This window comes from Jannaschia aquimarina (genome assembly GCF_000877395.1).
GTDB classification, from domain to species: Bacteria; Pseudomonadota; Alphaproteobacteria; order Rhodobacterales; family Rhodobacteraceae; genus Jannaschia; species Jannaschia aquimarina.
Window position 1 is genome coordinate 225,154 of the sequence record NZ_JYFE01000060.1, and the last position, 114,423, is coordinate 339,576.

Sequence of the window (114,423 nt, forward strand, 5' to 3'; positions counted from 1 at the left end):
GTTCCCATGGCCGCCTGGCCGGGAATGCAGACGCTCGCGGAACCGCAGATCCGACTCTTGCCCGACGGCCTGACCCCTATCGCACCGATCCCGTCCGAGAACCCCCGCGTCCGCGGGGTGATCGAGGATGTCTGTGCTCTCCTCATCGCCGCCGAGTCCGACCTGAACGCGCTCGACGCGAAATCCGGCGACGGCGACACCGGCTCGACCCTGGCGACGGCGGCGCGCGCTCTGCGGGACGCCCTGGACCGGATGCCTCTGGCGGACCTGACGCAGCTCTTCCCCGCGCTGGGCAACGAGGTTTCGCAAACCATGGGCGGGTCGTCCGGCGTGATCCTGGCCATCTTTTTCAACGCAGCGGGCGATGCTTCGGCGTCGGGCGCGAATGCGCGAATGGCTTTGCGGGCGGGGCTCGATCGGGTCGGCCAGGTGGGCGGGGCGCAACTGGGCGACCGCACGATGATCGACGCGCTGGCCCCGGCTCTTGACGCCTTGCCCCAGGGCATCGACGCGGCCGCGCAGGCCGCGCGCGAGGGGGCCGACGCCACCGCGTCGATCCACCGCGCCAAGGCAGGTCGCGCCGCCTACGTCCCCGAGACGAACCTGGCCGGTCACAAGGACCCGGGCGCCGAGGCCGTGGCGCGGGTCTTCGAGGGCCTCGCCCGGGCGCTGGCCTGAGCGGGGATGGCAAGACCGGACGATACGGGCGCCAAGCCCACCCTGAACGATGTCGCCCGCGCCGCGGGGGTCAGCCTTGCCACAGTCGACCGGGTGCTGAACGCGCGCGCCGGGGTGCGTCCGGCCACCATCGCCCGGGTACAGAACGCAATCGCCGAGCTGGGCTATGTCCGCGATACCGCCGCCGCCAACCTTGCCCGCCGCCGCCTCTACGAGATGGCGTTCCTGTTGCCCGACACCGACAACGAATTCGTGGCCGCTCTGCGCGACGCTGTCGCTGAGCAGGCCACCGGCGCTTCGGTTCACCGCACGCGTCCGACCGTCGTCCCCGTGGCTCCCTTCGACCCGCAGGCATTGGCCGACGCTGTGGATGCCCTGCCTGCCTCGCTGGATGGTGTGGCTCTTTTCGGCCCGGAAACGCCAGCAGTACGCGATGCCGTTCGCCGGGCACGCGAACGCGGCATTGCGGTGGTGGCTCTGGTCTCGGACCTGCCCTCGTCAGAGCGGGATCATTTCGTCGGGATCGACAATGTCCGCGCGGGCCGGACCGCCGGGCGACTGATGGGCCGCTTCACGCGCAGGTCCGGCCGGGTTGTCGTGCTGACCGGCTCGCGTCTCGCTCGTGACCACCTTGAGCGCCGCCAGGGGTTCGATCAAGTCATGGCCGAGTATCCCCACCTCGAGGTCGGTGCGTCGATCGAGGGGCGCGACGACGCCAACCGCGTGGCCGCGATGCTTGCCCGGGTCCTGTCCGAAGGAAACGATGTGGTCGGTGTCTATTCCTCCGCGGCGGGCAATGCGGGTCTGATCCGCGCCCTGCGGACCATGCCCCACGACGTCACCGTCATCGCGCACGAATTGACGCCGACCACGCGCGCCGCGCTGATGGACGGAACATTCGACGCCCTGATCGTGCAGGATGCGGGCCATCTGGTCCGCTCGGCCATCCGCCTTCTTCGCGCGAGCGCGGACGGTGCCGCATTTGATCCGGGGCAGGAGCGCATCCGCATCGATATCCACCTGCGGGAAAACGTCCCGCTCTCACCGGAGGACACGCCATGAAGACGATCAAGGGGCCGGCGCTTTTTCTTGCTCAGTTTGCGGGGGATGAAGCGCCGTTCGACTCGTGGGATGGAATTACGGCGTGGGCTGCGGATTGCGGCTACGAGGGTGTGCAGGTGCCCAGTTGGGACGGGCGTCTGTTCGATCTCGCGAAGGCAGCGGCGTCGAAGGACTACTGTGACGAGTTCACGGGTCGGGCCGCCGAGAACGGGGTCGAGGTGACGGAGCTTTCGACCCATCTGCAGGGCCAGCTGGTCGCGGTCCATCCGGCCTATGACACGGCTTTCGACGGCTTTGCCGACCCGTCCGTCCGTGGCGATCCGAAGGCGCGGCAGGAATGGGCGGTCGACCAGGTGAAGAAAGCGCTCACGGCGTCCGGGAACATGGGGATCCCCGCTCACGCGACCTTCTCCGGCGCCCTCGCGTGGCCCTATGCCTACCCCTGGCCACAGCGGCCTGCGGGCCTGGTCGAGGCCGCTTTCGACGAACTCGCCGCCCGCTGGCGCCCGATCTTGGACCATGCCGAGGATTGCGGTGTCGATCTCTGCTACGAGATCCATCCCGGCGAGGATCTGCATGACGGCGCCACCTTCGAGATGTTTCTCGACCGCGTCCGGCAACATCCCCGCGCGAAGATGCTCTACGACCCCAGTCACTACGTGCTGCAATGCCTCGATTACCTCGACAACATCGACATTTACCGCGACCGGATCGGCATGTTCCACGTCAAGGACGCGGAGTTCAATCCGACCGGACGTCAGGGCGTTTACGGCGGCTATCAATCCTGGGTCGACCGGGCGGGCCGGTTCCGCAGCCTCGGCGACGGGCAGGTCGACTTCGGGGCGGTCTTCTCGAAGATGGCGGCCAACGACTTCGACGGATGGGCCGTGGTCGAATGGGAATGTGCGCTCAAGCACCCCGAGGACGGGGCGCGCGAAGGCGCGCAGTTCGTCCGCGACCATATCATCCGGGTTACCGAGAGGGCCTTCGACGATTTCGCCGACGGCGGCACCGATGACGCAGCCAACCGCAAGATGCTGGGGATCGGCTGATGGTTACAGGACGCGACGAGAGCCGCGGCCGGCGCATCCGCCTAGGTATGGTCGGCGGCGGCAACGACGCCTTCATCGGCGGCGTCCACCGCATCGCCGCGCGCCTCGATGACCGGTTCGAGCTGGTCGCCGGCGCGCTGTCCTCCACGCCCGAGAAGGCGCGCGCCAGTGCCGAGGCGCTGGGCCTCGCCCGCAGCTACGACGACTTCAAGGCGATGGCGCAGCGGGAGGCGCAGCGGAAAGACGGGATCGAGGCCGTCTCGATCGTCACGCCGAACCATGTTCACTACGCCGCCGCGCGCGAGTTCCTCAAACGCGGGATCCACGTTATCTGCGACAAGCCGCTGACCTCGACCCTGGCCGATGCCAAGAAGATGGCGAAGGCGGTGGAACATTCCGGCGCGCTGTTCGTCCTGACCCACAATTATACCGGCTACCCGATGGTGCGGCAGGCCCGCGAGATGGTCGAATCGGGCGCGATCGGGACGATCCGCGTCGTGCAGGTGGAATACCCGCAGGACTGGCTGACGGAGGCGCAGGAAGGCGCGGGGCTCAAGCAAGCCGAGTGGCGCACCGACCCCGCGCGTTCGGGCGCGGGGGGCGCGGTGGGCGATATCGGCACCCATGCCTTCAACCTCGCGGGCTTCGTCACGGGGCTGCGGGCCGAGCGGCTGGCGGCGGACCTGCAGGCCTTCGTGCCGGGACGGCGGCTCGACGACAACGGCCACATCCTGCTGCGATACGAGGGCGGGGCGCGCGGCATGCTGTGGTGCAGTCAGGTCGCGCCGGGCAATGAGAACGCGCTGCGCCTGCGCGTCTACGGCGACAAGGGCGGGCTCGAATGGGCGCAGGAGGATCCGAATTTGCTTTGGCACACGCCGCTGGGTGAGCCGAAACGCCTCATTACGCGGGGCGGCGCCGGAGCCGGTGACGCGGCGGCGCGTGTGTCGCGCATCCCGCCCGGTCATCCCGAAGGCTACCTCGAAGGCTTCGCCAACCTCTACACGGAGGCCGCCGACCTTATCGAAGCGGCCCGCACGGGAAAGACGATCGACACCCTCCTGCCCGGCATCACAGACGGCCTCGCCGGAATGCAATTCGTCGATGCATGCGTCAAATCATCAAAACAAGATGCCAAATGGATCGATCTGGACTGATCCAAGGGCGTGCTGCGAGGGTCGCTACCGAAAAGGGGCATGAAGATAGGGGCCGGCGCACCACGCCGGTGCCTCCCGCAGCGGCATGTCGGGCTTCAGGCGGCTATCCGGAGGTTGCCCGGGGACTGCCGGGTGACAGACGGCCTTGTTCGACGGTTCCGGTGAACAGTCGGAGACCGGCCTCTGGCCGCACCACTGATCCGGCCTGACCTGCGAGAACCGCTCTACTCGAACGTCCCCGGCAGCCAGAGGACGAGTTCAGGGAAGGCCGTGATCAGGATCATCACCGCGTACAGCGTCAGCATGAACGGAATACTTTCCCGGAAGATCTGGCCGATGGGAATCCGGGCGAGACCGCCGACGATGAACACCATCAGGCCCATGGGCGGCGTGATCATCGAGACCATCATGTTAAGCGTGATGATCACCCCGAAATGCACCATGTCGACGCCTGCCGCGGCAAGGCCGGGGAGCAGCGCGGGGATAACGACATACATCATCGGCGCCTTCGTTAGGAACATCCCCATGACGACGAAGGCCCCGTGAACGAGGAACAGCAATTGCATCTGCGTGATCTCGAACGAGAGGATCGCGGTGGTGATGGCCTCCGTCACCTTCTCGACAGTGAAGACGTAGTTGAGTGCGAATCCGCCCCCGATCAGCAGGAACACCATGCCCGATTGACGCGCGCTCTCGGAAAGGGCGGCGTAGAGGCCGGACCAGGATGATCTCCGGTAGAGAAAGACGGAAAGAAGAATGGCATAGAGACCGGCGACCGCGGCAGCTTCCGTCGGGGTGAAGGCGCCCGAATAGATTCCGCCCAGAAGGATCACCGGCATCATCAGCGGGCCGAGCGCGGCCAGGGTCGCGGACAGCATCGCCGCTCTCGCCATCCGCTTTTCGGTCGGGAAGCCGCGCCGCCGGGCCTGCCGTGCCACCAGTACCATCATCGCCACCCCCATCAGGAGACCCGGCACGATCCCTGCCAGGAACAGCGCGCCCACCGAGGCGCCCGAGAAGAAGGCGTAGACGAGCATCGGGATCGACGGCGGAATGATCGGCCCGATGCAGGACGAGGCGACTGTCACAGCCGCCGCATAAGCAGGCGGATACCGATCCTGTTCGCGCATCATCTTGATGAGGACCTGACCGATACCCGATGCGTCGGATGTGGCGTCCCCGCTCATGCCAGAGAAGATGACGGACGAGACGATGTTGACCTGAGCCAGCCCGCCTGGCCGATGCCCCACGAGGGCGAGGCAGAAGCGCAGCAAACGTTCCGAGATGCCGCCGTGGTCCATCACCTTGGCCGTGAAGATGAAGAGCGGGATGGCGATGACGATGATATTCTCGACCGAGGCGAAGATGACACGCTCGGCCATGAGGCTCATGTCGGCACCGGCGAAGAAGGCCCAGACCACGACCGTGGAGATCAGCACGAAGCCGATGGGCAGGCCAAGCAGGATCTGTACGCCGAAATAGATCGTGGCCCAGAGAAGCGGATCGCTCATGTCAGTCCCGATGCCCGGCCCGGATCAGACCGAGTGCCGTCCAGACCGCGCGGGCGGCGTAGATCAGCACGAAGGCGATCATCAGAACGAAGAGGTGCCCGAGGTTGAACTTCAGGGTGATGGTCCGTTCGCGGTACATCCATTCGAGGACACGGACCGTGTCCGGGACCGATAGCAGCATGACGAGCGCGAAGAGCAGGAGGGACGCGGCCTTGGCCCAGTCACCGAGGCGTTGCGGCAGCGCGTCGATCAGCAGATCGAGCGCGACATGCTCTCGCATCGGCATCTGCGTGGCCGCGGTGAAAAGGCTGACGGCGACAAACAGGATGCCGGCCACCTCGAGCGTCCAGACCAGCGGTTCGCGCAGGACGTAGCGCCAGAATACCTGCGCCACGAAGGTAACGAAGAGCCCGGCGAAGAGTGCGACGGAGATCGCCGTCGCAAACGCCAGGAGGCGGCGGAGCCATGCCGGTCCCGCCGCCTCAGCCCTGCGTCCTGCCTCGGGGGCCCCCGTCGGATCTCTTTCGTCCTCGTCCATGCGTTCGGCCACCCCAGCTCTCTGGTCCGTCAGCCTAGTCGGCGAGCTCGAGCTTCCAGACATGCGGCGTGCGCTTTCCAGCGGACACCTCTCCACCGGCAAGGACCCATCCACCCTCGAACGGCACGGGCGCGCGGTTGATCGGCGCCGGTCCGGGGTGCCAGCCGATCTGCGTCCAGGCATCCGCCGCTATGTCATACTCGAAGAGCTGGGTCATGAAGCCCGGGTGATGGTCGAAGAGCCAGGTGACCTGATCGTTCAGGGCGGTCCAGGCGTCGCTGCCCTTCTCTTCCTTGTTGCGGGGGATGACCTGGCTCTGGATGCGCAGGAAGTAGTCCGCATCGACCCCGCCGATCGCGGCGAGCTTGCCGCCACCCGCATCGAGCACGGTCACGAACCCGGCGGGGACGGGGAAGTCTGCCGCCCGTCGCCACGTGCCAGTCGCGAGGTCCAGCGCATGGGTCTCGGCGTAATGGGACCACTCATCGCCCGTCTTGTTCCGTCCGCCGACGATCCACAGCATCCCGTCCGCAGTCGTCCCGCCATAGACGGAACGCTTGGGACCGGGGATCTGCGCGATCTCGGACCAGCCATCATCGGGGGCCACAAGGTCGAGCGCGTAGACGCCCATACCGGCGGTCGCGATCAGTCGGCCCTCCGCGATCCCGCCTGCCCCGAGGACCGAGGCGGCGGGTAGGTCCGGCAGATCCTCGATCAGAAGCGCGCCGTCCTCCAGACGCATCGAGAAGGCCGCTGCAAGGTCTTCACGCTTGTCGGCGCCCGAACGGTATCCCTGACCGCCGATGCAGACGACGCGGTCCCCGTCCTGCACTGACAGGAAGCTGTCGGCACGGACAGGGATCGTTCCTTCGGCGACGATCCAGTCCTGCCCGCGAAGGATCAGCACATCGTCGTAGTAAGTCTTGGCCCCGCCCCGCGACGCGGTCTTCGTCGGCTCGGGGAAATTGGCGCCGCCGGCGAATAGCAAGGCGCCGTCGGACGTCCCGGCGCAGAGGCCGGAGCGGCCAATCTGCGCCAGCGCTCCCATCTCGGGGAGTGACGGCATCGGCGTCCAGTTCGGATCGAGCGGGTCGGCCCAGGCGGCGGGGACCATGATCGATGCGGCGAGCGCGGCGGAGAGGATCGTTTTCATATCGGCCTCCATCCAGAAAGGATCCCGGCCGCCACGCGGCCGGGTCCGGCCTCAGCTGTCGGTCTGGCACTCGGCCGGGATATCCATCCCAGCGATGGTCTCGAACATGCCTTCTTCCCAGTTCGCGGCGAGATCGCTTTCCAGGAAGCGGGTCTGGACGGCGCTGCGGAACGCTTCCACGTCGGGCTGGGTAAAGACGATCCCCTCCGCTTCCAGAGTCTCCTGAAGCGATGCCTCCAGGTCGATGACGGACTGGGTATAGGCGGCCATGGCCTCACGCGCGCCGTCAGAGACGACCTGCTGCTGCTCGGCGGTCAAGTTCTGCCAGTTGCGCGCCGAGAAGGCCGGGAACTGGATCAGCACCTTGTGCCGCGTATCCACGATCTGCTCGGTCACCTCGTAGAATTTCTGGCTGTGGATCAACGTGAGCGGGTTTTCCTGCGCATCCACCGTGCCGGTCTGAAGCGCGAGGTACAGCTCGGAGAAGGGGACCGGCGTCGGGTTCGCACCCAGTCCCTCGCCCATCAGGATGTTCGACGGGGAGGGGACGACGCGCAGGGCGAGCCCTTCGAGGTCAGCCGGCGTGTTCACGTCGCGCCGCTCCCGCAGGTTCAGCGTCCGCGTGCCCTGATAGGCCGCATCGAGGATCCGCAAGCCCATCGCATCCTCGATCTCTACGACCATGTCGTCCCAGATGTCGCTCTGGCGGACGGCGCAGATGTGCTCGGGCCCGGTCAGGAGGTAGGGCGTCGCGAAGATCTCCCATTTCGGAGCCTGGTCGGTGAACCATGCCGGCGACATGTAGGCCGCATCCACCGTGCCGCGTGCCAGCGCCTGTCCCTGCTTGCCCTGCTCGACCAGCGAGGCGCTGTCGAAGACGTCGACCTCCAGGTCGGAATTCTCTTCGATATAGGCTTCCCAGACGCGCATCGCGACGGCGTCGGGATCACCGCCCTTTCCGACCGTCGAGAATTTCAGGGTTTGCGCGTGCCCTGCATTCGTCGTCACCGCAAGCGATGCCACGGCCAAGGCGAGAATGGTCGTTTTCATATCTGGTCCTCCCTTGCCGGAATCTCCCATCGCCCGGCGTTGACGAACGCTAAGTCGTATCTTAGCATCATGTCAACATGTCATGCCACTTTCCGGCGCGTGTGAGGGACAATCATGAACGATCTGAATGGGTATTTTGCGGCCCTCCCGACGCCTTTCACCGACAGGCAGGGCGCGATCGCCGAGGGGTCGCTCGACGATCTGGTCGAGCGGCTCGTCACGTCTCATCTGTCCGGTCTCTACGTCGGCGGAAGTACGGGCGAGGCCTTCCTCCTCTCGGAGCAGGAGCGAGCCGCATTGCTCCGTCGCGTCGCGCGCACCTGCGCTGGGCGCTCGACCCTCATCGCCCATGTCGGAGACCCGGACCCCGCGCTTTCCGGACGGCTCGCCCGGCTCGCGGCCGAGGCCGGCTACGATGCGGTTTCCGCCGTCCCGCCCTTCTACTACCGGTATGGATTCGAAGAGATCTTGCGCCATTACGAGTGGCTTGCCGGGCAGACGGATCTGCCGTTTCTGATTTACAACTTCCCAGCTCTGTCCGGGGTCCACTGGTCGGCGGATCAGATCGCGCAACTCTGCGATCTTCCCAACGTCGTCGGCGTCAAGAACACCTGCGGCGACCTTTTCGCCTTCGAGTCGCTCCGGCGCCTCAGGCCGGAGGCGAGGCTCTTTCACGGGTTCGACGAGACATTGCTGGCGGGACTGTCGATGGGCGCGGATGGCGGCATCGGGTCGACATACAATATACAGCCAGACCGCATCGTCGCGATCGATGCCGCCTTTCGCGCGGGCGACATGGATACCGCGCGGAGCTTGCAGGCCGATGCGAACGCCCTCATCGAGGCGATGGTGGCTGCCGGCGTGATCCCAGCGCTCAAATACCTGCTCACCCGCTCGGGCATCCCGATGGGCGACTGCCGCCCGCCTTTCGGACAGCTCGATGCAGATGCACGGGCGGCTCTCGACGCCGCCGCAGACCGCTACATTCCAGCGGTGACACCGAACGGGACGGACATCGCTGCGGAGGCGATCTGACATGGACACGGAACTCGGACGCATCAGGCTCAGCGAGCAGATCGAGGAGGCGATCCTGAAGGCGATCCGCGCCGGCGAATTCCCCCCCGGCACGAAGCTGCCTTCCGAACGGCAACTCATGGAAATGTTCGATGTCGGCAGGCCGTCGGTGAAAGAGGCGTTGCTGATGCTGGAACGGAAGGGCTTCCTGCGCCTCCAGCGCGGAATCGCTCCGGTTGTGGTCGAACCGACACCGGAGAGCGCGATGCAGGCGATCGGCGACATGGTGCAGGCCATGCTGCCCGACACGACCCGCCGCTCCGATTTCTACGACCTGCGCATCATGCTGGAAACGAGCGCCGTGATGGACGCCGCACGGCAGCCGAACCCGGAGGACCTGGCGCGGATCGAGGCCGCGCTGGACGCCTGTGCCGCCGCCGCTGGCCGCGCCGCCGCGTTCCGCGAGGCGGATGTCGCCTTCCATCGCCAGCTGATGGCGGCGCAGGGCAACGCCGTGGCCGGCGCGTTGCACGCCGCCCTGCTCGAATGGGGACTCTACCATCCCGAGGAAGGACCGGAGCGGCGGGCTATCCACGCCCGTGTCGTGTCCCAGCATCGTGCGATCGTCGAGGCGATCCGGTCCGGCGACCCCCTCGCCGCGGCGGATGCGGTGCGCGCGCATCTCATGACGCGCCGCGACCAGCCCCAGTCGAACTGACATCCAGCGCGTACGCATCCGAACTCGAGGTTCCCGCGAATGACGACCCATCCCAATGTCCTTCTGGTGATGTCCGATCAGCAGCGACCGGATACGCTCGGCTTTCGGGGCGAGACGCCGTGCCGGACGCCTCACATGGACCGGCTGGCGCGCGAGGGGGTCAGTTTCGACCGCGCGATGACGCCCTGTCCTCTCTGCCTGCCGTCACGGGCTGCGCTGTTCACCGGCCTTTATCCGCACGAGAACGACATGCTCGACAACACGACGAGCGCGCTGGAGACCTGCCAATTGCTGGAGACGTTCCGCGGCGGCGGCTACGAGGTCAGCTATGCCGGCAAGTGGCATCTGGGTCAGGACAACATCGACCGATTCACCGACCGCGCCGCCGGGGACTCGACGGCTTTGTATTCCGACTGGTGCAAGGAGCGGGGGCTGGTCGACGGCTGGACCTTCAATGACCCCCGCGTGCGGACCCACCGTCAGCCCTCGATGTCGACGCCGGTCGCGCTGCCGCTCGACATGGCGCCGGAGACGACGAACGACGCCTATATCGCCGACATCGCCATCGATCACCTGAGGACGCGCGATCGGAGCCGGCCGTTCTTCCAGGTCTGCTCGTTCAACGGCCCGCATCCGCCCTTCGTGATCCCGGAACCCTATTTCTCGATGTACGACCCGGCCGACGCGGTGCGTCCGCCGAATTTCGGCCCCCGGCCCGGAGAGCCTGCGGCGAACGAGACGAGCTATTACCGCAGGCTGTTTCTCGACCATGGCGAGGACTTCGAAGCCTGGCGGAAGTCGTATGCCGTCTACTGGGGCTTCACGAGCCTGATCGACGATCAACTCGGCCGGATCCTGAATGCCCTGGAGGCCGAAGGAACGTTGGACGACACCATCGTGATCTATCTTTCCGACCACGGCGAGAACCTCGGCGCGCACGGGCTCTGGCACAAGATGGTCGGATATGAGGAGTCGATCCGTGTCCCGCTCATCTTCCGGCTGCCCGGCCGCATCTCGAATGGCCTGCGAAGCGATATGCCATCGAGTCTGGTCGATGTCGCGCCCACCCTCGCCCGGCTCTGCGACCTGCCGTCCCGGCCCGAATGGCGGGGCCGCGACCTCTCGGGCGTGATGGCGGGCGAGGAAGCGCCGGATCTCGGACGGGAGATGTTCGCGATGCACCGGCCCTTGGGCGACTGGATGGGTACGGTGCCCTGGCGCATGATCGAGGCGGATCGCAAGAAGCTGATCTGGCACCTGGACGGCGCCGTCGAGCTTTTCGATCTCGAAGCGGATCCGTTCGAGTTGAACGATCTTGCGGCGTCGCCGGGCGCTGCCGACCTCCGGCGGGACCTGCTGGCGCGCCTACACGATCTCATGGCCGAAGTCGCCGATCCGCGTATCGAGGATTTCGCCGCCATCGCCTGAGCGTCGAGACAGGGGATCGCCCGAGGATGAAAGCGTTGGTCTGGGTGGACCTGCCGTGCCTGCGCATCGAGAGGGGTTCGCTGGGATTGACTGCTCCGTTCGGCTGTCCTGAAGCGCAAGGCAGAGGACGCCCGGCTTGACCGGGGCAATGACGCCGATCCGCCGTCAGGCCGCGTCGCAACGCCGCGGACGTCGATCCACGAGTGACGCGCCCTAGCTAGCGCCCCATGCCGGTGAACACGCCCTCCATCACCGCGGGCCAGGCGCTCGATGCCCTGCGCGCGGGCTATGCCGCCCAGACCGACGGAGGGCTCACGGCTTCCTGGATGCTTCACGGTCCGCCGGGGATCGGGAAGACCGAGATCGTTCAGCAGCTCGCCCATGAGACCGGCGCGCGCCTCCATGACCTGCGGCTGACCACCATCGAGCCCGCGGATCTGCGAGGGCTTCCCTTCTATGACTACACGGCGCGGCGCACGGTCTGGTACCCGCCCGAGGACCTGCCGGCCCCCGGTGCGCCCGCGATCCTGTTTCTCGACGAACTCACGGCCGCCGCACCGATCCTGCAGCCGACGATCTACGGCCTGCTGCAGGAACGCCGCATCGGCACATGGCACCTGCCTGACACCGCCTTCGTCGTCGCCGCAGGCAACGGGCCCGAGGACGGCGCGATCGCCTATGAGATGGGCACCGCGCTTGCGGATCGTCTGATCCACCTCGCCCTGCGCGCCGAGGCAGGCGACTGGCTTCGCGGTTTCGCCGTCCCGCAGGGCGTTCATCCTGCCGTCGCGGCGTTTATCCGGTTGCGGCCCGATCTTCTGGACACGACCGAGGACTCACTCCGCCGGGGGGAGACCATCGCCTGTACGCCCCGCGCCTGGGCCCGTGTCTCGGATATCCTCGGCGCCATTCCGGACCGGACTACCCGGGACGTGCTGATCGCGGGCGTGGTCGGCGAAGCACCAGCGGCGGAATTCGCGCTGCTAGAGCGTGAGGCGGCGACACAGATCAATGCCGAAGCGATCATGGCTGCCTCTCCGCGCGACCGCCCGGAACTCTACCCCGACACCCTGCACGCGTTGACCGCGCTGACCTACGCGATCGTCGCGCTGGCCGATGAGGAGAGCCTGCCCGATGCGATCGAGGTCATGGCGGGAATCCGGACGCTCGCCACCGACCGCGGCACGACCGAGCTGGAGCGCCTCCCGCTCGGAGAACTTTCCAGCTACGGCTTCGAACTTCTGATCGAACGCGCGCTTGAGCGAGGGTGGCAAGAGGCTTTCCGGGACGCGCCGGGCTACGCCGCGCACATGGCCGCGCGGGCCTCGTGAGTGTCCATTCGCGCCGCGCGCGCGCCGCGCTGGAGGCTCTGGTCGAGACCGATCCCGCCATCGCCGCATTGTCGCTCTGGTGCGTACACCGCGATGGCGAAGAGACCGGGACCATAGGCACAACGATCACCTATGGCGCGGACTTCGCCGAGCGTCCGGGGCACGAACAGCAGAGCGTTGCGGCCCACCACGTGTTGCATGTCGCGTTGCGCCATTCGGCGCGTATGGCCGACATGGCGCATAGGCTGGGCGACGCGTTCGACGCCGCGCGCTGGAACCTCGCCGCCGACGCGCTTGTCAACGAGGCCGTGACGCTTGCCGGGCACGCCTTGCCGCGTCCGACACCGACCCTCAGTGTTGTTCTGGCCGAAGCGGGCATCGAGGGCACGCTGGCCGACTGGGATGTAGAGCGGCTTTATCACGCGCTTGCCGGGACCGGCGCAGGAGAGGGTGATGCGGCGCGCGGCTTCGTCCGCGATCTGGCGCCAGAGGCCGGCGACGCCGCTGACGCCTCAGAGGATGCCGCGCGGTGGCGCCAACACCTGTCGCGCGCGCTCGACACCGGCCGTCGGACGGGAAGAGGACTTGGGCGCGTGGGCCACCTGATCGCCGACATCCCGAGCCCGCAGACGCCCTGGGAGGTCGTCTTGCGCGGCCTCTTGGCGCGCGCGGCGACGCCGATCCCGCGCCCGGCGCCGATGCGCCCGTCGCGCCGCTGGCTTGCCGTGGCCGCGCAGGCGGAACGCGCGGGCACATTTGTCCCCGGCTTCGAGGCGGGCCAACGCCCGACATCGGACATCCCCCGCATCGCCGTCGCCCTCGATGCCTCCGGCAGCGTCGACGATGCACGGCTCGCCCTGTTCTGGGCCGAGGTGACCGGCATCGCCCGACGTCTGCGGGCCGAACTCCACCTCCTCGTCTTCGACGAAGCGATCCGCCATCATGCGCGCATCGAGCCGGGTGTGGCGCCCCGGCTGCCTCCGATGCCTCGTGAGGGCGGCACTTCGTTCGCCCCGGTGATCGAGGCTGCACGAGGCCTATCAGCGGCCGCGCTGGTCGTCCTTACGGATCTCGACGGCGACGCCGGCTCTCCCCCGCCCTTCCCCGTGATCTGGGCTGTTCCCGACCCGAACGGAGCGACGGCGCCCTATGGCCGCGTGCTGGACCTGTCGCACTGACAACCGGCCGATGATGATGCGGACCGGATCGGTATCGCTTGGTCCGACCGGCGCCGTCTCTGGCTCTGCCGAAGCGGTTCGAGCCGAGATCCGCCGCAAGCTAGGCGCGTCGATCCGAGGCGAGTGCCGCGGACAGGCGCGCGTGGGCAGACAGACCGCGCGCATCGAGTACGACTTCCTGCAGGAACTCATCCTCCGCGGTCGCCGCCTCGTGCAGCGCGGGCTCTGTCAGGGGGGCCTGGAACAGCTCTTCGTGCAGGATCGCACGCTCCTTCTCTGTCAGATCGAGTACACGCGGCGGATCCTCGGCCTGAACGGTCACGAAGGTCAGCGGCGGCAGCAGCCGGAGGGGTGACTGTTCGACGACCAGACGCAGCGCGCCGGAACGCAGGTCCCGGCCAGCCGCGATCCGGGTCAGCGCCGCGCGTCCCTGGACTGTCATGAGGTCGCGCGTCCGAGCCGCGGCGTCGCGGTCCATCGCTGCCCGGCGGCGGGGCGAAGCGCGCAGCAGCCGCATCTCTGCCCAGGCCACGAGGACGACCATCAGGACGGGGGCCTGCGACAACGGCAGCGCCGCGCCCCGCCAGATCAATGCGATCACGACAAGCGGCGCCAGCCAACTCGCGAACCGCAGGAGTTGCATCTCGGCGAGCAGCCGCAGCACGGTCTTCACCGAGGCGTTGCGCGGCCAGACCGTTACCCGATCGACGAAGCGTCGCGGCAACTGGCGCACCTCCAGGATGGCGGGATTGCGGATGGTATCTGCGGTCACGACGATCATGATCCGGGCTTAGCATCCCGGCGGCGCGGGGCGAGACGGCCCTCGGTCGCAGTCCCTCGACATGGCCTTGCATGCGGGCCTCGCCGGTGTCCTGTGGTCCGGCCGCACCGATCGACCTAGCTGCACCTCATGCGTCCAGCCATCCTCTTCGCCGCGCTGTCCGTCGTCGCAGTAGCGCTTGCCGTCTTCATGCTCGAACGTGAGCGCGACGGCCTGTCGGTCGTTCGCACGGAGATCGCCAGCGTGCCCGTCACGATCTGGCGCCCTGACACTACAGCGCCGTTGCCGCGTGTTCTGGTGGTGCACGGATATGCGGGCTCGCGGCAGATGATGCGCGCCATTGCGATCACACTCGCGCGGTCGGGGTTGGAGGCCGTCACGCTCGACCTGCCGGGCCATGGCCGCAACCCGGAGCCGATGACGGGCGATGTGACCCGGCTCGATGGCGCGACGGCGGTGCTGACGCAAAGGGTCGTGGCCGTCGCCCGCGCGCTCGCGGATGGACCGGATGACAGGCTCGCGCTGCTTGGCCATTCGATGGCGACCGATATCGTCGTGCGCGCCGCCGAGTCGCTCGATCCAGCGAGCGTCGTCGCGATCTCGATGTATTCGGAGGCTGTCACGCCCGAGAGACCGGCGCGGCTCCTGATCCTGTCGGGCGCACGCGAGGGGCGTCTCCGCGGCATCGCACTCGAGGCGGCGCGCCTTGTCGAGCCCGATGCCGCAGAGGACGAAACCGTTTCGTCCCAGGGCATCAGCCGCCGTGCTGCCGTCGTTCCGGTCGTGGGCCATGTCGGCGTGCTCTACGCGCCCGAAGGCTTGCGCGAGGTCCGCGACTGGATCGTCGCGCCGTGGGACGTGCCTGGGAACGGTCGCCCCCCTGCGACAGCGCTCTGGCTCCTGTTTTTGCTCGCCGGGATCGTGGCGCTTACCTGGCCTTTGGCCCGTGCGTTCGGCCCCGTGCGCCCGCCCGCGCCGGCGCCCTCGGCCCGAACGGCGGCCGTTGCGCTGATCCTGCCCATCCCTGCGGCGGTATCGGCGGCGGTCCTTGCTCCGGACCTGTTCGGCCTCATGGCCTTCGGGCCGCTCGCGGCGTTTCTTGCGGCATGGGGCGTCGTGCAGATCGCGGTGCTCTGGCGCGCGGGGCATCGGCTCTCGGGGGGGCGGCTCGGCGCTGCCTTCCTCCTTGCGGCTTGGGCGATTCTCTTTGTCCTCGCGCTCGATCGCTACGGAGCGTCTTTCGTGCTGACCGGACCTCGGCTGGCGGTCGCGGCGGCCTTGCTGCCCGGTGCCCTTCTCTTCGTCTACGGAGACGCTCTCCTTACATCGGCTGCCCGGTTTTCGCTGCGCCTGACGGCACGGGCCGTCCCGCTCGCGGCCTTGCTTGGCGCCATGGTGATCGACCCGCCTATCGGCGTGGCCTTCACTGTCTTGCCGGTGACGGTGCTCTTCTGGGTCGTCTTCGGCACCGCGGCAGGATGGATGGCCGGGCGCGCCGGGTCCGGTGGCGTCGTCCCGGTGCTGGGCGGATTGCTCGCCTTCGCCTTCGCGGCCAGCACGCCCATCATCGCGATATGAGCCGGCGGGGACCGCCGCCGCCTCCGCGATGATGAGCAGGTCCGCCGGACTTGCGGCGTCGGCGCTTGCCGGACCGAATGATCGTCCGCCCTTGTTCTGGGTCGTTTCTTTCGGCTCGGCCGTCCGAGGGGCGTTTCGGCATCGTGCCGCGGGTCCCTCGGGGGCAGGACCTTCGGATCTTGACCCGACGGCAGCGATCTAAGTAAGAGATCGTCAGAGAGGCAGTTCGAAAGAGGAGGACGCGAATGACGATCATGTACCGTATCGCCGCTAAAGACCGTCCTCGTGCGTGGTCCGGCATCGGCTGACCCTCCGGACGGTTCGCTCCGTTCCGTCATGGTGACACGCTAGGTCCGACCGCAGGAACGGCTCCTCCTTTCCTCTTCAGCAGGACGCGGACTTTCCGTCCGCGACGCATCCAATGTCCCAGACTCTCTCCCGCGGCGCGTTCGCGCGGGTTCTCGCCTTTGCCGCGTCCAGATGGGCGCGCCGCCCGGGCCAAGTCGCGACCCTGATCGCCCTGCAACTCGTCTCGACCGGCGCGGACGTGTCGATCCCCGTCCTGACGGGCCGGCTGGTCGCTCCCGTCGCCGAGGACACCGCGCCCTGGGCGGCGTTCGCCGGTCTGATGGCGCTTGGCATCGTGTCCATCGCGGCCAAGATAGCCAGCTACTTCGTCATCATCGACCTCACGATCCCGACGATGCGCGAGGTGGAGGCGGACGCCTTCGCCCGTGTCCAGCGCCTGCCCGCATCCTGGCACGCCAACGCCTTCGCAGGCTCCACGGTGCGCAAGATCACCCGCGGCACCTGGGCCCTCGACGATATTGGGGATCTTCTGTTCCTCGCGCTGGGCCCGTCGATCCTGGTGCTGCTCGGCACCATCGCGACGCTTGCGATCTTCCGCATCGAGGTCGGTGCGGCGGCGCTGTTGGGTGCGGTGCTGTTCGTCGCGCTTTCGCTGACGCTGACCCTGAAATGGGTCGCGCCCGCCGCCCGGCTTGCCAACGCGCAGGACAGCCGGGTCTCGGGCGCCTTGGCGGACGCGATCACATCGAATGCCGTCGTCAAGGCTCATGCTGCCGAAGCGCGGGAAGACGCGCGGCTGGGTCGCGTGTTGGGCAAATGGGCGCATCGCAGTCGCCGCGTCTGGCGACGCGGCACATGGTCCGGCCTCGCGCAGGATTCGAGCCTGTGGCTGTTGCGCGCGCTCGTATTGGGCGGGGCGCTTCTGGCCTTCATGCGGGGCGCGGCGGGCGCTGGAGAGATCGCCTTCACCGTCTCCGCGCTCGGCATGCTGGACGGTTATCTGCGTCAGATCGGAAGCCACGTGCGCCAGCTTCAGAAAGCGGTCAACGATGCCGAGGAGATGGTCGATCTGCTGACCGACGCGACTGAGACCGACGTCGTCAGGCGCCCCGCGCGCGCCCTGCCGCCGCGCGCGGCCGCGCTTGCCTTCGAACACGTGGATTACGGCTACGAAGGGGCGCCGACGCCGCTCTTCACGGATCTGCACGTCGCCATACCGGCCGGGCAGAAGGTGGGGCTGGTCGGACGCTCCGGCTCTGGGAAAACGACCTTCGTCAAGCTGATCCAGCGGATCCACGAGGTCACGGGTGGCGCGATCACGATGGGCGGGACCGACATCGCATCGGTTCCTCTGGCGGAGTTGCGGTCGAACGTCGCCCTAGTCCCGCAGGAGCCGATCCTGTTCCACCGGTCACTCAGCGAGAATATCGCCTACGCGCGCCCGGGCGCGACGATCGAGGAGGTGCGTGCCGCAGCGGAGAAGGCCGGTGCCGCCGAGTTCATCGAGCGGCTGGAAAAGGGATACGGCACCGAGGTGGGCGAGCGCGGCGTCAAGCTGTCGGGCGGGGAACGCCAGCGGGTGGCCATCGCCCGAGCGTTCCTGTCGGATGCGCCGATCCTGATCATGGACGAGGCCACGTCTTCGCTGGATAGCGAGGCCGAAGCTCTGGTGGCGGAAGCCGCCGAACGGCTGATGGAAGGCCGCACGACGCTGGTGATCGCCCATCGCCTGGCCACTGTGGAGCGGATGGACCGCATTCTCGTGTTCGACCGCGGCCGTATCGTCGAGGACGGGAGCCCCGCCGAGCTCATGGCACGGGACGATGGCCTCTACCGTGCCCTCAGGGAGCGTCAGACACTCGTGGCGTGATGGAGGCCCGCATATCTCGATTCTCTTGGCGAGCGATGTGGCCGAGGCAAGGCGTGGCCTGTGCCTCATGTTGCGCCGTTCGAGTGGTAAGGGTCGTCTCGGCGGGGCTGTCTTTCAGAGCAGCCGTATTCCCGGCCTCAGACGGGTGTAGGGAATGGCGCTCAGGTTGCACGGGTTCGCGCCGGGGGCGGTGGCGAAGAGAATCCGCTCCGAGACCCGTTTATAGTCGCCGATGAAATGCACGGCGCTTTTCACACAGATGATGGCATGGTCGCGGGGTTCCAGCCCCACGGCGCGGAACATGCCCTGGTCGGCGTTCTGCGCGCGGCGGGCGGCGATTGCGACGCGGATGCCGGTGCCCTGCAGATGCAGGCAGGCCATGGGGCCGAGGTCGCCGTCGCGGCCGCCGAAGAAGGGGCCGGTCATGGGGAAGGGGCCGTCGCGCAGAGCTTCGACCACGGCGGGATGTCGGATCGGCTGGGAATAAGCCGGGTGGTTCCCGCCGAGCGGCGTGTGGAGCGTGGCGCCCAGTCCCGCCGCATGGGCCGCACCGGCGGCGTCCGGGTCGCAGAGCAGGCCGAGGATGGCGTCGGGTACGTCCGCGTCGATCAGCGCGGCCAGCAGGCCGGTCGTGTCGCCGGTGGCGCCCGCGCCGGGATTGTCCTGCACGTCAGCGATAATGACGGGGGCCGGGGCCTCCAGCGCCTTCGCGACTGCGGCCTCGGCGGGCAGAAGGCGCGCATCAAAGCTGTCGGAGGCAGCCATCAACCTGTCAAGGGCGGCGTCGGCCGCGGCATCGGCGGCGCCCGGTTCGTAATCGTAGGCAAAGATCGTCGGGCCCACATCGGGCACGTCGGCAGGCGGGAAGCCGAGGGCCATGTCGGCCGACAGGATGTCGGCCTCGGCAATTGCAGCGTAGAGGTCGCTTGCGGGCGCATGCTCAGTCGTCTGGGCCGTGATGGGGATCACGAGGTCCGCCTGGCGAAAGGCACGCGCGGGTGGGCCATGGGCCAGAACATGGTCCAACAGGTTGGCAGCGCGAGCGCCCGTTTCGCCCATGTCGAGATGGGGATAGGTGCGATAGACCGTGACCGCCGTCGCGCGCTCGAAGAAGGCGCGGCTGAGATTGCCATGCAGGTCCAGGCTGACGATGACGGGCAGGTCGGGACCGACGACTTCGCGGATCCGGGCCAGGATCGCCGCTTCGCCGTCGTCATGGGTTTCGGTCACCATGGCGCCATGAAGGTCGAGATAGAGAGCATCGGGCCGGGCGTCGGCCAGGCCCGCGCAGATCTCACCTACGATGGACTCGAAGGCGCGGTCCGTGACGGTGCCGCCGGGTTCGGCACCGGCCCAGAGGATCGGGATCACCTCATGGTTACAGGCAGCCAGAAAGCCCGAAAGCGGGATGTTCAGGCCCTGGAACCGGTCCAAGACGTCGGTCCCGCGCGTCAGCGGCGGCCAGGCGCCGCCGCGCTCGAACGCGTCCAGATCGGTGGGATCGGGCGCGAAGGTATTCGTCTCGTGCTGGAAGCCCGCCACCGCCACACGGTTCATGTGGGGATACCTCCGAGAACGGTGCCGACGATGGGCACGTCGCAAAGCGGTGTGTCGCCCAGCGGGTCGGCGTCGAGCACGGTCAGGTCGGCGTACTTGCCGACCGAAATGCTGCCCACCTTGTCCTCCATCTTGAGCACATGGGCCGCGCCGCGGGTGATGCAGTGCAACGCCTGCGACGGCTTGATGCCCTGCGTCTCGCCCAGGCGGCGGCCCGTCTCGGTCAGCCGCTCGGTCGCGAACCAGGCGGTGGCGAGCGGCGCCATGGGCGTGACCGGGGCATCGGAATGAATTGCGAAGTCGCCGCCCCAGACGTCCCAGGCATCGGCACAGGCATCCATGCGCGCGGCGCGCTCCGGGCCTACGGTCCGCGTCCAGTGAAGGTCGCCGAAATAGTGGATGTGGTTCGCGAAGACATTCACCGTCAGACCAAGGGCGCGCATCCGCTTGAACTGCGCCAGGTCGGCCAGCTGGACGTGTTCCAGCGTGTGCCGATGGTCGGCATCGGGCGTCTCCAGCAGGGCGGCCTCGTAGGCCTCGATCGCAAGCAGAGAGGCGGCATCGCCATTCGTATGGGTGTGGGTCTTGATGCCCGCTCGGTGCAAGGCGCGCACGGCGGCGCGAAAATGGTCGGGCTCCATGTTCCAGATGCCGTGGTCTTCGATGGCGAAATAGCCCGGAGGCAGCAACTTGGCCGTGCCGCCCTGGATCGCGCCATCCGTGAAGAGCTTGGCGCGACCCAGATGCAGCTTGGGCGTGGAGCGGGCGCGCAGGGCCAGGGCGCGGCGCGCCTCGTTCTCGGGGTCGCCGCGCATGGCGTTCATCACCGGCACGTAGCGTGCGGGGAAGCCATCGCGGGCCGTTTCCCGCTCCAGCATCTCGACTTCGGGCGGGTCCAGGTCGGAGAGCAGATCCGCCACGGTGGTCACGCCGCAGCGTCTGGCGACCTGACCGTAGGCCCGCAGGCCGTCGCGGTCGGCCAGGTCGGAGAAGGCCAGATTGGCGATGGCCATGACGGGGCCCATGGCGGCGAATTCGTGCAGCTCGCCATTGGGCGCGCCGTCCGAGCCGCGAACCACGCCCGGCAGGTTGGTTTCCGGGCCGAGACCGCCGCGTTCCAGCGCCAACCCGTTGGCCGAGGCGAGGTGGAAGTTGGAATGGACGACGACCACCGGATGGTCCGTCGAAACCTGATCCAGATGGACGCGATCCAGACGGCGGCCGTCCAGGAAGTTGGGGTCGAAGCCCCATCCGACGACCGGCTGGCCCGGCGGCGTGTCGGCGGCCACGTCGCGCAGGCGCGCGATCAGGGCGTCGTAGTCGCGCAGGCCCGGCCATTCGCGCCCGTCGGGGTCAGTGCGGGTGTAGTGGCCCAGATAGGTGAAGCGCCAGATGCCGCCGGCCATGACGTGGGCATGGGCCTCGATCAGACCGGGTATGAGGATCCGGGCCGCGTAGCGATCATCACGGGTGACGGTCCCCCAGCCATCCCCGCAATCGGGTCCACCCACGCCGACGATCAATCCGTCCCTGACCGCGACATGCGTGGCATGCGGGCAATTGTGGTCCATCGTGATGACTTTTGCGGCGGAATAGACCGTCACCATGCCCGTGTCCCCCATGGCCCCTGCCCCCGCTCGATTGACAGGTTGGGGGTATCGTGCAGGATCGTTGACGTAACGACAAGTGTGCGAAGAATGGGGAGTTCGCCGATGTCCTTCACCCGAATTGGACGGGGTTTGATCGCCGCCGCCATCGCCCTGCCGCTGACGCTGTCTGCCGCCGCGGCCGAGACCACCCTGCGGGTAATCCCGCATGCGGACCTCAAGAATCTCGATCCGATCTGGACCACCGCGTACATCACGCGGAACCACGGTTACATGATCTACGACACCTTGTTCGCGATGGACGAGAATTTCGAGGTCCAGCCGCAGATGGTCGATACCTGGACCGAGTCCGAGGACGGCCTGACATGGGAATTCACGCTGCGGGACGGGCTGACCTTCCATGACGGCGCCCCCGTCACGTCCGAAGACGTGATCGCCTCGCTGGAGCGCTGGGGCGCGCGCGACGGGATGGGTCAGCAGCTGATGGCCTCGACCGCCTCGATGGAGGCCGTCGACGACAGCACCTTCCGCCTCACCCTGTCCGAGCCGTTCGGTCTCGTGCTTCAGAGCCTCGGCAAGATCAGCTCCAACGTGCCTTTCATCATGCCCGCCCGCGTCGCGGCCACCGATCCGTTCGAGCAGATCGAGGACTTCACCGGCTCCGGTCCGTTCGTCTTCCAGGAGGATGAATGGGTGCCGGGCAACACGGTCGTCTACACCAAGTTCGAGGATTACGTCCCACGCGATGAACCCGCTTCGGCCGCGGCCGGCGGCAAAGTCGCTAACGTCGACCGCGTGGTCTGGCAGTACTTCCCCGACAACACCACGGCGATGAATGCGCTGATGACCGGAGAGGTCGACTTCTTCGAGCAGCCCGCCCCGGACCTGACCCCGATCCTGGAATCGAACCCCGACGTCACCGTCGAGATCAACGATCCGCTCGGGAATATCGGCTTCGCGCGGTTCAACCACCTTCTGCCGCCCTTCGACGACGCGGAGGTGCGTCGCGCGGCCATCATGGCCATGCGGCAAGAGGACTACATGGCCTCGGCCGTCGGCGACGAGCAGTTCTGGTCGACCTGCTTCTCGGTCTATCCTTGCGGCACGCCGCTCGAGTCCGACGCGGGCGCGGAAGTCATCATGACCGGCGACGTCGAAGCCGCCAAGGCCGCCTTGGCCGAAACCGACTACGACGGCACGCCGGTCGTGATCATGCAGCCCACGGATATCCCGGTCCTTTCGGCCTTTTCGCTGGTGACGGCGGACAAGCTGCGTGACGCTGGGTTCACCGTCGACATGCAGGCGATGGACTGGGCCACCCTGACCTCTCGCCGCGCCTCGCGCGAACCGGTGGCCGACGGGGGTTGGAACATTTTCCATACGTGGTGGATCGGCGCGGACGTGATCGACCCGATGGCCATCGCATTCTCGGGCGACCCGGACGGGGGCTGGTTCGGCTGGGCCGAAGATGCGGAGCTGGAGGCCGCGCGCGCCGCGTTTGCCCGCGCCACGACGCCCGAAGAACGCGAGGCGTCCGCCACCGCCGTGCAGGAGCGGCTCTGGGCGATCGGGGCCTCGGGACAACTCGGTCAGTTCTTCGTGCCCGTGGCCTATCGGAACAACGTCGAGGGGCTGATCAAGTCCCCGGTCCAGTTCTTCTGGAACATCTCGGTGGAGTGATCCCCCCGCGCCGGCCGTCATCGGCCGGCGCATCCGCGATGGGGGCATGAGATGCTGGTCTACATCCTGAAGCGCGTGGCGATGACGATCCCGGTCATGGGGGTCGTCGCCCTGTTCGTCTTCGCGCTGTTGCGCCTGTCGCCAGGCGACCCGGCGGCCGTGATCGCGGGCGACTTCGCGACGGCCGAGGACGTGGCCCGCATCCGTGAGCAGTTGGGCCTGTCCGAGCCGCTGGTCGTGCAGTTCGGGACCTGGGTCTGGTCGCTGATGCAGGGCGACCTCGGTACCTCGATCTTCTCAGGCAAGCCGGTGACCGAGCTGATCGCTCAGCGCATTGAGCCGACGATGCTGCTGGCGTTGACCACCATCCTGTTCTCGGTCGCAGTGGCCGTCCCTCTCGGCACGCTGGCCGCCTTCAAGGCCGGCTCCCTGATCGACCGGTTCGTGATGCTGTTCTCGGTGGGCGGCTTCTCGGTGCCGGTCTTCGTGCTGGGCTACGTGCTGATCTACGTCTTCTCTCTCAATCTGCGCTGGCTGCCGGTGCAGGGCTACCGCTCGCCCTTCGAGCATGGATTGGGGCCGTTCCTCAGCCACATCACCCTGCCGACCCTGACGCTGTCGGTGATCTTCATCGCGCTGATCGCGCGCATGACCCGCGCCAGCGTCATCGAAGTGCTCGAGGAGGACTATGTCCGCACCGCGCGCGCCAAGGGCCAGTCGGAATTGAAGGTCCTGATGCGCCACGCGGTCCGCAACGCGGCGGTGCCCATCGTGACCGTCATCGGCATCGGCATCGCGCTCTTGATCGGCGGGGTCGTCGTCACCGAGAGCGTCTACAACATCCCGGGCCTGGGCCGTCTTGTTCTGGATGCGGTGCTGGCACGGGATTACCCTATCATCCAGGGCCTGATCCTGTTCTTCAGCTTCGTCTACATTCTGCTGAACCTGCTGATCGACCTGACTTACACCTTCCTCGATCCGCGGATCCGCTACTGATGGCCGAGGGTGTCGCCCCCGACGTCGCGGGCGCAGCGGCCCCGCTGCCTTCGGCAAGGGACGTCGCCGTCTGGCGCATCGCGTTGCGCAATCGCGGCGTCCTGTGGGGCGGCGTGGTGCTGGCGCTGATCGCGCTGGTCGCGGTGATCGGCCCGTGGTTCGTGGTCGATCCGACCAACCTGAACCCCATGACACGCCTCAGGCCGCCGGGCGAGGCGGGGCTGATGGGCACCGACCAGCTTGGCCGCGACGTATTCAGCCGAGTGCTGAGCGGGGCGCGCGTCTCGCTAGTGGTGGGGCTCGCCGTGGCGGTGATCGCCATCGCCATCGGGCTCGTCCTGGGGCTGGTGGCCGGATATGTGCGCTGGACCGACGCGATCATCATGCGGGTGATGGACGGGCTGATGTCGATCCCGGCGATCCTGCTGGCCATCGCCATGATCTCGCTGTCCGGGGCGACGCTCGGCACGGTGGTGGCCGCCATCGTCATCCCAGAGATCCCGCGCGTTACCCGGCTGGTGCGGTCGGTCGTCCTGACCGTGCGCGAGGAGGCCTATGTCGAGGCCGCCATCGCCGCAGGTACCCGGGTCCACATGATAATGGTGCGCCACGTCCTGCCGAACACGATCGCGCCGCTGATCGTGCAGGCGACCTATATATGCGGCTCGGCCATGCTGACCGAGGCGATCCTCGGCTTTCTCGGCGCCGGGATCCCGCCCGAGATCCCTTCCTGGGGGAACATCATGTCCGAGGGGCGCACCTTCTTTCAGCTGACGCCGTGGATCATCTTCTTCCCGGGCCTCGCGCTGGCGGTGACGGTGCTGGCGGTCAACATCGTGGGCGACGGGCTGCGCGACACGCTCGACCCGCGCATCGCCAGGACGATGCGGTGAGCGGGGCGGTTCTCTCCGTCGAGGGCCTGACGGTTTCGTTGCCGAAGGGCGCCGACCGCGCGAATGCCGTCGAGGATATCGACCTGGCCGTCGCCGCCGGAGAGATCGTCTGCGTCGTGGGCGAAAGCGGGTCGGGCAAGTCCGTCACCGCCTTCACCGTGATGGGCCTGCAGGACAGCCGGGCGCTGAAGCCCGTGGCGGGACGGATCATGATGGATGGCGAGGACCTGCTGCGCGTGGGCCGCCGGCGCTTGCGAAAGCTGCGCGGCGAGAAGATGTCGATGATCTTCCAAGAGCCGATGACAGCGCTGAACCCCGTCGCCCGGGTGGGCGACCAGATCGGCGAGATGCTCGAGATCCACACCGACCTGTCGGCTTCCGGCCGGAAGACGCGGGTCATCGCCGCGATGGAGGACGTCGGCCTGCCCGACCCCGCCTCGATGTACCGCGCCTTCCCGCATCAATTGTCCGGCGGGCAGCGGCAGCGGATCATGATCGCGATGGCCCTCGTGCTGGAGCCGGATCTGCTGATCGCCGATGAGCCGACCACCGCGCTGGACGTCACGACCCAGGCGCAGATCCTCGACCTGATCAAGGATATCCAGGCGCGGCGCGGCATGGGCGTTCTGTTCATCACCCACGATTTCGGCGTCGTGGCCGACATCGCTGATCGCGTGGTCGTCATGCAGCACGGCCGCATCGTCGAGCAGGGCCTCGCCGAGCAGGTGCTGCGCGCGCCCGAACACCCCTATACGAAGATGCTGATGGAGGCCGTTCCCTCCATGACCCCGCCCGAGCGTGAGGCTGCGACAGGCGCCGAGACGCTCGTCGTGGAGGGACTGGATAAGACCTACGGCCATCGCGGCCTCTTGGGTGGAGGACGGCTGGTCCACGCCGCGAAGTCGGTCGATTTCGCGCTGAGGCGCGGCGAGACGCTGGGCATCGTGGGCGAAAGCGGATCGGGCAAGTCCACCGTCGCGCGCTGCGTCATGCGGCTGATCGATCCGACCTCGGGCCGGGTGCTGCTGGATGGTCGCGACATCGCAGGCCTGAGCCAAGGGGCGCTGCGCCCCGTTCGCCGCGATATCCAGGTGGTGTTCCAAGACCCCTACCGCTCGCTCAACCCGCGTCGAAACGTCGGGCAGTCCATTACGGAAGGCCCGGTGAATTTCGGCACGCCGCAAGCCGAGGCGATGGCCCGTGCAGAGGAGTTGATGCGCGTCGTCGGGCTGGACCCCGACGCGCTGGAGCGGTTCCCTCACCAGTTCTCGGGTGGGCAACGCCAGCGCATCGCCATCGCCCGCGCGCTTGCCATGCAGCCGCATGTGCTGATCGCGGACGAGGCGGTATCGGCGCTGGATGTTTCGGTTCAGGCACAGGTTCTGGACCTGCTGGACGACGTGCGCGACCGCTTCGATCTGGCGATGCTGTTCATCACCCACGATCTGCGCGTGGCGGCCCAGATCTGCGACCGCATCCTCGTCATGCGCCAGGGCGAGGTCGTGGAGCAGGGCCCGACGGCGGACGTCTATGCCAACCCGCAGCACGACTACACCCGCGCCCTGCTGGCCGCGGCACCCGGAGCCGCGCGCCTGACCGTCTGAGCGACGGGGGCTGTGCAGCGCGCCAGGCACGTCGAGGGCCTGGCAGGCGATCGCGGAGCGATCGGCCGAGAGGGTCAGGGTGGCTTCCGGTGATCTCGACGGCCCGGCTCTTCAACGTTTTCTCGTCGACCCAAAGACGAGGTTTGCGTGAGACTCGTCACTTGGTTCGGCCCCCCTCGCGGGCGTGCCATGCGCGTGGATCCCCGACCCCTGGCCCGCCCTTCCTGCTGCCCCGACTACCGCGGTGAGCAATCGAGATCCGGATCGAGCCGGCGCGACAGACCATCCTCGGAACACAAACACAGGGTCGAAACGTCGACTCGCCGGATCGTGCGGCCGGATTTCGATCAGGGCGCGTCGGCGTCTCCGCACTGACAGCCAACGACATCTTCAACAGCACCGGTAGTGTCATCCGGAAGGGTCCGGAAAGGAGCACCCCAATCAAGTGGACCGCGAGGCGTCATGGCATCGACGGATATGCCGATCTCTTTGAGGTGCCCCCAGGCTGCAGCTGCATCCATCTTCCGGCCTCGCAGCCGTTTCGTACTTCAGGGCGGCCATCCCGTAAGGGGGTCATGTCCTGAAAGCCAGTTGCCCGTCGCCGGCCGCGCCGGCTCCACCACCGCCCGGCGAGCGGAAAAAATGGGGGGCGAAGGATCGGACAGCCGCGCGGCGAGCGCACGACCAAGGTCCACACGTTCCCGAACCGACCGTCCGGCCGATGCTCGCGGGCGGCCGCGTCGCCGATCATGTCGCCGCCGAGGCGCGTCCGCGCCGCGTCCCGCCCGCCGCGCTCATGGTCACCGGGAACAACGGCTCCGACGGCGAGGCCATGCGCGCGCATGCAGATGCCGAGATTTGTCCTCGGTCGGAGTCATTCGAACAGAGACAAGATGTTCCGCGCCATCCGCAAACGAGATTTCGCCGATTGTGACCGCCGAGCATTCGCCGGCCTGGCGTTCCCTCGGAAGTCGTCCGGACAGGTGAAGGAGGCTGCCCGATCGACCGTCGCGTCGATCCACGAGCCAGATCAGGCCACCCAAGTCGCAGGAAACGGCATTGAGAGTGGAATGAACGAGGCTCGGTGGCGGACGCCGGAAGACGGGCTCGGATGCGAGTGGCCAGACCAGGACATGCCGGATACGGACTGACCGATCGGGACCGTGTCGCGATCGCTCGTACACGCGGAAACACGCAGATTGCCACGCCGCCCTTGAAGATCTCTAACTGTGCGGTGCTGCATTTCGATGATCGGAGACTTCAATGGCAATGCTTCGAGTGCGCTCTGGCGGACGATGCGTGGAGCTGACGGGCATCGGCGCGCCGGACGACGCGCTTCGTGTGGTCAACCGTCCCGTTCCAGAGCCTGCGGCGGGGGAGATCGTGGTCGATGTCGAAGCTGCGGGCGTCGCCTTTGCGGACGTCAAGATGCGGCACGGTATCTATCCTGGCGCGCCGTCCTTTCCTTTCGTGCCCGGCTACGACTTTGCGGGCATTGTCCGTGCAGCCGGAGCGGACGTGACGGGCTTTGCGGTCGGCGATCCGGTTGCGGGTCTGTCTTCGGTGGGTTCGTACGCCCAGACGATCGCGCTCGACCCGCGCTATGTCGCACGGCGACCCCCCGGCACGGATCCCGCTGCGGCGGCGGCGATTGTGCTGAACTACGTAACGGCGCTCCAGATGCTCGAACGCGTCGCGAAGGTGAGAGAGGGGCAGACCATCCTCGTGCATGGCGGCGGCGGTGGCGTCGGGACGGCATTGCTGGACCTGACCCGCTCGATGGGCTTGAGGGCGTTTGCGACCGCATCGGCCGGGAAGCATGATCTCGTGCGTCGATACGGGGGCCTGCCGATCGACTACCGAACGGACGATTTCGTGGCGGTCCTGCGGGATCATGGCGGGGCAGATGCGGTCTTCGACCATCTTGGCGGCGATCATGTCCTTCGGTCGCGTTCTGCCGCCAAGCGCAAGGGTTGCGTTGTCGGTTACGGTTTCGCCGCCGCAGTCGGAGGGGCCGATGAACGGGCGGCCGTGCGTCGAACCCTTGCCGCGTTCGCCCGCATGTGGGTCACCCCGGGACCACGTGCCCGGTTCTATGCAATCATGACCCCGCCCTTCAGCTTGCGCCGCCACATCGCGGGCGATCTGCGTATTCTTCTGGATAAACTGGCGCGCGGTGCGATCACGCCGCATGTCGGACTGAAGCTCCCGCTCGAGGCCGCGGCCGAAGCGCATGAGCGGCTGGAAGCGGGGACCGTGTCGGGAAAGATCGTTTTGACTCCTGGTGGTGATCCGAAGCCCGGTCGCCCCTAGGGCGGCATTGAAGACGCGTTCAGTTCACTCGGTTACCGGCGAGGCTCGGTCGGATCCTTCGCCTGGACCCCAAGGAGGTGCCGCCGCACCGGATCCCTGAGTGCGTTTTACGCACGGCAGGACCTGCTGGGGGGCGGGTTCGCCCGTACCCGGGGCCAGAACTGCGGACGAATACCTACGTCCCGGACCCTCTGTCTGCCGGATGGGGCGATGGTTCTGGGGCGGTTCGGCCCATCCGGTCCCAGAGCGCCGTGCAGACCGGGGCGATGCGGGCCTCGATCGCCTGCATCGCATCCACGACAAGATCCTCGCGCCAGCGCCGTCCGGCGATCTGGACGCCGATCGGCTGCGGACCCTCGAGCAGATCCGCGACATGGGTCGGCAGGTTGCCGGCGGGCAGGCCCGTGAAGTTCATCGCAAACGACCAATGCGCGTGACCCAAAGCTTCGCGCGCGCCGTCGATCCCCTCGGCATCCCGCCCGGCCCCGAAGAAGGGCCGCAGAAGGAATGGCGTCAGGACAAGCGGATAATCCTCGAGGAAGAGCGACCAGGCCCGGGCGTAGTGGCTGCGCTGTGCGAACGCACGCAGCAGGTCGGTGCCCTCGAAGGGCGGGAACAGCTCGAAATAGGCGTCGAAGATCGCGTTGAGGGTTTCAGAGCCATGGGTTGCAATGTCGGGGCCCATCAGCGCCTTCACCTCGCCCAGCAGGGCTCGATAGCCCACTTCGCCCGTCTCGAAGGCGAGGGGTGGATCGACATCCTCGACCGCGTAGCCGGCATCCGAGAGCGCCGAGGCTGCCGCGTCGAGTGCCGTGGCCACGGCCGGATGCAGGCCGAAGCCGAAATCGTCGCGGGAGACGGCGACCTTGATCGGCCCGTCCAGGGGGGCGCCGCGCCAGGGCAGGGGCACGTGGAACGGGTCCCTCGGGTCGGGGGCGATCAGGGCCTCCATTGCCGGATGCAGATCGGACGCGGTGCGCGCGATCATGCCCTGCACCGACATGGATTGCGCCAGCAGGCCCCGCTCGGCCGGTTGGCTCGGGTTCCAGGCGGCGACCCGGCCAAGGCCCGGTTTGACTGTCACTGCGCCGTTGGCCGAGGCCGGAAACCGCAGGGAGCCGCCGATGTCGTTGCCATGGGCCAGCGCACCGATCCCCGCCATCACCGCCGCCCCCGCCCCACCGGAGGAGCCGCCCGCCGACAGGTGGCGGCCCCACGGATTGTGAGTGCGCCCGTGCAGCGGATTGTCTGTATCGGCGCGGAACGAGAATTCGGGCGTGTTGGTGCGCCCGATCACCACGGCACCGGCCGCCATGAGATGCCTGACGAGCGGTGCGTCGTCCGGCGCAACAAGATCGGCAAAGGCGGCGACACCGTTCGACGTGGGGTGCCCGGTCTGGTCCACGTTGATCTTGATCGTCACCGGAACGCCGTGAAGCGGTCCCCTCGCGCCATCATCGGCATCGAGGGCCGCGGCCCGGGCGCGCGCCTCATCGGCGAGGCTCTCGACCACCGCGTTGAGCACCGGGTTGACGGCCTCCATCCGGTCGAGCGCCGCCTCCGTGACCTCGGTCGCGGTGATCTCGCCGGCCCGCGTCGCGCGCGCGATGGCCGTCGCGCTCCACTGCCAGAGGGGACGCTCATCTTCAAGGATTGTGCTGTCCCGGGTCATACCAGCCTGATCGAGCAGCAGGCTTCGCCGTTGCTGCCCACCAGCACGGACGCGCCCACGATCAGGGTCGCGCTCGTGACGGGAAGGCGGTCGAGTTGGGCCATGTCCTCCGACACTTCTCGATCTGTCGAGAGCGTGTCAACGCTCATGTCTTCGATCCCGGCTTCGCTCGAAGGGCTCTCAACCGAGTCCATTCTGGCGTGGCACATGCGTCCTCCCGTGGCATCGGTATGGCGGGCTCGGGGAGGTCATCACCGCGGTCATGCGCCGTGTGCCGATCCCTGATCGGTCTCGTGCGCAGCGCGAGGTTCGGGGTAGGGCCCGATATGCGACAGGTGGGTCACGAGCTCCGCCCCGTCCATCAGGTGCAGCAGGACTCCCGGCGGCTCCAGCGCGAAAGCGGGGGGCGCGTCGGTCTCAAGATGAAGCGCCACGGCATCGGCCGAGGATGGCGCGACGAGGACGGGCACGCCGCCGAGCCGGCCCTGTATCGTCCGATGAGCATGGCCGCACAGGATCGCATGTGGCGGGCGCGGCTGGAGCGCGGCCGTCAGCGCATCAAGGTCTTCGAGGCCGATCCGGTCCATATGCGCGATCCCGGTTCGGATCGGCGGATGGTGCATCGCCAGAAGCGTCGGGAGGTCCGCATCAAGCGCTTCGGCGAGCCAACCGGCGCGGGCGGCATCGACGCGGCCGAACGGGTCGCCCTCCACCCGTGTGTCCAGCAGGACGAGGCGCAGGCCGGGCAGATCGACGACATGGCCGATCTCCCGCGCCGGGTCGGTCATCCGGTCGTCGAAGACGTCCCAGAAAGCGGGACCGTCATGGTTGCCCGGGATCGGCCACCACGGAGCCGCGAGCCTGTCGAGCTCCGGGCGCAGGGTGGCGTAGCTATCGGCACTGCTGTCCTCGACCAGATCCCCGGTGATGATCACACCGTCCAGGGGCAGAGCGTTCAGGTGATCGACCGCCCGGCGCAGGTGACCCAGCGTGTCGACGCGGCCATATGCGGGGGCGCCATCGGCCAGAACGTGAAGGTCGGTGAGCTGGGCAATGAGCATTCGGTCCTCGAAGTGCTGACCTGTGGTCCGGTGGACTTCTACTTCGGAACCGCCGCCATGCGCGAGGCCGGGTCACGCGCGACAATTCCGGGACGGGTCGCCGAATTGGCTCTGCGGCAACATCGACAGCGCGCCGTGGAGAAACACGGGCTCGGCAACGGGATCCTGTGTTAGCCTTTCACCCAGGCAGATCGAACCGGAGAAGGGCATGACGTTTACGAACTTTCGTCGGATCGGTCTGGCCCTCGTCCTGGCTCTGGCCGCGGTGCCGTCAAAAACGGCTGCACAATCCTCGGACATCCCCGGATGGCTTCGGTCTCATGTAGGCCTCGAGGATGGCCAGATCGCACCGATCGTCCTGGAACGAGCCCGCGCGCTCTATCAGGAGAAGCGCCGTGCGGGGACCGTCCGAAATCCCTGCTATCTGGCGATGGACGCCACGCGCCCCAGCCTTTCGCCCAGCGGCCAACCGAGCCGCCGCTTCTACATCATCTGTGAAGACAGACAGTCGTTCCGAGCGATCTCTTCGGGGTATGGCAACGGTCGCAAGCTGCCGCGCGCCGATTTCTCGAACGGCCGGCAATGCGCGAGGAATTTCAGCAATGCCGAAGGTTCCAAGCTGACGATGGGTGGCGCGTACCGCACGGCGGAGACCCGGACCTCCTTCAAGGGCTATTACCGCCGGGGCGGCGTGACGCGGGCGTTCAACCGCACCTTCCTTCTGTTCGACGGAGAGGGCGAGACGCGAAACGCGCGGGAACGGGCGATCGGCGGGCACAGGGCGATGTTCCTGAAGTGGCAATGCCGCCTGAGAAAGCCCGACAGCCCGCATGCAGATCAGGACGGCTACGTTCCGTTCGGGGAACTGGTCGACTACACGTCCGGCCGGAGCAACGGATGCACGACATGGTCTGCCAGTGCCACGCAGGAGGTGCTGTCGCTCGTGGAGGGCAATCCGACCTCGCTCTATGTCTATCCCGAGGGGCGGGACATCGAAGCTGTCGCGAATGCCGTCCGCGCCGGGAGGCAGCCGTCGCAGGTCGGACTCTACTGGAACAGCACATGCCTTCGCTCGATCGGCGCGCCCAAGTTCTGGCCGAAGCGCCAGCTTCAGCCCGTCATCGACCGATGGCGCCAATCGCTTCCGGCGCAGCCAGCGCGCGTCCTTCCGATCTGCCGATAGGGCCGACGCGGGCTGGCTGCTCGGTCTCCGCACGCATATGATGGGAGGGGGGCGTCAGACGTCGTCAGTGACAGGCGTCCGATCAGTCGCCCATCTCGCCCAGCGGGCTGGGCTCTGAGGGCGGCGCGACGTCGAAGATGTCGAGCGTGTCGAAGCCCCCGAGGATCGCATCCATCGCGATCGTCGCCAGAACGATGCCCATCACGCGGCTGATGACGGATGCTCCGGTGTCGCCGATCAGGCGATGGATGAAGCTGGCCATCAGGAGGAGCGCCAGCGTCAGAAGGAGGACGACCACCAGAAGGCCCGCGGTGACGGCCTGCTCGACCAACGTGTTCGCGCTGTTCTCGGTCAGGATCACGACGGCAAGCATCGCCCCCGGAGACGCGGTCGGCGGCATCGCAAGAGGGAAGACGGCGCGCGACAGATGCTCCCCGTCGTCGCAGCTTTGGGACTCGGCGATCTCGGCAGCGGCCTTCGTCTCGCCGAAGATCATGCTGAGCGCGAAGATGAACAGGATGATCCCGCCCGCGATCTGGAATGAGCCGAGACGGAGGCCCAGCGTCTCCAGCACGACCTGTCCGCCCACGAGAAACAGGAGCAGCACCACGGCGGCGATCGCGACGTCGCGTAGCGCAAAGCGCCGGTGCACGCGTTGCGGCACACCCGCGACGGCATCGAGATGGAAGGGGATCGTCCCCACGGGGTCGATCACGACCAGCAGGGTGACGAATTCGCGGACGAGGAAAGTCACGTCCATGACGCCGATTCTCGCATGTCCGGCGCGGCGGCGTATGTGTCTTTGGCTCAATCAACGCTCCGGAAGCGGAGCATCCCAAGCCTCGCTTACCGAATGGGCGATGGTGCACCACCTTCTACGAGGCAGGCGAAATCCAAAGGCTTCAGCCCTCTTTCCACGGGTGGGTCAGGCGGCGCGCTTGTCCTGAACGAGGTCCTTATGGGCAGCCTCGCCGCGGCGGGGCGGCGGGGTCAGGGCCAGGCATCCGGAACTTCGACGTCGGACCAGGCCGCAACGATTGGGGCCCGCCCATACGGGCGTTTCTGCCCTGTCACCCGCAGATCGTGTTCGGTCTTACCAAAGCCGATAGCGGCAGGGCTTGAGACATCGGCACGAAACGCGGCAAGACTCGTTCCGCGCAGCCAGCAAAATCGGACCCGGAGGGATCGCAATGGAGATCGACCGCCTGGATCATCTTGTCCTCACCGTCGCCTCGATCGACGCGACCGTGGGGTTCTACACCCGCATCCTCGGCATGGAGGCGGAGACGTTCGGAGAAGGACGCCGCGCGCTGAAGTTCGGGCGGCAGAAGATCAACCTCCACCAGGCGGGGCGGGAGTTCGAGCCGAAGGCGAAGGCGCCCACACCCGGCTCGGCGGACCTGTGCTTCATCGCCAACGGCACCCTCGTGGATGTCGAAGCCTATCTGGTGGATCACGGCGTCGCCATCGAGGAAGGTCCGGTTGACCGGACGGGCGCGACGGGGCCGATCCGTTCGGTCTATTTCCGCGACCCGGATTTCAACCTGATCGAGGTGTCCGTCTACCTCTGATGCTCCGGCATCAGCGGCAGCGCCGGTCCGAAGGCTCGCTCCTCTGCGCGCGGCATGCCCTGTCCGGCATCGTACGGCACGCCGGATTCCGCGCTGCAGAAGATTATTGATGCATCCGCAGCATTGGCACATACTCCGCCGATGTCCGAGCCTCTTTCGATCATCGTCGTCGAACCCGACCGAGATCGAGCCCTGATGATCGTCGACAGTCTGCGCGAGGCGGGGGACGACCGCATCACCGTCATCTCCGAGATATCCTCACTGTCACGGCGCATCACCGAACAGGCCCCCGATATCGTGATCGTCGACATAACCAGCCCGACCCGAGACATGCTGGAGGAACTGACGCTGGCGACGTCGCCGCTCGACCGGCCGGTCGCGATGTTCGTGGACAAGAGCGACGACAACCTGACGAAAGCCGCGATCGAGGCCGGCGTCTCGGCCTATGTCGTCGATAACCTGAGGCCGGAACGTCTGACCCCGGTCATTTCGGCCGCGATCACACGGTTCAACATGTTCCGCCGAATGCGGGACGAACTGACCGAAACCAAGCGCGCGCTGGAGGAGCGGAAGCTGATCGACCGCGCCAAGGGCATTCTGATGAAGGCGCGCGGCATCGGTGAAGACGAGGCCTATGCGATCCTCCGCCGGACCGCGATGGACAAGGGCAAGAAGATTTCCGAGGTCGCGGCGGCGCTGGTCACGGCTGCGGATCTGCTGTCGTGACGGCCCATCTGTCGATCGCCTTCATGCCGCTCGTCGATGCGGCCCCGTTGATTGTCGCAGAAGAGATGGGCTTCGCGCGCGAGGAAGGGCTGAGCCTGGACCTGGTCCGGGCGCCGTCATGGTCATCGCTGCGCGACATGCTGGCCTTCGGGCGGGTCGAAGCCGCCCACATGCTTGCGCCAGTGCCCGTCGCGATGGCGCTGGGGATCGGCGGAGTCGCGTCCTCCATCTCCGCCCTGATGGTGACGTCGGTCAACGGGACGGTGGTCGGTGTCAGCATGGCGTTGGCCGAACGGATGCGCGGGGCGGGGCATCTGTTCGGATTCGACGACGCCTCTGCGGCGGGGCGCGCGCTTGTCGCGGAGGGGGGCGACCGGCTGAGGATCGGCGTCCCTTTCCCGTTCTCGATGCATGCGGAGCTGCTCTATTACTGGCTCTCGGCCAGCGGATTGCCCGCGCCGCAGGGCATCGAGATCCGGACCGTCCCCCCGCCATTGATGGCCGACGCGATCAGTGCCGGCGAGATCGATGCCTTCTGCGTTGGCGAGCCTTGGGGCTCTCGCGCGGTAGAGATCGGGGCAGGCACGCTCCTCATTCCGGGCCGCGCGATCTGGAGCTTCGCGCCCGAGAAAGTGCTCGCCGTGAGGACCGAGTGGGCCCAGAACGAGCCCGACCTGACCGGCCGACTGATGCGCGCCGTCTGGAAGGCGTGCCGATGGCTCGACCACGGCGGGGCGCAGACCACGGCCGCCGAATTGCTGGCGCGCGCGCCCTATCTCGACCTTCCGTCCGAGATGATCGACCGCGCCTTTTCGGGCCGGCTGGTCATCAGTGCCAAGGGGGAGGTGCGCGAGTGCCGCGGCTTTGTCGTTTTCCACGACGGTGCGGCGACCTTCCCCTGGCGAAGCCAGGCGGCATGGATCGCGCGCCAGATGGCCGCCCGCCTCGGCCTGGAACGTGCCGCATCGCTCGACAGCGCCCGCAACGTGTTCCGGACCGATCTCTATCGCGCGCATCTGCGCGAGGCCGGGGCGATTCTGCCTGGCGCCTCCGAAAAGGTGGAGGGAGCGACCGGCGCCGATACCGCCGTCGCGTCGGAAACCGGCCGGCTGATCCTGGCGGAGAACCGGTTCTTCGATGGCCAGCTTTTTGATCCGACGCCGGCAAGCTGATTAACGATTGTGCAGCTGCAGCATGACGGGCGGCCCTGAGAGGCGAAATGCGGAACTTGTCGTGAAAGTCTCTTGAAAGCGACTGATCATCCGGGTCAGTGATCGAACCAGAGGGCAAGGGCGTCCTCTGACATTCCCCACGACTGGGCGAACCGAGCAAAGCCGCTCGACCGACCTGCGCAACCGCGTGGGCCAGGTCTTGCGGCTTTTTTTTGTTTTTCGCGCCGCCCGCGGGGTGGCCGAAGGAGGGACGACCAAATGAAGAGTTTTCTGACAGGCCTCGCCGCCGCAGCCGTGAGCGCGACCGCCGTGTCGGCCGAGCTGCTCGATCTGGAGAAGGACGAGTTGACCTTCGGCTTCATCAAACTGACGGACATGGCACCGCTCGCCGTAGCCTACGAGCAGGGCTATTTCCTTGAAGAGGGCCTCTTCGTCACGCTGGAAGCGCAGGCCAACTGGAAGGTGCTGCTCGATGGCGTGATCGACGGACAGCTCGACGGCGCGCACATGCTGGCCGGGCAGCCGCTCGCCGCGACCATCGGCTACGGCACGCAGGCGCATATCGTCACGCCCTTTTCGATGGACCTGAACGGCAACGGGATCACGGTCTCGAACGAGGTCTGGGAGGCGATGAAGCCGAACGTCCCGACGATGGAGGACGGCCGTCCGCAGCACCCGATCAGCGCCTCGGCCATGGCGCCGGTCGTCGAGGAGTACAACGCCTCCGGCCGGCCCTTCAACATGGGCATGGTCTTCCCGGTCTCGACCCACAATTATGAACTGCGCTACTGGCTGGCCGCCGGCGGGCTGGAGCCGGGCTACTACTCGCCGCAGGACAATTCCGGCCAGATCGGCGCCGATGTCTTCCTGTCCGTGACTCCGCCGCCGCAAATGCCCGCCACCCTCGAAGCCGGCACGATCTACGGTTATTGCGTGGGCGAGCCCTGGAACCAGCAGGCCGTGGCCAAGGGCATCGGCGTCCCGGTCATCACCGACTACCAGATCTGGAAGAACAACCCCGAGAAGGTGTTCGGCATCACCGCCGAATTCGCCGAGCAATACCCGAACACCACCAAGGCCGTGGTCAAGGCCCTGATCCGCGCCGCGATCTGGCTGGACGAGAACGACAACGCCAACCGCATGGAAGCGGTCGAGATGCTGTCGCGGCCCGAATATGTGGGGGCGGATGCCGACGTCATCGCCGCCTCGATGACAGGCACCTTCGAGTTCGAGAAGGGCGACGTGCGCGAGATCCCGGATTTCAATGTCTTCTTCCGCTACAACGCCACTTATCCGTTCTACTCCGACGCCATCTGGTACCTGACGCAGATGCGCCGCTGGGGGCAGATCGCCGAGCCGCGGACCGACGAATGGTTCATCGAGACCGCGCAATCGGTCTACCGGCCGGATATCTATCTGGAAGCGGCGCGGATGCTGGTCGATCAGGGTTTGGCCAACGAGGCGGATTTCCCCTGGGACAGCGACGGCTTCAAGGCGCCGACGCCCGCCGAGGATATCATCGACGGTATTCCCTATGACGGGCGGACGCCCAATGCCTACCTCGAAAGCCTGCCGATCGGCCTGAAGGGCGAGCAGCGGGTCGTCGACGGCGAGGTGCAGGGCTGACACGCCCGGAGCGGCGCGCACGTCAAGCGCGCGCCGCTTCCATGCCGCAGCACAGCAAACAGGCATGTCACAGCCAGTGCACCCCGCGTGCACCCCCTGTGCACCCCCTGTGCACCGCCGCGCTGCAGCAATCGACTAACCGACCCGCCGCACGAATTTTGGGCGGCCCCGCCATTCCTTCGCTGCGACGCAGCAAAACCGAGAGATCGACGCCATGACAGCCATCGACCCCGGCACGGACGCCGCACTGGAGCGCGAGGCGAGACGAGCCCGGCTTTTCACCCGCATCAACGCCGCCGACAAATGGTTTCAGGTCCTCGGCCTGAGCTGGCTAACCCCGGTCCTGAAAGCCGTGGCCGGCGAGAACCCCAAGGGCCAGCTCGGAGAGATCTGGCGCCTGCTGGGCGTCCCGCTGGTCGCAATCGCAGCCTTCCTGACGATGTGGTCGGTGCTGGCGCCGCAGGTCCAGACATCCCTGGGCGCGATACCCGGTCCCGCGCAGGTCTGGGAGCAGGCCGTCGCATTGCATGAGGACGCCGCGTCGAAGGCCGAGAGCAAGGCGCGGTTCCAGGAACAGGTCGCGACCCTCAACGAGCGCCGCGTGGCCCAGGGGCAGGAGCCCATCGAGCGGTCCTATACCGGCGCGCCCAGCTATTACGAGCAGATCCGCACCAGCATCGGAACCGTCTTCTTCGGCTTCCTGATCGCGACGGTGGTGGCCGTGCCGCTGGGCATCGCCGCAGGTCTGTCGCCCACCGCCAATGCCGCGCTGAACCCGCTGATCCAGATCTTCAAGCCGGTCAGCCCGCTGGCTTGGCTGCCCATCGTCACCATGGTGGTCAGTGCCGTCTACGTCACGCAGGACGGGCTGTTCGCCAAGTCGTTCCTGGTCTCGGCGATCACGGTCACGCTGTGCTCGCTCTGGCCCACGCTGATCAACACGGCCTTGGGCGTGGCAAGCATCGACAAGGATCTGGTGAACGTCTCGAAGGTGCTGAAGATGGGCACCTGGACCAAGATCACCAAGCTGGTCCTGCCCTCGGCCCTGCCGCTGATCTTCACCGGGCTGCGCCTGAGCCTGGGCGTCGGCTGGATGGTCCTGATCGCGGCCGAGATGCTGGCGCAGAACCCCGGTCTGGGCAAGTTCGTCTGGGACGAGTTCCAGAACGGGTCGTCGCAGAGCCTCGCACGGATCATGGTCGCGGTACTGACCATCGGGATCATCGGCTTCCTTCTGGACCGGCTGATGTACGCGATCCAGTCGCTCTTCACCTTCACGAACCATCGGTGATGCCCATGTCGGTCCTTCAATTCGACGGCTTGTCCAAGTCCTACGGGGACACGCCCGTCCTGCGCGACATCGACCTGGAGGTGCGCGAAGGTGAGTTCCTGGTCCTGCTGGGCTTTTCGGGCACTGGCAAGACGACCCTGATCAACCTGATGGCCGGTCTGGACCGGCCGACCAGGGGCTGTGTCACCTTCAAGGGCGCCCCCGTCACGGGGCCGGGTCCCGAGCGGGGCGTGATCTTCCAGTCCTATTCCCTGATGCCGTGGCTCACGGTGGACGGGAATGTGGGTCTGGCGGTGGACACCCTGTTCCCGGGCCTGCCTCGCGCCGAGCGGAAGGCGAAGGTCGACCATTATGTCAGTATGGTGGGATTGAGCCACGCCGCCACGCGCCGCCCGGCCGAGTTGTCGGGCGGAATGCGCCAGCGGGTCAACGTGGCCCGCGCGCTGGCCATGGATCCCGAAGTGCTGCTTCTGGACGAGCCCCTGTCGGCGCTGGACGCCCTGACCCGCGCCAACCTCGCCGACGAGATCGAGCGCATCTGGGAGGCCGAGAAGAAGACCTGCGTTCTGATCACCAACGACGTGGACGAGGCCATCGTGCTGGCCGACCGGATCATCGCGCTGCGGCCCGACGGCACGCTGGGCGCCGAATACGAGGTCGATATCCCGCGCCCCCGCGAACGGAGCGAGATGAACCATCACGAGGGCTTCAAGGCGCTGCGGGCCGAAGTGACGCGGTATCTGATGGACGTGGGTATCGAGGCCAAGGTCGAGGGCGCGCGCGTCCTGCCCGACGTGACGCCCATCCACGGGGTGCCCAGCGCCGTGGCCAAGGCGCAGGAAGGGCTGATCGACAACCGCTTCCTGGATTTCAGCCAGCTCCACAAGGTCTACCCGACGCCCAAGGGGCCCCTGACGGTGGTCGAGGATTTCGACCTCAAGATGGATCGCGGCGAGTTCATCAGCCTGATCGGCCATTCCGGTTGCGGCAAGTCGACCGTGCTGACGATGGCGGCGGGGCTCAACGAGATCTCGAAGGGCGCGATCAAGCTGGACGGCCGCCACGTGGAGGGCGCCGATCCCGAGCGGGCGGTCGTGTTCCAGTCGCCCAGCCTCTTTCCCTGGCTGACGGCGCGGGAAAACTGCGCCATCGGCGTCGACCGGGTCTATCCGCGCGCCAGCCGGGCCGAGCGGCAGGATGTGGTGGATTACTATCTCGAACGGGTCGGCCTCGCGGATGCGATGGACAAGCAGGCCGCAGCGCTCTCGAACGGGATGAAGCAGCGGGTCGGCATCGCGCGGGCCTTCGCGCTGAGCCCGAAGCTGCTGCTGCTCGATGAGCCTTTCGGGATGCTGGACAGCCTGACGCGGTGGGAATTGCAGGAAGTGCTGATGGAGGTGTGGTCGCGCACCAAGGTCACCGCCATCTGCGTCACCCACGACGTGGACGAGGCGATCCTGCTGGCCGACCGCGTGGTGATGATGACCAACGGCCCGCGGGCCACCATCGGCAAGATTGTCGATGTGGACCTGCCGCGCCCGCGTACGCGCAAGGCCCTGCTGGAGCATCCGGACTACTACGCCTACCGGCAGGACGTGCTCGATTTCCTCGAGGAATACGAGCACGGCGCCAAGCCGAACTCATCCAAGACATCCGAAACGGCCGCATCGGCCATCGCAGCGGAGTGATCCCATGACGCCGCAATTTACGCTTTCGCAACGCGAAGTCCTTATCGGGGGCGGGTCCGCCACGCCGAGGGTCTTCGATGATAATGGTCCCGCCCAAGCAGTTCCGCCTGCTGGATCGCTCCCTTCGCCGGGTCGTCGATGCGCGGCTGCCGCTGGCCACGCATTTCTACGGTCGGCTCTTCGCCGCGCATCCGGCCTTGCGGCCGCTCTTCCCCACAGATCTGACGGCGCAGCAGCGCAAGTTCGAGGATATGCTGGTCGTGCTCGTCTCGGGGCTGACGGTGCCGGACGGGGTGGCCGGCGCCCTGCGCCAGTTGGCGGTCAGCCATATCGGCTACGGCGCCAAGCCGGAGCATTACCCGGTCGTGGCCGAGGTGCTGATGGACAGCCTGCGGACCTTGCCGGGCGCCGGACTTTTGCCAGAGGAACTCGGTGCGTGGTCCGGCCTTCTGGATACGATGGTCTACGTGCTGGTGGAAGAGACGCGCGCCGCCATGACGTAGCGTGGCGGGTCGATCCCGGCGCGGACCTGTCGCGCGTCGGCCATGCGCCCGACCCGGGCCGCGTCATGGTTGCCGGCATGTCCCCTCTGACGATCGGGGGTGACGCATGAGCCGCCATCTCGTCATCGTCGGGGGCGGGATGGCCGCCGGACGCCTGATCGACCACGTTTTGGCCGAGGGCGGCTGGACGGTCACGCTGTTCAACGCCGAACCGCGCGGCACCTACAACCGCATCATGCTCTCGCCGGTCCTGTCGGGCGACAAGACCTACGAGGACATCGTCACCCACGATGACGACTTCTACCGGCAGGCGGGGGTCACCTGCCGCTTTGGCGAGCGCGTTACCGCCATCGACCGGGCGGCGAAGACCGTGACCGGAGAGGACGGTGTGCCGGTGGCCTATGACAAGCTCGTGCTGGCCACCGGGTCCGATCCGTTCATGATCCCGCTGCCCGGCCACGACCTGGACGGCGTGATCGCCTACCGCGACCTGGAAGACACCCGGCGGATGATGGGTCTGGGCGAGGGATCGCGCGCCGTCGTCATCGGCGGCGGCCTTCTGGGGCTGGAAGCGGCGGCGGGGATGCATGCCCGCGGCGTCGATGTCACGGTCGTGCACCTGATGGGGCACCTGATGGAACGCCAGCTCGACGAGGCGGCGGGCTACCTGTTGCGCCGGGAGCTGGTGAGCCGCGGGATCAAGGTCCTGTGCTCTTCGAATTCCAAGGAGATCGTGGGCCGTGACGGCCGCGTCGCGGCGCTGCGCCTGGAGGACGGAACGGAACTGCCCTGCGACCTTCTGGTGATGGCCGTGGGCATCCGCCCCTCGGTCGCTCTGGCCAGGGCGGCCGGGCTGGCGGTCGGGCGCGGCATCCATGTGGACGACCAGATGGTCACGTCTGATCCGGACGTGCTGGCCGTGGGCGAGTGCGTGGAGCATGACGGACAGCTCTTCGGGCTGGTCGCCCCGCTCTACGATCAGGCCAAGGTGGCCGCCGAGACGCTGGCCGGCCGCGACGCCGCCTTTGCCAACCGCGAGACGGCGACCAAGCTGAAGGTCACCGGCTGCGACCTGTTCAGCGCGGGCGATTTCGCCGAGGGCGAGGACCGCGAGGACATCGTGTTCCGCGACCCGGCGCGCGGTGTCTACAAGCGGCTGGTCCTGCAGGGCGAGCGGTTGATCGGCGCCGTCATGTACGGCGACACCGCAGACGGTTCGTGGTTCCACGGGCTTATCAAGGACGGCACCGACGTCTCGGAGATGCGCGAGACACTGATCTTCGGGCCGGCCTTCCAGGGAGGAGAGCCGCTGGACCCTATGGCGGCCGTTGCAGCCTTACCGGCTGACGCAGAAATCTGCGGCTGCAACGGCGTGTGCAAGGGGCAGATCACCGAGGCGATCCTGGGCGGCGCGCAGGATCTGGGCGCTGTCCGGACGGTGACGAAGGCGTCCTCGTCCTGCGGCACCTGTACGGGTCTGGTCGAGCAGCTTCTGTCGGTCACGCTGGGCGACGAATACGAGGCGCCCGCCGCGCAGCCGGTCTGCGGCTGCACCGACCTGACCCACGAGGACGTCCGCCGCCTCATCAAGGCGCAGGAGCTGCAATCCCAGCAGGCCGTCTGGCAGGAACTCGGCTGGACCACGCCCAATGGCTGTCATGTCTGCCGCCCGGCGGTGAACTACTACCTGCTGGCCGACTGGCCGGTCGAATATCAGGACGACCCGCAATCGCGCTTCGTCAACGAGCGCAAGCACGCCAACATCCAGAAGGACGGCACCTTCAGCGTCGTGCCGCGGATGTGGGGCGGCGTGACTACCGCCGCCGAGTTGCGCGCCATCGCGGACGCCGCCGACAAGTACAACGTTCCAACCGTGAAGGTGACGGGCGGGCAACGCATCGACCTGCTGGGCGTCAGGGGCGAGGACCTGCCCGCGATGTGGGCCGATCTGGGCCGGGCGGGCCTCGTTTCGGGCCATGCCTATGCCAAGGGGCTGCGCACGGTGAAGACCTGTGTGGGCACGGACCATTGCCGGTTCGGCACGCAGGATTCGACCGGGCTGGGCATCAAGCTGGAAAAGCGCCTCTGGGGGTCGTGGACGCCCCACAAGGTCAAGATGGCCGTGTCGGGCTGCCCCCGGAACTGCGCCGAGGCGACCTGCAAGGATCTGGGCATCGTCTGCGTCGACAGCGGCTACGAGATCGGCGTGGGCGGCGCGGCGGGCATGGACCTCAAGGAGATCCAGCCGCTGGTCAAGGTCGCCACCGAGGCCGAGGCGATGGATCACGTGGTCGCCTTCGTTCAGCTCTACCGGGAGAACGCCAAGTATCTGGACCGGCCCTACAAGTGGATCGCGAAGGTCGGGATGGATTGGGTGCGCGAGCGGGTGGGCGACCCCCAAGAGCGCGCGCGCCTGATCGCGGCCTTCGACCTGAGCCAGTCCATCTACCAGAAGGACCCGTGGGCCGAACGGACCGAAGACGAGGAAGCGCGGCAATTCGGACCCCTGGCCGACCTGACGCTGGAGGCGGCCGAATGACCTGGACCGACATCGGACATATCGACGAGATCCCCCTGCGGGGCGCGCGCAAGGTCAAGACGATCGGCGGCTGCGTGGCCGTGTTCCGCACCGCCGAGGCGGAGGTCTTCGCCACCGGCGGGTCCTGCCCCCACAAGGGCGGACCGCTGGCCGACGGGATCGTGCACGACCGCAAGGTGACCTGCCCCTTGCACAACTGGGTGATCGACCTGACCAGCGGCGCGGTGCTGGGCGCCGATGACGGGCAGGTGCCGACCTATCCCGTCCGGGTCGAGGAGGACGGGCGGCTCTTGATCGACCTGGGCGAGCTGCGCCTCAGGCGCAGCGCCTGAGGGTGCGATGACCGGACGTTCCGAGATCCGCTCTACCTGCCCCTATTGCGGTGTGGGATGCGGCGTATTGCTGAGCCCGGAAGGCGAAGGCGGCCTGGCGGTGCGGGGCGACCCTGAGCATCCGGCGAACCGGGGGCGGCTCTGCTCCAAGGGTCTGGCCCTCGGGGAGACGGTGGGGGACGATGGGCGATTGCTGGCCCCGCAGGTGGACGGGGCGCCCGCCGGGTGGGACGATGCGCTGGATCTGGTGGCGCGCCGCTTCTCCGAGACGATCGAGGCGCACGGGCCCGACAGCGTGGCCTTCTACGTCTCGGGTCAGCTTCTGACCGAGGATTACTACGTCGCCAACAAGTTGATGAAGGGCTTCATCGGGTCCGGCAACATCGACACCAATTCTCGGCTCTGCATGGCCTCGACGGTCGCAGGCCAAAAGCGCGCCTTCGGGACCGACACCGTCCCCGGCACCTATGACGATCTGGAAGAGGCGGATCTGGTCGTGCTGGTGGGGTCGAACCTCGCCTGGTGCCACCCGGTCCTCTACCAGCGGCTGGTCGCGGCGCGGAAGGCGCGGGGCACCAAGGTCGTTGTCGTCGATCCGCGCCGCACCGCCACCTGCGATATCGCGGATCTGCATCTCCGCATCCGTCCGGGGACCGACGTGGCGCTGTTCAACGGGCTGCTGCTGCACCTCTGGGAGGTCGGCGCACTCGACGAGCAATTCGTGCGGACCCACACGGAGGGGTTTGAGGCGGCTTTGTCCCGCGCGTCGGGATCGGATCCGGCGGCCACGGGATTGACCCGGCCCGAACTGGCCGAGTTCTTCTCCCTTTTCGCCAGGACCGAACGCGCCGTCACGGTGTTCAGCCAAGGCGTGAACCAGTCGAGCCAGGGGACGGACAAGGTCAACGCCATCCTCAATTGCCACCTGGCGACCGGCCGGATCGGAAAGCCGGGCATGGGACCGTTCAGCGTGACCGGCCAGCCCAACGCGATGGGCGGGCGGGAAACGGGCGGGCTTGCCAACATGCTGGCCGCGCATCTGGATATCGAGGACGCGCGGCATCGCTCGGTCGTGCGCGACTTCTGGGCCGCGCCGCGCCTGACCGAGACCGCGGGTCTGAAGGCGGTCGACATATTCCGTGCCGCGGGCGATGGCCGGATCAAGGCGCTGTGGATCGCGTGTACGAACCCTGCCGTTTCGATGCCGGGCGCCGACGAGGTGGCCGCCGCGATCCGGGCCTGCGAGTTCGTCGTGGTCAGCGACATGTTCGCGGACACGGATACCGCGCGCCTCGCCGACGTCGTCCTTCCGGCCACGGGCTGGGGCGAGAAGGACGGGACGGTCACCAATTCGGACCGGACCATCAGCCGCCAGCGCGCGGCCCTCGCTGCGCCCGGGCAGGCGCGGCCGGACTGGGCGATCTTTGCCGATGTCGCGCGGCGGATGGGATGGGCGGACGCCTTCGACTACTGCAAGCCCGCCGAGGTTTTCCGTGAGCATGCGGCGCTTTCGGGGCTTGCAGGTGCGCTCGGGCGTGACTTCGACATCTCGGCGCTGGCCGACATCTCCGATGGCGACTACGACGCGCTGGCTCCCGCGCGCTGGCCTCTTTCGGCGACGCGGACGGGCGGGCGGTTCTTCGGTGACGGCGCATTCTTCACCCCGTCGGGACGCGCCCGCTTCGTGGCGGTCGAGCAGGGCGACTTCGCGGCGCTTCGGTCGCCGCGCTTCCCCTACCGGCTGAACACGGGCCGAAACCGGGACCAGTGGCACACGATGACCCGGACGGCGCTGGCGGCGCGCTTGTCCCGCCATCTGGCCGAGCCGTATCTGCAGATCCATCCCGGCGACGCCGCCCGCCTGGGCCTAGCCCCCGCCGATCTGGCCGAGGTCAGCGGACCGGACGGGGGCCGGGCGATCCTCCGGGTGCTCGTCTCGGCGGACGTGGCCGAGGGCGCGCCCTTCGCGCCGTTTCACTGGACGGGGGAAACCGCCGCGGCGGCCCGGATAGGCCCGCTGATCTCGGCCGCGACCGATCCCGTTTCGGGCCAGCCCGAGAGCAAGGGCGCTGTCGTCGCGATCTCGAAGTTCCCCGCTGCGTGGCATGGTTTCGCGGTCTCGGCCGCGCCGCTGACCCCGGAGGCCCGGTACTGGGCGCGGGTCCGTTCGGAAACGGGATGGCGCGCCGAACTAGCCGATACCGAGGAGGTCACGGACTGGACCGGCTATGCCCGGGCGCTCTTCGGCCTGACCGGGGATCCCCAGATCGTGACCGACGCGGCCCGCTCGGAGATCCGGCTGGCGTTCCGGGACGGGGACCGTCTGGCGGCGGCGCTCTTCATCGCGCCCGGACCCGTTTCCGTCGCGCGCGACTTCGTGGTCGGCCGCATCGGCGAGCCCGGAGAGGATCTGCTGGCTGCCCGCCCCGGTGCCGGCCGCATCGATCCCGGACCCACCGTCTGTTCCTGCATGAATGTCGGTCGGAACACGATCCTGGCCGCCGCCGCCGATCTGGGTGCGGATCTAAAAGGGGTCTGCGCGGCCACCGGCGCGGGTACCAATTGCGGGTCCTGCCGCCCCGAGATCGCCGATCTGATCCAGCGCTTCGTCCCGCGCGAAGCCGCCGAATAGGAGTTGAGCCGATGAAATCCTTCCCCATGTTCCTCCGCACCTCCGACAGAACGGTGGTGATCGTCGGCGGCGGCGAGCAGGCTGCGCAGAAGGCCCGCCTCATGCTGAAGACCGATGCCGCGCTCAGGCTGGTCGCCCCGTCGCTGGACGCCGAGCTTGCCGGAGCGGTGTCGCAGGGGCGGGCGGTCCATCATGACGGGCCCGTCACCGCCGACACGTTCTCGGACGCGGCCTTCGCCTTCGTCGCGACGGGCTGCGTGGGTGCCGACGCGGCATTCCACGCGCTTGCCAAGCAGGCGGGCGTTCTGGTGAACGTCGTGGACCGGCCCGATCTCTGCGACATGACCACCCCGTCCATCGTCGACCGCGATCCGGTCGTCGTGGCGATCGGGACGGAAGGCACGGCCCCCGTCCTCGCCCGCGCCATCAAGACCCGGGTCGAGACGCTTCTGCCTCAGGGCGTCGGCGGTCTGGCCGCCTTGGCCGGGCGCCTCCGCGGCGCGGTGGCCGAGCGCCTGCCGGAAAGCACGCGGCGCGCCTTCTGGGCGTGGGTCTTCAACGGGGAACCCGCGCGCCTGCATGCGTCGGGGTCCGAGAAGGCGGCGGCCGAAATGGTGAAATCCGCCATCGCCGAGGCGCGCTTGCCCGAGGGCGCGGGCGAGGGCCATATCGCGCTGGTCGGCGCCGGTCCGGGTGCGCGCGATCTGCTGACGCTGCGCGCGGTGCAGCGGCTGCAGGAGGCCGACATCATTTTCTACGACCGCCTCGTGGATCCGGGGGTGCTGGAACTGGCGCGGCGCGATGCGGAACGGGTGTTCGTCGGCAAGGCCGTGGGCGCCTGCGCCTGGCCGCAGGAGCGGATCTGCGCACTGATCGCGGCGGAGGCCCGCAAGGGGCGCCGCGTGGTCCGACTGAAATCGGGCGACCCCTCGATCTTCGGGCGGGCGACAGAGGAACTGGATGCGGCTCGCAGGTCCGGCATCGCGGTCGAGATCGTGCCTGGCGTGACCGCGGCCAGCGCTGCCGCCTCCGCGATCGGCCGAAGCCTGACGGAGCGCGGAGAGACCGACACGCTGATCATCGCAACCGGGACCTGCCGTCCGGACGATGCGGGGGTCGACTGGGCGCATCACGTCCGGCCCGGCACGACGCTTGCGATCTACATGGGGGTCCGGGCCGCGCCGCAGATCGCGGCGGATCTGCAGGCGGGCGGGGCGGGCCCGGCAACGCCCGTCGACATCGTGGCGAATGCCTCGACCGCGGCGGAGCGCGTCATGACCTGCACGCTCTCGTCGCTGGGCGCGACGCTGGCCGAGAACGGGGTGGGGGGCGTGGCGCTGATCCTCGTGCGGCTTCCCAAGAGCCTGGCGGCGTCCGCCGTGATCGCCGCCTGACGCGCACCGGAGGGTCGGGCAGCCGCTAGCGGAAGGCCGGGCCGAGGATCAGGGCGAGCCCCGCGAGGCCGAATGCCAGTCGCAAGGTCGCAGGACCGGGGGCGATCACAGCACGGCTGAGCGCCGCGAGCCCGGCCGCCATCATCGCGAAGGCCAGCGCGGCGGCGCCGGGTGCCTCGGCCATTCCGATCAGCGCGGGCTGGGCGATCATCCCAAGGGGGATCAGGTAGAGCCCGAGCCCCAGCGCCATAGCCGCCAGCGCCACGCGCAGCCAGTTCTCGCCGACCATGCCGGCGGCGATGAACACCGCGCCGCAGACCGGCGGCGTGATCGTCGACAGGAGCGCGAACCAGAAGACGAAGAGATGCGCCTGAAGGGGCGCCAGCCCCAGCCGCTCCAGTGCCGGGCCCGCGACGGAGATGCAGATGACGTAGGCCGCCGTCGTGGGCACCTCCATGCCCAGCAGAAGGCAGGCCAGCGCCGTCAGCAGCAGCGCGCCCCATAGGGTCCCGCCGCCGCCCTCGAGGATCGCCGAAGTCAGCTTCACGCCAAGCCCGGTCGCGCCCAGCACGCCGATCACCAGCGAGGCGCAGAGGATGATCGAGCCGATCATCGCGACCTGCCGACCGGCGGCGAGGCAAGCCTCGGCCAGTCGCCCGGGCAGGCGCGCGGGCGCGGGCCCTCTGCCATCGAAGGCGAGCAGCGCCGCGCCTGACGCGATTGCCGCGACAGCGGCATACTGGGGCGTGAAGCCGCCGACGAACATCATCGTGAGCAGGATGGTGAACGGCACGAGGAAGAAGGCCGAGGTCACGATCACGTCGCGCCGGGCGGGCCGGTCCTCTGGCACGAGGCCGCGCAGGTCGTGGCGCTTGGAGAAGCCGTCGATGCCGACCCAGACCGCCCAGAAATAGAGGATCGCGGGCAGAAGGGCGGCCGCCATGATCCCGGTATAGGGAATGCCCGTCAGCTCGACCATGACGAAGGCGCCCGCACCCATCAGGGGCGGCATGATCTGTCCGCCCGATGACGCAACTGCCTCGACCGCCGCCGAGATGCGCCTGGGATAGCCGAGCCGGGTCATCGTCGGCAGCGTGACGGCTCCGGTCGAGGCGACATTGGCCGAAGCCGATCCCGAGATCGACCCGAAGAGCGCCGAGGACAGGACCGACACCTTGGCCGCGCCGCCCCTGAGCCGCCCCGCCGCGGCGGCCGCGACGTTCATGAAGCCCGCGCCCGCCTCGCCCGCGTTCAGCACCGCGCCGAAGATCACGAAGGGCGCGACCACGCCGACCGAGACCCCGGTGAGCGACCCCCAGAGCCCGCCCTCGGCAATGGTCAGCGTGCCAAGGAACGACGCGACGGGCAGGCCCGCATGGCCGAACGTGCCCGGCAGGTACTGACCCAACAGGCCATAGGCCAGCGCAAGGGCGGCGACGAGAGGCAGGGGCCAGCCGATCATCCGCCGCGCGCCTTCCAGAACGAGGGCGATCAGCAGGACCGCGACGGCAATCTGTCCTGGTGTCTCCAGGAAGCCATACTGGTTGCGCAGATCGTCATGGGTCCAGGCGATCCAGAGGCACGCGGCGATCCCGGCGCCCGCCAGTACCCAACCGGTCACGGCCTGCCGTCGCGAGGCCGCCGCCGCGACGAAGACCCAGGGCAGGAGCAGCGCCATGTGCAGGGGACGCGCGACGAGGTTCGGAACGAGACCGTAGAGCACGAGGCCCAGATGCGCCACGACGATCGCCGCGCCCAGCCCGACCCAGAGGATCCGGGGCCCGGTTGGGGCGCGTGTCGCGGGGATGGCGCCCGCGGCCTGGCTCGTCATGCGTCCGGTGCCCTTGCGATGGTTGCGGACCGATGCGTGCCGGTCCGCAACGGATCCGGTTCAGCCTTCGGGCAGGTCGACGCCGATCTCCTGGTAATAGCGCGCCGCGCCGGGATGGATCTGCGTCGTGACATTGCCGATCATGTCCGGCGTCACGCCGTTCCACCATGCGGCCGTGCCGCCCAGATTCTCCTTGTTTTCCCAGAAGGCCTTGGTCAGCGCATAGGCCGTGTCCTCCGACATCGCCTCGGTCGCATAGGCGACGACGGGCAGGGAGGTGGTGACGATGTCCTGATCCTGGCCTGCATAGGTGCCTGCGGGGATTACGAGGCGGGTGCGTCCGGTTTCCTCGACCTGTGCATCGGTCAGGGACAGGACGCGGACGCCGGTGGACGCGGCGGCCTCGATGACGTTCGGTGCCGGATAGGAGCCGGCGGTCACGAAGGCGTCGATCTGCCCGTTCTTCAGCGCGGCCACCGCGTTCGACAATTCCGCATCGGCGACGGTCACCTGATCGGCGACGCCGAAGAGGCCCAGATATTTCTCGCCCTCCCGCGCGCCGAAGGTGCCGGAGCCCAGAAGCACGGTCTTGCCGGCCATGTCCTCGAAGCTCTCGATGCCGCTGTCGGTGGAGGCCACGAAGTGCATCGTCAGCGAGGGGATCGGGAACAGCGCGCGGATGCCGTCGAATTCTGGTGCGCCGCGATCTTCGAACGGCCCGGCCGCGTTCTGCGCCGCTGCCACCAGGCCGGGCGGCGTGGTGAAGACGTAGTCGGCGCCGCGGGCTCGCACCTCCATCACGTTCTGGACCGATCCCTGGCTCTCTTCGACGGTGACGTTCGCCGTTCCCTTGAGGGCCTCGGCAAGCTGCACCCCCATCTGGAAGTAGCTCGTCCCCGCACGCGCGGACTTGTAGGTGATGCGTTCCTGCGCGAAGGCCGGCAGCGTGCTTGCGGCCAGCGCGAAAACCGCGGCGGTGATGCGGATCATCATGATATCTCCTCCCCTGTGGCCCGACAGGGTGCGGGCGCGGGGCGGGATGTCAAGCGGGAGGTCGGCGGGCCCCACGGGGCCCTGCCTTTGCGTCAGCCGCTCTCGGCGGCGGCGACGTGATCCTTGACCTTGAGGAAACTGTCCGGCGTGACCGAGATCGAGTCGATGCCCGCCGCGACCAGGACGCGCGCGAATTCCGGATAGTTCGACGGCGCCTGACCGCAGAGACCGATCTTGCGTCCGGCCGCCTGCGCCCGCTCGATCGCCTTCTCGATCATCCAGACCACGGCCGGGTCGCGTTCGTTGAAGAGCGCCGACAGCCGGTCGCTGTCGCGGTCGATCCCGAGGGTGAGTTGCGTCAGGTCGTTCGAGCCGATCGAGAAACCGTCGAAACGCTTGGCGAATTCGTCGGCCAGGATGACGTTCGAGGGCACTTCGCACATCACGTAGAATTCCAGACCGTCCGCGCCGCGCGACAGCCCCTCCTCGGCCATGACGGCCAGAACGCGGTCCGCCTCGTCCGGCGTGCGGCAGAACGGGACCATGACCTTCACGTTGCGAAAGCCCATCTCCTCGCGCAGGCGATGGATCGCCCGGCATTCCAGGGCGAAGCCGTCCCGGTAGGCGTCGTCGTAATAGCGCGACGCCCCGCGCCAGCCGATCATCGGGTTCTCTTCGTCCGGCTCGAAGGCGCGGCCGCCGATGAGGTCCGCGTATTCGTTCGTCTTGAAGTCGCTGAGCCGCAGGATCATCGGGTTCGGGTAGCAGATCGCCGCGATCCGCGAGAGGCCGCGCGCGAGCTTGTCGATGAAGTACTCGCTCTTGTCGGGATACCCGGCCGTCAGCCGCTCGATCTCTTCGCGGACGTCTTCATCCGTAACCTTGTCGAAATGGATCAGCGCCTCGGGGTGGATGCGGATCGTGTTGGAGATCACGAATTCCATCCGGGCGAGCCCGACCCCGTCGCTGGGCAGCCGCCACCACCGCGATGCGGTCGACGGGTTGGCGAGGTTCAGCATCACCTTGGTGCGGGTTTCGGGGACGTGATCGAAATCGAGATCCTCGACCTCGTAGTCCGCGATACCGGAATAGACAAAGCCCTCGTCGCCCTCGGCGCAGCAGATTGTGACGTCTTGCTGGTCATGCAGGACGTGGGTCGCGTTTCCGCATCCGACGATGGCGGGCACGCCCAGTTCCCGGCTGACGATCGCCGCGTGGCTGGTGCGCCCGCCATGATCGGTTACGATCGCCGAGGCGCGCTTCATCACCGGGACCCAATCGGGATCGGTGGTCGACGTCACCAGCACGGCGCCGTCCACGAAACGGTCGATATCCGACACGTCCTCGATCAGGCAGACCGTGCCCGTCGCGATCTGTTCGCCGACGCTGAGCCCGGTGACCAGCGTGCTTCCATGCTCGCCGATCTTGAAGCTTCGGAGCGCGGCGCTCTGCGCGCGGGACTGGACGGTCTCGGGCCGGGCCTGAACGATGTAGAGCTTGCCGGTCTCTCCGTCCTTGGCCCATTCCATGTCCATGGGCAGGCCGTAATGGCGTTCGATGATCGCCGCCTGCCGGGCGAGTTCGAGAACCTCGTCGTCCGACAGCACGAAGGATTCCCGCTCGGCCTTCGAGGTCGGGACGTTCTTGACCGGGCCGGCATCCGAGGCACCGGCATAGATCATCTTCTTTTCCTTGGCCCCCAGCTTGCGCTCGATGATGGGACGCAGCTTCCGGTCCTCGAGGAAGGGTTTGTAGACCTGGAACTCGTCCGGCGTGACGGCGCCCTGCACGACATTCTCGCCCAGGCCCCAGGCTGCGTCGATCAGCACGACCTTGTCGAAGCCGGACTCGGTGTCGATCGAAAACATCACGCCCGAGCCGCCGATATCCGAGCGCACCATCTGCTGGACGCCCACCGACAGCGCGACGTCCATGTGGTCGAAGCCCTTGGCGTTGCGGTAGCTGATGGCCCGGTCGGTAAAGAGGGAGGCGTAGCAATCGCGGCAGGCCTTCAGAAGCGCATCTTCGCCCACCACGTTCAGGAACGTCTCCTGCTGGCCGGCGAAGCTCGCATCGGGGAGGTCCTCTGCGGTGGCCGAGGAGCGGACCGCCACCGACAGGTCGGTCTTGCCGGCGCGGTTCGAGAGGTCGCGGTAGGCGGCGACGATCTCGGCCGCGGTCTCTTCGGGCCAGTCGCCGGATCCGATCGCCGCGCGGATGCTCTGGCCCGCTTCGTGCAGAGTGATCTTGCCGGAGGCGAGCTTGTCCATCTGCCCGGCGATAAAGGCGTTCAGCCCGTTTTCCTCGATGAAGCGCCGGAAGGCCGCGGACGTGGTCGCGAAGCCGGGCGGCACCGAGATGCCGAGCGCGTCGAGTTCCTGCACCATCTCGCCAAGCGACGAGTTCTTGCCCCCCACGAGCGCCACGTCCCCGCGGCGGAGATTCTCGAAGAAGATCACTTCGCTTGGCTTCGTCATGGCTTGCCTCCGACCGTTTGCCGTTTCTCCGTTCGGATCAGTAGCCGAGTGCGGCGGCGGCACGCTGATTTCGATCAAGGTGGCAAAACGGGGCCGGAATAGGGTAGGAGCAATCCTGTTGAAGATTGGACATCCGCCACATGAACACAGCGCTCGCCGCCCTCGCCCATGACATCGAATCCTCTTTCGATCTCTCCGACGAATTGATGGCACGGGTTCGTGACGCCCTGGCCGCCAACATGGACACGCCCCCCTCGATCGAGGATTTCCGGTCCACGGACGCGGTTCTCGGCCTGGTGCGGCAGTGCCTGCCCGGCTGGACCATCCGCATCCGCGGCACGGCCACCACGCCCAACGGGCACTGGCATTGCAGCCTGAGGCAATCGGCGATCCGGGACAACGATCCCTATGTCGGGATCGGGCAGGGGCCGACCCTTCCCCACGCGCTGCTGGCGGCCGTTCTGGGCGCGCTGGCGCAGGCGGGATAGACGGCGGGGGCCGCGCCCTAGGGTGGGCCATGCACAAGCCCCGCCAGTCGGGGACTGACGGGGCCGCACGCTCTCGGCCGAAAGCCGAGCTACCGCTTACACAACTCTCACGCCATCAAGAGATCGCTGGCACCGAGATCCGCGATATTCGCGTCTTCGATCATGATCGACCGACCATTGATCGAGAGTTCGATGTCGTCGCCGACCTGTTCCATGCTCTGGACCATGGCCGCCGGCGCGAGTTCCGCACCGATCCCTTCGAAAACGATGCTGTCCACGCCGACTTCGAAGTCCAGAATGACGTCGACGCCTTCATCTCCGAAGTCGAAGACGAACGTGTCAGCGCCCGCTCCGCCGCTCATGATGTCGTTCCCGCTCCCGCTGCGGATCACGTTGTCGCCGTCATCGCCTCGGATCGTGTCGTCGAAGGCCGTGCCGGTGACGTTCTCGAAGTTTACCGCCGTCGAGCCGTCCATCGTGCCCGCAGACAGGTCGACCTCGATGCCCGCCGCGGCCTGGCTCAGGTCCAGCGTGTCGATGCCGTCGCCGCCGTCCAGATCCAGCCGGATCTCGTCCAGCACCAGATCGACGATCACCGCGGTGTCGTCCCCGCCGCCGAAGTTCGTTTCCAGGTCTTCGGTCTTGCGGATGTCGAGCTGGAACAGCCCCCGCTCGGTCTGATCGTTCACTTCGATCCGGGCGAACTGGACGCCTTTGTCCGTTACCGAAAACTCGGCCACGTCCTTGTTCTGGAGGTCGTCGTTGACGAGGTCGGTGTCGAAGTTGACCTGCACGCGGTCGTAGCCGCTGCCGCCGTTCATCTTGTCGGACCCGTCGCCGTTGTTCCAGACGAGCAGGTCGTTACCCGCCCCACCGGACATCTTGTCGTCGCCCTTGTTGCCGACGATGCGATCGTCGCCGCCGCGGCCGTTGAGACGGTCTTCGCCGTCCCCGCCCGATAGGACGTTGTCCTCGCGATCGCCGCGGATCCTGTCATCGAACGCGGTGCCGACGACGTTCTCGAAGTTCACCGCAGCCGAGTCGCCAAGCTGGCCCTTGCCCAGATCGACCTTGCCGACGGGCCCCGCGGCCTGGCTCAGGTCCAGCGTGTCGATGCCGTCGCCGCCGTCCAGGTCGAGTGTGATCTCGTCCAGCACCAGATCGACGATCACCGCGGTGTCGTCCCCGCCGCCGAAGTTCGTCTCCAGGTCTTCGGTCTTGCGGATGTCGAGCTGGAACAGCCCCCGCTCGGTCTGATCGTTCACTTCGATCCGGGCGAACTGGACGCCTTTGTCCGTTACCGAAAACTCGGCCACGTCCTTGTTCTGCAGGTCGTCGTTGACGAGGTCGGTGTCGAAGTTGACCTGCACGCGGTCGTAGCCGCTGCCGCCGTTCATCTTGTCGGACCCGTCGCCGTTGTTCCAGACCAGCAGGTCGTTCCCCGAGCCGCCGGACATCCGGTCGTTGCCCTTGTTACCGACGATGCGGTCGTCGCGCGACCCGCCACGCAGGTCGTCCTCGCCGTCGCCGCCTTCGACCGTGTCGTCGCCGGCACCACCGAAGATTGTGTCGTCGCCCAGGCCCCCAAGCAGCTTGTCGTGACCGGCAAGGCCGAAGATCTGGTCGTCGCCGCCCTGTCCGTCGATGTTGTCGGCGGCGAGTGTTCCGACGAGCAACTCCGCGGCGTCGGTGCCGCGGGACAGGGGGCCACCTTCGAGGAGTTCTTTGGTGGTGATGATAGGCATTGGAATCTCCATGCGTGAATGGGTTTCAATCAGGTTCCTCTTCACCGACCGGGCTGGCCCGATCCTTCGCTCGGTGCGCTGCCAGCCGGTGAGATACCCGTTGGTCGTCGCCGCCCCCGCTCCGGTTCAAAAAATTTTCGGAAAGGTTTTCCGACCCGGTTGATCCGGTCCCGGAGGTGGGATTTCAGCGAGCGGTCGGGTGGCGTGCATCGGCGGGCGCCGACCTTGCCGATCGCTCCGCTGCAGGGGTTTGCCCGACTGGCAGGCTGGGTTAACCTCCGTCCGGGGCCGACCAGCGCGGATCCGCCCCTTCCCCGCGATGGGTACTCCATCCGAGTGAGACGACGGCGAGTTCCGGCCATGCGTGCTTCCGACGAGGCTCTTTCCAGACAAAAGCGCGCGAACGACGCGGCGCTTCTGTCGCGCGTGGCCGATGGGGACACAGCGGCGATGAAGGCGCTTTACATGGCCCATGCCGACGCGGTGGGCCGTTTCGTGCGCGCCCGCGTGCGCGACGACGCGGAGGCGGCCGATATCGTCCACGACACGATGATGAGCGTCTGGCGCGGCGCGGCGGGCTTCGAGGGCCGCTCCAGCGTCCTGTCGTGGATCCTGACGCTGGCCCGGAACCGGACAGTGGATCACATCCGCAAGCAGGCGCGTGTCACTCTCGGAGAACCGGACGACACGATCCCGGACGGAGACCCCGATCCCGAACAGGTGCTGGGCGCCGCCCAGGATGCCGAGCGCCTGCGCATCTGCGTCGAGAAGCTGCCGGAGCGCCAGCGCGCCGCGATCCACCTCGCCTTCTTCCAGGAGATGACCTGCGCCGAGATCGCGGAGGTCGAGGACGTCCCGGAAGGCACGGTCAAAAGCCGCATCTACCACGCCAAGCAACTGCTGATGCGATGCCTGTCCCGGGGTGGGATCACATGATTTTGAACCGGATTGCCGCTCGTTCGTCCAACGGACAGACGCCGCGATGGAGGTGGCCATGGACCGGCCCGACGGACTGAACGAGGATGACCTGCTCGCCTATGCGCGCGGCGATGCCACACCGGACGAGGCGGCACGGATCGAAGCCGCCGCCGCCCGCGATCCTGCACTGAAGGCGGAACTGGCGTTGATGGCCGGCCTCAAGGGCGCGCTTGCCGCGTCCACCGACCGGCCCGATGCCCGCGCCTTCGGTTGGAAACGCCTGGAGGCCGAGATCGGGCGGGCCCCCGCCGAGACCCAGGCCGCGCCGCGTGGGCGGATCTGGCAATTGGCGGCCGTCTTCCTGGGTGCGATCGTCTTGGTGCAGGGCTCCTACATCGCCCTCGGCCCCGACGCGCCGCTTTATCGCACCGTGTCCGAAGAGACGGATGGCGCGACCCTTGGCATCGCCTTCGCGCCCGGCGCGGCCGCCGCCGATATCGAAGCGCTCCTTCGGGAGACGGGCGCACGCATCGTGGATGGGCCAAGCGCCATCGGCCTCTATCGCATCGCCTTCGAGGACGAGGTCGCGCGGACGGAGGCGCGCGCCGCGCTCGAGGCGTCCGCGCTTGTCGAACTCGTGGCGGAGGAATGATCCGATGCGTCTGTTCGTGATCCTTTGCCTCGCGCTCGCCGCCTGCACGACGGCCGGGGGGCAGGCTCCGCGGGTCGCGGGACCGAACGGTCTGCCGCTGGCCGTCGTCGACGCCCGCGAGCTCATCGTGCTGACGGCCGAGGCGCCCGAAACCCTGATCTCGCGCGCCGAGGGGCTGGGCTACACACTGCGCGCCGTCCACCCCTTGCCCGAACTCGACGACACGCTCGTTTCGCTCCGCATCCCTGACGGTCGGTCCATCCCGGAGGCGATCGCCGAGATCGAGGCGGCCGTGCCCGGTGTCACGGCCGGTGCCAACCATGTCTACCGCCTGCAGGCCACTGACGGAGGGGGCGGCCGCGATTACGCCGCCGCGATGATCGGCTGGCCTCCGGACGGATGCCGCGCCCGGGCCAGCGTGGGTATGATCGACGCCGCGATCACGCCCGGCCATCCGGCACTTCGGGCGGGGCGCATCGTCCAGCGGGCCTTCACCGACGGTGGGACAGCACCTGCCACGTCTCACGGCGCCCTCGTGGCCGACCTCCTGATCGGAGAGGACCGGTTGCGCGACACGACCCTGCTCAGCGCCGCGGTCGTCGATCCCGGTCTCGACGGGGGTGGGGCGAGCGGGGTCGTCGCGATCCTGCGGGCGGTGGACTGGCTGTCCGCCGAGGGGGCGGACGTGGTCAATATCAGCCTCGCCGGCCCTTACAACAAGCTGTTGGATCGCGCCCTGGGTCAGGCGGCGTCACAGGGCATGACGTTCGTCGCCGCAGTGGGCAATGCCGGGCCGAGGCGCCCGCCGCAATATCCGGCGGCCTTCCCCTTCGCCCTTGCCGTGACGGCCGTGGATCGTGACGGCGCGATCTATCGCAATGCCATCCGCGGCCCCCATGTCGACATCGCCGCACCGGGCGTCGACATCCTGGCCGCGCCCGGCGGCCGTCTGACCGTGTCGAGTGGAACATCGCTCGCCGCGCCCTTCGTCACCGCGACCGTCGCGTCCGATCCCGCTCTGGCCCGGCTCGCCCCCGCGCGCCTGCGGGCGGAGCTCGCCCGCCGCGCCCGCGATCTTGGCGAAGCGGGGCGGGACGATATCTTCGGCGCGGGCCTGTTGCGCGTCGGCGCGGCCTGCTGACGGCGGATCCCGGGCGGTGGTCCCGGTCTGCTCGGCGATTAAGGCTGTTGCATCAAACGGAACCTCCGGCGGAGGTTCCCCTCTTTGGAGCCCGGGGTGCTGTGCGGATCGTAGCGCAAAGGACGTCGTCCGACGCGTCCCGTACGCCGGCCATCCGGATCAATTCGGGTGGGGTGCGTGCGCTAGATTCGACACTCGCGGTGCGCACGAGTTGCTCGATGGCGGCGGACAGCGCAGCGAGCGTTGGGCAAAGACAGAAATCAGGCGGACTTTCTCCAGAGGACGGCTCTGACGGCTGGTGAAGCCGGATGCTGTCCCCGCTTTGACTTGCCCGATCGAGACAGGCTCAAGCTGCGTTTCTACGCGGCGCTAGTTCGTGCGGATGACACCACGCAGCGTGCTTCACGTTCCGCTCGACCTGCCCTCTGGAAAGGAGCCACGAGAGCTTCGTGTCGGGACCTGAGCGTATCAGGAGGAGCAGGTCGGGCCTCGACCCAGCGATGGCGCAATCCGGCCAAAGAGATCTTGAACCTTAAAGAGCGCAGTCAACAGGCGGCGCCGGGGCGGACACGATGTTGCCGACCAAAGATGCTATCCACGCTTGCCTCGCCTCTATGGCTCCTCATCACGTACACGTTCTCACAGCCGGAGAAGTGGTCCTCGAGCGCAACTTGCAGCCGAGGCGCAGCGCCTGACATGGCCGTATTGCAGCCCAATTGGCCGCGCGCATCCGCACGGCGTCGACAGCCATTGGTGGCGTCAGGGCACCAGCACGGCAGCGCCCTGGATCCGTCCCGCCCGCAGATCATTGAGCGCCACGTTCGCCTGATCGAGGGGGTAGGGGACGGTCGTGGTCCGCACGCCCGCCTTGCTGGCCAGCGGCAAGAAGGCCTCGCCGTCGGCCCGCGTCAGGTTCGCGACCGAGACGATCCTCCGCTCGCCCCACAGATCGGCATAGGGAAACGACGGAATGTCGCTCATGTGGATGCCGCCACAGATGACGGTGCCGCCTTTTCGGACGGCTTTCAGCGCCGCAGGCACGAGCGCGCCGACCGGCGCAAAAAGGATCGCCGAGTCGAGTGGCTCGGGCGAAGCCTGGTCCGAACCACCCGCCCAGACGGCGCCCGATTCGCGTGCGAACGCTTGCGCGGCCGTGTCGCCAGGGCGCGTGAAGGCCAGCACCTCCCGCCCTTGCCAGACCGCCACCTGCGCCAGGATATGCGCGGCGGCGCCAAAGCCATAGAAACCGATCCGTCGCGCATCCCCGGCCATCGCGAGGCTCCGGTAGCCAATCAGCCCGGCGCATAGCAGCGGCGCTTGGGCAACCGGGTCCCCGTCGGCAGGCAGGGGAAAGACGTAGCGCGCGTCGGCTGTGCAGCGCTCGGCGAAGCCGCCGTTGAGCGTGTAGCCCGTGAAGCCCGGTGCATCGCAGAGGTTTTCTCGACCGTCGCGGCAATAGGGACAGGCCCCGCAGGTCCGTCCGAGCCACGGCACGCCGACGCGATCGCTGATCGAAATCCCCGCCACTCCGGGACCAAGCGAGCGGATACGGCCAACGATCTCGTGGCCCGGTATCAGGGGAAGGGCGGGATCGGGCAGGTCGCCGTCGACGACATGCAGATCCGTTCGGCAGACGCCGCAGGCTTCGACCGTTATCTCCACTGCACCCCGACCGGGCGGCGGTAGATCGACCCGCTCGGCCTGCAGCCGACGCGCGCCCGCATGAAGAACCATCGCACGCATGGTCACACGACTCTGTTCGGATAGGCTCGCGTCACCGAGAGCGCCGCTACCTCATGCGAGAGCCGAACCTCGAAAACAGACTGATGGTCCCCACCGGAGATGTGTTCGCCGGTGGCGAGACCGGAACTCCGCATCCGCACCGAGCGGCCGTCACTTGGCGCCGCGACACGCGTCATATTGCGCGCCTGCCCGCGGCCATGGTCTTTGGCGGGGTTCCGGATACCGGCGCAGGAACACGGCCGGTCCGTATTCGGCAAGAGGTCGGAGAGCCTCCCCCGGAAGTCACAGGGGTGGGCGGCGTTGCGGCGGGCCAGTGGCGCGCCGTCGGGGCCTGTCTGCACGGCAGCCATGCGAGGCAATCGGACGGTGCCGGGACGGTGGATGTCGTTGAGGGACACCAGCAGCGCGGCGATCGCGATGGCCGTGCAGCCGACGATCTGACTCGTGAAGGCATGCCCGCGCTTGCTGGCGTGATCTGGCACGGCGTCCTCCTGAGGGATCGGATCCGGGGGACCAGTACCGCGAACCGGTGTAAAGCACTTTGATGGAGGTCAAGGGGTCGTACGATCCGTTCGATAAAGCTCGATTCTTTCGCGACGGATGAGCTGCTGCAACGAAACCTAAGCTCGGACCCACTGAATGTGACGGCGTCCATTGTTCGATGTCGTGATGATCTCTGCCCGTTACCTGCCGGGCCGCTTCGCCCCATGCCATCGCTGGGCGTGACCAAACGCGGCGTCGTCGCGATGGAAGCTCGGCCCAAAAAACGGGCGTTCAGGTGACCGCACTTTTGGCAAGATGCGGACGGTCCGTCTTGGGTTGTCGATGTCGGCCCGCAGGATTGTCTTTAATCTTTACAGGACCATCGGGACCATGCTCACAGTCGTTTCCGTAGCGTTAACAAAAAGTGTAACCGGTCCGGTTGCGTTCCGAGGATACAGATGCCGACAATTTCCGTCTCCCGTATTACCATCGACGAAGGTAATTTCTCCCGCCCGACCGTCGAGTTTCGTGTCACCCTGTCTGAGCCGACGCTCGACGCGGTCACGATGGATTACCGCGCGTTCGGCGATACGGCTTGGGACAGCGATTTCTTTGGCGGCTTCGCATCCAGCAGCAACTTCGGAACACTCACGATCCCGCCGGGCGACACGACCGGGATCATAACGCTCTCGATTCAGCCCGACAGTGTCGATGAGAGGGACGAGAATTTCGGACTGCAGCTCGAAAACCTGTCGAGCAACGCCGAGTTCGACAATGGCGAGACCGTGTTGCGGACTGGTGGCATCATTCGCGATGACGACGGAACAGGGCAGAACCGGTCGATCTTCGTCTCCGACGTCGTTCTGGTCGAGGGGGACAGCGGCAGCAAGGAAGCGGTCTTCGACATCCGTCTTTCCCGCGAGGCGACATCGACCTTCAGCGTCAGCTACGCGACGAAGGATATCAGCGCCGTCGCGGGGCAGGATTATTCAGCGAGGTCCGGCACACTGACCTTCCGGCCGGGCGACGACTTCAAGCAGGTCCGCGTTCCGGTCACATCGGACAGTGTCGCCGAGATCACCGAAAGCTTCGGCCTGACCCTTGGTGTGTCTTCATCCTTGAACATCGACATCAGCGGCGCGTCCGGCGAGGCCTTCATCCGCGACGACGACAGCGGGTCGGGCCCGGTCGTTTCGGTCAAGCGCGCGGTGATCGAGGAAGACGATTTCTCGAACAAGCCTCTCGCATTCGAGATCAGCCTGTCAGAAGCTGCCATCGACGTCGTCACATTGGAATATCAGGTCTTTGCCGGGACCATCGACGAGTTGGACGTCGCCTCGCGGCTGCCATCGACGACCAATGCGGCGCAGGTGACCTTCGATCCGGGCGAAACGACCAAGGTCGTCTATATCCGAACGCGCGGCGACCTAGAGGAAGAACGCGACGAAGACCTGATCTTCCAGCTCGAGAACCTGTCTTCGAATGCCACGTTCGCTGGTGGCGAAGACATCATCCGGACGACCGGTGTAATTCAGGACGATGACGGGGTGGGACCTGACCTCTCCCTCTTCGTGTCTGACCCGATCCTCGTGGAAGGGGACAGCGGCACCAAGGAGGCGGTTTTCGAAATCGTCCTCTCCCGGCCCGCGACCTCATCCTTCCGGGTCGATTACGAAACTCAGGACGGCAGCGCGGTTGCGGGGCAAGACTATACCCGCACCACGGGCACGCTCAGCTTTCAGCCCGGCGAAGACATCAAGGTCGTTCGGGTTCCCGTCAATGGCGACACCCGGATCGAAACGTCGGAGACGTTCTCGCTTGTCCTGGACGCTCCGAGTACGCCGAGCATCACGGTCGGCGGCGGTCTGGCCGGCGAGGCGACGATCCGGGACGACGATGCTGCCAACGGCCGACCCGTGATCTCGATTGCACCGGCCGTCGTGGACGAGTCGGACTTTTCGACACACACGCTGGCCTTCCAGGTCACGCTCTCCGAGCCGGCGCTGGACGAAGTGACGGTGGCGTACGAAGCCCTGCGGGGCACGTCCGAAGACGTGGATCTGATCAGCTTGTTCGGAGATCGGGGCACGGTCGGAACCGTCAGCTTCGCACCAGGGGAAACCAGCCAGACGATCCTCCTGAATGTTCGGGGCGACCGGGACGACGAGCGAGACGAGAGCATCGTGATGCAATTGTCGGAGCCGTCCTCGAATGCGGCGCTTGCCGGAGGCGGCCCGGTTCTGAGGGCAACCGGCGTCATCCGCGACAATGACGGTCTTGGTCCGAACCTCTCGCTGCTCGTCTCCGATCCGATCCTTCTGGAAGGTGACGGCAGGACGCAGGAGGCGGTTTTCGAGCTTCGGCTTTCCCGGCCCGCGACCACGGACATCTCAGTCGATTACGCCACAAGCGACATCGAGGCGGTGGCGGGGCAGGACTACCGGTCGGTGACGGGCACCGCCTCTTTCGCACCGGGCGAAGAGGTCAAGTATGTCCGCGTCCCCGTAATCGGGGATCAGACCGTCGAGGCGTCCGAGAGCTTCGCGCTGACCGCGAGCCTCCGCTCCGGTCCGAGCATCGGAACCGAAGGGCTGAGTGGGACAGCGGTGATCCGCGACGATGATGGCGGAGCCGGGCCGGTCGTCACCATCCGGCCAGCCGTCGTGGACGAGGCCAGCGGCAGCCGTTCCCTTCTGTTTTCCGTCTCCCTCTCCGAAGCGACCACCGATCCTGTCACCTTCGACTACAAGCCGATCGCCAATACCGCCCAGGAAGGCGATCTCGGATCGACGTTCGATACCCGTACCAACACATCCACGCTGACCTTCGAGCCCGGGGAGACCGAGAAGACGATCCGGATCCTGGCGCTGAGCGATCGGGTCGACGAGCGCGACGAGGGTCTGACGCTTCAGGCCTCGAACCTCAGCACCAACGCGCGGTTCGCAGGCGGTGAAGACATCGTGCGGCTGAACGGCGTGATCCGGGATACAGACGGAACGGGGCTGGACCTGGCCGTCATCGTGTCCGAGCCGATCCTGCTTGAAGGTGACCGGGGCCGGGGCGAAGCCGTCTTCGAGCTGCGACTGTCGCGGCCCGCGACGGAAGACCTGCAGATCCGGTACGAAACGCGCGACATCACCGCGACCGCCGGAGAGGATTACGTCGCCGTGTCCGGAACCGCTACGTTCGCGCCGGGTGAAGAGGTCAAGAGCGTTCGCGTCCCGATCATCGCAGACACGATCCCCGAATTGTCGGAATCGTTCGGTCTGGCCGTGACCTCCCCGAGCAGCCCGCGCCTCGACGACGCGGCGCGGGTCGGCGAGGCGCTGATCCGGGATGACGACGGCGCCACCAGCTCCGGATCCATCCTGACCGTGGAGGATGCGGTCACGATCGAGGGAAGGACCCTTCTCTATACGGTGTCGCTCTCGGAGCCGAGCCAGGACGTCGTCACGGCCGAGTACCGCCTCATCGCGGGAACGGCGACGGATCCGGATATCTCGGGAGGACTTGGCAGGAATACGGGAACCGTTCAGATCGACCCGGGCGACACGACGGCCACGATCGCCATCCGGACGAACCGCGACTTCACCGATGAGCGGGACGAAAGCCTGTTTCTGCGACTGGACAATATCGCGGGCGCTTCGTTCTCGGGCGGAACCGACAGTGTCACGACCGTCGGCTTCATCAGGGATACCGACGGCGTCGGTGCGAACCGCGCCGCCGCGGTCACGCCGACACTCGTCAGCGAAGCCGGAGCCGGCGCCACGGCCTACGAGATCAAGGTCAACCTGTCACAGCCTGCGACCGGCCGGACTACGTTCGAGGTCGAGGCACTGGACCAGACCGCGCGGATCGGACGCGACTACCGCCTGATCGACGAGACCGTGACGTTCGAGGTGGGCGACGACAGTGCCGGGATCCGGATCGAGGTGCTGGGCGACGGACGTGCGAATGAGGGCACCGAGACCTTCGCCCTCTCGCTGACCCCCGCCCCCAACGCACCGTTCGTCGGCAACGTCCAGGATGCGGTGATCTCGATAGCCGATGGCCCCTCCGTTCCCACGGACGCTCCGGACGACCGCGTCGGAACCGGCGGGAACGATGCCATCCGGCTTCTGGGCGGAAACGACCGCTTCGACGGGTTGGCAGGCAACGACGACATCCGCGGCGATGGCGGTCGTGACACGTTGATCGGAGGCAGCGGCGAAGACACGCTGAGAGGCGGCTCCGGCGCCGACCTTCTGATCGGAGGGGTGGTGACGGACGTCTCGACCGGCGCGAAGGGGCAGGTCTTTCGGGTCTACCAGGCCACGCTGGACAGACTACCGGACACGGGCGGCTTCGAGAACTGGACGGGGCGGATCGAGCGCGGAGAGCGCAGCCTGGTCGAGGTCATCTCGGGTTTTACCAACTCTCCTGAATTTCAGTCGACCTACGGCGCTTTGAACAACACGCAATTCGTCAATCTGCTCTACAACAATGTCCTCGGACGGGATGCGGATGCCGGTGGCCTGGCCCGCTGGACCGGGGAGTTGGCCGCCGGCGCCTCGCGGGCGGAAGTCGTGCGCGGCTTTTCCGAAAGCCAGGAGTTCAAGAACAACACGAATGACGAGGCCAGCGCCTTCGCGGAAGCCCGCGACCAGGCGGAATTCATCGACGATGTCTTCCGCCTCTATCGCGCGACCCTCGATCGGTCACCGGACACGACGGGCCTGCTGAACTGGTCGGGCCGGTTGGCCGACGGCCGGTCCCTCGAAAGCGTGGCACAGGGGTTCGTGAACTCGCCGGAGTTCCAGCGCGACTATGGCGGTCAGGACGACAGAGGCTTCGTGACGCTCCTTTATAACAACGTTCTCGGCCGAGAACCTGACGACCGGGGGCTGGCGCGCTGGACCGGAGAGCTGGCCAATGGCGCGTCCCGTGCCGAAGTCGTGCTGGGGTTCTCCCAGAGCCCCGAATTCGTAAGGTCGACCTCCTCCGCGGTGGACCGATACATGCAGCGCCGGGACGGCGACGTACTCGAAGGTGGGCCCGGCAACGACGTGCTGGCAGGATCGCTCTTCGCGGACGAGTTCGTCTTCGACGCGGATCATGACGGGCGCGATCTCGTGCTCCAGCTCGACCCGTGGGACGCGCTGCGGTTCCGGGATTTCGGGTACGATTCCCGTGCCGACGTCCTGGCCGAGATGCGGCAGGCCGGGCCCGATCTCGTCTTTGCGGATCAGGGCGTGACCATCACCTTCGCCGATCGGACGTTGGCGGATCTGGACGACGTACAGTTCATCTTCTGACACCGACTTGCGGAACTATCGGGGAGCGCCGGGAGGCCCCGTGTCAGAGGACCGCGGGGCAATGATGCGCGTGCGGTTCATCGAGCCAGGCAAGGCCAGGCAGAACGCCTTCGTGGAGAGGTTCAACGGCAAGTTCCGGGACGAGTGCCTGAACCTTCGCTGGTTCCGCTCGCTACGTCATGCGCGCGGGGAAATCGGACGAGGACGCTATCGCTACAGACCCAAGCGCCCTCGTTCGTCGCTCGGATACCCGTCCCCGACGGAGGTCCTGAAGAAAACCACCGCGCCAGCGCTTGAGCCTTTTGCGGTCCCACGCTGCCGCTCGACCCTGAAACCCGACCGGGACATTCCAGATCAAGCCGGCCCCGTGTTGGAGAAGGTCAGCAGGATGGACTGATCAGACAGGACATCGATGACGTCGGTCGATCTCGACCGCCGATCGATCCGGATCGTCAGGCACTCCCGCAGGAACTTATGGCTGGAGGCGGTCATCGAAGCCGACCTCCTCGCCCATCCTTGCGTCGCAGCACACGCCCGCTTCGGACGGATGATCGCGCCAACGTGGTGCAGGGCGAGGACGCCGCTCCGGACGCGCTCAAATGTCCCCTTGTTACGAGCGGGACGCGCCGGTCCATCCGGTTCAAACGCCCCAGCGCGTTCAATATCCTGCGCGGCTGGTTGCAGCCCCATCATCCCATGAAGAATCCGGGACTAATACGGGATTTGGCTCGCCAGAGAGCGCTCGAAATTTCCTCCCTCCACCCGGAGAACGTCGAATGCGGAAAGGCCCTGCCCGACCCTCCGGTGACGAGCCTGTCGACCATCACGACCCGCGTCCGCGTCGGCATGGCGAAGCTGCGCGGCCGGTTTCTCCTGCGCGGCACCCTCACCGACGAAGACACCGCAGGTCCATAATCGGAGATCCTCGTGGACTGGCCGATCGCCAGGAAAGAAGCGGAACGGGTGAAATGGGGCGTATCGCTCGGGGCAGCGTCCACTCGGTTGAAAACCCCCGAGGAGGTCGTTCGAAGATTCTTGAATGCTGAGTGCCCCGGCCATCTCGAAATCGACAATCCGGACCAGATATCCGCCAGGGAGTTTCGAAAGCCCAAGCCTGACCATCCCTCCCAAGCGCGAACGAAACGAAGGCGCCACCTCTCGGTGGCACCCTCTCCTTTGTCTCTCGATCACACTTAACCAGTCGACAGCTTCGGGGCCGTCGCGATCGGGTGCTGCCAGATCAGTTCGGGATGATGATGATCTCGACCCGGCGGTTCTGCTGACGGCCTTCCGGTGTCTGGTTCGACGCGATCGGCTGGCTTTCGCCCCGGCCGATGGGCTGGACGCGGCCGGCGGGCACACCAACTTCGTACAGCACCCCGGCGACGGCGCGGGCGCGACGCTCGGACAGATCCTGATTGTAGGCCGCAGAGCCCTGATTGTCGGTGTGGCCGATCACCTGCACGGTGGAGTTCGGATATTGCAGCAGGTTCTGCCCGATCGCACGGATGTCGGATTGCAGATCGGCCCGCAGCGAGGCGCTGTCGGTGGCGAACAGGATGTCCTGAGGCGCCGTCACAACGAGGCGGTCACCGGTATTCGTGACGGTGATGCGGTTGTCGACGCTGTTGCGCAGATCCTGGGCCTGGCGGTCCAGTTCCTGACCGATGCCCGCGCCGATCAGTCCGCCGACGGCGGCTCCGGCCGCGATTTCGTCCGCGCGGCTGCCATCGCCAAGGATCGCGCCGGCGGCGGCCCCGATCCCGGCTCCGATCAGGGCGCCGTCGCGGGTGCGGGTCCTGTCCTCCAGCGTGGGGTCGCAGGCGGCGAGGGTCATCGCTCCGCCGAGGACAAGAATGAGGGGGGTCTTGGCAAGGGTCATCTGCATCGCTTCCATGGTCATGCGCTCCACGCGCAACTCGTTCACGCAGGCCTTGTTCCAGCCGCGCCGTGCGCGCGCCAGACGGATCCCGCGTTCGACGTCACAAGTGGCGAACGGATGCCGATAGGCAATAACGCAAGGTTGCAAGCCCGTATCTTCAGGCGCGCTCCAGCCGCGCGGCTTCCCAAGCCAGGATGGCGCGTTTCACCGGAAGACCCCAGTGGTATCCGCCCAACCCGCCGGATTTTCGCAGTGCGCGGTGGCAGGGGATCAGGTAGCTGACCGGATTGCGCCCGACGGCGGTTCCGACGGCCCGCACGGCCTTGGGGTGGCCGATGGCCCGCGCGACCTCGGAGTAGGTGGTCACATGACCTGACGGGATGCGCATCAAGGCCTCCCAGACCTTGATCTGGAACGGCGCCCCGATGAGGTGCAACCTCGCCTCGCCCCCGTCGAACAGGCCGTCGATGAAAGGAGCGACCGCATCTCGATCCGGGACGAAGCGCGCCTTCGGCCAGCGGGCGCGCATGTCCGCGATGGCCGCCTCGCGCCCGGTCTCCTCGCTGAAGGCAAGGCCACAGAGGCCCCGGTCGGTGGCCAGGGCAAGCCCTTCACCGAACGGCGTCTGGAACCACCCCTCGCGGATCACCAGCCCCTCGCCCCCACGCGCGTAGTCGCCCGGAGACATGGCTTCCCAGCGAAGAAAGAGATCGTGAAGACGAGAGGACCCGGACAGCCCGACCGAATGCGCGGTCTCCAGCGTCGTGAAACGATCCGACAGCAGGGCCTTGGCATGGCCGAGCGCAAGATACTGCCCCAGCCGCTTCGGGCTGATCCCCGCCCAGGCGCTGAAGATGCGCTGAAAATGGGCCGGGCTCAGCCCGATGGCGGCGGAGAGTTCGTCCAGCGATGCCTGCGGCGTGGCGTCCACCGCTTCGATCGCGCGACGCATGACGTGGTAGTGGTAGCGGCCCTCGTCCGGGTCGGAGGCGGGCGGATCCAAGAGGGTGGGACTAAGCTCGGTCATGGCGCGAGATTAGGCCGCCCGGCTCTCCCGCGCGACCCGCTTCTTGCGCCTTCGGTCCGTGCGCCCCACAGGGCCGAGCAGCGCGGCAACCTCCTGCCCGCCGATGACGGGACGCGCCGTGCGCCTGTGGCCCCGAGCCAGTTCGAGGCGCAACGCCTCCGGTACAGTCATGCCATCCGGGTCGGCCGCACGGTCCCCCAGAAAGAGGCTTTCCACCCAGAGGCCGTTCGCACGGATGACGGCATGGCGATCGAGAAGGATGTGGAAAAAGCACATCCATCGGTCGAGCCGTCCGCTCCGCGCACGGCCGGCATCCATAAGATGGCGCGCCGCGGCGAGGACCTCCGGCTCTCCGAACAGGAGGGGACAGGTCGGTGCGTCGAGCAGAACCCGGTGCGACCGCGACAGGACGAGCGGCCCGCGAGGTGCATCGAAGGTCACCGCGGGCGCCCCTCCCGCCGCGAAGCGGCCTACCCACCTCACCGGAAGGGATCCGCCGTCCCGCGTCAGCACCTCGTGTCCGGGCCGCAGCCAGGCGATAGGCACCTCCCCCACAGGGGTCGCGATGCTGGCCGTCGGACCGAAACAGGGCACGCTTTGAAATTCGGAGTATTCCTGACGTGTGTCCGCACGACTCTCGTCGAAATCCTCCGTCTCCGGATCGTCCGCCTGGGCCCGGGTGACATTGTATGAGCCCAGAAACTGATATGTCGTATCCGGGTCGAGCGGCGCGGTCGTCATGTAGCCGACGACCTGGCCGGCGATTTCCACGCGGGTGATCTCTATCCGGGATCCGTCTGGTGCTTCGAAGACGTCGACCTTTTCCGCGTAGACCTGACCGGACGCGACCGGGTTGCCGTACATGTCCGTAACGACGGCATCCTGGGTGTCGTCATCACCCACCTCGTCGAAATCACCGTCGCCGTCGAGGTATCGCCCGGTACTCTGATCGTCGATGTCGATCCGGACCCGGTCGTCCTTGTGACTGTAGGTCGAGGCGAGCGTCAGTTCGCCCGTCGCGGAATCGTAGGAAAACGCATCGATCGTGTAGGCATTGAAGGAATAGGTGGGCATCGTGGTTCCACGTCCGGCGCCTGCCTCGGCTAACAGCGGAACCTTTCCCGAACATGAATCGCACGCCGCACGGCTTGCAGCCCTCGTCTCGCGCAGCCAGAAGAGCCCATGGCCAAGCTCCCCGCCCCCCTGCCTTATGCCGCCCAACGCGCGATCTTCGAGAGGTTCCGCGAAGGCGAGCCCGAGCCGGTCGGCGAACTTGAACACGTGAACGCCTACACGCTCGTCGTTGCCGTCGCGCTCTCGGCTCAGGCGACGGATGCGGGCGTGAACAAGGCGACCCGCACCCTATTCGCCGTTGCCGACACGCCCGAGAAGATGCTGGAGCTGGGCCTCGAGGGCGTGACCGAGCACATCAAGTCCATCGGCCTCTATCGCAACAAGGCCAAGAACGTGATCGCGCTGAGCCGCATTCTGGTCGAGGAATATAACGGTCAGGTCCCGTCCTCTCGGGCCGCCCTGCAATCGCTGCCGGGGGTCGGGCGAAAGACCGCGAATGTCGTCCTGCAGATGTGGTTCGGACATCCCGCCCAGGCCGTCGACACGCATATCTTCCGGGTGGGCAACCGCACGCGGATCGCGCCTGGCAAGGACGTCGATGCCGTCGAACGCGCGATCGAGGACAATGTCCCCGTCGAATACCAGAGCCATTCCCATCACTGGCTGATCCTGCACGGCCGCTACATCTGCGTCGCCCGCAAGCCGAAATGTGGGGCCTGTCCGATCGCCGATCTCTGCCCCTACGAGGAGAAGACCGAATGAGGGCGCTCGTTTTGGCGGCCACCTATGTTGCCGGTCCTGCCTCCGCCGACCTCGCTCGGACCGCGTGCAAGACGGCTCTCTCAGACATGCGGGTCTCCTCCGGTGGACCGGCCGGGGTCCGAATGACAGCGGATCGCGTCACCGCCGCGCTCGGCGGGCTGCATTGCGACGACGCTTCCCTTGTCGAGACGATGGCCCGGAAAGGATATGTGCCGGATGTCGATGGGCCCGCGCCCGATGGCAGGTCGGCGCGAACGGTCTCCTTCGTGCCCACAGATGGCGCGCTGCGCTTACTCTGGCGCGGCGAGCCGCCCCTCGACCCCCGCTGCGCGCGGGGCATCGACTTGCACTTCAACGGCGACCGCTTCGTCGTCGCCACTCCCTCATCCTGCTAGAAATATCCCGGGGGGTCCGGGGGGCTGGCCCCCCGGCGCTCGCCCCACTCGAAAGGCCCGACCATGACCCAGACCTACGACGTGATCGGTATCGGAAACGCCGTCGTCGACATCATCTGCCATTCCGATGACGCCTTCCTGGACCGGATGGGGATCGAGAAGGGCATCATGCAACTGATCGAACGCGACCGGGCCGAGATGCTCTATTCCGAGATGGACGAGCATATCCGCGCGCCCGGCGGCTCGGTCGCCAACACGCTCGCCGGGATCGGCGCGCTCGGCCTGCGGACGGCCTTTATCGGCAAGGTCAAGGACGACGAGCTGGGCCGCTTCTACGCCGCGTCGATGCGCGCGTCCCACACCGATTTTCCCAACGATCCGATGGACGTCGAGCTGCCGACTACCCGATCGATGATCTTCGTGACCCCGGACGGCGAGCGGTCGATGAACACCTATCTGGGTGCCGGCGCCGACATCTCCTCGCGTGACGTGCCCGACGTCTTCGCCGGCGGCGGGCTCCTGTTCCTCGAAGGCTATCTCTTCGACAAGGATGACGGGAAGACCGCCTTTTCAGAGGCCGCCGCCAAGATGAAGGCCGCGGGCGGGCGCAGCGCCATCACCATTTCCGACCCGTTCTGTGCCGAGCGGCATCGCGCGGACTTCCAGCGCCTCATCGCCGAAGACATGGACATCGCGATCGGCAACGCGGCCGAATGGACGACGCTCTATCAGACCGATGACTTGGAGCGGGCCGTAGGTATGGCCGCCGAGGTCTGCGAGATCGTCGCCTGCACCCGGTCGGGCGACGATGTGTGGGTCCGCTCCGGCGGCGAGACGGTCGTCGCGCCCGTGACGCGCGCCCCGGTCGTCGATGCGACGGGCGCAGGCGACCAGTTCGCGGCCGGGTTCCTCTACGGCGTGACTGCGGGTCACGATCTCGACGTCGCGGCCCGAATGGGCGTCCTCTGCGCGCGCGAGGTCATCGGCCATATCGGTCCCCGCCCCCACACGCCGCTGATGGATGTCTTCCGCGCCGAAGGCCTCGCCTGAGCAGACAGCCTGTGCCCGGCACCACCTTGCCCCCGGGCACGAATGGATCACAATCGGCGAAAGCCAGGGAGGCACCTCATGAACATCCTCATCACCGGCGCCGCAGGCATGGTCGGACGCAAACTGACCGAAGAGCTCGTCCGGAGGGGTGAGATCGGGGGAAGGGCGCTCACCGGTCTTACCCTCATCGATATCGTTCCACCCATCGTCCCGGACGGGGTACCCGGCGCGGCCTTGTCGGTCGACATGGCCGACCCGGCCGCGGCACAAGCCCTGATTGAGCAGCGGCCCGACGTGATCTTTCACCTCGCCGCAATCGTCTCGGGCGAGGCGGAGGCGGATTTCGAGAAGGGCTATGGGGTCAATCTCGACGGCACGCTGGCGCTTCTGCGGGCTGTCGCGGCACAGCCAGACTATTGTCCGCGCTTTGTCTTCACGTCGTCCATCGCCGTTTTCGGGGCGCCTCTGCCGGATCCGATCCCCGACGACCACACGCCCGAGCCTCTCACGAGCTACGGCACCCAGAAGGCGATGGGTGAGCTGATGGTCAACGATCTCAGCCGGCGAGGCCTGATCGACGGGATCTCGCTGCGCTTCCCGACGATCTGCATCCGTCCGGGCAAGCCGAATGCCGCGGCGTCCGGGTTCTTTTCGGGCATCCTGCGGGAGCCGCTCAACGGTCAGGAAGCGATACTGCCGGTTCCGGATGACGTGAAGCACTGGCATGCCAGCCCGCGCGCGGCCGTGGCCTTTCTGATCCAGGCCGCCGAGATGGATCTGACGCCGATGGGTCCGCGGCGCGCCCTGTCTCTGCCGGGCGTCGCCGCCACCGTCGGAGAGCAGATCGCCGCTCTCGAACGCGTCGCCGGGCCCGAGGCCGTGGCCCTTATCCGGCGCGAACCGGACGAGACGATCATGCGCATCGTGGAAGGCTGGCCCAGATCCTTCGACCCGGCCCGCGCCCGAAAGCTGGGCTTCGAGGCCGAACCGGACATGGATACGATCATTCGCGTCTATATCGAGGACGAGCTGGACGGCCGCCTCCCTGTCCAGCAAGGCTGACCTCCCCCCTGGGAGATCGTGGGGGCTTCGCCCGCTGACGCCCCGCCCGGTCCACTGGACCGGTCGCCGGGCCTCCGGCCCAGACCGGGGTCAGCCCTTCACCGCGCCTGCCGTGAGGCCGCTGACGATCTGCCGCTGGAAGAACAGGACCAGCACGAAGAGGGGCGCCGTGGCCGAGACGACGGCCGCGACGGCAAACATCACGTTGCCCGCCTCGAAGGTCGATCCCAGGAAGCTCGCGATCTTGGGCACCATCGTCTGGTTTTCCTGGCTCAGCACGAGCGCGGTCACCTGGAAGTCGTTATATGCCAGCAGGAACGAGAACAGCCCCGTCGTGATCACGCCCGGCCACATGACCGGCACGATCACCCTCCAGAACGCCTCGAACCGGGAACATCCGTCGACCATCGCGCTCTCGTCCAAATCCTTGGGGATTTGCAGGAAGAACGAGTGCAGCATCCAGAGCGTGAACGGCTGGTTGATCGCCACCAGCACGATGATCGCCGTCGGAAGGTGCCCCCAGACGTTCCATTCGAAAAACGGCAGCAGATAGCCCGACACGAGCGTGATATGCGGCATCGCCCGGAAGATCAGCGCCAGCATCAGCAGCCAGAACGCGTACCGGTAGCCGGACCTCGCCAGGGCATAGCCACCCAGCGTGCCCAGGGTCAGCGAGATCACCACCGTGGAGAACACGACGATGGTTGTGTTCAACGCCGCGCGCCAGAATTCCTCGCGGATCCAGGCCCCCTCGTAGGCCTGCCCAGTGAAGGCGCCGCCCGTCTCGATCTGCGTACGGATTCCGGTCAGCGCATTGGTCCAGTCGTTGCGCGAGAAGAAATCGCTCTCCACCTTGAAGCTGCCCCAGAGCGTCCAGAAGAACGGAAAGGCGGCGATCAACACCCACAGAACCACGAATGTCGTCGAGACCACGACGAGGGCAGTGGATTTCCTCTGAGAGGAGACGGTTGCCGACATCTCAGTGCCCCCGCTTCGCGTTGAAGTCGCGCCAAGTGCGGATGAGCACGGGCGTCAGCAGGATCGACACCCCGATGATCGTCAGCATGCTCGTCGCGGCCGCCGAATTGAAGAGCGCAATCTCGCCGCGCAGGTCCGAATAGATGCTGTAGGCGAGCGACGGCGCGTTGGCGCCGGCATTGAAGCTGATGACCGGCTCCAGCACCCGGAAATTGTCCATCAGCTGGATCAGCGCGATGAAGACCGTCAGCGGCGCGAGATGCGGAATCACGACGTAGCGGATGCGCTGCCAGCGCGAGGCTCCGTCGACCATCGCCGCCTCCAGCGGATCCTGCGGCACGGTCTGCAGACCCGCGTAATACACGATGAAGGCGAAGGGCGCTGACGACCAGACGCCATAGGCGAACAACGTGATCCAGGTGAGCGGTGTCGAAGCCCGAAGCGAAAGGGTCGGGTCACCGGTCAGGGACTGGAGCGCCGATCCCAGAATGCCGTTCTGCTCCAGCATCCAGTAGAGGACCAGCGCGCCGACCAGCGGCGTCACCATCATCGGCAGCAGCGAGACAAAGATCGTCGGGCCCTTGAACATGCGCGGCAACCCGTTGACGCCCAGCGCGACGGCCAGACCCAGAAGGATCGTCAGCGGTGTCACGACGATGACGTAGGTCAGCGTGAAGATCAGCGCCCGGTAAAAGGGCAGGTTCATCAGCCGGTCGACGAATGCGCCGATGCTGTCGGTCGCCGCCCAGGCCTGGCCGACCTCCTCGACTGCGAGATGCGCGCGGTCGAAATAGACATCCAGCCCGACGAAGCGCCCCAGAGGTTCGGCCTCGCGCAGGGCGCGGGTCGCCTCCTGATCCACGACGGTCGAGGTGGTCGTGCCGAACGGTCCCTGATTCTCTACAGTCCGCAGCACCTGCTCGTGCTGCTGGTGGACGGATTGCACGATGACCGATCCGATCGGCAGGGCGATGAAGAGAAGCATCGCCAGAAGGGAGGGAAAGATGAACCAGAAGAATGTTCTGTGCGGCATGGCCCCCTCCGGCGCACGGGTGGCGGGGCCGGCGCGTTGGCGCCGGCCCGTCCTTCGTCAGCGCAGGAAGCCCTGCTCGGTCGCGGCGGTCGTGTAGGCCGCCTCGACGTCGGCCAGCGCCTGCTCGGCCGATTCCTTGCCTTGCATGAAATCAGCGAGCTCGTTGCCCAAAGCCGTGTGCAGCAGCCCCATATAGGGCAGCATCGGGTAAGGCGTGGCACCCCCGGCCGCCGACTCGGCGACGCCTTGGGCGACCGGCGTGGGCTCATAGCCCTCGACCAGCCAGACAGCCTGCTCGGATGCCGTCTCTAGGATCGCGGGGTCGATGCCGTGGACCATCGCCTGGAACGAGGCGGCGGCGTCCTCGTCGGAGGCGTTGGCTGCGATCGTGAATCCGTCCCACCAGAGGGTCGTGGCCGGCGTATCGCCGCCGCCGACCGTGGGCGCACCGGCCAGCACGGTGTTCGTGGTCACCTGCTCGGTCGAGCCTTCGTCATCAAGGATGTTCGTTCCGCGCGAGCCCCAGAGAAGGCCCAGCGCCGCATCGCCGGCCTCCCAGATGGCGGAGGTCGCGTTGGAATCGAAGGTCAGGAAATCCGGGTTCGACAGATCGGCGAGCGCCTTCAGCGTCTCCAGCGTCTGCATCCCGACCTCGTTGTTGATCGAGACCTGCGCGGTACCCGGCTCGAAGAACTGGCCCCCGTAGCCGAGATACATGTTGTTGAACTCCTGGCCGAGGTTCCAGCCCGTGGCCGAGTTCATAACGAAGGGATGCTCCATGATCCCCGCCTCGCGGATCGCCTGACCGGCGGCGATGACGTCTTCGATGGTGCGAGGCGGCTCGACGCCAGCCTCTTCCAGGAGGTCCTGGCGATAAAACAGGTGCTGGGCATTCGCCATGAAGGCGACGGCCACGATGTCGTCACCCACCCGGATCAGCTGGGTCGGGCTGAGGTCCTGGCCGTATTGCTCGACCAGATCGTTCAGGGGCCGTACGAGCCCTTCGTTCAGCAGCGGCACGAGGCTGCCATTGGCCACGATGGCCACCGTGTATTCCGCAGGGTCGGCGGTCAGCGCCGCGACCTGGATATCCTTGTGTTCGGTGGTCAGGTTCGACGTCATCTCGCCCGAGGTCGTGCATTCCATCGCCCGGTCCACGACCGAGTTGATGGCGCCGAAGTCGTTTCCGAGGATCCGGACGTTGCCCGATCCCAGGTCGCACCCATGGGCGTCGGCCCAGGCGGCGCCCGAACCGGCCAGCAGGCCTCCGACCAGAAGGCCGGTAACTTTCGTCATCTTCATCTCTTGCAAACTCCCTATCGTGTCGACTCGTCTTGTCGCGGTCTCACGGCTCTCTGTCGGGGCGAGGCCCCTCGGGGACCGATGTAACCGGCCCTTTGCATACGAATGCAAGCCTTTTCCCCGGCGTCACCAGTGGGGCGGCCGCTGATCCGCCAGAGGGATGCCTCCTCCGGTCTCGGCCTCCGCCTCGGCGGCGCGCTCCATCAGCAATGCGACGCGGCGGGTCAGTCTTTCGATCTCGGCCGCCTGACGCGTGACGACGTCGGACAGGTCGTCGACGGTGCGCTCCAGATGGGCGATGCGTTCCTGAAGGTCCTGCATGGTCTGCCTCCTTGCGACGGGGGGGACGCGCCTTTATGGCCTCGGCCCCAAGAGAGGGCGCGATGGCGAAGAAAGACAAGATCAGACGGCCCCGGGCCGAGACGCCCAAGGGCTTCCGCGACTATTTCGGCGGCGATGTCACGCGTCGGGCCGAGATGCTGGCGAAGGTGGCCGAGGTCTATCACCGCTACGGGTTCGAGGCGCTCGAGACGTCGGCCGTCGAGACGGTCGAGGCGCTGGGCAAGTTCCTCCCCGACGTGGACCGCCCGAACGAGGGCGTGTTCGCTTGGAAGGAGGGCGCGCAGGAGGGCGGAGAGCAGGACGGCGACTGGATGGCGCTCCGCTACGACCTGACCGCGCCGCTGGCCCGTGTCTACGCCCAGCACCGCAACGACCTGCCGACCCCCTATCGCCGCTACGCGATGGGCCCGGTCTGGCGCAACGAGAAGCCGGGGCCGGGTCGGTTCCGCCAGTTCTACCAATGCGACGCCGACACGGTCGGCGCGGCCTCGGTCGCCGCGGATGCCGAAATGGCGATGCTGCTGGCCGATGTGCTGGAGGCGGTCGGGATCGCGCGCGGCGACTACGTCGTCCGGGTGAACAACCGGAAGGTGCTGAACGGGGTGATGGAGGCCGCGGGGATCGCCGAGGACGACGAGCGGACCAGGGGGATCGTGCTGCGGGCCGTCGACAAGCTGGACCGGCTGGGCGAGGCGGGCGTGCACGCGTTGCTCGGGGAGGGTCGGAAGGACGAGAGCGGGGATTTTACGGAGGGGGCGAGGCTTGATATAGACGCCGTCAGGACGATCGAGAAGTTCGTCCATGGGACGCGGATCATCCAAGACCAACTTGAAGACGTTGCTAATCAATCCAGGGCTGACCCACTGCCTACGTCCGATGTGAACAATGTCGAAGCTGTAAGGTATCTGCGTGATCTCGTGTCAGGATCAGAGATAGGGCTCGAAGGCGTCGCTGAACTGGAACAGATCGCCGCCCTCCTCGAAGCACAAGGCTACGGCCCAGACCGCATCGTCATCGACCCCTCCACCGTGCGCGGCCTCGGCTACTACACGGGCCCCGTGCTCGAGGCCGAGTTGACCTTCGAGATCACCGACGAAAAGGGCCGCCCGCGGCAGTTCGGCTCCGTCGCGGGCGGAGGGCGCTACGACGATCTGGTGAAGCGCTTCACCGGGCAGGCCGTCCCCGCCACCGGCGTCTCGCTGGGGGTCGACCGTCTGCTTGCGGCACTCGAAATGCAGTCCGTCGCCCCGGCCGCGCCCGGTCCCGTCGTCGTCACCGTCATGGATCGCGACCGGATGGGCGAGTACCAGTCCATCTGTGCCCGCCTCCGCGCCGAAGGCATCCGGGCCGAGGTTTATCTGGGCAATCCCAAGAACTTCGGCAACCAATTGAAATACGCGGACAAGCGTGGCTCTCCCGCGGCGATCATCCAAGGCTCCGACGAAGCCGCGCGCGGTGTGGTGCAGGTCAAGGACCTGATCCTGGGCGCCCGGCTGGCCGAAGGGGCCAGTCTGGAAGAATGGAAGAGCCATGAGGCCCAGACCGAAGTGCCGCTGGATGGGCTCGTGGACTACGTGAAGGCCCTGCTGGCGCGATGATCGCGCCCGACACCCGCGCCCGTGCCGGCCGATTGCTGGACGGTTTCCTTGCCGCCGGCGCCGTGCGGGTGGAGCCGCCCATCCTGCTGCCCGCCGGCCCCCTGCTGGACCTCTACGGCGAGGATATCCGCGCCCGCGCCTTCACCACCCACGACCCCCTGCGCGGCGAGGCGATGCTGCGGCCCGACTTCACCGTCCCGGTCGTCCTGACCCATCTCGAAGGAAGCGCCACCGAGGCCGCCTATGCCTACGCGGGCGAGGTCTTCCGCCGACAGGAGGATGACGAGGGGCGGCCCCGCGAATATCTTCAGGTCGGCTACGAGCGGATGGGCGGCGACCCCGCTCAGGCCGACGCCGAGGTTCTCAGCCTGATCGCGCGCGCCGTGGGTCGGGCCATTCCGGCGACCGGCGATCTGGGCCTGCTGATCGCGGCGGTGGACTCGCTGGATACGACCCGGGCCCGCCGCGCCGCACTGCGCCGCCATCTCTGGCGACCGCGCCGGTTCCGGCGGCTGATGGAACGCTTCACGGCAACCGTGCAGCGTGATTTGCCAGAGGCGGCGTGCGACGCGCCCGTGATCGGATTGCGAAGCGCGGAAGAGATCGCCGCCCGCCACGCCGCGCTGATCGAAGACGCATCGGCCCCGCCGATCCCGGCGACGCAGGCCGACGCGATCGAGGAATTGCTCGACCTCGCCGCCCCGATGCAGGCAGCTCTGTCGCCCCTTCGCGACATGGCTGTCGACCTGCCCGGCCTCGACCCGGCCGTCGATCGGTTCGAGGCCCGGATGGAAGCGCTGGCCGCCCGCGGCGTCGACGTCGCCACGCTGCCCTTCGCGCTGGCCAAGGGACGCAGCGCCCTGGAATATTACGACGGCTTCACCTTCACCTTTTCGAACGGACGGGACGTGGTCGCCACGGGCGGCCGCTACGACGCGCTGACCGCCGCGCTGGGGCGCGCCGTGCCCGCGGTAGGCGGTGTGATCCGGCCGGGCCTCTTGGAGGACGCGCCATGATCCGGCTGGGAGTTCCGTCCAAGGGGCGGCTGATGGAGAAGACGTTTCAATGGTTCGCCGATCGCGGTCTGACCCTGTCGCGCACGGGATCGGATCGGGAATATGCCGGGGCCGTCGAAGGCGCGGATATCGCGCTCGTCCTTCTATCGGCGGGCGAAGTGCCGCGCGAACTGGCCGCGGGACGTCTGCATCTGGGCGTGACCGGCAGCGACCTGATCCGCGAGAAGGTCACCGCCTGGGACCAGCGACTGGAAGAGGTCGCGCCGATGGGCTTCGGACAGGCCGACCTGATCCTCGCCGTTCCGTCGGCCTGGACGGATTGCCGGACGCTCGATGATTTCGACGCCGTCGCCGCCGCGTTCCGCGCCCGCCACGGTCATCGCCTGCGGATCGCGACCAAGTACCATCGCCTCGTGCGGGAGTTTTTGCGCGACGCGCAGGTGGCGGATTGGGCGCTGGTCGACAGCCAGGGCGCGACCGAAGGGACCGTCGCCAACGGTGTGGCCGAAGCCATCGCCGACATCACCTCCACCGGAGAGACGCTGCGGGCCAATCACCTGCGCCCGCTGGATGACGGGCTGATCCATGCCAGTCAGGCGACGCTCTTCCGCTCGCGGGTCGCAGGCTGGGATGACGCCGAATTGTCCGAGATGGCGCGTCTGCGCGGGATGTTGGATCGGTCATCGTGATTTGACGCGGGGCCTGTCTGCGGCATCTTGCCTCGAGCAAGATCTGGGGGAGACATCCATGCGCATCACTTTCACCGTTCTCGCGCTCGCCGCGGCTCTGCCCGCGGGTGCAGCCGAGCTGCGTTTCGCCTCGACGACCGATCCGAATACGCTGGACCCCCATGCGGGCAACTCGGCGCCGAACTTTTCCCTGCTGGGCAACGTCTACGAGGGTCTCGTCCGCCGCGGGCGCGACATGTCGATCGAACCGGCGCTGGCCACGGCATGGGAGCCAATCGGCGACGGCGAGGGGTGGCGCTTCACCCTGCGCGAAGGCGTGACGTTCCACGGCGGCGAGGCGTTCGACGCCGAAGACGTGGTGTTCAGCTACGAGCGGGCCGCCTCGGAGCAGTCGGACGTGGCGAGCTGGTTCGCCAGCGTCGACCGGGTCGAGGCGCCGGATGCGACCACTGTCGAGATCTACACGACCGCACCGAACCCAATCTTCCCCGACAGCATCGCCAACTGGATGATGATGGATAGCGGCTGGGTCAGCGAAAACGGGGCGGACCGCCCGAATATCGAGCAGGGCAACTTCGCCACCACGAATGCCAACGGCACCGGCCCCTACCGCATCACGGAACGTCAGCCCGGCCTGCGCACCGAGATGGAGGCCTTCGACGGCTGGTGGGGCGAGGATCGCGGCAACGTCACCGCCGCGACGTTCCAGCCGGTGCAGAACTCGGCCACGGCCGTGGCCGCGCTGCTGTCCGGCGAGTTGGACCTGATCGAGCCGGTGCCGGTGCAAGACGCCGCGCGGGTCGAGCAGGCCGACGGCGTCCAGGTGATCCGGGGCGTCGAGGCACGAGTCATCATGCTGGGCTTTCCCCATGACCGCACGGACCTCTATGGCGGCGGCGACGAGAACCCGTTCGCCGACCCGCGCGTTCGGCAGGCCGTGGCCCATGCGATCAACGTGCCCGCGATCCTGCAGACGGTGATGCGCGGATCGGCCGAACCGGTGAACCAGCTCGTCAGCCCGGCCATGCGCGGCTTCACCGAGGGGCTGTCGGGCTACGGGTACGACCCCGATCGCGCGATGGAGCTGCTGGCCGAGGCTGGCCATGGCGACGGCTTCCAGTTCAGCTTCCGCTGCCCGAACGACCGCTACCTGAACGACGAGGCGGTCTGCACGGCCATCACCACGATGCTGAGCCAGGTCGGGCTGGATCCGCAATTCGAAACGATGCCCGTCGCGAATTACTGGCCGACGCTGCGCGCCGACGAGCATGACGTCTACCTGCTGGGCTGGTCGCCCGGCACGTTCGACGCCGAGCATCCGATCCGCTTCCTTCTGGCCACACCCGACGAGGAGGCGCGGCTGGGCTCGTGGAACTTCGGCGGCTATTCCAACGCCCGAGTGGACGAGTTGCTGCCAGCCATTCAGTCGGAGATCGACGACGTGGCCCGGCAGGCGATGCTGGACGAGGTGGCGACACTGACGCTGGAAGACGTGGCCTATGTGCCGCTCTACGTGCAGCCGCTGCTCTGGGGCGCCCGCGAGGGGCTCGAGGTCGTGCAGCGGCCGGACAACTTCGTGAACCTGCGGTGGATCACGGTGCCGGAATAGGATCCGCTGGACCTTTTCGCGCATGGGGGGCGTTCGCCCCCCATGCAAACGACACGCCCCCACATCCCCCGCATCCTGCTGGCCTTCGATTACGACCGGACGCTGGCCTCCGACTCAATCGACGCGATCTGTGCCGCCTACGAGATCGACCGAAGCGAATGGGAGCGGACCCACGAAGAACCGCTGGGTACGAACTGGGACAACATCATCCGGCGCGGGCAGGCGTTGATCGACATGGGTCGCGCCCGCGAACGGCCCTTGTCGAAGGACCTTTTCGAGGCCGCTGCCGGGCATATCGAGTTGTTTCCCGGTGTTCTCGACATGCCGGAGCGCTTGCGCGCAGCGGCCAACGACGTCGCCGACGGGATCGAGATGGAATTCGTCATCCTGTCGTCGGGCTATGACGAGTTGATCTCCCGGACCGGAGTCGTCGACGTGTTCGACCGCATCCTCGCCTCCGGGTTCGAGAGCGACGAGGACGGCAACATGATCTGCGTGAAACGCATCATCGGACATCCGGAAAAGGCGCTGTATCTCGAAGCGCTGGGCAAGGGCGCAGACATCGACGGCCAGAACGGACCGGAGCGGGCGGGCGACCATGTGGAGCCGGACAAGATGCATGTCCCGTTCGACCAGATGATCTATCTCGGCGACGGGCTGAGCGATCTTCAGGCGTTCGAATTCCTCCACAGGGCGGGCGGCCTGACCATTGCCGTCGCCGCTGGTGGCAGTTTCGATCCGGGCGAGATCACCGACCCGCAGCGTGTCGACGCGGCACCGACGCCCAACTACGAGGCGGGCCGGCCGCTGATGCAGGCCCTGGAGCATGCCACCCGGGCCTGTGCCCACAGGATCGCGTTGCGTCGGATCGGGGCAGCTTGACCCGGCCCGGCGGGGGGGACAGAGAGAAACGATGGTTTCCTACATCCTCCGCCGCGTGCTGCAGTCGATCATCGTGCTTCTGGTGGTCGGTCTGGTGGCGTTCTCGATGTTCCGCTTCGTCGGCGACCCGATCGAGCAGCTTCTGGGCCAGGAACGGACCCAGCAGGACGTGGAACGTCTGCGCGAGGCTCTGGGACTGAACGATCCCTTCATCGTGCAATATGCCGACTTCCTCGCGCGCGCGTTGCAGGGCGATTTCGGCATCTCCTACCGCCAGTCGCGGCCCGTGGCCGAAATCCTGCTGGAGCGGTTGCCCGCGACGCTGGAACTGGCCTTCATCTCCGGCTTTCTGGCGGTGACGCTCGGGATCGCACTGGGCGTCTTTACCGCGATCCGGCGAAAAGGGGTCGCGGCGAACGTGATCATGTCGACCTCGCTGATCGGGGTCAGCCTGCCGACCTTCCTGATCGGCATCCTGCTGATCTACGTCTTCGGGGTGCAGCTCAGGTGGCTGCCCACTTTCGGGCGCGGAGAGGTCGTGGATCTGGGCTGGTGGACCACCGGGCTCCTGACGGAGAGCGGGCTGAAATCGCTGATCCTGCCGGCGATCACGCTGGGCCTCTACCAGATGACTCTGATCATGCGACTGGTGCGTGCCGAGATGCTGGAGGTGCTGCGACAGGACTATATCCGATTTGCCCGCGCGCGGGGGCTTTCGGCCAAGGCGGTCAATTTCCGCCACGCGCTCAAGAACACCATGGTCCCCGTGATCACGGTGACCGGCCTGCAACTCGGCAGCATCATCGCCTTCGCCATCATCACCGAGACCGTGTTCCAATGGCCGGGCGTCGGCCTGCTGTTCATCAACGCGGTCCAGTTCGTCGATATCCCGGTCATGGCCGCCTACCTGATGCTGATCTCTGTGATGTTCGTGGCGATCAACCTGATCGTCGACCTGCTCTATGTCTGGGTCGACCCCCGCCTGCGCGTCGACGGGAGGACCGCATGACCCATCTGCCCGCCGATCCCGAGACGGAGACGGGTCTCGCTCCGTCCGCTCACCGGCCGTCGCGCTGGCGCGCGGCCTGGGACAGCGACATCGCCTATTCGTTCCGCCATTCGCCCGTGGCGATGGTGGCCGCGTTCGTCACGGCGCTGCTGATCCTGTCGGCCATCTTCGCGCCCCTGATCGCGCCGACGAACCCGTTCGACCCCTCATCGCTGAACCTGATGAACGGCTTCTCCCAACCGATGGAGCCCAATGCCTTCACCGGCGACACCTTCCTGATGGGGACGGACGACCAGGGGCGGGACGTGTTCTCGACCATCCTTTACGGCATGCGTATCTCCCTCTTCGTGGGGGCGATGGCGGTCCTGCTGGCGATGGTGCTGGGCATCACGCTGGGACTGATCGCCGGATATTTCCGCGGCTGGACCGACACGATCATCATGCGGATCGCGGATGTGCAGCTCACCTTCCCGTCGATCCTCGTGGCGATGCTGATCTTCGGGATCGCGCGCGGGATCATTCCGATCCAGTACCGGGACGAGATGGCGATCTGGGTCCTGATCCTGGCCATCGGCCTGTCCGACTGGGTGCAGTTCGCCCGCGTCGTGCGCGGCGCCACGATGGTCGAGCGGGGCAAGGAATATGTGCAGGCGGCGCAACTGATCGGCCGGTCGCCCTTGTCCATCATGGTGGGGCACATCCTGCCCAACGTGCTGTCACCGGTTCTGGTGATCGCCACCATTTCTCTGGCGCTGGCGATCATTGCCGAGGCGACGCTGTCCTTCCTGGGCGTGGGCGCCCCGCCGACGCAGCCGAGCTTGGGCACCCTCATCCGCATCGGGCAGGACTTCCTGTTTTCGGGCGAGTGGTGGATCCTGTTCTTCCCGGCTTGCACCCTGCTCGCCCTGGCACTGTCGGTGAACCTGCTGGGCGACTGGCTGCGCGACGCGCTGAACCCGAAGCTGAATTGATGTGGGCGGACTTGCGATACCGTCCCGCCCGGCAAGGCGCGTGAGAGGACCAGACCGATGACCTCCCCCCTCACCATCACCGATCTGACCGTCGAGTTCCCTACCCGGCGGAAGCTCTTCACCGCCGTGGATGACGCCACGCTGACCGTCGAGCCCGGCGAGATCCATGGGCTGGTGGGCGAATCCGGGGCGGGCAAATCCACCATCGGCGCCGCTATCATGGGGCTGCTCGACAAGCCGGGCCGGATCGCCGCCGGAACCATCAAACTGGGCGAGCGAGAGATCTCGGGCCTCGATCCGGCGGCGATGCGTGCGCTGCGCGGCAAGCAGCTTTCGATGATCTTCCAGGACCCTCTGACCTCGCTGAACCCGCTCTTCACCGTGGGAGAGCAGCTGGTCGAGACGATTGAAGCGCATCTGAAACTGTCGGGCGGCGCGGCACGAAAGCGGGCGATCGAGCTTCTGGACCGGGTCGGCATCCCGAACCCGGACACGCGTGTGGATCAGTACCCGCATCAATTCTCGGGCGGGATGCGGCAGCGGGTGGTGATCGCGCTGGCCCTCTGCTCGGAGCCGGACATCATCATTGCCGACGAGCCGACGACGGCGCTGGACGTGTCGATCCAGGCCCAGATCCTCGACCTGATCCGGGAACTCGCCCGCGAGCGGCAGGTCGGCGTCATCCTGATCACCCACGATATGGGTGTGATCGCCGAGACGACGGATCGGGTCACTGTCATGTATGACGGGCGCATCGTCGAGAGCGGCCCGACCGCCCAGGTCTTGGGCCATCCGCAGCACGAATATACCCGCAGCCTGATCGCCGCCGTTCCGCGGCCGGGCCTGAAGCTCGACCGCTTTCCGCAGATCAGCTACGGCGGGCGCGAGACGACGTTCAAGATCGAGGATCTGGCCCGCGACTGGCCCGCCCAGCCACGGACCGAGGGGCCGCTGCTCGAGGTGCGCGGCATCACCAAGCGGTTTCTCGACAAGGGCAGCCTGATCCCGTCGCGCCGGACCTACTTCACCGCCGTGGACGAGGTCAGCTTCGATATCCGCGCGGGCGAGGTGTTCGGGCTGGTCGGTGAGAGCGGGTCGGGAAAGTCGACCATCGCGCGGATGATCGCGGGCCTCTATCCGCTGGACGGGGGCGAGGTGATCTTCGATGGAACCCCGATCAGCGAGGATCCGGAGGCGTTCCGCCGCCAGGTCCAGATGATCTTTCAGGATCCCTATTCGTCGCTGAACCCACGTCACCGGGTCGACCGTATCGTGGCCGAGCCGGCTCTGCATCTGGGCGTGATCCCGAAGGAAAACGTCAAGGCGCGCGTCGCCGAACTGCTGGATCGCGTGGGGCTGGGTGCCGAAGCGGGGCTGAAATACCCCCACGAGTTCTCGGGGGGCCAGCGGCAGCGCATCTCGATCGCGCGTGCGCTGGCGACGCAGCCGCGCTTCCTCATCTGCGACGAGCCGACCAGCGCGCTGGACGTGTCGATCCAGGCGCAGATCCTGAACATCCTGAAGGACCTCCAGGAGCATCTGGGCCTTACGATGCTGTTCATCAGCCACGATCTGCCGGTCGTGCGCCAGATGTGCGACCGGGTCGGCGTCCTGAAGGGCGGACAGCTGGTCGAAGTGCAGGAGACGGGGCGCCTGTTCGAAGCACCGGACCACCCCTACACCAAGGAATTGATCCGCCTCATGCCCAAGACCGATCTTCTGTCCACCGAGGGCCTCACCGGCTAGCGGTTGCGTCCACGGCGCCTGTCGGGCCTTACTCACCCGACAGGGAGGACCGGCATGCCGAAGACGAAGCTCACCGCCGAAGAGGCGCTGCAATACCATCTTGAGCCGCGGCCCGGGAAGCTGGACATCAGCGCCTCGACGCCCATGGCGACGCAGCGCGATCTGAGCCTCGCCTATTCCCCCGGCGTCGCCGTGCCATGCGAGCGGATCGCCGAAGACCCGGCACTTGCCTACGATTACACGACCAAGGGAAACCTGGTCGCGGTCATCTCGAACGGGACGGCGGTTCTGGGCCTAGGCAACCTCGGGGCGCTGGCCTCGAAGCCGGTGATGGAGGGTAAGGCCGTCCTCTTCAAGCGGTTCGCGGACGTGAATTCGATCGACCTCGAGCTCGATACCGAGGATGTCGACGCCTTCGTCGCGGCGGTCAAGCTGATGGGGCCGAGCTTCGGGGGCATCAACCTCGAAGACATCAAGGCGCCCGAATGCTTCATGATCGAGAGCCGCCTCAAGGAAGAGATGGACATCCCCGTCTTCCACGACGACCAGCACGGCACGGCGGTCATCTGCGCGGCCGGACTGATCAACGCGCTGCACCTGTCGGGCAAGCGGATCGAGGACGTCAGGATCGTCCTCAACGGGGCCGGGGCCGCCGGCATCGCCTGTATCGAGCTGCTCAAGGCGATGGGCGCGCGGCACGAGAACTGCCTGACCTGCGACACGAAAGGCGTCATTTACCAGGGTCGGACCGAGGGGATGAACCAGTGGAAGTCGGCCCATGCCGTGAAGACAGACGCCAGGACGCTGGAAGATGCGATGGAGGGCGCGGACGTGTTCCTGGGCGTCTCGGCCAAGGGCGCGGTGACGCAGGACATGGTCCGCTCGATGGCGAACAATCCTGTCATCTTCGCGATGGCCAACCCCGACCCGGAGATCACACCCGAAGACGCCCATGAGGTGCGTGCGGACGCGATCGTGGCAACGGGCCGGTCCGACTACCCGAACCAGGTGAACAACGTCCTGGGCTTTCCGTACCTGTTCCGCGGCGCCCTCGACATTCATGCCCGCGCGATCAACGACGAGATGAAGATCGCCTGCGCCGAGGCCTTGGCAGAACTTGCCCGCGAGGACGTGCCCGACGAGGTCGCGATGGCCTATGGCCGCAAGCTGACCTTCGGGCGGGACTACATCATTCCCACGCCCTTCGACCCGCGTCTGATCCATGTGATCCCGCCAGCCGTCGCCCGCGCCGGGATGGATACCGGCGTCGCCCGCCGGCCCATCGTCGACATGGAAGGCTATACCCATGCCCTCGCCGCCCGGATGGACCCGACGGCGAGCGTCCTGCAGGGCATCGCCACCCGCGCCCGCGCCGCGCAGGCGAGGATGATCTTCGCCGAAGGAGACGACCCGCGCGTCCTGCGTGCCGCGGTTGCCTACCAGCGGCAGGGATTTGGCAAGGCGCTCGTCATCGGGCGGGAGGCTGATGTCCGCGAGAAACTGGAAGCCGCCGGATTGGCGGATGCGGTGAGGGAACTGGAAGTCGTGAACGCGGCGAACACGCGCCATCTGGAGGCCTACAAGTCCTTTCTCTACGACCGGCTCCAAAGGCAGGGCTACGACCAGCACGATATCCACCGCCTCGCCTCTCGGGATCGGCACGTCTTCTCGGCGCTGATGCTGGCCCATGACCACGGGGACGGAATGGTGACCGGCGCCACGCGCAAATCGGCCCAGGTGATGCGTCTGGTCGACCATGTCTTCGACGTGCAGACGAATGCTCAGGCCGTCGGGATCACGGCGCTCCTGCATCGCGGCCGGATCGTTCTGATCGGCGACACGCTTGTTCATGAATGGCCCGATGAAGAGGATCTCGCCACCATCGCCGAGGCGGGCGCGCGGGTGGCACGGACGTTGGGACTGGAGCCGCGTGTCGCTTTCGTCAGTTTCTCGACCTTCGGCTACCCGGTCAGCGAACGCGCTGAGAAGATGCATCACGCGCCTGACGTCCTTGAACGCCGTGGCGCCGATTTCGAATACGAGGGCGAGATGACGGTCGATGTCGCGCTCAATCCCGACGTCGCGGCGAATTATCCGTTCTCTCGCCTGACGGGTCCCGCGAACATCCTGGTCGTCCCGGCCCGGCATTCCGCGTCGATCTCGGTCAAGCTGATGCAGGAGATGGCGGGCGCGCAGGTCATCGGCCCGATCCTGACCGGCATCGACCGGCCGGTGCAGATCGCATCGACCGGGTCGACCGCGTCCGACATCCTGAACATGGCGCTGCTGGCCGCGATCCGAATGGGGTGAGACGCGACGATCCGCTGGCTTCCCCGCGGGTTTTGCAGGATCCGGCAACAATGTGACGCCGAGGCAAGAAGTGCGTTGCAAGCGCGTGGCTTTCCTCAATAATCTCCTTTGATTATTTTGATGTATCCGGTCTTATCGAGATGTTGCTCATTTCTGAGGTTCTCCGCGTCGCGGTTGCTCATCGCGGATCGCGGAACCCGTGAAGTACTACAATTACCAGGATATGGCCGCCGTTCTGTTACGAGAGCGGGGCCGCCTTCCGGAGCGGGTCGATCTGGTGGTCGGCATCCCTCGCAGCGGAATGGCTGCGGCGACGATGATCGCGACCCAACTCAACATCCCGATGACCGATCCCGACGGGTTCCGCGCTGGCAGATTGATGGCGGTCGGAGAAACGAAATCCCGGCCGGATATCGCACGCGCCCTGTCTGACGACCGCACGGTCCTGCTTGTGGATGACGTGATCGGATCGGGCCGGGCGTTCCGGCAGGCGCAGGAGGTGCTGGCAGGCGCCGCGCATCCCGGTCGCATCGTGAGCTGCGCCGTCTTCGGGCCGGACCTCTCCCATCCGGATGTCGATCTCGTGCTGGAAGAGGCTCCGATCGGGTTTCTGAGCCAATGGAACCTGATGCACCACGCGATCCTGGCCGATACAGGGGTGGCCTTGGAAGGCGTCCTGAGCCCGCAGCCCGCCCTGCATGAAATCGCAGACCCCGACGCGTTTGCGCGCTTCCTCGAGATGAATGGGCCGCTTCACGCGACCTCCGGGAAGATCGGCGAAATCGTATCCCGGGCCGACGAGAAGTGCCGCGACGCGGTCGAGGCCTGGCTCGCTCGCCACGGGATTCGATACGATCGGCTCGCCCACGTGCCCCACGGCGCGGATCAGGCGATCTTCAAGGCGCAGGTCTATCGGAGGGCAACCACACAGGTCTTCATCGAAGCATCTGCAACCGTGGCGCGACGCATCGCGGCGCGAACGGGACGACCGGTTCTCTGCCTCGAGACACAGTCGATCGTGTTTCCCTACATGCGCGACAATGCCTACGCTCCCGTCGAGATCAGACGGAGCTCGGCGTTTCTCTCCCGTTTCAAGCTGCGTACGAGATTGATCGTCGGCAAACGGGCCTATTCCGCCATGAAGGCGATCGCCGCGCGCCGCCTGGGCTAGACACCACACCCGACCGCCTTGCCGAAGACGCCTAGCTCGCGGCGACGGCTTGGGTCAGCAGATCCCTCAGGTCGCCGAAATAGCCTGCGGACCGTGCCGGACGCATCGGGTCCGAGGTGATGACGATGACGGTGTCACGCTCTGGTGCGACGGCGAGGATCTGTCCGCCATAGCCCCGCGCGTATCGGACGGGTGTTCCTGCCAGCTCGGTCAGGAACCATCCGTAGCCATACCGGTCCCCCGACCAGGGCGAGCGGGCCCGCGCCGTCCACGATGCGTCGATCCAGTCCGGGCTGACCACGGACGCGCCGTTCCATGCCCCGTCCTGCAGGACCATCTGACCGACACGCGCCAGATCGCGCGGAGAGATCCCCATGTCGTTGCCACCCAGATAGTTGCCCTGCGGATCTGCGACCCATGGCGCGAAGTCGATGCCAAGCGGCGCGCCGATCCAGGAGCGGAACAACGACAGAAGGTCGTTCCCGGTCGCACGGGCCAGCGCGACGCCCAGAAGATGGGTCGATCCGGTCGAGTAGATGAACCGTTCCCCCGGCTCCGATTGCAGGGGCTGATCCAGCGCATACTCGACCCAGTTTCCGCTGGAGACCCACTCTCCGTAATTGGGCCCGGACGTGCTGGAGAGCCCGCCTCTCAGCGAGAGCAGATCGCCGAGCGTGATCCGGTCTCGGGCATCCCCGGTGGGAGCCCGCCCGAGCAGCGGGAGGAGAGCCGCATCCGGCCCGGACACTTCATCCCGGTCGATCGCGATCCCGGTCAACAATGACAGGAGGGTCTTCGATACCGATTTGACGTTGGCGACCCGGTCCAGTCCCGGTCCGCGAAAGGCCTGCGCCACCACCTCTTCTCCGCCCCGCAGGACGAGGATCGAATGAAGCTGATCGTAACGCGATGCCGCGTCGGCCAGACCGGCCGCGCCCTGAGCGCGCAAGACCGCGGGTGCGGCCACACATGTGGCAACCCCACCGGCGAGCAGGCTGCGGCGTGCGATCCGGGTCACTGGGTCATCCCGTCCCAGAACCCCTTCACCTTGCGAAAGAAGCTGTCGCGCTCGGGACTGTTATCCGCCGCTTCGCGTTCGAATTCGCGCAAAAGCTCCTTCTGACGGCTCGTCAGGTTGACCGGCGTCTCGACCGCCAACTCGATGAACATATCCCCCGATCCGGTTCCACGGAGTGCCGGCATACCTTTTCCGCGCAACCGCATCTGCCGTCCGGTCTGGCTGCCCTGGGGCACCTTCACGCGGCTGCGACCGCCGTCGATCGTCGGCACCTCGACCTCACCGCCGAGGGCCGCCGCAGTCATCGCGACGGGGACGCGGCACCAGAGATCCGCGCCGTCGCGCTGGAACAGCGGATGATCTTCGACCTCGATGAAGATGTAGAGATCGCCGGTCGGACCGCCGCGCAGACCGGCCTCGCCCTCTCCGGACAGACGGATACGGGTCCCGGTCTCCACGCCCGCGGGGATATTGACCGAGAGTTGCCGTTCCTTGTCGATCCGCCCGCTTCCACCGCAGGAGCGGCAGGGGTTCTTGATGATCTGGCCTGCGCCCGCGCAGGTGGGGCAGGTCCGCTCCACGGTGAAGAAGCCCTGCTGCGCACGCACCTTGCCCATTCCCGAACAGGTCGGGCAGCTGGCAGGCTCGCTGGCCCCTTCGGTCCCCTTGCCGTCGCAAGACGAGCACTGGACCGCAGTCGGCACGGTGATCGTCTTCTGCTGACCAGAGAACGCATCCTCCAGCGAGATCCGCAGATTGTAGCGAAGGTCGCTTCCGCGCGTCGCGCGGGTGCGTCCGCCTCCCCGACCGGGCTGGCCGCCCATGAAGTCGCCGAAGAGGTCTTCGAAAACGTCGGAGAACGCGGACGCGAAATCGCCCTGTCCACCCGCAGGTCCGCGTCGTGGCCCGCCACCGCCCATTCCGCCATCAAATGCCGCGTGGCCGAACCTGTCGTAGGCGGCCTTCTTGTCGGCATCTTTGAGAACGTCGTAAGCCTCGTTGACTTCCTTGAACTGCGCTTCGGCGTCTGGATTGTCAGCGTTGCGATCCGGGTGAAGTTCTTTCGCCTTGCGGCGGTAGGCCTTCTTGATCTCGTCGGCGCCGGCGCCCTTCGCGACGCCCAGCGTCTCGTAATAGTCGCGTTTCGCCATGTCGTGTCCCTCACGAAAAAGGCCGGCCCGGTAGCGTGGGCCGGCCCTGTTTCAGGAGGCGGAGCGGGTCAGCCCTGCTTCCGCTCGTCGTCCAGATCCTCGAAATCCGCATCCAAGATCTCGTCGTCCTGACCGCGCGGCTCTCCTGCATCGGGGTCGATCTCGGCCTCGCCACCCTCTTCGGCGGCTTGAGCCTTGTAGATCGCCTCGCCGAGACGCATCGCAGCTTCGGACACGTTCTGGATGCCGGACTTGATCTTTCCCGCATCGTCGCCGTCCATCGTCTCCTTGAGCGCGGCGACGGCAAGCTCGATCGCTTCCACGGTGGACGGGTCCACCTTGTCGCCATGCTCCTTGAGGGACTTCTCGGTGGAGTCGACGAGGCTTTCCGCCTGGTTCTTGGCTTCGACGAGTTCGCGACGGCTCTTGTCGGCTTCGGCGTTCTCTTCGGCATCGCGGACCATCTTTTCGATGTCCTCGTCCGACAGGCCGCCAGACGCCTGGATCGTGATCTGCTGCTCCTTGCCGGTCGCCTTGTCCTTGGCGCCGACCGAAACGATGCCGTTGGCGTCGATGTCGAAGGTCACCTCGATCTGCGGCAGACCACGGGGGGCCGGCGGGATCTCTTCGAGGTTGAACTGACCCAGCAGCTTGTTGTCGGCCGCCATCTCACGCTCGCCCTGGAAGACGCGGATGGTCACCGCGTTCTGATTGTCCTCGGCGGTCGAGAAGACCTGGCTCTTCTTCGTCGGGATCGTGGTGTTGCGGTCGATCAGGCGGGTGAACACACCGCCAAGCGTTTCGATCCCCAGCGACAGCGGCGTCACATCGAGCAGGACCACGTCCTTGACGTCCCCTTGCAGAACGCCGGCCTGGATCGCGGCACCCATGGCGACGACCTCGTCGGGATTCACACCCTTGTGCGGCTCCTTGCCGAAGAACTTGGTGACCTCTTCGATGACCTTCGGCATCCGGGTCTGGCCACCGACGAGGACGACCTCGTCGATCTCATCCTTAGAGATGCCCGCATCCTTCATCGCGGCGGCACAGGGCTTGAGGGATTGCTTGATCAGATCCGAGACGAGGCTTTCCAGCTTCGCGCGGGTCAGCTTCATCACCATGTGCAGCGGCTGACCGTTCGCCCCCATCGAGATGAACGGCTGGTTGATCTCGGTCTGCTGGCTGGACGACAGCTCGATCTTCGCCTTCTCGGCCGCCTCCTTGAGGCGCTGCAGGGCCATCTTGTCCTGCGTCAGATCGGTGCCGTGCTCTTTTTTGAACTCGTCGGCGAGGTAGTTCACGATCCGCATGTCGAAGTCTTCGCCGCCCAGGAACGTGTCCCCGTTCGTCGACTTGACCTCGAAAAGACCGTCGTCGATCTCGAGGATCGAGACGTCGAACGTACCACCGCCAAGGTCGTAGACGGCGATCGTCTTGGTCGCTTCCTTGTCCAGGCCATAGGCCAGCGCGGCTGCCGTCGGCTCGTTGATGATCCGAAGCACTTCAAGCCCGGCGATCTTGCCGGCATCCTTGGTCGCCTGACGCTGGGCGTCGTTGAAATAGGCGGGAACCGTGATGACGGCCTGCGTCACGTCCTCGCCCAGATAGCTTTCGGCCGTTTCCTTCATCTTCTGAAGGATCAGGGCGCTCACCTGAGCGGGGGAGTACTTCTCACCGCGAACCTCGACCCAAGCGTCGCCATTGCCACCGGCAACGACATTATAGGGGAGGTTCTTTTTGTCCTTGGCCAGATCCTCGTCGTCGAACCGGCGCCCGATCAGGCGCTTGACGCCGAAAACGGTATTCTCGGGGTTCGTGACGGCCTGCCGCTTGGCGGGCTGGCCGACCAGCTTTTCATCTTCGGTGTAGCCGACGATCGACGGCGTCGTGCGCGCGCCTTCCGAATTCTCGATGACCCGCGGCTGGCTGCCATCCATGATGGCGACGCAGCTGTTCGTGGTGCCGAGGTCGATTCCGATGACCTTTGCCATGTCTGTCCTCTCTTGGCGATCTATGGTCCCAGGGTCCGTTCAGGCCCCCCGGGCCTATCCCTTTCAAAGTCACGACCCACGCCATTCCAGAGGCCCGGACCGCATCCGAGCGGTATATAGGGAGGGGGTCAGACCCTCGCAATACCGTGAAGAGGCGCAAATCTGATGAACGACAGCCAGCCTTTCGACATACGAGGAGCGCTGATATTTCCGGGTCTTCTGGACCGCGAGGCGCAGGCGCGCCTGGTGGAGCAAATCCGCGCCGTCGTGGCCGCTGCACCCTTCTTCCGCCCGGTTACGCCCGCGGGCCGGCCCCTCTCGGTCAGGATGACATCGGCCGGCTCACATGGCTGGGTCAGCGACAGGAGCGGGTACCGCTACGAACGGCGCCATCCGGAGGGAATGGAGTGGCCGCCGATCCCATCGCTCGCGCTCGAAGTCTGGGAAAGGGCGGTGGCAAATGCCCGCGCGCCGGAATGCTGTCTCGTGAACTGGTACGACGCGGAGGCCCGCATGGGCCTTCATCAGGATCGCGACGAGGTAGATTTCACGCAGCCCGTCGTCTCGATCTCACTGGGGGATGATGCGCGGTTCCGCGTGGGGAACCTCTCGCGTGGAGGAAAGACCGAAAGCATCGTTCTGCGGTCGGGCGATGTCGTCGTGCTCGGCGGAGGGGCGCGCCTCGTCCATCACGGAGTCGACCGGATCTACCCCGGCACAGGGACGCTGCTGGGCAAACCTGGCCGGATCAACCTGACGCTGCGCGTCGTCACCTGAGCGAGCAGCATCCGGACAGAACGCGGCTGTCCGTTCCAATGTAGTGCAGCGTGATGGACAACCCGTACTGGCGGTCGGACATGCCATCACCGCATGCCTCGCGCCGAATGAAGGCCGTCATCTGTCCACTCTCATCGACCGCCACATCGACCCGACGGTCGATCAGGTTCTCGGAGGTCCGACCGTTATGGGTGAAGAGGCCGTCGAGAAGCGTTTCTTCGGGCACCGAAAGGCGGGCGCTCTCTCCATCGGTCTCGAGGCGCCAGAACGGCTCCGTCCCGAAGCAGTTTCGGAAACCCGTCCAGCCGATGCCGTCCTGCCGACGCAGAAAGGTGAGCGAAGCCCAACCGGCCCGCTCACCGATATTCACGAGAGCCCAGCGCCCATCCGGCGACGTGCCCACGACTTCGACATCGGTTGCGTCCGGCCCGAGCGTCCCGAGGATCGGCCGGTCGGCGGCGGGGCCTTGCCGGACATTCAGAACATCGTCGGCTCGGACGCCGACCACGTCATACAGGGCGGGAAACTGCTGCGCACAAAGCGGGAAAGCCAGGACGAGCCAGAGGAGCGCGGCCCGGATCACCTTCGGGCCGACCAGGACGCGGAAGCGTGCCGTCCGGTGAAGAATTCGCCCATGATCCCGACGATGACGAAGACCACCGAAAGCCAGAAGGCATAAGTCCAATCCGTGTGGGCCGGGTTGTAGTTGACGAAGGTGAACCCCCGGCACTGGTCGATGATGTGGAACAGAGGGTTCCAGTCGAAAAGCGGCCTGCGATCCGCCGGCAGCATGTTGACGACGAACATCTTGCCCGAGGCGATCATGTTCACGCGGCTGTAGATCGCCGTCACGATCGACACGAAGTTCGGAAGCCACGGCTTGAGGGCATGCAGCGGAAGCCCGATCGCGCATCCGGAGAACCACGCCAAAAGGTACATGCCGATCGCCGGCGCCGGATCGAGGATGTCGAGCGGGTTCATCGAGATCGGATAGCCGAGCAGCGAGAGCGGCGTCGTCATGCTTCCGATGAGGTGGACCGCGGTTAGGATCAGCAGGATCGACAGCGTCGAGATGTAGAGAGATGCCAGGGCGGATGAGATCACCGCGACGACGGTATTCATCGGCGCATGGTTCATCATCGCGCTGGTGGGACCTTCTGCCCCCGCAACGGCGCTGACGGCCTTCACATGCGTGATGAAGAGGAAGATGCCGGAGACGATGAACAGGATGAAATCGCCCCTCAGCGCGGCACCCCGCAAGCCAAGGATCGTGAACATGACGTAGAAGGCCGCCACGAAGATCAGGCTCTGCAGGAGTTGCATCCCCAACGCCATCATCGCGCTACTGTGGGACTGACGGGCCTGCCGGGCGGTCGCGTGGAAGATCAGTTCGGCCAGACGGAAGGCACCCATCGCCAGAGACTGGCGGCGCGGCTGCCGTTGCGGCTGGGTCACGAACATCGCGCCGGTCCCTCTCTGCTTGCCGGGCACGGCCCGAGCGCCCATAAGGCCCGCGATCATAGACCCGGGCCCGCGCGGCGGCAATCGCGCTGCCCCGCCACGCGCGGAGATAGCATTGAAGTCTGACCAAATGATGATCGAACTGCGCAGACTGGCGCTTCTTGCCGGTGCGCGGATCATGGAGATCTACGAAGCGGACGACTTCGAGATACGCTCGAAATCCGACGAAAGCCCTGTCACCGAGGCCGACGAGGCTGCGGACGCCCTGATTGCGGACGGACTGCGGGCCGCGTTTCCGGGCAAGGCGGTCGTCACCGAAGAGCAATCGTCGACCCACGATCTCTCGGTCGTCGATTTCTTCATCGTCGACCCCCTGGACGGAACGAAGGAATTCATCCAGCGGCGGGGGGACTTCACCGTCAACATCGCCTGGGTCGAGAACGGCGTACCAGTTGCGGGCGTCGTCTATGCCCCCGCGCGCGGTCGGCTCTTTCGCACCCTGCCCCAGGGTGGCGCCGTTGAGGAGAGCGGGCTTCTCGATCCGGATCGCATGGAAGCCGGCAAGCCGATCTCCGTGCGCGACAGCGACAATGCGGCGCTGCTGGTCGTTGCGTCGAAATCCCACCGCTCCCCGGAACTCGAGGATTACATCGCACGCTACGAGGTCGCGGACAGCAAGGCGGCGGGATCCAGTTTGAAGTTCTGCCTCGTCGCCACCGGCGAGGCGGATCTGTATCCGCGCCTTGGGCCGACGATGGAGTGGGATACGGCCGCCGGCGACGCCGTACTTCGTGCGGCAGGCGGCGCCGTCGTCCGGGCGGACGACCTCTCGCCGCTTCGGTATGGAAAGGCGGGCTTCAGAAACCCGCATTTCATCGCGCATGCACCCGGCGTTAAGGTTTCGCCGTCAAATTGACGCCTCTTTTCCGGGCTATCGGATAAACAATAGGCACCGGAGGCCCGGAATGAAGCGTACTGTAACGAAGGCCGTGTTCCCCGTCGCGGGAATGGGAACGCGGTTTCTTCCAGCGACGAAGTCGGTCCCGAAAGAGATCATGACCCTCGTGGACCGCCCGTTGATCCAATACGCGATCGACGAGGCCCGTGCGGCCGGCATCACCGAGTTCATTTTCGTCACATCGCGCGGAAAAGGCGCGCTCGAAGACTATTTCGATCTCGCCCCGGATCTCGAGGCGCAGCTTCGCGAAAAGGGGAAGACCGACCTTCTGGAGGAACTGACCCGGACCAACATGGAGTCGGGCGCGATCGCCTATATCCGGCAGCACGCCCCGCTTGGCCTGGGTCACGCCGTGTGGTGCGCCCGCCGCCTGATCGGAGACGAGCCGTTCGCCGTCATGCTTCCCGACGATGTCATCGCGGCCAAGACCCCCTGCCTCAGACAGATGGTCGACGCCTACGAGAAGACGGGCGGCAACATGGTCGCCGCAATGGAGGTCACGCCGGAGCAGACGTCCGCCTACGGCATCCTCGACGCGGAGAAGGGTTCGGGCACCACGGTCAAGGTCCGCGGGATGGTCGAGAAGCCGGCAGCAGGCAAGGCTCCATCCAATCTGGCCGTGATCGGCCGCTATATCCTGTCGCCGAAGGTGCTCGACCATCTCAGCGATATCGGCTCGGGGTCCGGAGGCGAGATACAGCTGACCGATGCCATCGCCCGTGAAATCGACGCGAGCGACAACGTCCACGGCCTGCTCTTCGAGGGCGAGCGATACGATTGCGGGTCGAAGGGCGGCTTCCTGAGGGCGACCGTGGCGTTCGGTCTTGCCCGCCCTGACCTGCGGGACGAATTGGCCCCCTTCCTGCGCGATCTCGTTTCCGACGGATTATGACGCAGGGGCCGGTGGCGGCCTACAAGCTGCGTCTGAGACGACAGCGGCTCCGCCTGCGCGCGTGGCGCAAGCGCGGGGAGATCATGGCGGTATCGGACCGGACGAGCGCCATCCGCCCGGATGCGATCCTGTGTTTCGCTACCGTCCGGAACGAGGCCAGCCGGCTGCCATACTGGCTTTCCCATCACCGCAAGCTCGGGGTCGATCACTTTCTGATCGTGGACAATGAAAGTGACGACGACACACCCGACCTGCTGGGCGGTGCCGACGACGTGTCCCTGTGGACCACTCCGCACAGCTACAAGGCAGCCCGGTTCGGCATGGATTGGCTGACCTTGCTCCAGATGAGGCATGCCCATCGGCATTGGTGTCTCACACTGGATGCGGACGAGCTCTGGATCCATCCGCATCACACCTCGCGGGACCTCAAGGCGCTGACCTGGGAACTGGATCGGCGCGGCCAAGACGCGATGGGGGCCCTGATGCTGGATCTCTATCCGGGCGGCCCGCTGGATGCTGCCCTCTACGGGACCGGCGATGATCCGGTGGCGACGCTTCCCTGGTTCGATTCCGGCAACTACGTCTGGCTCCGTCAGGAGAAGCTCCAGAACCTCTGGGTGCAGGGCGGGCCCCGCGCCCGAGCCTTTTTTGCGACCGAACCGCGCCGCGCGCCGACCCTTTCCAAGCTGCCCCTGGTCCGGTGGAATCGCAGCTACGCCTATGTCAGCTCGACCCATTCGATCCTGCCGCGCGACCTGAACCTGATGTTCGACGGAATGGCCGGCCGATACATGACCGGGATCCTTCTGCATTCGAAGTTCCTTCCCGAGATCGTGCAGAAATCGGCGATCGAAAAGACCCGTGGTGAGCATTTCGAGAACTCTGCCCTGTATGGCCGCTACTACGACTCGGTTGCGGCCGCGCCGACGCTCTGGTGCGACCGCTCGACCCGAATGACGGGGTGGCAGCAATTGGAGGGGCTGGGCCTAATGACACGCGCCGGGTGGGAATGACCGTTGCGGGCTAGGAACTCGGGTGAATTCCTCCTACTCCTTCCGACGGGTCTGCGTCAGGGAGCAAGACATGAGGCGCGCGCATGGGCGTAGTGACATCGTATCGCATGCGGCTGCGACGGCGCTACTGGCTCGCACGTGCCTTCGGAAAGCGGCGGCAACTTCGCGTCCTGGCTGACCGGACACGCGCGATCCGCCGCCGTGATATCCTGCTGGTCTGCACCGTCCGGAACGAGCGCATACGCCTGCCCTACTTCCTGAAATACTACCGGCAACTGGGCGTCGATCATTTCCTCTTCATCGACAACGGATCCGAGGACGGCACCAGCGAATACCTTGTCGACCAGCACGACTGCTCCACATGGCGGGCGAAGGGAAGCTACAAGCGATCCGCCTTCGGGATGGACTGGGTGAACCATCTCCTCAGGCGGTATGGCCATCGGCACTGGTGCCTGACCGTCGATGTAGACGAGTTCTTCGTCTACCCGTTCTGCGACACGCGGCCGATCCGGGCCCTGACGGATTGGCTGGAGGCGTCGTCCATCCGCAGCTTCGGCGCGATGCTGCTCGACATGTATCCCAAGGATGCGGTGACGGCCGAACCCTACCAAGAGGGCCAGGATCCGCTGGAAATCGCGCCCTGGTTCGACGCCGGCAACTACGTGTTCGAGAAGAACCCGTTGCTGTGGAACCTCTGGATACAGGGCGGCCCCAGGGCACGCGCCTTCTTCGCAGACCAGCCGCGAAAGGCGCCGGCGCTGAACAAGGTGCCGCTCGTCCGCTGGCACCGAAACTACACCTACGTTTCCTCGACCCACGCCCTCCTTCCGCGTGGGCTGAACCGGACCTACGCGGACGATGGCGGCGAGAAGGCGAGCGGCATCCTGCTCCATGCGAAGTTCCTCGACGTGCTGTCGGAGAAGGCGCGGGAAGAACTCCGGCGCGGAGAACACTATGCGGGCGGCCGGGAATACGCCGCCTATGCGGGCGCGATCGACGAGACGCGCAGCCTCTGGTGCAAATGGTCCGAGCGCTACGTGAACTGGCGCCAACTCGAGATACTGGGGCTCATCTCCAAGGGGAACTGGGCGTGACACTGGGCTTCGTCATGCTGGTCCATACCGCCTTCGATCGGGCGGCTCAGGTCGCCCGCTACTGGGCGGCGCGCGGCTGCCCCGTGGTGATCCACGTCGACAAGGCGGTACGCCCGAAGGACTACAAGCCCTTTGCCGAGGCGCTGCGGCCGGACCCGAACATCCGGTTCTGCAAGAGGGTTTCCGTCGAATGGGGAACATGGTCGCTGGTCGAAGCGACGCAGAACGGCGCTCAGGCCCTGCTGAGGAACTACCCGGATGTGCGCCATGTCTATCTCGCCTCCGGTGCGTGTCTTCCGCTGAGACCGGTCGAGGAACTGCGCGCCTATCTCGACGATCGGCCGGACACGGACTTCATCGAGAGCGTCACCACCGACGAGGTGACCTGGACGATCGATGGTCTGGAAATGGAGCGCTTCACGCTCCGGTTTCCATTCTCCTGGCGCAAGCAACGCAGATTGTTCGACGGGTATGTCGACTTGCAACGCAAGCTCGGGCTCGGAAGGAAAGTCCCGGACGGCATCAGCCCCCATCTCGGAAGCCAATGGTGGTGTCTGACGCGCTCCACGCTCGAGGCGATCCTCCAGGCGCCCGACCGGGAGCAGATGGACCGGTATTTCCGGCATGTGTGGATTCCGGACGAAGCTTACTTCCAGACGCTCGCACGGCGCTATTCCGGCCGGATCGAAAGCCGGTCCCTGACGCTTTCGAAGTTCGACGTACAGGGCAAGCCGCACATTTTTTACGACGACCATCTCCAGCTGCTGCAGAGGTCGGACTGCTTCGTGGCGCGAAAGATCTGGCCGCGGGCCAATCGGCTCTACGACACGTTTCTGGGTCAAGCGCCCGACGCGGCGCCGCGGAAGGAACCCAACCCCGCGCGGATCGACCGTCTCTTCAGCCGTTCGAACCTCAGACGTGCCGAGGGACGGACCGGGCTGATCTCGCAGGGACGCCTGCCCGCCCCGCATTGGGACGGGACGCGGACATGCGCCGCATATGCCGTGTTTTCCGGCTTCGACGATATCTACGGCGATTTCGACATGTGGCTTGCACGGCGGATCGGCGGCCGTGTCCATGGTCATCTGTTTCATCCTGCCCGCGCCGAATTCGCCGGAGGGGAGCGTGTCGCGAACGGCTGTATCTCCGACAATGCGACGTTGCGAGACTATCGGCCGGAACAGTTCCTGACCAACCTTCTCTGGGCCACCCGCGGAGAGCGGCAGTCGTTCCAGTTCGGGCCCGGCGACATTCAGGATGTCCGCGACTTCCTCGCGCGCGACCCGAACGCGACTATCGTCGCCGTCACCGGGGCCTGGGCCGTTCGCCTCTTTCGCGACCAGCGGGACTTTTCTGCGATCCGATCCGAGGCGGCCAGCCTTCAGAAGACAGAGTTGGCCTTCATCCAGAACCTCCGCGCGACATCGACAAAGGCCCGCGTCACGGTCTGGTCTCTGAGCGAGTTCCTTGAGAACCCGATGGAGCGGCTTCAGCACATGGTCGAGTTGATCATGGGGCATGACCCCCGCCGCCTGACTGAAGTGCCGGAGCTGCCGGACTTGACGGGGTTCGGCCGGTTCCTCCAGACCCTGCGCAACGAAGGCATGAAACCGGTCACGACCGGCGACATCCCTCCGGAATACGGCGAACGCCAATGAGCAGCCGCTTCGACGCCTTCGTCCTACTCGCCGGAATGCGCACCGGCTCGAACCACCTTGAAGCGACGCTGAATTCGGTGCCCGGAATCGAGAGCCACGGCGAAGTGTTCAACCCCGTTTTCATCGGCAAGCACAATCGGTCCGAGATGCACGGTATGGCCATGGCGGACCGGGACCGTGCGCCCCTCGAACTCCTCCGTCGTGTGATCGAGAACGCGGATGGCCTGCCGGGCTTCCGATTATTTGGCAACCATGATCCCCGCGTCCTGGACGCGATCCTTCCCGATCCGGCCATTGCGAAGATCGTGCTCGGCCGTAATCCGCTCGAGGCTTACATTTCCCTCAAGATCGCGCGGGAGACCGATCAGTGGATGTTGAAGAATCCAAAGATGGCGAAGTCGGTGAAGGTCTCGTTCGACGGCGCCGAATTTGACGAGATGGTCTCGGACGAGCGCGCCTTCCGGAGCCGGATCCGTCGCGAGCTGCAGGTCACCGGGCAATCGGCCTTCTGGATCGACTACGCGGAGATCGGTGACCGCGACATCATCGACGGGCTGGTCCGTTTTCTGGGGATGAATGCATCGGTCGAAACGCTCGGCGGCCGTCTGAAGAGGCAGAATCCGGGGCCGGTAGAGGACAAGGTGATCAATCCCGAGGCGCTGCAGGCGCATCTCGACGGTCTCGATCCGTTCGGGCTGACGCGTGCGCCTGACGGGGAACCGGCCGGCGGGCCCGCCGTCCCGACCATGATGGCGGCAGCGGGCTTGCCGATTCTGGTCCTACCGATCCCCGGTGGACCGACCGAGGCTCTGGAGGACTGGCTGACGCGGCTTGCGGGCGGCGCAGCCCCGACCACCGGAATGTCGCAGAAGGCGCTCCGCCGCTGGATGCGCGCCAACGAGGGCTTCACCAGCTTGACTATCGTCTCCCACCCGCTGGACCGCGCGTACCGCGTCTTCTGTGATCACGTGCTCGCACAGGGCCAGAAGCCGCTGCGCCAAGTGCTCGAGCGGCACTACAATGCGGATCTCTCGGAGATGTCCGATCAGGCTGCCTTCCGAACCGCGTTCGCCGCGTTTCTGAGGTTCGTGAAAGCCAATCTCGGTGGGCAGACGGCCCTTCCGGTCAGGTCCGTCTGGGGCAGGCAGACGACGGCATTGCATGGCATGTCTCAGGTCGTACCTCCCATGCGGGTCGTCCGTGGCGGGGATGCCGAGGAGGTCTTGCCTCAATTGCTGCCCGGCGCACCGGATTGGATCCCCGCTCCGGCCCAGGATCGGATCCCCTTGGCCGCCATCTACGACGCCGAGCTCGAGGATCTGTCCCGCGAAGCCTGGCGGCGCGACTACGTCACCTTCGGGTTCGGAGCTTGGAAAGGCTGACCCCAGCACGGGCCGAGCCTTCGGCGAAGCGGGCAGGGTTGAAGCCGGGCAGGGGTCAGGTGCAGCGACAGGGACGCGGCCTCGGGCCAAGCCGGTCAGGCCGCAGCAGAAGCCTCTGCGTCCGTCAGCAGCGTATGCAGGATCTGCACGTCCGAATTGGCCCGCAGCTTCGCGAGAAGAGCACCGTTCCGCAGGGTCCGGGAAACCAGCGCGAGGGCCTTGAGATGCGCGACACCTGCATCTTCCGGCGCGAAGAGCGCGAAGATCAGGTCCACGGGACGCCGATCCGCGGCGTCGTATTCCAGCGGCGTGTCCAGCCGGAAAAAGACGCCCTGTACGGAATCCAGACCCGGCAGACGCGCATGAGGCAGCGCGACGCCATTACCGACACCCGTCGGCCCGAGGGATTCCCGTTCCTGAAGGGCGGCAAGACCTGCTTCGGCATCGAGGCTGTAGGCATCGGCCGCGGTGTGCGCGAGATCGGTGAGCAGCCTCTTCTTGCTGCTGACACGTCCCAAATGCTTCACGGCCCCTTGGGCCAGGAGATCGTTCATCTGCATCCGCGTTCCGCTCTGTCCGCACCCGAGCTACGGGCGGTGTCCTCGTCCTCCGCCCTGTCGGCGGTGTCAGCCGCTCTGAGCGGCGGGGTCGATCCAGCCCACGTTTCCGTCGTCCCGTTTGTAGACGACGTTGAGCCCGTCACCCTTCTCGTTCTTGAAAACCAGCACCGGGGCGCCAGCCAACTCCATCTGCATGACCGCTTCGCCTACCGAGAGGGTCGGGATCCGCGTCTCCATTTCCGCGACGATCACGGGCTGAAGCTCTGCCGGCTCCTCCGCCCCGTCATCGGCGGCGAGGATATACGAGGATGCCGCCCCGACTTCAACAGGGGCAGATCGCGCCTGATGATGATCTTTCAGCCGGCGTTTGTAGCGGCGAAGCTGCTTTTCCATCTTGTCCGCGCAGCCATCGAAAGCGGCATAGATTTCCGTCGCTTTCGCTTTTGCCTGGGCCGTCAGGCCCGTCGAAAGATGAATCGTCGCCTCACAGACATATTCATGCGCCGCCTTCGAGAACACCACCTGCGCGTCTGTCGGCCGTCCTGCATACTTGCCCATGATCTCGTCGAGTTCGGTTCGGACATGGGTCTGCAGCGCGTCGCCGATATCGATGTGCATCCCGGTGATCTGATAGCGCATTTCGCCTCCGCTGATGGAATGAAGAGGGGTCTCCCCGGGGCAAGCAGCTTGTGCCTCGGGTCACATTTGCCGGTGCGTCGGCGCGCGGCTGACGTAGCGGGTAGCGGCACCTCCATGGTCCAAGGGGGCGCTCAAAACAAGAGACTGTCAAGGTGCTCGCCGGAACGACGATTGCTGCGTCGGCGAAGGTCGGCCCTTCAACGCGCGAAGCTGTCCCCCAGATAGACCTGCCGGACATTCGCATTCGCGACCACCTCGTCCGGGGTACCGGACATGAGGACGCCGCCATCGTGAAGAATGTAGGCGCGATCCACGATCTCGAGGGTTTCTCTCACGTTGTGGTCGGTGATCAGAACACCGATTCCACGCCCCTTTAGGTCGACCACGAGATTTCTGATGTCACCGACCGCAATCGGGTCGACGCCGGCGAATGGCTCGTCGAGCAGGAGGTATCTCGGATTGGCGGCGAGGCAGCGCGCGATTTCGACCCGGCGCCGCTCTCCTCCCGAAAGCGCAAGGGCGGAAGCGCGCCGCAGATGCTCGATGCCGAATTCGCTGAGCAGTTCCTCCAGCCGCTCCCGCCGCCGATGGCGCCGGGGTTCCGACACTTCGAGAATCGCCATGATGTTCTTCTCGACGGTCAGCCCTCGGAAGATGGACATCTCCTGCGGAAGATAGCCGATCCCCGCCTTGGCGCGCCGGTACATCGGCAGCCATGTGACGTCCCGCCCGTCGAGGATGACCTTGCCGCCATCTGGCGTGACCAGCCCCGCGATCGAGTAGAAGGTCGTCGTCTTGCCGCAGCCGTTCGGGCCGAGCAGCGCGACGACCTCTCCGCGCTCCAGATCCATGCTGACGTCCCGGATCACCGGCTTCTGCCGATAGGATTTCCGCAGATTGCGGATCTTGAGACCGCCTTCGCCCTCGATGACTTCGGGGCGGCTCACGGCTGAAGTGTCGTGCGAACGCGACCGGATACGGTCCCCGCGCCACTCTCCAGGTTCACGGCAAGCCGCTCTCCGGCAAGCGTGCTCTCTCCCTGGGTCACGAGGACATCGCCGGTCAGCACGATCTGGGACGTGCCGAGTTCGTACACCGCCTGCTGCCCTTCGGCCGCGTCGGCACCGGCCACGATCAGAACGTCACCATCCGCCCGAAGGCGCTCGATCCTCCGTTCCCCCGAAGCGGAGGAATAGTCGACCTCGACGCGTTGCGCGGACAGGCGCAGCTCGCCCTGTGCGATGACGACGTTCCCCGTGAGAACCGCGCGTCCGGTCGACTGGTCGATATCCAGCGTGTCGGCCGCGACCTCGACAGGCGCGTCGCTGTCGAAATCGCCGCCACCGAAGCCGATGCCGGTCGATTGCGCCAGTGCCGGGGTCGCAAGCCCCAGCATCAGGACAAGGATACGGATCATCGGCTGTACCTCTATTCGGTCGCGGGTTCATATAGCAGGTCGACGCCCCCGGTGAAGCGCAGACGCTGAGTTCCGTCCGATTCAACGATCTCCATCGCTCCGGCCGTCAGTCGGCCAAGGGGCCCATCGCCGGTCACCTTTCCCGGAGAGGCAATCCGAAGATCGCCCAGCGCCCCTTCCAGCCGCTCCGTGCGTACCTCGTAGCCAGTCGTGGTGGTGATGTTCACGTCGCCCTCAAGGACAAGGGTCCGCGTTCCTGTGTTCACCATTCCCGCGGCGGCGCTGATCGTCGCCCCACCATCCCCGCTGAGATCCAACCGCAACATGTCGATGGTCAGACGATTGGGATCGCGGGCATCCGGACGCGCGGTCTCGGCCGTGAGATCGAAGGATGTGCCGCCCGTCGTGCGCCCCATGACGCGCGGGCTCGTGAGTTGCTGGTCCCGGGCCCTCTCGGAGACATCGACCTCCGCGTAGGGAAGCGCATCGTCTGGATCGACGCGGTCCGCCAGAAGGAACAGGGTGGACAGGAGCGACAGCGCGATCAGAGGCAGAAGGATCTTCGTTCCCCGGACAAGGCGCGTATGTCCGACCGCCTGGATCATGAATGCGCGAAGATGTCCGTATCCGGGTAGCCGATCAGATCCAGTTTCGCCCGCGTGGGCAGGAAATCGAACGCCGCCTGAGCGATCTCGACTCGGCCCTCCCGCGCCAGCCGCTCATCCAGCTTGTCTTTCAGCCGATGCAGGTAGAGCACGTCCGACGCCGCGTAAGCCATCTGCGCATCGGTCAGCGTGGCCGCACCCCAGTCGGAGGTCTGCTGCATCTTGGAAATGTCGATATCGAGCAATTCCGACAGCAACGCCTTCAGGCCATGGCGGTCCGTGTACGTCCGCACCAGACGGCTGGCGATCTTGGAACACCAGACCGGCGCGGCGAGCGCGCCGAAGGCGTGATACATCGCGGCGATATCGAAGCGGCCATAATGGAAGAGCTTCAGAACGGTCTCGTCGCGCAGCAGGCGCTCCAGGTTCGGGGCGCTGTCCTGTCCGCGCCCGACCTGCACCAGATGCGCCGTCCCGTCGCCCGCGGAGAGCTGGACGAGGCACAGCCGGTCGCGATGCGGGTTCAGCCCCATCGTCTCGCAATCGATCGCGACCGACGGGCCGAGGTCCAGACCGTCAGGCAGGTCGCCGTCGTGAAGGGTGATGTTCGAGATATCGACCATGCGGCCCCCTGAATGCGCGAACGCCCGGCCCTGTCGGGGCCGGGCGCTTCGGTGGACCGTGGTGCCCAGGAGAGGACTCGAACCTCCACTCCCTTGCGAGAACTGGCACCTGAAGCCAGCGCGTCTACCAATTCCGCCACCTGGGCGCTCCACGGTGACGGCGCACTTACGAGCGAGGCGGCACCGTGTCAACGCTTCTCGCGGCGGAAAGTCACGGCCGCTTGCGAAGGCGGGTTCCGGGCGGTATCGCATCCCCGACCGGACGCGCGGAGGCCCCCATGCAAAGACTGGCGACGATCTATGGCGGCTCGGGCTTCGTGGGCCGCTACATCGCCCGCAGGCTGGCCAAGGCGGGCTGGCGCGTGCGCGTCGCCTGCCGCCGGCCGAACGAAGCGCATTTCGTGCGCATGTATGGCAGCGTCGGACAGGTGGAACCGGTCTTCGCCAACATCCGCGACGATGCCAGCACCCGTGCGGCGATGATGGGCGCGGATGTCGTGGTCAACTGCGTGGGGATCCTGGCCGAAGCCGGCAAGAACAACTTCGACGCGGTCCAGGCCGAGGGGGCGGAACGGATCGCCCGCATCGGGGCCGAGCTTGGCGTCGCCCGCATGGTCCAGATCAGCGCCATCGGCGCCGACGACGAAAGCGACAGCGACTACTCCCGGACCAAGGCCGAAGGCGAGGAAGCGGTGCTCCAGCACCTGCCCGGCAGCGTCATATTGCGGCCCTCGATCGTCTTCGGCCCGGAGGACGAGTTCTTCAACCGCTTCGCGGGCATGGCGGCGCGGATCCCGGTCCTGCCGGTGGTGGGTCCCAACACGAAGTTCCAGCCGGTCTTCGTCGACGACGTGGCCCATGCAGCCGAGATCGCCGCAGACGGCCGCGTCGCGGCCGGCACCTATGAGCTGGGCGGACCGGATGTCGATACGTTCCGCGAGTTGATGCAGACCATGCTGACCGCGATCAAGCGCCGCGCTATTGTCGTGCGGATCCCATTCTTCGCCGCGCGGATCATGGCGGCAGGTCTCGATTTCGCGCAGAAGGCGACGTTCGGCCTGTTCCATAACGGAATGCTGACCCGCGATCAGGTCCGGAACCTGGCACGGGACAATGTGGCCTCCGGGAAACTGCCGGGATTTGAGGCGTTTGGCATCGACCCGACCCCGATGGAGGCGGTCCTGCCGTCCTATCTCTGGCGCTTCCGCCCCTCCGGCCAGTATGCCGAGATCAAGGAAAGCGCGCGCAACCTGCGGACCTGAATCGCCGTTCGGCGCGTTCGGACCTCGCAAACACCGCGAGGGACAGATGGCGAGTACGAGCCGTGACCTGAACGAAGGCCCCGTCTGGAAGGCCCTCCTTTCCGTTTCCGGGCCCATGGCGTTCGGCATCGCCGCAGTCATCTCGGTCGGACTCGTCGACGCCTATTTCCTAGGGCGCATCGGGTCCGATGCCCTGGCCGCCGTTGGGTTCGTCTACCCGATCACGATGACTATCGCCTCGCTGTCGATCGGCATGTCCGCCGGCGCCAACGCGGCCATCAGCCAGGCCCTCGGCCGCAAGGATGACGAGGACGACGTGATCCGCGTCGGCCTTCATGCCCTCGGGATCGGGACCGTTCTGGGCGCCCTCGCGGGGCTGATCTTCTTCCTGATCGACCGTCCCCTGCTGTCTCTGATGGGAGCGACGGACGGCGTGCTTGAGGCTGCGTTGCAATATACCCCCGTCTGGTCCGCCTCGTTTCCCGCACTCGTGGCAATGATGCTGATGAATTCGGTCTTCCGGGCCCACGGGAACGGCGGGCGCGCCGCGGGGATCATGATCTTTTCCGCAAGCGTGAATATCGCACTGACACCGACGCTGATCCTCGGTTGGGGCCCCTTTCCCGAACTGGGCGTTGCGGGGGCGGCGTGGTCGACGCTGATCGCCTATGTGGTCGCCTGCGCGGCCGCCGCCGCACTGGCGATGAAATCCGGTCTGCTGCGTCCCTGCGGCGCGCTTCTGCAGGACCTGTGGCAGAGCGCGAAGACCCTTGCCGGCGTGGGTGGCCCGGCAGCCCTGTCGAACGCGATCCGGCCCGCCGGCATGGCGGCGGTCACCGCAGCCGTAGCCGTTCTCGGGTCGAGCTATGTCGCGGGCTTCGGCGCGGCTGGCAGAGTGCAGGGCCTGGTCGCTGTCCCGTTGCTGGCCCTGTCCGCCGGGATCGGCCCGGTGGTGGGGCAGGCGTGGGGGGCGGACCGCCCGGATCGCGCATCCCAGGCCCTGCGCCTCTCCTGTCTCTTCGCACTCGGCTACGGCCTGGTCCTTGCAACCGCGCTGTTCTTTCTCGCCGATCCCATCGCCGGGCTCTTCAGCGATGACGATCAGGCTGTCTCGGCAGCGGCGCTCTATCTCCGCATCGTGGGCTGGTCGCTCTTCGGCTTCGGCATCCTCGTGGTCGGAAACGCGGCGCTCAACGCCATGAGCCGGGCAGGGTATGCCATGTCGCTATCGGTGGCGCGGGTGCTGTTGGTCTACCTGCCGCTCGCATGGCTCGCCGCGTACACGGTCGGCTATTGGGGCATCCTTGGGGCGGCGGTCGTCGCGAATGTCTTCGCTTCGGTCGCGGTGATGGTCGCGGCCCGCGCGGCGGGTCTGCGTGTGGTCGACATCGCTCCGATCCGCTCCCTCGCAAGCCGCCTGCCCCGCAACAGGGTCGACGCGGAGCCGGCCTGATATGCTCGAGGCCCTCTTCGGCGTTCCGACGTGGGTTTCGATCGTCGCGCTTTTGATCGGTCTCGGGGTTGCGCGATTGGCGATCACATCATCCCGGACGCCACAGGGCGCGACGGCCTGGGTCGTCTTTCTCCTCTCGTTGCCCTTGGTCGCCATTCCGGCCTGGCTGATTTTCGGCGGCGTCAGCAGCATCCGGGGATCCGCCGGGTCGCCATCGGGACGCTACCACCGGACAGATGGTGGGGATGGCATCGACGCTTTCACGGCGGTCGCGGACGAGGACGTGACCGAGGGCAACCGGGCGACGCTCCTGATCGACGGCGGACCCACCTACGCCGCGATACACGAGGCGATCGACGAGGCGCGCGAGGAGGTCCTTGTCCAGTTCTATATCTGGCGGGACGACGAGGCGGGCCGGGCCATGCGGGATCGTCTCGTCGCTGCCGCCCGGCGCGGTGTTCGCGTCTGCGTCCTGTGCGACCTCATCGGCAGCCTCCAGCTTGGGCGCGGCTTCGTCGAGACGATGCGGGAAGCAGGATGCGAGGTGCGGGGCTTTCGCGGACGGGGCCTCGCCTTCACGATCTCGGTCAACTTTCGCAACCATCGCAAATGCGTCGTCATCGACGGCCGCACCCTTTTCACGGGGGGCATAAACTGCGCGCAGGAATATGTGGACGGGAAGCACTGGTTCGACACGTGGCGCGATACGTTCGTGCGTCTCGACGGCCCGGTTGCCGCGCAGGGACGGGCCAGTTTCGCCCGCGACTGGAACGATCTGGGCGAGAAGAGCCTGCCGAACATGCCCGCCCCAGAGGCGACCACGGGCAACGTCCGGGCGATGCTTGCGTCCCCCGGACCCGGTGGCGAACTCGAGCGCGGCTCTCTTCTGCTATGCGGACTGGCGGCACAGGCCCGGCGGCGGCTCTGGATGACGACGCCGTATCTGGTGCCCCATGACGATCTTCTCACGGCGCTGCAGGTCGCGGCCATTCGCGGGGTCGACGTTCGGATCCTCGTCCCCCGTCCGTCGGACAATATCGTCGCCTGGTATGCTGCCCGCGCCTACGTGGACGACGTGATGGAGGCGGGCGGCGAGGTCCGGGAATACCTGCCGGGCTTCATGCATCAGAAGGTGGCGCTGGTAGACGATGACCTCGTCTCGATCGGGACGATGAACCTCGATGTCCGGTCCGCCCTTCTGAACTACGAGATGACCGCCCTGATCGAGGATCGCGATTTCGCGGCAGAGGTGGCGGAAATGCTGGAAGCGGATTGGGCGCAGTCAACCGATCGGCACCTGAGGGATCCGTCGCGCAGGATCCGGTTCTTCGCCCCGATCGCGCGGCTGATGGCTCCGGTCCTGTGAGGCCGGCCCCGTGAGGATCGTCAGCTGGAACGTTCGCAAGGCGGTCGGGCTCGACTGGCGGCGGGATCCCGATCGCGTACTCCACGTGCTGGAGGAATTGCGTCCGGACATCGTGCTCCTGCAGGAGGCCGACAAGCGGTTGGGCCGCCGCCCCGCGGCCCTGCCCCCCGCCAAGGTGGAGCGGGCCGGTTTCCACGTCGTGGACGCGGCGCCGGGCCCGTCGCTCGGTTGGCATGGCAATGCGATCCTGTCGCGGGGCATGCTGCGGCCGAAGACATTGCGCACCCTCGATCTGCCGGGGTTGGAGCCCCGCGGAGCGATCTTCGTGGAGGTCGGTGATATCTGGCTCTGCGGCACGCATCTGGGTCTGAGACGACGCGACCGGAAGGCCCAGATCAGGATGCTGATGGACGCGTCACCCGAGCGCTGCGTCATCGGGGGCGATCTGAACGAATGGTCCCGCGATCCCGCAGTGCTCGGCATCGGCGATCCTTGGCGCATGGTCATCCCCGGTCCCAGCTTTCATGCCGCCCGTCCGAGATTGCCTCTGGACCGATTCATTTCACGCGGTGTGCGCCTGACCGGGGCGCGGGTGGTGCCGCCCGCCTCCGCATTGGGCGCATCCGACCACTTGCCGGTGATCGCAGAGATCTCTCAGGAATAGGCCCAGATCAGCAGCCCGGTGCCGAGGATGATCCGGTAGATGACGTAGGGCGTGAAGCTGACCGACTTCAGAAGCCGCATCATCAGCGTCAGCGCCAGAAGCGCGGAGCCGAAGGCGAAGAGAGCGGCCAGCGCGCCATCGACGAAGAGCGCCATGTTCGCCTCTGCCGCGACGTCCAGCGAAAGGACGGCGCCGGACGCAATGATCGTGGGGATGGACATCAACATGGAGAGGCGCGCGGCGTCCTCGCGCGTGTAGCCCAGAGCCCGTCCTCCGGTGATGACGATGCCGCTGCGCGACGTGCCCGGGATCAGCGCCAGCATCTGCCACAGGCCGAAGATCACCGCATGGCGAAGGCTCCAATCCTCCGCCCGGCGGACCTCCCGCCCCCAACGGTCGGCGGCCCCGAGGACCAGCCCGAAGATCAGGGTCGTCCACCCGATCAGCGCGACGGAGCGCAGCGCATCGGTGCCGATCGTGAGCTTGAGCGCGAGGCCGAAGAGGATGACCGGAATCGTCGCGACGAACAGCCCCAGCGCCAACCGCTCCTCGGATCCGCGGCGTCCGCCGAGAATGCCGGCCGTGCCGCGCATCGCAGCCGCGACATCCTGGCGAAAGTAAAGTACCACGGCGCCGAGGGAGCCGACATGGACCGCGACATCCAGGAACGTCCCCTGATCGTCCAGCCCGCTGAGCGCGGGCAGGAGAACCAGATGTCCCGACGAGGAGATCGGCAGGAATTCGGTAACGCCCTGCAGGACGGCAAGGATGATGAGATACCAGAGGGGCATGCGGCTCGATTCGGATCGCTTTGCGCGTTGTTGCAGAGCGACCCGATAGGCGCCAGACCGTCGATGGGTCCGGATCGGTCCAAATATTCGGCGATTATCGCGCCTCCGAACGAGTTGACGACCAGATTTTCTGAATATAGGTCAGCATGACTGACTTTATATTATCTCAATCGCCCCGTATGGGAGGGGTCTGATTGAATTTGGGCCGGTGGGCCCTTGCGGGAGGGCGCCGATGGCCGAGAATCCGATGCTCAAGTTCGTCTCCACCCCCCGGGCCATGCCCGACAAGCGGGGCGCCGAGGATCGCAAGGACGACTTCCACGAGATCTACCGGGAGTTTGCCGCCGACCGGGCCGCCGAGCAAGCGGCGCGCTGCAGCCAGTGCGGCGTGCCGTACTGCCAGACCCATTGCCCGCTGCACAACAACATCCCCGACTGGCTGCGCCTGACCGCCGAGGGGCGGCTGCAGGAAGCCTACGAGATCAGCCAGGCCACCAACACCTTCCCCGAGATCTGCGGCCGCATCTGCCCGCAGGACCGCCTGTGCGAAGGCAATTGCGTGATCGAGCAATCCGGCCACGGCACCGTCACCATCGGCGCGGTCGAGAAATACATCACCGACACCGCCTTCGAGAATGGATGGGTGCCCGCAATCGCGCCCCGCACCGAACGCCCCGAGAGTGTGGGCATCATCGGCGCCGGACCCGGCGGGTTGGCCGCCGCCGACGCACTGCGCCGCGCCGGCGTTCAGGTCACGGTCTATGACCGCTACGACCGGGCGGGCGGCCTGCTGTCCTACGGCATTCCCGGCTTCAAGCTGGAGAAGGAGATCGTGGAGCGCCGCAACATCCAGCTCGAAGAGGGCGGCGTGACCTTCCGGCTGAATTGCGAGGTCGGGCGCGACATCACCTTTGCCGAGATCCGCGAAGCCCATGACGCGGTCATCGTCGCCACCGGCGTCTACAAGTCGCGCGAATTGGATACGCCGGGCGCCGACGCCGACGGCGTGGTCAAGGCGATCGACTATCTGACCGTCAGCTCGAAGAAGTATTTCGGCGACGACGTGCCCGAATTCGACGACGGCAGCCTGAATGCCGACGGCAAGCGCGTGGTCGTGATCGGCGGCGGCGACACGGCGATGGATTGCGTGCGCACCGCCATCCGGCAGGGCGCGACCTCGGTCAAATGCCTGTATCGCAGGGACCGCGCGAACATGCCCGGCTCTCAGCGGGAGGTGCAGAACGCCGAGGAAGAGGGCGTCGAATTCGTCTGGCTCACCCTGCCCGGCGGCTTTGAGGCCGAGGGTCTGCGTGACCCGGAAGTGGGTCAGATCGGCCCCGAAGGACAGGGATCCGGCATCCGCCCCGGCCCCGTCAGCGGCGTGCGCGTGCAGAAGATGAAGCTGGGTGAGCCCGACGCGACCGGCCGCCAGACGCCGGAAGTGATCGAAGGCGCCGACTATGTCGAGAAGGCCGATCTGGTCATCAAGGCGCTGGGCTTCGAGCCCGAGGAACTGCCGACCCTGTG

Annotated in this window: 99 protein-coding genes and 1 tRNA gene (2 of these 100 cut by a window edge); 62 read left to right on the plus strand and 38 right to left on the minus strand. The window is 66.6% G+C overall.

Annotated elements, in window-relative coordinates; translation table 11 throughout:
* The 4 genes in view from jaqu_RS16570 to jaqu_RS16585 are tightly spaced (at most 6 nt apart) and all read left to right on the plus strand, a layout consistent with a single transcriptional unit that may run on beyond the window.
* On the plus strand, nt 1–678 hold the 3' portion of the coding sequence (locus jaqu_RS16570; RefSeq protein ID WP_043920096.1) for a dihydroxyacetone kinase subunit DhaK. The gene continues 933 nt to the left of window position 1, outside the view; 678 of the gene's 1,611 nt are visible here — the last part of the coding sequence; its start codon lies off the left edge, out of view; the stop codon is at nt 676–678.
* A 6-nt stretch (nt 679–684) separates the two neighbouring features.
* Nucleotides 685–1,740, plus strand: coding sequence for a LacI family DNA-binding transcriptional regulator (locus jaqu_RS16575; protein ID WP_043920097.1), 1,056 nt, complete (start codon nt 685–687; stop codon nt 1,738–1,740).
* Complete coding sequence (locus tag jaqu_RS16580; protein ID WP_043920098.1) at nt 1,737–2,792, plus strand: sugar phosphate isomerase/epimerase family protein; 1,056 nt, start codon at nt 1,737–1,739, stop codon at nt 2,790–2,792. The genes jaqu_RS16575 and jaqu_RS16580 overlap by 4 nt, the downstream gene beginning before the upstream one ends.
* Nucleotides 2,792–3,949, plus strand: a complete 1,158-nt coding sequence (locus tag jaqu_RS16585; RefSeq protein ID WP_201774378.1) for a Gfo/Idh/MocA family protein — start codon at nt 2,792–2,794, stop codon at nt 3,947–3,949. The genes jaqu_RS16580 and jaqu_RS16585 overlap by 1 nt, the downstream gene beginning before the upstream one ends.
* Before the next feature lie 224 nt (nt 3,950–4,173).
* On the opposite strand, the gene jaqu_RS16590 is transcribed toward jaqu_RS16585, so the two are convergent.
* Genes jaqu_RS16590 through dctP form a run of 4 tightly spaced genes read right to left on the minus strand, consistent with a single transcriptional unit; the run spans nt 4,174 to nt 8,201 of the window.
* Nucleotides 4,174–5,460 (minus strand): TRAP transporter large permease, encoded by a 1,287-nt coding sequence (locus jaqu_RS16590; RefSeq protein ID WP_043920100.1) that lies wholly within the window; start codon nt 5,458–5,460, stop codon nt 4,174–4,176.
* A gap of 1 nt (nt 5,461) precedes the next feature.
* Nucleotides 5,462–6,010 (minus strand): TRAP transporter small permease, encoded by a 549-nt coding sequence (locus jaqu_RS20810; RefSeq protein WP_161793883.1) that lies wholly within the window; start codon nt 6,008–6,010, stop codon nt 5,462–5,464.
* A 22-nt stretch (nt 6,011–6,032) separates the two neighbouring features.
* A complete protein-coding gene (locus jaqu_RS16600) occupies nt 6,033–7,151 on the minus strand; it encodes a kelch repeat-containing protein (protein ID WP_161793884.1) in 1,119 nt (372 codons plus the stop codon).
* A gap of 51 nt (nt 7,152–7,202) precedes the next feature.
* Nucleotides 7,203–8,201, minus strand: a complete 999-nt coding sequence (gene dctP, locus jaqu_RS16605) for a TRAP transporter substrate-binding protein DctP (RefSeq protein WP_052501025.1) — start codon at nt 8,199–8,201, stop codon at nt 7,203–7,205.
* A gap of 114 nt (nt 8,202–8,315) precedes the next feature.
* Between dctP and jaqu_RS16610 the strand changes: the two genes are divergently transcribed.
* From jaqu_RS16610 to jaqu_RS16630, 5 genes are all read left to right on the plus strand, one after another.
* Nucleotides 8,316–9,236 carry an N-acetylneuraminate lyase gene (locus jaqu_RS16610; protein ID WP_043920103.1) on the plus strand — a complete coding sequence of 307 codons (921 nt, stop codon included), beginning with the start codon at nt 8,316–8,318 and terminating at the stop codon, nt 9,234–9,236.
* Nucleotide 9,237: 1 nt separating this feature from the next.
* Nucleotides 9,238–9,933, plus strand: coding sequence for a FadR/GntR family transcriptional regulator (locus jaqu_RS16615; protein WP_052501026.1), 696 nt, complete (start codon nt 9,238–9,240; stop codon nt 9,931–9,933).
* Between the two features lie 39 nt (nt 9,934–9,972).
* Complete coding sequence (locus jaqu_RS16620; protein ID WP_043920105.1) at nt 9,973–11,361, plus strand: sulfatase-like hydrolase/transferase; 1,389 nt, start codon at nt 9,973–9,975, stop codon at nt 11,359–11,361.
* Nucleotides 11,362–11,588: 227 nt separating this feature from the next.
* Entirely contained in the window at nt 11,589–12,692 is a 1,104-nt protein-coding gene (locus jaqu_RS16625; RefSeq protein WP_043920106.1) for an AAA family ATPase, read from the plus strand.
* Nucleotides 12,689–13,870 (plus strand): vWA domain-containing protein, encoded by a 1,182-nt coding sequence (locus jaqu_RS16630; RefSeq protein WP_043920234.1) that lies wholly within the window; start codon nt 12,689–12,691, stop codon nt 13,868–13,870. The genes jaqu_RS16625 and jaqu_RS16630 overlap by 4 nt, the downstream gene beginning before the upstream one ends.
* A gap of 100 nt (nt 13,871–13,970) precedes the next feature.
* On the opposite strand, the gene jaqu_RS16635 is transcribed toward jaqu_RS16630, so the two are convergent.
* Nucleotides 13,971–14,651 carry a hypothetical protein gene (locus tag jaqu_RS16635; RefSeq protein WP_043920107.1) on the minus strand — a complete coding sequence of 227 codons (681 nt, stop codon included), beginning with the start codon at nt 14,649–14,651 and terminating at the stop codon, nt 13,971–13,973.
* 129 nt (nt 14,652–14,780) lie between these two features.
* On the opposite strand from jaqu_RS16635, the gene jaqu_RS16640 reads away from it, so the two are divergent.
* Nucleotides 14,781–16,229 (plus strand): alpha/beta fold hydrolase, encoded by a 1,449-nt coding sequence (locus tag jaqu_RS16640; RefSeq protein WP_043920108.1) that lies wholly within the window; start codon nt 14,781–14,783, stop codon nt 16,227–16,229.
* Between the two features lie 421 nt (nt 16,230–16,650).
* Nucleotides 16,651–18,408 (plus strand): ABC transporter ATP-binding protein, encoded by a 1,758-nt coding sequence (locus jaqu_RS16645; RefSeq protein WP_043920109.1) that lies wholly within the window; start codon nt 16,651–16,653, stop codon nt 18,406–18,408.
* Nucleotides 18,409–18,522: 114 nt separating this feature from the next.
* Here jaqu_RS16645 and jaqu_RS16650 read toward each other — a convergent pair whose 3' ends face one another.
* The gene (locus jaqu_RS16650; protein WP_043920110.1) at nt 18,523–19,965 is read right to left on the minus strand and encodes a M81 family metallopeptidase; all 1,443 of its coding nucleotides are present in this window, start codon (nt 19,963–19,965) and stop codon (nt 18,523–18,525) included.
* On the minus strand, nt 19,962–21,587 hold the full coding sequence (locus jaqu_RS16655) for an amidohydrolase (protein ID WP_236687881.1): 1,626 nt from the start codon (nt 21,585–21,587) through the stop codon (nt 19,962–19,964). Before jaqu_RS16655 ends, jaqu_RS16650 begins: the two co-directional genes overlap by 4 nt.
* 90 nt (nt 21,588–21,677) lie before the next feature.
* On the opposite strand from jaqu_RS16655, the gene jaqu_RS16660 reads away from it, so the two are divergent.
* The 5 genes from jaqu_RS16660 (at nt 21,678) to jaqu_RS16685 (ending at nt 29,058) form a co-directional block, all read left to right on the plus strand.
* A complete protein-coding gene (locus tag jaqu_RS16660; protein ID WP_043920112.1) occupies nt 21,678–23,252 on the plus strand; it encodes an ABC transporter substrate-binding protein in 1,575 nt (524 codons plus the stop codon).
* Nucleotides 23,253–23,303: 51 nt separating this feature from the next.
* Entirely contained in the window at nt 23,304–24,248 is a 945-nt protein-coding gene (locus jaqu_RS16665) for an ABC transporter permease (protein WP_043920113.1), read from the plus strand.
* Nucleotides 24,248–25,141: an ABC transporter permease gene (locus jaqu_RS21970; RefSeq protein ID WP_052501028.1), complete on the plus strand. Its 894-nt coding sequence runs from the start codon at nt 24,248–24,250 to the stop codon at nt 25,139–25,141. Before jaqu_RS16665 ends, jaqu_RS21970 begins: the two co-directional genes overlap by 1 nt.
* Entirely contained in the window at nt 25,138–26,745 is a 1,608-nt protein-coding gene (locus jaqu_RS16675) for an ABC transporter ATP-binding protein (protein WP_043920114.1), read from the plus strand. Before jaqu_RS21970 ends, jaqu_RS16675 begins: the two co-directional genes overlap by 4 nt.
* 1,263 nt (nt 26,746–28,008) lie before the next feature.
* Nucleotides 28,009–29,058 carry a medium chain dehydrogenase/reductase family protein gene (locus jaqu_RS16685; RefSeq protein ID WP_084629948.1) on the plus strand — a complete coding sequence of 350 codons (1,050 nt, stop codon included), beginning with the start codon at nt 28,009–28,011 and terminating at the stop codon, nt 29,056–29,058.
* 175 nt (nt 29,059–29,233) lie between these two features.
* Here the strand turns inward: jaqu_RS16685 and jaqu_RS16690 are convergent, their stop codons facing one another.
* From jaqu_RS16690 to jaqu_RS16700, 3 genes are all read right to left on the minus strand, one after another.
* A complete protein-coding gene (locus jaqu_RS16690) occupies nt 29,234–30,730 on the minus strand; it encodes an amidase (protein WP_043920116.1) in 1,497 nt (498 codons plus the stop codon).
* Nucleotides 30,727–30,879, minus strand: a complete 153-nt coding sequence (locus jaqu_RS21710) for a hypothetical protein (RefSeq protein WP_161793885.1) — start codon at nt 30,877–30,879, stop codon at nt 30,727–30,729. Before jaqu_RS21710 ends, jaqu_RS16690 begins: the two co-directional genes overlap by 4 nt.
* Nucleotides 30,880–30,990: 111 nt before the next feature.
* Entirely contained in the window at nt 30,991–31,791 is an 801-nt protein-coding gene (locus tag jaqu_RS16700; protein WP_043920118.1) for a metallophosphoesterase, read from the minus strand.
* Here jaqu_RS16700 and jaqu_RS21715 point away from each other — a divergent pair.
* Entirely contained in the window at nt 31,762–31,965 is a 204-nt protein-coding gene (locus tag jaqu_RS21715) for a hypothetical protein (RefSeq protein ID WP_161793886.1), read from the plus strand. The genes jaqu_RS16700 and jaqu_RS21715 overlap by 30 nt on opposite strands.
* A 34-nt stretch (nt 31,966–31,999) precedes the next feature.
* Nucleotides 32,000–32,974, plus strand: a complete 975-nt coding sequence (locus jaqu_RS16705) for a murein L,D-transpeptidase catalytic domain family protein (protein WP_043920119.1) — start codon at nt 32,000–32,002, stop codon at nt 32,972–32,974.
* A gap of 82 nt (nt 32,975–33,056) precedes the next feature.
* Here jaqu_RS16705 and jaqu_RS16710 read toward each other — a convergent pair whose 3' ends face one another.
* Nucleotides 33,057–33,734, minus strand: a complete 678-nt coding sequence (locus tag jaqu_RS16710; RefSeq protein ID WP_043920120.1) for a MarC family protein — start codon at nt 33,732–33,734, stop codon at nt 33,057–33,059.
* A gap of 430 nt (nt 33,735–34,164) precedes the next feature.
* Here jaqu_RS16710 and jaqu_RS16715 point away from each other — a divergent pair, with 430 nt between their 5' ends.
* The 11 genes from jaqu_RS16715 to cysG all read left to right on the plus strand — a co-directional run bounded on the left by jaqu_RS16715 (nt 34,165) and on the right by cysG (nt 48,448).
* Nucleotides 34,165–34,545, plus strand: coding sequence for a VOC family protein (locus tag jaqu_RS16715; RefSeq protein WP_043920121.1), 381 nt, complete (start codon nt 34,165–34,167; stop codon nt 34,543–34,545).
* 141 nt (nt 34,546–34,686) lie between these two features.
* On the plus strand, nt 34,687–35,271 hold the full coding sequence (locus tag jaqu_RS16720) for an ANTAR domain-containing response regulator (protein WP_043920122.1): 585 nt from the start codon (nt 34,687–34,689) through the stop codon (nt 35,269–35,271).
* Nucleotides 35,268–36,443 carry an ABC transporter substrate-binding protein gene (locus jaqu_RS16725; RefSeq protein ID WP_269078999.1) on the plus strand — a complete coding sequence of 392 codons (1,176 nt, stop codon included), beginning with the start codon at nt 35,268–35,270 and terminating at the stop codon, nt 36,441–36,443. Before jaqu_RS16720 ends, jaqu_RS16725 begins: the two co-directional genes overlap by 4 nt.
* A 258-nt stretch (nt 36,444–36,701) precedes the next feature.
* Entirely contained in the window at nt 36,702–38,069 is a 1,368-nt protein-coding gene (locus tag jaqu_RS16730) for a CmpA/NrtA family ABC transporter substrate-binding protein (RefSeq protein ID WP_043920123.1), read from the plus strand.
* Nucleotides 38,070–38,283: 214 nt separating this feature from the next.
* Nucleotides 38,284–39,360: an ABC transporter permease gene (locus jaqu_RS16735; protein WP_043920124.1), complete on the plus strand. Its 1,077-nt coding sequence runs from the start codon at nt 38,284–38,286 to the stop codon at nt 39,358–39,360.
* 5 nt (nt 39,361–39,365) lie between these two features.
* The gene (locus tag jaqu_RS16740) at nt 39,366–41,048 is read left to right on the plus strand and encodes an ABC transporter ATP-binding protein (protein ID WP_043920238.1); all 1,683 of its coding nucleotides are present in this window, start codon (nt 39,366–39,368) and stop codon (nt 41,046–41,048) included.
* A 77-nt stretch (nt 41,049–41,125) separates the two neighbouring features.
* Entirely contained in the window at nt 41,126–41,551 is a 426-nt protein-coding gene (locus jaqu_RS16745) for a globin domain-containing protein (RefSeq protein ID WP_084629951.1), read from the plus strand.
* Between the two features lie 106 nt (nt 41,552–41,657).
* Nucleotides 41,658–44,090, plus strand: a complete 2,433-nt coding sequence (gene nirB / locus jaqu_RS16750; RefSeq protein WP_043920125.1) for a nitrite reductase large subunit NirB — start codon at nt 41,658–41,660, stop codon at nt 44,088–44,090.
* Nucleotides 44,087–44,422 carry a nitrite reductase small subunit NirD gene (gene nirD, locus jaqu_RS16755; protein WP_043920126.1) on the plus strand — a complete coding sequence of 112 codons (336 nt, stop codon included), beginning with the start codon at nt 44,087–44,089 and terminating at the stop codon, nt 44,420–44,422. The genes nirB and nirD overlap by 4 nt, the downstream gene beginning before the upstream one ends.
* Before the next feature lie 7 nt (nt 44,423–44,429).
* Nucleotides 44,430–47,054: a nitrate reductase gene (locus jaqu_RS16760; RefSeq protein WP_043920127.1), complete on the plus strand. Its 2,625-nt coding sequence runs from the start codon at nt 44,430–44,432 to the stop codon at nt 47,052–47,054.
* Nucleotides 47,055–47,065: 11 nt separating this feature from the next.
* Entirely contained in the window at nt 47,066–48,448 is a 1,383-nt protein-coding gene (gene cysG / locus jaqu_RS16765) for a siroheme synthase CysG (protein ID WP_043920128.1), read from the plus strand.
* A 25-nt stretch (nt 48,449–48,473) separates the two neighbouring features.
* Here the strand turns inward: cysG and jaqu_RS16770 are convergent, their stop codons facing one another.
* From jaqu_RS16770 to ppsA, 3 genes are all read right to left on the minus strand, one after another.
* Nucleotides 48,474–50,279, minus strand: a complete 1,806-nt coding sequence (locus jaqu_RS16770) for a TRAP transporter permease (protein ID WP_043920129.1) — start codon at nt 50,277–50,279, stop codon at nt 48,474–48,476.
* A gap of 60 nt (nt 50,280–50,339) precedes the next feature.
* Nucleotides 50,340–51,269 carry a TAXI family TRAP transporter solute-binding subunit gene (locus tag jaqu_RS16775; RefSeq protein ID WP_043920240.1) on the minus strand — a complete coding sequence of 310 codons (930 nt, stop codon included), beginning with the start codon at nt 51,267–51,269 and terminating at the stop codon, nt 50,340–50,342.
* 95 nt (nt 51,270–51,364) lie between these two features.
* Nucleotides 51,365–53,749, minus strand: a complete 2,385-nt coding sequence (gene ppsA / locus jaqu_RS16780; RefSeq protein ID WP_043920130.1) for a phosphoenolpyruvate synthase — start codon at nt 53,747–53,749, stop codon at nt 51,365–51,367.
* Between the two features lie 140 nt (nt 53,750–53,889).
* On the opposite strand from ppsA, the gene jaqu_RS16785 reads away from it, so the two are divergent.
* A complete protein-coding gene (locus tag jaqu_RS16785) occupies nt 53,890–54,237 on the plus strand; it encodes a hypothetical protein (protein ID WP_043920131.1) in 348 nt (115 codons plus the stop codon).
* A gap of 107 nt (nt 54,238–54,344) precedes the next feature.
* Here the strand turns inward: jaqu_RS16785 and jaqu_RS16790 are convergent, their stop codons facing one another.
* Entirely contained in the window at nt 54,345–55,982 is a 1,638-nt protein-coding gene (locus jaqu_RS16790; protein ID WP_043920241.1) for a calcium-binding protein, read from the minus strand.
* Between the two features lie 360 nt (nt 55,983–56,342).
* On the opposite strand from jaqu_RS16790, the gene jaqu_RS21720 reads away from it, so the two are divergent.
* From jaqu_RS21720 to jaqu_RS21435, 3 genes are read left to right on the plus strand one after another with little or no spacing between them, the layout of a single operon-like run.
* Nucleotides 56,343–56,918, plus strand: coding sequence for an RNA polymerase sigma factor (locus jaqu_RS21720; protein ID WP_043920132.1), 576 nt, complete (start codon nt 56,343–56,345; stop codon nt 56,916–56,918).
* Between the two features lie 58 nt (nt 56,919–56,976).
* Nucleotides 56,977–57,552, plus strand: coding sequence for a hypothetical protein (locus jaqu_RS21430; protein ID WP_141134290.1), 576 nt, complete (start codon nt 56,977–56,979; stop codon nt 57,550–57,552).
* A gap of 4 nt (nt 57,553–57,556) precedes the next feature.
* Complete coding sequence (locus tag jaqu_RS21435; RefSeq protein WP_052501032.1) at nt 57,557–58,693, plus strand: S8 family serine peptidase; 1,137 nt, start codon at nt 57,557–57,559, stop codon at nt 58,691–58,693.
* A gap of 759 nt (nt 58,694–59,452) precedes the next feature.
* Here jaqu_RS21435 and jaqu_RS16810 read toward each other — a convergent pair.
* Complete coding sequence (locus tag jaqu_RS16810) at nt 59,453–60,436, minus strand: zinc-dependent alcohol dehydrogenase family protein (RefSeq protein WP_043920133.1); 984 nt, start codon at nt 60,434–60,436, stop codon at nt 59,453–59,455.
* A 2-nt stretch (nt 60,437–60,438) separates the two neighbouring features.
* Entirely contained in the window at nt 60,439–60,918 is a 480-nt protein-coding gene (locus tag jaqu_RS16815; protein ID WP_043920134.1) for a hypothetical protein, read from the minus strand.
* 459 nt (nt 60,919–61,377) lie between these two features.
* Here jaqu_RS16815 and jaqu_RS16820 point away from each other — a divergent pair, with 459 nt between their 5' ends.
* Together jaqu_RS16820 and jaqu_RS21180 are read left to right on the plus strand one after the other, a co-directional pair.
* Nucleotides 61,378–66,213 carry a Calx-beta domain-containing protein gene (locus tag jaqu_RS16820; protein ID WP_043920135.1) on the plus strand — a complete coding sequence of 1,612 codons (4,836 nt, stop codon included), beginning with the start codon at nt 61,378–61,380 and terminating at the stop codon, nt 66,211–66,213.
* A 64-nt stretch (nt 66,214–66,277) separates the two neighbouring features.
* Nucleotides 66,278–66,610, plus strand: coding sequence for an integrase core domain-containing protein (locus tag jaqu_RS21180; RefSeq protein WP_392387223.1), 333 nt, complete (start codon nt 66,278–66,280; stop codon nt 66,608–66,610).
* On the opposite strand, the gene jaqu_RS21885 is transcribed toward jaqu_RS21180, so the two are convergent.
* On the minus strand, nt 66,568–66,705 hold the full coding sequence (locus jaqu_RS21885) for a hypothetical protein (RefSeq protein WP_169746095.1): 138 nt from the start codon (nt 66,703–66,705) through the stop codon (nt 66,568–66,570). The genes jaqu_RS21180 and jaqu_RS21885 overlap by 43 nt on opposite strands.
* A 69-nt stretch (nt 66,706–66,774) precedes the next feature.
* Between jaqu_RS21885 and jaqu_RS16830 the strand changes: the two genes are divergently transcribed.
* A complete protein-coding gene (locus jaqu_RS16830) occupies nt 66,775–67,128 on the plus strand; it encodes a hypothetical protein (protein WP_043920137.1) in 354 nt (117 codons plus the stop codon).
* Between the two features lie 325 nt (nt 67,129–67,453).
* Here the strand turns inward: jaqu_RS16830 and jaqu_RS16835 are convergent, their stop codons facing one another.
* The 3 genes from jaqu_RS16835 to jaqu_RS16845 all read right to left on the minus strand — a co-directional run bounded on the left by jaqu_RS16835 (nt 67,454) and on the right by jaqu_RS16845 (nt 70,196).
* Nucleotides 67,454–68,095: an OmpA family protein gene (locus jaqu_RS16835; RefSeq protein WP_043920244.1), complete on the minus strand. Its 642-nt coding sequence runs from the start codon at nt 68,093–68,095 to the stop codon at nt 67,454–67,456.
* A 157-nt stretch (nt 68,096–68,252) separates the two neighbouring features.
* Nucleotides 68,253–69,122 (minus strand): methylated-DNA--[protein]-cysteine S-methyltransferase, encoded by an 870-nt coding sequence (locus jaqu_RS16840; protein WP_043920138.1) that lies wholly within the window; start codon nt 69,120–69,122, stop codon nt 68,253–68,255.
* A gap of 9 nt (nt 69,123–69,131) precedes the next feature.
* Nucleotides 69,132–70,196: a Hint domain-containing protein gene (locus jaqu_RS16845; protein WP_043920139.1), complete on the minus strand. Its 1,065-nt coding sequence runs from the start codon at nt 70,194–70,196 to the stop codon at nt 69,132–69,134.
* Nucleotides 70,197–70,304: 108 nt separating this feature from the next.
* Here jaqu_RS16845 and nth point away from each other — a divergent pair, with 108 nt between their 5' ends.
* The 4 genes from nth to denD all read left to right on the plus strand — a co-directional run bounded on the left by nth (nt 70,305) and on the right by denD (nt 73,465).
* Nucleotides 70,305–70,958, plus strand: coding sequence for an endonuclease III (gene nth, locus jaqu_RS16850; protein ID WP_043920140.1), 654 nt, complete (start codon nt 70,305–70,307; stop codon nt 70,956–70,958).
* Nucleotides 70,955–71,353: a hypothetical protein gene (locus tag jaqu_RS16855; protein WP_043920141.1), complete on the plus strand. Its 399-nt coding sequence runs from the start codon at nt 70,955–70,957 to the stop codon at nt 71,351–71,353. Before nth ends, jaqu_RS16855 begins: the two co-directional genes overlap by 4 nt.
* Nucleotides 71,354–71,416: 63 nt before the next feature.
* The gene (locus jaqu_RS16860) at nt 71,417–72,403 is read left to right on the plus strand and encodes an adenosine kinase (RefSeq protein WP_043920142.1); all 987 of its coding nucleotides are present in this window, start codon (nt 71,417–71,419) and stop codon (nt 72,401–72,403) included.
* A 78-nt stretch (nt 72,404–72,481) separates the two neighbouring features.
* Nucleotides 72,482–73,465, plus strand: coding sequence for a D-erythronate dehydrogenase (gene denD / locus jaqu_RS16865; RefSeq protein WP_043920143.1), 984 nt, complete (start codon nt 72,482–72,484; stop codon nt 73,463–73,465).
* Nucleotides 73,466–73,555: 90 nt separating this feature from the next.
* Here the strand turns inward: denD and jaqu_RS16870 are convergent, their stop codons facing one another.
* From jaqu_RS16870 to jaqu_RS16885, 4 genes are all read right to left on the minus strand, one after another.
* On the minus strand, nt 73,556–74,443 hold the full coding sequence (locus jaqu_RS16870) for a carbohydrate ABC transporter permease (protein ID WP_043920144.1): 888 nt from the start codon (nt 74,441–74,443) through the stop codon (nt 73,556–73,558).
* Nucleotide 74,444: 1 nt separating this feature from the next.
* Nucleotides 74,445–75,476 (minus strand): carbohydrate ABC transporter permease, encoded by a 1,032-nt coding sequence (locus jaqu_RS16875; RefSeq protein WP_043920145.1) that lies wholly within the window; start codon nt 75,474–75,476, stop codon nt 74,445–74,447.
* A gap of 57 nt (nt 75,477–75,533) precedes the next feature.
* Nucleotides 75,534–76,772 carry an ABC transporter substrate-binding protein gene (locus tag jaqu_RS16880; protein WP_084629975.1) on the minus strand — a complete coding sequence of 413 codons (1,239 nt, stop codon included), beginning with the start codon at nt 76,770–76,772 and terminating at the stop codon, nt 75,534–75,536.
* Between the two features lie 132 nt (nt 76,773–76,904).
* The gene (locus tag jaqu_RS16885) at nt 76,905–77,099 is read right to left on the minus strand and encodes a SlyX family protein (protein ID WP_043920146.1); all 195 of its coding nucleotides are present in this window, start codon (nt 77,097–77,099) and stop codon (nt 76,905–76,907) included.
* Nucleotides 77,100–77,161: 62 nt separating this feature from the next.
* Between jaqu_RS16885 and hisS the strand changes: the two genes are divergently transcribed.
* The 10 genes from hisS (at nt 77,162) to jaqu_RS16935 (ending at nt 90,121) form a co-directional block, all read left to right on the plus strand.
* A complete protein-coding gene (gene hisS, locus jaqu_RS16890) occupies nt 77,162–78,718 on the plus strand; it encodes a histidine--tRNA ligase (RefSeq protein ID WP_043920147.1) in 1,557 nt (518 codons plus the stop codon).
* Entirely contained in the window at nt 78,715–79,734 is a 1,020-nt protein-coding gene (locus jaqu_RS16895) for an ATP phosphoribosyltransferase regulatory subunit (RefSeq protein WP_043920148.1), read from the plus strand. Before hisS ends, jaqu_RS16895 begins: the two co-directional genes overlap by 4 nt.
* Nucleotides 79,731–80,423, plus strand: a complete 693-nt coding sequence (gene hisG, locus jaqu_RS16900; RefSeq protein WP_043920149.1) for an ATP phosphoribosyltransferase — start codon at nt 79,731–79,733, stop codon at nt 80,421–80,423. Before jaqu_RS16895 ends, hisG begins: the two co-directional genes overlap by 4 nt.
* A 58-nt stretch (nt 80,424–80,481) precedes the next feature.
* Entirely contained in the window at nt 80,482–82,032 is a 1,551-nt protein-coding gene (locus tag jaqu_RS16905; RefSeq protein ID WP_043920150.1) for an ABC transporter substrate-binding protein, read from the plus strand.
* A 42-nt stretch (nt 82,033–82,074) separates the two neighbouring features.
* Entirely contained in the window at nt 82,075–82,914 is an 840-nt protein-coding gene (locus tag jaqu_RS16910; RefSeq protein WP_043920151.1) for a haloacid dehalogenase-like hydrolase, read from the plus strand.
* A 31-nt stretch (nt 82,915–82,945) separates the two neighbouring features.
* The gene (locus jaqu_RS16915; protein ID WP_043920152.1) at nt 82,946–83,923 is read left to right on the plus strand and encodes an ABC transporter permease; all 978 of its coding nucleotides are present in this window, start codon (nt 82,946–82,948) and stop codon (nt 83,921–83,923) included.
* Complete coding sequence (locus jaqu_RS16920; protein ID WP_084629957.1) at nt 83,920–84,894, plus strand: ABC transporter permease; 975 nt, start codon at nt 83,920–83,922, stop codon at nt 84,892–84,894. Before jaqu_RS16915 ends, jaqu_RS16920 begins: the two co-directional genes overlap by 4 nt.
* A 57-nt stretch (nt 84,895–84,951) precedes the next feature.
* On the plus strand, nt 84,952–86,640 hold the full coding sequence (locus jaqu_RS16925; protein WP_043920153.1) for an ABC transporter ATP-binding protein: 1,689 nt from the start codon (nt 84,952–84,954) through the stop codon (nt 86,638–86,640).
* A 54-nt stretch (nt 86,641–86,694) separates the two neighbouring features.
* On the plus strand, nt 86,695–88,950 hold the full coding sequence (locus jaqu_RS16930) for an NADP-dependent malic enzyme (RefSeq protein WP_043920154.1): 2,256 nt from the start codon (nt 86,695–86,697) through the stop codon (nt 88,948–88,950).
* A 199-nt stretch (nt 88,951–89,149) separates the two neighbouring features.
* Nucleotides 89,150–90,121 carry a phosphoribosyltransferase family protein gene (locus jaqu_RS16935; RefSeq protein ID WP_141134292.1) on the plus strand — a complete coding sequence of 324 codons (972 nt, stop codon included), beginning with the start codon at nt 89,150–89,152 and terminating at the stop codon, nt 90,119–90,121.
* Between the two features lie 31 nt (nt 90,122–90,152).
* Here the strand turns inward: jaqu_RS16935 and jaqu_RS16940 are convergent, their stop codons facing one another.
* From jaqu_RS16940 to dnaK, 3 genes are all read right to left on the minus strand, one after another.
* Complete coding sequence (locus jaqu_RS16940) at nt 90,153–91,139, minus strand: serine hydrolase domain-containing protein (RefSeq protein WP_236687882.1); 987 nt, start codon at nt 91,137–91,139, stop codon at nt 90,153–90,155.
* Entirely contained in the window at nt 91,136–92,290 is a 1,155-nt protein-coding gene (gene dnaJ, locus jaqu_RS16945) for a molecular chaperone DnaJ (protein WP_043920155.1), read from the minus strand. Before dnaJ ends, jaqu_RS16940 begins: the two co-directional genes overlap by 4 nt.
* Nucleotides 92,291–92,358: 68 nt before the next feature.
* Nucleotides 92,359–94,281, minus strand: a complete 1,923-nt coding sequence (dnaK, locus tag jaqu_RS16950) for a molecular chaperone DnaK (protein ID WP_043920156.1) — start codon at nt 94,279–94,281, stop codon at nt 92,359–92,361.
* Between the two features lie 165 nt (nt 94,282–94,446).
* On the opposite strand from dnaK, the gene jaqu_RS16955 reads away from it, so the two are divergent.
* Nucleotides 94,447–95,058, plus strand: a complete 612-nt coding sequence (locus jaqu_RS16955) for an alpha-ketoglutarate-dependent dioxygenase AlkB family protein (protein WP_043920157.1) — start codon at nt 94,447–94,449, stop codon at nt 95,056–95,058.
* On the opposite strand, the gene jaqu_RS16960 is transcribed toward jaqu_RS16955, so the two are convergent.
* Both jaqu_RS16960 and jaqu_RS16965 read right to left on the minus strand, forming a co-directional pair.
* The gene (locus jaqu_RS16960; RefSeq protein WP_043920158.1) at nt 95,051–95,641 is read right to left on the minus strand and encodes a COG3650 family protein; all 591 of its coding nucleotides are present in this window, start codon (nt 95,639–95,641) and stop codon (nt 95,051–95,053) included. The genes jaqu_RS16955 and jaqu_RS16960 overlap by 8 nt on opposite strands.
* The gene (locus tag jaqu_RS16965) at nt 95,638–96,579 is read right to left on the minus strand and encodes an ABC transporter permease (protein WP_316243069.1); all 942 of its coding nucleotides are present in this window, start codon (nt 96,577–96,579) and stop codon (nt 95,638–95,640) included. Before jaqu_RS16965 ends, jaqu_RS16960 begins: the two co-directional genes overlap by 4 nt.
* A gap of 70 nt (nt 96,580–96,649) precedes the next feature.
* Here jaqu_RS16965 and cysQ point away from each other — a divergent pair, with 70 nt between their 5' ends.
* The 6 genes from cysQ (at nt 96,650) to jaqu_RS16995 (ending at nt 103,516) form a co-directional block, all read left to right on the plus strand.
* Nucleotides 96,650–97,435, plus strand: coding sequence for a 3'(2'),5'-bisphosphate nucleotidase CysQ (gene cysQ, locus jaqu_RS16970; RefSeq protein ID WP_043920160.1), 786 nt, complete (start codon nt 96,650–96,652; stop codon nt 97,433–97,435).
* Nucleotides 97,436–97,484: 49 nt separating this feature from the next.
* Entirely contained in the window at nt 97,485–98,369 is an 885-nt protein-coding gene (galU, locus tag jaqu_RS16975; RefSeq protein WP_043920161.1) for a UTP--glucose-1-phosphate uridylyltransferase GalU, read from the plus strand.
* A complete protein-coding gene (locus tag jaqu_RS16980; protein WP_043920162.1) occupies nt 98,366–99,382 on the plus strand; it encodes a glycosyltransferase family 2 protein in 1,017 nt (338 codons plus the stop codon). Before galU ends, jaqu_RS16980 begins: the two co-directional genes overlap by 4 nt.
* Nucleotides 99,383–99,465: 83 nt before the next feature.
* A complete protein-coding gene (locus tag jaqu_RS16985; RefSeq protein WP_043920163.1) occupies nt 99,466–100,476 on the plus strand; it encodes a glycosyltransferase family 2 protein in 1,011 nt (336 codons plus the stop codon).
* Nucleotides 100,473–102,134 (plus strand): DUF5927 domain-containing protein, encoded by a 1,662-nt coding sequence (locus jaqu_RS16990; protein WP_043920164.1) that lies wholly within the window; start codon nt 100,473–100,475, stop codon nt 102,132–102,134. The genes jaqu_RS16985 and jaqu_RS16990 overlap by 4 nt, the downstream gene beginning before the upstream one ends.
* Nucleotides 102,131–103,516, plus strand: a complete 1,386-nt coding sequence (locus jaqu_RS16995; protein WP_043920165.1) for a hypothetical protein — start codon at nt 102,131–102,133, stop codon at nt 103,514–103,516. The genes jaqu_RS16990 and jaqu_RS16995 overlap by 4 nt, the downstream gene beginning before the upstream one ends.
* 95 nt (nt 103,517–103,611) lie before the next feature.
* Here the strand turns inward: jaqu_RS16995 and jaqu_RS17000 are convergent, their stop codons facing one another.
* The 7 genes from jaqu_RS17000 to jaqu_RS17030 all read right to left on the minus strand — a co-directional run bounded on the left by jaqu_RS17000 (nt 103,612) and on the right by jaqu_RS17030 (nt 107,506).
* On the minus strand, nt 103,612–104,076 hold the full coding sequence (locus jaqu_RS17000) for a PTS sugar transporter subunit IIA (protein WP_043920166.1): 465 nt from the start codon (nt 104,074–104,076) through the stop codon (nt 103,612–103,614).
* A 66-nt stretch (nt 104,077–104,142) separates the two neighbouring features.
* Nucleotides 104,143–104,715 (minus strand): ribosome hibernation-promoting factor, HPF/YfiA family, encoded by a 573-nt coding sequence (hpf, locus tag jaqu_RS17005; RefSeq protein ID WP_043920167.1) that lies wholly within the window; start codon nt 104,713–104,715, stop codon nt 104,143–104,145.
* Nucleotides 104,716–104,912: 197 nt separating this feature from the next.
* The gene (lptB, locus tag jaqu_RS17010) at nt 104,913–105,662 is read right to left on the minus strand and encodes an LPS export ABC transporter ATP-binding protein (RefSeq protein WP_043920168.1); all 750 of its coding nucleotides are present in this window, start codon (nt 105,660–105,662) and stop codon (nt 104,913–104,915) included.
* Complete coding sequence (gene lptA, locus jaqu_RS17015) at nt 105,659–106,132, minus strand: lipopolysaccharide transport periplasmic protein LptA (protein WP_043920169.1); 474 nt, start codon at nt 106,130–106,132, stop codon at nt 105,659–105,661. Before lptA ends, lptB begins: the two co-directional genes overlap by 4 nt.
* A gap of 11 nt (nt 106,133–106,143) precedes the next feature.
* On the minus strand, nt 106,144–106,737 hold the full coding sequence (gene lptC, locus jaqu_RS17020; RefSeq protein WP_043920170.1) for an LPS export ABC transporter periplasmic protein LptC: 594 nt from the start codon (nt 106,735–106,737) through the stop codon (nt 106,144–106,146).
* The gene (locus jaqu_RS17025; protein WP_392387221.1) at nt 106,734–107,360 is read right to left on the minus strand and encodes a ribonuclease D; all 627 of its coding nucleotides are present in this window, start codon (nt 107,358–107,360) and stop codon (nt 106,734–106,736) included. Before jaqu_RS17025 ends, lptC begins: the two co-directional genes overlap by 4 nt.
* A gap of 59 nt (nt 107,361–107,419) precedes the next feature.
* A tRNA-Leu gene (locus jaqu_RS17030) sits at nt 107,420–107,506 on the minus strand.
* A gap of 132 nt (nt 107,507–107,638) precedes the next feature.
* Between jaqu_RS17030 and jaqu_RS17035 the strand changes: the two genes are divergently transcribed.
* From jaqu_RS17035 to jaqu_RS17050, 4 genes are read left to right on the plus strand one after another with little or no spacing between them, the layout of a single operon-like run.
* Entirely contained in the window at nt 107,639–108,622 is a 984-nt protein-coding gene (locus jaqu_RS17035) for a complex I NDUFA9 subunit family protein (protein WP_043920171.1), read from the plus strand.
* A gap of 46 nt (nt 108,623–108,668) precedes the next feature.
* Nucleotides 108,669–110,075 (plus strand): MATE family efflux transporter, encoded by a 1,407-nt coding sequence (locus tag jaqu_RS17040; protein WP_043920172.1) that lies wholly within the window; start codon nt 108,669–108,671, stop codon nt 110,073–110,075.
* Nucleotide 110,076: 1 nt separating this feature from the next.
* Complete coding sequence (locus jaqu_RS17045) at nt 110,077–111,441, plus strand: phospholipase D-like domain-containing protein (RefSeq protein WP_052501035.1); 1,365 nt, start codon at nt 110,077–110,079, stop codon at nt 111,439–111,441.
* A gap of 10 nt (nt 111,442–111,451) precedes the next feature.
* Nucleotides 111,452–112,105, plus strand: a complete 654-nt coding sequence (locus jaqu_RS17050) for an endonuclease/exonuclease/phosphatase family protein (protein ID WP_043920173.1) — start codon at nt 111,452–111,454, stop codon at nt 112,103–112,105.
* On the opposite strand, the gene jaqu_RS17055 is transcribed toward jaqu_RS17050, so the two are convergent.
* Nucleotides 112,096–112,896, minus strand: a complete 801-nt coding sequence (locus jaqu_RS17055) for an undecaprenyl-diphosphate phosphatase (protein ID WP_043920174.1) — start codon at nt 112,894–112,896, stop codon at nt 112,096–112,098. The genes jaqu_RS17050 and jaqu_RS17055 overlap by 10 nt on opposite strands.
* A gap of 232 nt (nt 112,897–113,128) precedes the next feature.
* On the opposite strand from jaqu_RS17055, the gene jaqu_RS17060 reads away from it, so the two are divergent.
* Nucleotides 113,129–114,423, plus strand: the 5' portion of a protein-coding gene (locus jaqu_RS17060) for an NAD(P)-dependent oxidoreductase (protein ID WP_043920175.1). Its footprint extends 217 nt past the window's final position; only the first 1,295 of its 1,512 coding nucleotides appear in the window; the start codon lies at nt 113,129–113,131; its stop codon lies off the right edge, out of view.

Bases quoted from the DNA above. Each gene is read 5' to 3' on its own strand.
- jaqu_RS16575 (WP_043920097.1), top strand. From the start codon at position 685: ATGGCAAGACCGGACGATACGGGCGCCAAGCCCACCCTGAACGATGTC.
- jaqu_RS16580 (WP_043920098.1), top strand. From the start codon at position 1,737: ATGAAGACGATCAAGGGGCCGGCGCTTTTTCTTGCTCAGTTTGCGGGG.
- jaqu_RS16585 (WP_201774378.1), top strand. From the start codon at position 2,792: ATGGTTACAGGACGCGACGAGAGCCGCGGCCGGCGCATCCGCCTAGGT.
- jaqu_RS16590 (WP_043920100.1), bottom strand. From the start codon at position 5,460: ATGAGCGATCCGCTTCTCTGGGCCACGATCTATTTCGGCGTACAGATC.
- jaqu_RS16600 (WP_161793884.1), bottom strand. From the start codon at position 7,151: ATGAAAACGATCCTCTCCGCCGCGCTCGCCGCATCGATCATGGTCCCC.
- dctP (WP_052501025.1), bottom strand. From the start codon at position 8,201: ATGAAAACGACCATTCTCGCCTTGGCCGTGGCATCGCTTGCGGTGACG.
- jaqu_RS16610 (WP_043920103.1), top strand. From the start codon at position 8,316: ATGAACGATCTGAATGGGTATTTTGCGGCCCTCCCGACGCCTTTCACC.
- jaqu_RS16615 (WP_052501026.1), top strand. From the start codon at position 9,238: ATGGACACGGAACTCGGACGCATCAGGCTCAGCGAGCAGATCGAGGAG.
- jaqu_RS16620 (WP_043920105.1), top strand. From the start codon at position 9,973: ATGACGACCCATCCCAATGTCCTTCTGGTGATGTCCGATCAGCAGCGA.
- jaqu_RS16625 (WP_043920106.1), top strand. From the start codon at position 11,589: ATGCCGGTGAACACGCCCTCCATCACCGCGGGCCAGGCGCTCGATGCC.
- jaqu_RS16635 (WP_043920107.1), bottom strand. From the start codon at position 14,651: ATGATCGTCGTGACCGCAGATACCATCCGCAATCCCGCCATCCTGGAG.
- jaqu_RS16640 (WP_043920108.1), top strand. From the start codon at position 14,781: ATGCGTCCAGCCATCCTCTTCGCCGCGCTGTCCGTCGTCGCAGTAGCG.
- jaqu_RS16645 (WP_043920109.1), top strand. From the start codon at position 16,651: ATGTCCCAGACTCTCTCCCGCGGCGCGTTCGCGCGGGTTCTCGCCTTT.
- jaqu_RS16650 (WP_043920110.1), bottom strand. From the start codon at position 19,965: ATGAACCGTGTGGCGGTGGCGGGCTTCCAGCACGAGACGAATACCTTC.
- jaqu_RS16655 (WP_236687881.1), bottom strand. From the start codon at position 21,587: ATGGGGGACACGGGCATGGTGACGGTCTATTCCGCCGCAAAAGTCATC.
- jaqu_RS16660 (WP_043920112.1), top strand. From the start codon at position 21,678: ATGTCCTTCACCCGAATTGGACGGGGTTTGATCGCCGCCGCCATCGCC.
- jaqu_RS16665 (WP_043920113.1), top strand. From the start codon at position 23,304: ATGCTGGTCTACATCCTGAAGCGCGTGGCGATGACGATCCCGGTCATG.
- jaqu_RS21970 (WP_052501028.1), top strand. From the start codon at position 24,248: ATGGCCGAGGGTGTCGCCCCCGACGTCGCGGGCGCAGCGGCCCCGCTG.
- jaqu_RS16685 (WP_084629948.1), top strand. From the start codon at position 28,009: ATGGCAATGCTTCGAGTGCGCTCTGGCGGACGATGCGTGGAGCTGACG.
- jaqu_RS16690 (WP_043920116.1), bottom strand. From the start codon at position 30,730: ATGACCCGGGACAGCACAATCCTTGAAGATGAGCGTCCCCTCTGGCAG.
- jaqu_RS21710 (WP_161793885.1), bottom strand. From the start codon at position 30,879: ATGAGCGTTGACACGCTCTCGACAGATCGAGAAGTGTCGGAGGACATG.
- jaqu_RS16700 (WP_043920118.1), bottom strand. From the start codon at position 31,791: ATGCTCATTGCCCAGCTCACCGACCTTCACGTTCTGGCCGATGGCGCC.
- jaqu_RS16705 (WP_043920119.1), top strand. From the start codon at position 32,000: ATGACGTTTACGAACTTTCGTCGGATCGGTCTGGCCCTCGTCCTGGCT.
- jaqu_RS16710 (WP_043920120.1), bottom strand. From the start codon at position 33,734: ATGGACGTGACTTTCCTCGTCCGCGAATTCGTCACCCTGCTGGTCGTG.
- jaqu_RS16715 (WP_043920121.1), top strand. From the start codon at position 34,165: ATGGAGATCGACCGCCTGGATCATCTTGTCCTCACCGTCGCCTCGATC.
- jaqu_RS16720 (WP_043920122.1), top strand. From the start codon at position 34,687: ATGTCCGAGCCTCTTTCGATCATCGTCGTCGAACCCGACCGAGATCGA.
- jaqu_RS16730 (WP_043920123.1), top strand. From the start codon at position 36,702: ATGAAGAGTTTTCTGACAGGCCTCGCCGCCGCAGCCGTGAGCGCGACC.
- jaqu_RS16735 (WP_043920124.1), top strand. From the start codon at position 38,284: ATGACAGCCATCGACCCCGGCACGGACGCCGCACTGGAGCGCGAGGCG.
- jaqu_RS16740 (WP_043920238.1), top strand. From the start codon at position 39,366: ATGTCGGTCCTTCAATTCGACGGCTTGTCCAAGTCCTACGGGGACACG.
- jaqu_RS16745 (WP_084629951.1), top strand. From the start codon at position 41,126: ATGATAATGGTCCCGCCCAAGCAGTTCCGCCTGCTGGATCGCTCCCTT.
- nirB (WP_043920125.1), top strand. From the start codon at position 41,658: ATGAGCCGCCATCTCGTCATCGTCGGGGGCGGGATGGCCGCCGGACGC.
- nirD (WP_043920126.1), top strand. From the start codon at position 44,087: ATGACCTGGACCGACATCGGACATATCGACGAGATCCCCCTGCGGGGC.
- jaqu_RS16760 (WP_043920127.1), top strand. From the start codon at position 44,430: ATGACCGGACGTTCCGAGATCCGCTCTACCTGCCCCTATTGCGGTGTG.
- cysG (WP_043920128.1), top strand. From the start codon at position 47,066: ATGAAATCCTTCCCCATGTTCCTCCGCACCTCCGACAGAACGGTGGTG.
- jaqu_RS16770 (WP_043920129.1), bottom strand. From the start codon at position 50,279: ATGACGAGCCAGGCCGCGGGCGCCATCCCCGCGACACGCGCCCCAACC.
- jaqu_RS16775 (WP_043920240.1), bottom strand. From the start codon at position 51,269: ATGATCCGCATCACCGCCGCGGTTTTCGCGCTGGCCGCAAGCACGCTG.
- ppsA (WP_043920130.1), bottom strand. From the start codon at position 53,749: ATGACGAAGCCAAGCGAAGTGATCTTCTTCGAGAATCTCCGCCGCGGG.
- jaqu_RS16785 (WP_043920131.1), top strand. From the start codon at position 53,890: ATGAACACAGCGCTCGCCGCCCTCGCCCATGACATCGAATCCTCTTTC.
- jaqu_RS16790 (WP_043920241.1), bottom strand. From the start codon at position 55,982: ATGCCTATCATCACCACCAAAGAACTCCTCGAAGGTGGCCCCCTGTCC.
- jaqu_RS21720 (WP_043920132.1), top strand. From the start codon at position 56,343: ATGCGTGCTTCCGACGAGGCTCTTTCCAGACAAAAGCGCGCGAACGAC.
- jaqu_RS21430 (WP_141134290.1), top strand. From the start codon at position 56,977: ATGGACCGGCCCGACGGACTGAACGAGGATGACCTGCTCGCCTATGCG.
- jaqu_RS21435 (WP_052501032.1), top strand. From the start codon at position 57,557: ATGCGTCTGTTCGTGATCCTTTGCCTCGCGCTCGCCGCCTGCACGACG.
- jaqu_RS16810 (WP_043920133.1), bottom strand. From the start codon at position 60,436: ATGCGTGCGATGGTTCTTCATGCGGGCGCGCGTCGGCTGCAGGCCGAG.
- jaqu_RS16820 (WP_043920135.1), top strand. From the start codon at position 61,378: ATGCCGACAATTTCCGTCTCCCGTATTACCATCGACGAAGGTAATTTC.
- jaqu_RS21180 (WP_392387223.1), top strand. From the start codon at position 66,278: ATGCGCGTGCGGTTCATCGAGCCAGGCAAGGCCAGGCAGAACGCCTTC.
- jaqu_RS21885 (WP_169746095.1), bottom strand. From the start codon at position 66,705: ATGACCGCCTCCAGCCATAAGTTCCTGCGGGAGTGCCTGACGATCCGG.
- jaqu_RS16835 (WP_043920244.1), bottom strand. From the start codon at position 68,095: ATGACCCTTGCCAAGACCCCCCTCATTCTTGTCCTCGGCGGAGCGATG.
- jaqu_RS16840 (WP_043920138.1), bottom strand. From the start codon at position 69,122: ATGACCGAGCTTAGTCCCACCCTCTTGGATCCGCCCGCCTCCGACCCG.
- jaqu_RS16845 (WP_043920139.1), bottom strand. From the start codon at position 70,196: ATGCCCACCTATTCCTTCAATGCCTACACGATCGATGCGTTTTCCTAC.
- nth (WP_043920140.1), top strand. From the start codon at position 70,305: ATGGCCAAGCTCCCCGCCCCCCTGCCTTATGCCGCCCAACGCGCGATC.
- jaqu_RS16855 (WP_043920141.1), top strand. From the start codon at position 70,955: ATGAGGGCGCTCGTTTTGGCGGCCACCTATGTTGCCGGTCCTGCCTCC.
- jaqu_RS16860 (WP_043920142.1), top strand. From the start codon at position 71,417: ATGACCCAGACCTACGACGTGATCGGTATCGGAAACGCCGTCGTCGAC.
- denD (WP_043920143.1), top strand. From the start codon at position 72,482: ATGAACATCCTCATCACCGGCGCCGCAGGCATGGTCGGACGCAAACTG.
- jaqu_RS16870 (WP_043920144.1), bottom strand. From the start codon at position 74,443: ATGTCGGCAACCGTCTCCTCTCAGAGGAAATCCACTGCCCTCGTCGTG.
- jaqu_RS16875 (WP_043920145.1), bottom strand. From the start codon at position 75,476: ATGCCGCACAGAACATTCTTCTGGTTCATCTTTCCCTCCCTTCTGGCG.
- jaqu_RS16880 (WP_084629975.1), bottom strand. From the start codon at position 76,772: ATGACGAAAGTTACCGGCCTTCTGGTCGGAGGCCTGCTGGCCGGTTCG.
- jaqu_RS16885 (WP_043920146.1), bottom strand. From the start codon at position 77,099: ATGCAGGACCTTCAGGAACGCATCGCCCATCTGGAGCGCACCGTCGAC.
- hisS (WP_043920147.1), top strand. From the start codon at position 77,162: ATGGCGAAGAAAGACAAGATCAGACGGCCCCGGGCCGAGACGCCCAAG.
- jaqu_RS16895 (WP_043920148.1), top strand. From the start codon at position 78,715: ATGATCGCGCCCGACACCCGCGCCCGTGCCGGCCGATTGCTGGACGGT.
- hisG (WP_043920149.1), top strand. From the start codon at position 79,731: ATGATCCGGCTGGGAGTTCCGTCCAAGGGGCGGCTGATGGAGAAGACG.
- jaqu_RS16905 (WP_043920150.1), top strand. From the start codon at position 80,482: ATGCGCATCACTTTCACCGTTCTCGCGCTCGCCGCGGCTCTGCCCGCG.
- jaqu_RS16910 (WP_043920151.1), top strand. From the start codon at position 82,075: ATGCAAACGACACGCCCCCACATCCCCCGCATCCTGCTGGCCTTCGAT.
- jaqu_RS16915 (WP_043920152.1), top strand. From the start codon at position 82,946: ATGGTTTCCTACATCCTCCGCCGCGTGCTGCAGTCGATCATCGTGCTT.
- jaqu_RS16920 (WP_084629957.1), top strand. From the start codon at position 83,920: ATGACCCATCTGCCCGCCGATCCCGAGACGGAGACGGGTCTCGCTCCG.
- jaqu_RS16925 (WP_043920153.1), top strand. From the start codon at position 84,952: ATGACCTCCCCCCTCACCATCACCGATCTGACCGTCGAGTTCCCTACC.
- jaqu_RS16930 (WP_043920154.1), top strand. From the start codon at position 86,695: ATGCCGAAGACGAAGCTCACCGCCGAAGAGGCGCTGCAATACCATCTT.
- dnaJ (WP_043920155.1), bottom strand. From the start codon at position 92,290: ATGGCGAAACGCGACTATTACGAGACGCTGGGCGTCGCGAAGGGCGCC.
- dnaK (WP_043920156.1), bottom strand. From the start codon at position 94,281: ATGGCAAAGGTCATCGGAATCGACCTCGGCACCACGAACAGCTGCGTC.
- jaqu_RS16955 (WP_043920157.1), top strand. From the start codon at position 94,447: ATGAACGACAGCCAGCCTTTCGACATACGAGGAGCGCTGATATTTCCG.
- jaqu_RS16965 (WP_316243069.1), bottom strand. From the start codon at position 96,579: ATGATCGCGGGCCTTATGGGCGCTCGGGCCGTGCCCGGCAAGCAGAGA.
- cysQ (WP_043920160.1), top strand. From the start codon at position 96,650: ATGATGATCGAACTGCGCAGACTGGCGCTTCTTGCCGGTGCGCGGATC.
- galU (WP_043920161.1), top strand. From the start codon at position 97,485: ATGAAGCGTACTGTAACGAAGGCCGTGTTCCCCGTCGCGGGAATGGGA.
- jaqu_RS16980 (WP_043920162.1), top strand. From the start codon at position 98,366: ATGACGCAGGGGCCGGTGGCGGCCTACAAGCTGCGTCTGAGACGACAG.
- jaqu_RS16985 (WP_043920163.1), top strand. From the start codon at position 99,466: ATGGGCGTAGTGACATCGTATCGCATGCGGCTGCGACGGCGCTACTGG.
- jaqu_RS16995 (WP_043920165.1), top strand. From the start codon at position 102,131: ATGAGCAGCCGCTTCGACGCCTTCGTCCTACTCGCCGGAATGCGCACC.
- jaqu_RS17000 (WP_043920166.1), bottom strand. From the start codon at position 104,076: ATGCAGATGAACGATCTCCTGGCCCAAGGGGCCGTGAAGCATTTGGGA.
- hpf (WP_043920167.1), bottom strand. From the start codon at position 104,715: ATGCGCTATCAGATCACCGGGATGCACATCGATATCGGCGACGCGCTG.
- lptA (WP_043920169.1), bottom strand. From the start codon at position 106,132: ATGATCCGTATCCTTGTCCTGATGCTGGGGCTTGCGACCCCGGCACTG.
- lptC (WP_043920170.1), bottom strand. From the start codon at position 106,737: ATGATCCAGGCGGTCGGACATACGCGCCTTGTCCGGGGAACGAAGATC.
- jaqu_RS17025 (WP_392387221.1), bottom strand. From the start codon at position 107,360: ATGGTCGATATCTCGAACATCACCCTTCACGACGGCGACCTGCCTGAC.
- jaqu_RS17035 (WP_043920171.1), top strand. From the start codon at position 107,639: ATGCAAAGACTGGCGACGATCTATGGCGGCTCGGGCTTCGTGGGCCGC.
- jaqu_RS17040 (WP_043920172.1), top strand. From the start codon at position 108,669: ATGGCGAGTACGAGCCGTGACCTGAACGAAGGCCCCGTCTGGAAGGCC.
- jaqu_RS17045 (WP_052501035.1), top strand. From the start codon at position 110,077: ATGCTCGAGGCCCTCTTCGGCGTTCCGACGTGGGTTTCGATCGTCGCG.
- jaqu_RS17055 (WP_043920174.1), bottom strand. From the start codon at position 112,896: ATGCCCCTCTGGTATCTCATCATCCTTGCCGTCCTGCAGGGCGTTACC.